Raw genomic sequence first — 111902 nt, 5'->3', positions numbered from 1 at the left:
CTCAAACAGGGTGGTCAGGATCTGCTCGGCCTGGGCCACCTGCATTTCCACCCGCCAGTGCCGGTACAGATGGACGAACAGAAACTGCCGGGTCTCGCTCAGCAGCGCGGCCACTGCAGGGCTGTGACAGATCAGATACCCCGGCTGCGCGCGCACGTCCGCCACGCTGCCCACCCCACTGGCCGTGATGGCAGCAGCGCTGGCCGCTGTCAGATCACCGATCAGGAAGCCCAGCAGTTCACGGTGCAGGGTGCGGCGCTCCCGCTTGCTGAGGTTCACGCCGCTCAGTCCGGTGCGGGCCAGCAGTTCGCGCCACAGCCCCAGCTCCAGCAGGTCACCTTCCAGCAGCAGGCCCGAGCGCAGACCGTCTTCCAGGTCGTGGGCAGTGTAGGCCAGGGCGTCGGCCACGTCCACCAGCTGGGCTTCCAGGGTGGGCTGTCCCAGACCGGCCCGCTCATGCTTGTTCAGGCCGTCCAGCACGGTGCGGGTCAGGTTCAGGCCCGGAAAGTCCGGGTAACGGTCTTCCAGTTGCGTCACGGTGCGCCGCGCCTGAAGGTTGTGGTCAAAGCCGCTGGCCTCACCGTGGGCGCGCACCAGCCCGTCCAGCAGCCGCTCGCCGGCGTGGCCGTAGGGTGGGTGGCCCAGGTCGTGTGCCAGGGCCTGCACTTCGGCCAGGGTTTCGTTGAGGCCCAGGCGCAGCGCAGCCGAGCGGGCCACCTGCGCCACTTCCAGCGTGTGGGTCAGCCGGGTGCGGTAGTGGTCGCCGCGCACGTTCAAGAACACCTGGGTCTTGTGTTCCAGCCGCCGGAAGGCGCCGGTGTGCAGCACCCGGTCGCGGTCGCGGGCAAAAGCGGTGCGGGCTTCGCTCTCGGCTTCGGGGTACTCGCGCCCGCCGGATTCGGCGCTCAGCGCGGCGTAGGGTGCCAGGGTGGCCGCCTCGCGGGCTTCCAGATCAGCGCGGGTCAACATGCCTCCGAGTATGCCAGAAGGGTGCACTGGCTCACGGAGCAAACCTCCCCTTCTGACACAATGGGCCGCATGATTTCGTTTTCCCGCCGCTCACGCCTGGAAAAAGCGGGCCGCCGCGCCCGTTGGTCTGGGCTGCTGGCCGCCTGGGCGCTGCTGAGCGCCGGGCAGGCCAGCGCCGCGCGGCCGGTGATTCTGGCCTACCATCAGGTGGGCACCAGCGGGGGAACCACCCTCAGTATTCAGCCACAGCAACTGCGCCAGCGCGTGCAGGGGCTGCGCGCCCTGGGCTACCGTTTCGTGACCGCCAGCCAGGCGGCACAGGCCGGGCCACAGGAACGGGTGGCGGTGATGGAGTTCGACGACGGCCGCCAGAGCGTGTACGCGCAGGCCTTTCCGGTGCTGCGCGAGTTGGACGTGCCGGGCACCGTGTTTGTCATCTGGGAGCAAGTCGGCCAGCCCGGCTACCTGACCCGCTCGCAGCTGGAGGAACTGCGGGCGGCCGGCTGGGAAACCGGGCACCACACCCAGAGCCATGCGCCGCTGTCCCGGCTGTCGGCGGCGGGGCTGACCCAGCAGCTGCAGCCTCCGGCCGGCGTGACCTGCGTGGCCTATCCTTACAACCTGCAAGACGCCCGCGCCCGCCGCACCGCCCGTGCCCAGGGCCTGAACTGCGGCGTGACCGGCGGCCCCTACCTGCCCCGGCGCGACCCGCTGGCGCAGTCGGCCCCGGCACTGACTCCCTGGGACGGAGCTTTTCTGGGGGCACGGGCCCGCTACGGCGTGGGCGGCCGCACCCCGCTGCTGGCCGGCGCGGGCTTACTGCTGCTGCTAGAGCAAAGCCCCGGCGCCCCGGCGCTGCCGGCCCCACTGGACTGGAACCCGGCCGGCTATGAGCTGCTGGGCAACGGCAGCCTCAGCCTGGGCCTGCGCGGTCATGAGCGCGAAACCCGCTTCGCTGCCCGCTGGGGCGGCAACGACCAGGGCGACTGGGTGCTGCATCTGGCCGACCGCAGCAGCCAGGCCGGCCGCTACCGGGGCTTCGGGGTGGCGTATCACCGCTTTCCCTACACGGTGGGCGGCGGCTGGGATTCGGCCGGGCCGCTGCTGGCCGGCAGCCTCAGCCTGAACCGCTCCGGCGAGCTGTGGGCCCGCTGGCACCCGCTGGCCGCTGGCGCCGGGCAGGAGCAAGAGCGCTGGGCCTGGGGTGCCACCCTGATTCCGGCCGACTACTGGCAACTATACGCCGCCCAAACACCGGGGGCCAGCGAGGTGGGCGTGAACTACTGGCTGCCCGGCGGCACGCCCGCTGCTGTGCGGCCCTGGCAGGTGGGCGCTGGCTACCGGCACGGGGACGGGCAAAGCGCGCCGTTCGTGCGGCTGGGCTACGCGGCCGGCAGCTACACTTTCAGCAGCGAGCTGGACGGAGCCGGGCGCTGGGGCCTGCGCTTTGGTGCGGCCTGGTAAGCGAAGCCAACGGGAGATACAGCAAATGAGAAATGCCAGGGAGCGGGAAGCCGGGCGCTCTGGCACAATAAACCTCATGAGCGACTCCCAAACGGCCGAAACCATCTACGACGGACATATCCTGCGGCTGGAACGCCTGGAGGGCAAGTGGGAAGTGGTGCGGCACGCGGGCGCCGTGGCCCTGCTGGTCCTGAACGAGCAAGGCGAGCTGCTGTGCGTGCGTCAGCAGCGCCGCGCGGTGAACGCCGTCACGCTAGAAGTGCCGGCCGGACTGATCGACCCCGGCGAGGACCCTGAGACCGCCGCTCGGCGCGAACTGCAGGAGGAAGCCGGCTTCGACGCCGACGTGACGTTGCTGACCCGCTTTTACAGCAGCCCCGGCTTCAGCGACGAACTGCTGTATATCTTCCAGGCCGACAACCTGCGCGAGTCGCGCCTGCCGATGGACGAGGACGAGGACATCGAAGTGGTGTGGCGCCGGCCCGCCGAGATTCTGGACGGCCTGCGGGACGGCAGCGTGACCGGGGCAGCCACCACCGTCACGGCCGCCCTGTTCGCCATGAATCTGCTCGGCGGCCGGACGCCAGAAGGCCGGCCGCAGTGAAGACCTATGTCTCCCCCGACCAGCGCCCCGACACCGACACGGTGGTCGCCATCGGGTCCTTTGACGGCGTGCATCTGGGGCATCAGGCCCTGCTGGCGCAGCTGAAGGCCAAGGCCCGCGAATACCGGGTGCCCAGCGTGGTCTACACCTTCGACCCGCCCACCAAGGTTCTGATGAAAGGCGTGGAATACCTCTCTACCCTGCCCGAGAAACTGGACCTGCTGACCCTCTACGGCATCGACGAGACGGTGGCGGTGCCGTTTACCCGCGAGTTCGCCGCCCGCGACAAATCGGCTTTTCTGGACGACCTGCGGCTGCTGCGGCCCCGCGCCATCGTGGTGGGTGAGGATTTTTACTTTGGCAAGGCGCGGGCCGGCAGCGTGGACGACCTGCGGGCCGTGGCGCACGACACCGTGGTGGTGCCTATCCACGGAGTAAGCGGCGAGGACATCAAGAGCACCCGCATTCGGGAATATCTGCGTGAAGGGGACGTGGCCGGCGCGGCGCGGCTGCTGGGCCGGCCTTACGCGGCGCAGGGCGTGGTGGTGCAGGGCGATCAGCTGGGCCGCACCATCGGCTATCCCACCGCCAACCTTCAGGTGCCGGACGGCAAAGCACTGCCGCGCGGCGTCTTCGCGGTGCGGGTGCAGGACGACCGGGGCGGCAGCTGGGGCGGCATGGCCAACATCGGCGTGCGGCCCACCGTGGGCGGCGAGGAACGCCGCTTCGAGGTGAACCTGTTCGATTTCACGGGCGACCTGTACGGCCGCGAGCTGCAGGTGCAGTTCGTGGGCCGGCTGCGCGGTGAGCAGAAATTCATCGGCCTGGACGAACTGAAAGCCCAGCTGGGCCGCGACGCGGAGGCCGCCCGGGCCGCGCTGGACTGAGCCGGCCTGCGGGCCTTCCTCCGGGAAAAAGTCACCTGGCAGGGCCAGGCAAAATTGCTTGCTGGGTGCCGGGCCGCTGCGCCAGGATGGGGCCATGCCCCGTCAAGCCCTGACCAGCCGTTTTCCTGCCCTGGCGCCCGCCGTGGTGGAAAGCCGCATTGCCCTGAAAAAGCGCCAGACCCGCCGGCCCGATTACCAGCTTTCCCGCGCGCCAGCAGCGCTGTTTCCCTTCCGGGTTCACAAACATCACAGCGTGCTGCGCCGCCGGCTGGGCGACGCCGATCCCCGCTTGCAGGAGCTGAAAGTGCAGAACCTGCGCCGCGCCGCCGAGCAGCTGGACGGCCTCAGTATCGCGCCGGGACAAACGCTGAGCTACTGGGGGCAGGTGGGCCGGCCCAGCGCCCGGCGCGGCTTTACCACCGGCATGTTGATTTCGAATGGCCGGCCGGTTGAAGGCCAGGGCGGTGGCCTGTGCCAGATGGCGAATCTGCTGTACTGGATGGCGCTGCACTCGCCACTGACCGTGACCGAGCATCACCACCACAGCCTGGACCTGTTTCCCGATTCAGGCCGGGTGCTGCCCTTCGGCAGCGGCGCCAGCGTCTTTTACAACTACGTGGATTTGCAGCTGCGCAACGACACCCCCGACACCTTCTGCCTGAGCGTGTGGCTGGACGACGTGTCGCTGCACGGCGAACTGCGGGTCAACCGCGAGCCGCAGTACACCTATAAGGTGTCGGAAGAAGACCACCGCTTTTACCGCCGTGACGGGCAGGTCTACCGCACCAACCGGCTTTACCAGTCACAGATTGACCGCCGCACCGGCAACACCGTCAGCAAGCGCCTGATCACCTTCAACGACGCCCGGGTGCTGTACGAGGTGGACGAGGCACGCCTGCAGAGCTGAGCACGCCCAGCAACAAGCAAACGGGGCCGCATTCCCGGCCCCCGTCTGCTTCAGCCCTACCAGGGTTATTGACCTTGCCGGGTGCCGAACGACTGGGCCCAGTAGCTGCCGTATTTGTCAGCGGAGTCGGAGTCGCGGAAGAGGCCCACGCCCAGGTCGCGGTAGCCAGGGTTCATCAGGTTGCGGCAATGGCCGGGGCTTTTCAGCCAGCCTTCGACCACGGCGGCGGGGTCGGGGTAACCGGCCGCAATGTTCTCGCCGGTCATCCGCCACCGGTAGCCGGTCAGCGTGACCCGTTCCGAGGGTGAAACGCCTTCAGGGGTCACATGGGCGAAATAGTTGCGGGTGGCCATGTCCTGCACGTGGTTGCGGGCAGCATGCGTCAGCTGATCGTTCCAGACCAGCGCCGGAGCCGGGGGAAAGACGGTCGCCGGCTCAGTGGCCGTAGCGCCGCAGGTGGCTCCCCGGGCGCGCACCTCGTTGGTCAGCCGCAGGACTTCCAGTTCCTCGGCACTGGCAGGGCGGTCGCTACCGGGATACCAGAGGTAGCCACCGGGAGCTGGCGCAGGGGCCGGTGTGGGTGCTGGGCTCGGCGTAGGCGCGGGAGTTGGAGCCGGTGTGGGTGCCGGCGCGGGAGTCGGAGCGGGCGCTGGCGCAGGAGCTGGTTCCGGAGCCGGAGCTGGCGTGGGTGTTGGGCTAGGCGCAGGAGTCGGGGCTGGTTCTGGAGAGGGCGCTGGGCTCGGTACGGGTGCCGGGCTTGGGCTAGGGGCCGGACTGGGCACAGGTTCCGGGCTAGGTGTGGGAACAGGTGCAGGTGTGGGCGCTGGACTGGGCGTAGGGGCTGGGGTGAGCGCTGGTTTCGGAGCTGGTTGCAAGACAGAAACCGGAGGCTGGCCCTGAGCGGCCGGCACCGGCAGGGGACCGCCGTTACAAGCCGCCAGCAGGGCAGGCAGGGTCAGGGCGGCCAGGGCGCCGCGCAGTTTGGAAGTCGCAGGCATCATGGGCCCAGCCTAGGCGCCGCACTCCAACGAAATCCCAACACACCCCCGGCAGCCAACTTGCTGAAGGCCCCGCCGACCTTCACCACGCCGCATTCCGCCCGCCGCTTCTCCTCTACCCTGGGTTTATGTCTGTCCCCTCCCCCTCTCTTCCGTCACTGGACCTGGGCTATTCTTTTTGCCCCAACGACACCTTTATTTTTTATGCGCTGCAGGCCGGCCGCATCGCCACGCCGGCGCCCATTCACGAGGTGCTCAGCGACGTGCAGACCCTCAACGACTGGGCCGCGCGAGGCCGGCTGCCGCTGACCAAAATCAGCTACCGGGCGTATTTCGGGGTGATGGACCGTTATGTTGCGCTGCGCTCGGGCGGGGCGCTGGGGCGCGGGGTGGGGCCGCTGGTGGTGGCGCGGGAACCGCTGGCCGACCTGAACGGGCGGCGGGTGGCCTCACCGGGGCGGCTCACCACCGCCGAGCTTCTGCTGCGCCTGGCCTGGCCGGACGCCATTCCGGTGCAGATGCGCTTTGACGAGGTGATGCCGGCAGTAGAACGCGGCGAGTACGGCGGCGAGCCGCTGGACGCCGGGCTGATTATTCACGAGTCGCGCTTTACCTACCCGCAGCACGGGCTGGTCAAGCTGCGCGATATGGGCGAATGGTGGGAAGCCGAAACCGGGCTGCCGCTGCCGCTGGGCGCGATTCTGGTGCGCCGCGACCTGCCGCTGGAAGTACAGCAGGCCATGCAGCAGGCGGTGCGCGACTCTATCGCCTACGCCTGGGCGCATCCGCAGGAGGCCAAAGGCTACATCCGGCAGCACGCCCTGGAAATGGACGACGCGGTGATGCAGTCGCACATTGACCTCTATGTGAACGACTACAGCGAGGACGTGGGCGAGACCGGCGAGCGGGCCGTGCGCGAACTGCACCGCCGGGCGGTGGAGGCAGGCGCCCTGCCCCCCAGCGGCCTGCCGTTGTTCGTGCCGCGCTGAGCAGTGGGATCACAGCTTTAAGTTCCGCTGCCACCTTTCTCAGAAAGTGGTGTTTCAGCCTTGGCTCATGGCGCTTACCGGGAATACTGGGCCCCGGAGGACTTTTCCTGTGATGAATAAAGCTTTAACTCTTGGCGCTCTGCTGGCGCTGGGCGGCAGTGCCCTGGCCCAGCAGGACGCGCGCCCCAGCCGCGCCCCCTACCCGCTCCCGAACCGGCCGTCAGCGCCGAAGTGACCCGCTTTGAACCCGTGCCGCTGGGCTACAGCCCCGAGCGCCTCGCTCAGCTGAAGGTGCCGGCCGGGTTTCAGGTCAGCGTGATGGCCACCGAGCTGGGCAACGCCCGCATGCTGCACGTGATGCCTGACGGCAGCATCTACCTGACCCGCCGCCAGCAGGGCGATATCTGGTACCTCAAGGACCGCAACGGTGACGGCCAGTTCAGCCGGCTGGAACGCCGCCAGGTCGCCAAGAACCTGAAGCTGGTTCACGGCCTGGATGTCAAGGACGGCAAGCTGTACGCGGTCGGTGAAAAGACCGTCTGGGTGATGGATATCCTGCAAAATGGCGGCCTGAGCGCGCCCCGGGTGTTTGCCGACGGCTTCCCCGACGCCGGCCAGCACCCTGCCCGTGGCCTGCGCTGGGGCCCGGATGGCTACCTGTACGTGTCGTTCGGCTCCACCAACAACGACGCCCCCACCCAGAACCCCGAGGAAGCCAGCATTCTGCGGGTGCGCCCCGACGGCCAGTGGCGCGAAGTATACGCCAGCGGCCTGCGCCACACCATCGGCTACGATTTCCAGCCTGGCACCGGCGCGCTGTACGGCTTTGACCAGGGCGCCGACTGGCACGGCGACAACATCCCGCCCGAGGAATTCAACCGCATTGAGCGCGGCAAGAACTACGGCTGGCCCTTTTGCTACGGCGCCAAGAACCTCGACCCCTACACCAACTCCAGCCAGATTCCGGGGCTGATCACCAAGCAGGACTACTGTGCCCAAACAGCCGGCAGTGTGCTGAACTATGGCGCCCACGCCGCCGCCATCGGCATGGAATTCTACCGGGGCCAGCAGTTCCCGGCCGAGTACCGCAATGACGCTTTTGCGGCCATGCGCGGCTCATGGAACCGCTCGAAGCCCAGCGGCTACGAGATCGTGCGGGTGGTCTTTGATGGCCAGAACCGGCCCGAACGCATCGAGCCTTTCGTGACCGGTTTCGTGTTCCCCGAAGACGGCACCTGGAAGCAGTTCGGCCGGCTGGCCGGCGTCGCCACCTACACCGACGGCAGCCTGCTGTTCACCGATGATCAGAGCGGCGTGATTTACCGCGTGCGCTACATGGGAGGCAAGTAAATGCGCAACTATACGCTGGCCCTGTGGCCCCTGCTCAGCCTGGGCCTGACCGCCGCAGGCATGGCCCAAGCTCAGACTGCACCTGCTCTCACCGCGCCCGTGACTGCCGACACCGTAGGCCCGCTCAACGCCCGCGCCGTGCTGGTTGATACCCAGGGCCGCCCCCAGGGCGAAGCCACCTTCGTGCAGCGCGGGGGCGGCATGCGGGTCAACGTGCAGGTCCGTGGCCTGACGCCCGGCAATCACGGCATACACATTCACGAGTTCAGCGCCTGCACGCCCGGTGTGGACGCCGCCACGAACGCGGCCGTGCCCTTCGGTGGGGCCGGCCCCCACTTCGACCCCGGCATGAGCCACAACCACGACAAGCCCACTGCCCCCAATGAACTGGGCCACGGCGGCGACCTGCCGATGCTGCAGGTGGGCGAGAACGGAAGCGGCCAGGCCAGCTTCGTGACCGACAAGGTCAGCCTGATGGGCGAAAATGGCGTGCTGAACCGTACCCTGGTGGTTCACGCGAACGCTGACGACTACGCTTCGGACCCCGCCGGCAAGTCGGGCGGGCGGCTGCTGTGCGGGGCTGTGCAGCGCCAGGGCCTGAGCGTGCGCGACTATACCCTGCCCGGCTGGCAGACCTTCCCCGAAGGCGTGACCTACGACGCGGAGCGGGGCCTGCTGTTGACCGGCAGTGCCGAAACTGGCGACATCTACGCCGTCAACGCCGAGAGTGGCCAGACCAGCCTGTACAGCCGGGGCGGCGCCCTGGGCCGGCGGGCCGCCCTGGGCCTGAAGGTAGACGGCCAGGGCCGGCTGTGGATTGCCGGCGGCGCTCAGGGTACCGTCAGCGTGCTGGACCGCTACGGCGTGACCCTGAAAGTGCTCGAGACGCCGGACAGCCCCGCCGCCTTTATCAACGACCTGGTGCTGGCGCCCGACGGCTCGGCTTACGTGACCGACAGCCGCCGCCCGGCGATTTACCGCGTCTCACCAGGTCTGCAACTGACCCGCTGGCTGGACCTGACCCGCACCCCCCCATTCGCTACAGCGAAGGCGACAACCTCAACGGCGCCGCCCTGACACCCGACGGCCGGTACCTGCTGGCGGTTCAGAGCAACAGCGGCGACCTGTGGCGCTTCGACCTGCGCAGCAAGGCCGTGCATAAGGTGATGGGCGGCCTGAAAGACGGTGACGGCCTGCTGCTGGACGGCCACGACCTTTACGTGTCGCGCAACCGCGAGCAAGTGATCAGCCGGGTGCGTCTCAGCCAGGACTGGAGCAGTGGCCAGATCGCCGCCGAAAAGCCACTGGCCGGCCTGCGCTATCCCGCCGGTATGGCGGCGGTAGGCAACGAAGTGGTGGTCGCCCAGTCCCAGCTGGACAAGCAGCAAGATGGCCGGCCCGAAACCCCTTTCCGCCTAACCCGCTTTAGCAAGTTCTGAAGCCTGGCGGGCCGCTGGCTGCCGCGCTCCGCCTCATCTCAGGTGAAGTCAGGCAGCCGGCGGCCTGCTGGTCTCGGCTGAAAGGCCGCTTGGCCTTGCCAGCCATGAACGGGCGGTGAGGTTCTCTGAGGAAAGAGCATGATCCGGCTGAGTCCTGGCCTAAGTTTTTGCTGGCTGGACGCTTCCGGGAAGGGCCCGCCATACTGGCGACACCCCACTTTTCCCGGGCAGCGAGCAAGCGAGCGTCGCAGCGGCTGACCGGCCCCCGGAGGTTGTTTATGAACCGTACCCGTTTCCTTCCCCTGCTGGCCCTCGCCCTCTCCGGTGCCGTCTCGGCTGGAGGTGGCTACGTGGCTCCGTCTGCGCCGGCTCCCCGGCCGGTGGTGGCTGCGCCCGCGCCTACTTCCATTCCCCGGCCTGCGCCGGTGTATAGCACCGCCAGCAGCACCCTGGTGATTCCGGCGCTGCCGCTGTCTGGCAGCAACGCTTCAGGCCTGTCTAGCAGCAACGCTTCAGGCACAGTACAGAGCGGCGCCACCAGTGCTGGCCAGCTCCCGGACGCCGGCAACGTTACCCTGACGGACAACAACGCCGGTGGCCTGAGAAGTGCCCATGACGCCGCTACCGCCGACCTCACCGACCCCAGCGGGCAGGTGAAAGGGCAGGTGTTCCTGACCCAGCTGGCCGGCGATGAACTGCTGGTCAGCGTGCAGGTCGCCGGGCTGAAGCCTGGCATGCACGGCATGCATGTGCATACCGCCGGGGAGTGCAGTGACAAGGTGGTGGACGGCAAACCCACCGTCTTCGGCGCAGCCGGGGGACACTTTGACCCGGCCGGCACTGGCAATCACGCCGGCCCGGACGTGCCTTCCGACCAGGGCCACGCCGGCGACCTTCCGATGCTGAACGTCGGCGCCGATGGCCGGGGCAGCGCCGAGTTCACCACCCGGAAATTCAGCCTGCGTGGCGAGCGCGGCATCCTGGGCCGCTCACTGATTTTGCACGCGGACAGCGACGACTACCGCACCAACCCGGCCGGCAACTCCGGCGCCCGGGTGCTGTGCGGCGTGATCGAAAGCCTGGATCAGTAAAGCCTACCCGGCACAGCCAAAGGAGAGCGCCAGCTGTGATTGCTGGCGCTCTCCTTTCGACTAACGATTTCAGCCGGTCTTGGACAGGCGGTCCAGCACCAGCTTGGAAGCCAGCTTGAGCGATTCAAACACGCCTTTGCCGTTGATCGCCTCGGCCTCGATCACCGGCAGCTTGCGCTGGGGGTCCACCACCGAGCGGATGATGTCCACCGGCAGAGCGCCGGGCAGGTCGCGCTTGTTGATCTGCAGCACGATGGGAATGCTGTTCACGTCTACCCCATGCTCGGCGAGGTTCTCGCGCAGGTTGCGCATGCTTTCGGCGTTGGCGCGCAGGCGCTCGGGGGCCGAGTCGGCCACGAAAACGATGCCGTCTACGCCGCGCAGAATCAGCTTGCGGCTGGCGTTGTAGAACACCTGCCCCGGCACGGTGTACAGGTGAAAACGGGTCTTGAAGCCCTGCACACTGCCCAGTTCCAGCGGCATGAAGTCAAAAAAGAGGGTGCGCTCATCCTCGGTTTCCAGGCTGACCATTTCACCGCGCAGCCGCTCGGGGACCTTGGAAAAGACGTACTTGAGATTGACGGTCTTGCCGGCCACGCCGGGGCCGTAATAGACGATCTTGCAGTTGATTTCGCGCGCCGCAAAGTTGATGGTGCTCATGTTTTACCCCTTGTCCCTTAACCGAGCAGGTCGTCCAGCAGAGCACTGGCGCCTTTGGAGAAGTCTTCGTCGAATTGCACGGGAGGGGCATCTTTGAGTTCATCCAAAATGGCGGCCACTTCTCCGATGGTTTTCTTGGTCTGCACCTTGACCCGGCCCAGCGGCACGGTGGAATCGAAAATCAGGGTCAGCAGGCTGTCGTCGCCCACCGCTTCCACGTACAGCGTGCCGTTTTCGCCCTGGTGAATCTGCTCGTTGAACGCTTTTTCACCCAGCATGTTCGCCAGCGCCGAGGTGGCCGCCGCGTTGCTGGCGACCAGGGTAGCCACGCTGTCGAGGGCCGGCGGCCGGGGTGCCCAGATGGCTTCCTTGTGCGACAGCACGAAGCCCTTGCGGTCCACCAGCAGGCAATAGCGGACGCCGGTATTTTTCAGGAGTTCTTCGAGATGTCGGTCAACTCTTTCGTAGGCATCGCCGTATAGCGCCAGGGTGGGTTCAATCATGGTGAGGCCCAGTATAGAAAAGCCCTGGCACGGGAGCCTGACAAGCTCGCCCCGCATGAAGGCGGCCCCCGGCGCGGCAGCGGCCGGCGGCACTTCTGGCCACAGGTGCCGCCATACTGTGCGTTATGCAGATTGATTTCGCACATGCCCTGAACCAGGCGGTGGTGGTCTTGCCCATCATCGTGGCCCTGGGCCTGGGGGCGCAGATTCTGGCGTCACGCCTGAGAATCCCCGCCATCTTGCCGCTGCTGCTGATCGGCTTTCTGGCGGGGCCGCTGCTGCACCTGATCAACCCCGGCGCGGTGCTGGGCTCGGGCCTGCAGACCCTGACCTCGCTGGCGGTGGCCGTGATTCTGTTCGAGGGCGGCCTGACCCTGAAATTCAGCGACATCGCCGGACACGGCCGGGCCGTGACCCGGCTGATCTCGGTGGGCGCGCTGCTGACCTGGGTGCTGGCCGCGACCGGCGCCCACTACATTACCGGCCTGAGCTGGAACGTGGCAGCGCTGTTTGGCGCGCTGGTCATCGTGACCGGTCCTACCGTGATCGCCCCATTGCTGCAGAACATCCGCCCCAACCCGCGGGTGGCCGGCGTCCTGCGCTGGGAAGGCATCCTGATTGACCCGATCGGGGTGCTGGCCGCCGCCATCGCTTTCGAGTGGGTGCGGGCCAGCAGCGGCAACGAGGCGCTGGCCGCCACCCTGACGCACTTTGCCACCTTCATGGGCGTGGGCGCGGCATTCGGCGTAGTGATGGGCCTGATCATGATCTGGGCGCTGCGGCGCGAGATTATTCCAGATCAACTGGTCAATCCCAGCGTGCTGGCCTGGGTGCTGCTGGCCTTCGGGCTGACCGATATCTTCGCGCCGGAATCGGGCCTGCTCTCGGTGACGATCATGGGCATGATGGCCGCCAACATGAACATCCCCCGGCTGGGCGAGCTGGTGCATTTCAAGGAAGAGGTGGTGGTGCTGCTGCTGAGCACCATTTTTGTGGCGCTGGCGGCCAATATCCCCGAGCCGGCGCTGCGGGCGGTGTTTCAGCCGGAGCCGCTGCTGCTGCTGCTGTTCATGATGGCGGTGGTGCGGCCTATCAGCGTGTTTGTCAGCACCCGGGGCAGCAACCTGACCCTGAAGGAGCGGGCTTTTATCAGTTATGTGGGGCCGCGCGGGATCGTGGCGGCGGCGGTGAGTGCGCTGTTCGCCGGACGTCTGACCGAAATGGGCGTGGCCGGCGGCGAGCAACTGCTGACGCTGGTCTTTACGGTGATCGTGGGCACGGTGATTCTGGCCAGCCTGACCGCCAAGCCGGTGGCCCGCGCTCTGGGCGTGGCGCAGGCCGAGCCGCGCGGTTTTCTGATTGTGGGCGCCCACAGCTGGGCACGCGAAATTGCCCTGGCCCTCAAAGAGGAGGGGGCCGACGTGCTGCTGTCCGACACCAACCGCGCCAATATTGCCCAGGCGCGGTACGAGGGGCTGGGCGGGGCTTACGGCAGCCTGCTCAGCGAAGCGGCGGACACGCTGCCGCTGGAAGGCATCGGCAAGCTGCTGGCGCTGACCTCCAACGATGAAGCCAACACCCTGATTGCCCGCAAGTACGAGCGGACCTTCGGGCGCAGCAAGGTCTTTCAGTTGCAGCCCGGCGGCAGCAACCGTACCCAGATCGGCGAGACCTACTCGGCCAACAGTGCGTTCGCGCCGGCGCTCACCTACCGCGAGCTGGATATCCTGTTCAAGCAAGGCGCGCGGGTGCGGCGTACCCACCTGACCGACGCCTACCCCCTGGCAACCTATCTGGCCGAGCTGCCGTCCGGTTCGGTGCTGCTGCTGTACGGTCAGGGCGATGATTTCCGGGTAGCGGCCGGCTTTCCTGAATTGGCCCCGGCCGGCACCGTGATGATTGCGCTGGTGCCGCCTGAAAGCGGCGCCATGCCGGCCGAACTGGAACTGCCGGGGCAGGGCTGAGTGTGTGAGCCGGCGCCCCCCTGGCTGGCCCCGGCCACAGCAAAAAAGGCCGCCCAATTGGACGGCCTGGCTCCGGGAAACCGGAGCAAAAGAGACAGAAAAGTGACTCAGCCGGCTTTGGCGCTGGCGCGGGGTTCCAGGGCGTAAAAAGCCACCAAGGCCACCAGCACGCCGACCCAGCCGGGGGCGCCGGCCAGTTCCAGGCTGAAGGGACGGCCCAGCACGGTGCTGCCCAGGCGGCCTTCGAGGTGATCACCATTTTGCTGGGCGGTGATATCCCAGCCGATAATCGGTTCGCCGAAGCGACCAGTCACCCGGTCCACGCCGCGCAGGGTCAGGGGCTGATCCCCAATGGTGCCGCGCAGTTCGCCGGCTTCCAGCGCCACGCTGACGGCCTGGTCGCCGACCTTACCCTGCACGCCCGACTCGGTGATTTCCAGCTCAATGTTCTTGCCGTGCAGCCGGCTGCCGGCGCGGCCCTTGATCTTGTCTTCCAGAATCTCGCAGCGAACGCTGAAGCCCTCGCCCTCCTGGCCGATGCGGCCCATGATCACTTCACTCATAACGGCAAGTATACGGGGAAAAGGTAAGCCAGGTTCTTAAGAGGAGCGGCCGCGCACGGTGCCCACGCGCTCGAACCACTCGCGGCGGGTAAGGCGCGGGCCGCCCCCACCCAGGCGCACACGGCCCACATTCCAGCGCTCGAACAGGATTCGCAGGGCGCCGCCCAGCAGCAGTTCGCCGAAATGTGCCGGCAGCGGCCCGGAGGCGCGCAGGGTCTGGCCGTCCCAGGCGAGGTGGGGGCACTCGGGCTGCTCCGCCGCCCAGAACATGCCGCCCGTCTCAAAGCGCACCCCACGTACCCGCAGCGGCGGCTCGGGCACCTCGTCGTCCCACTGTTCCTGGCCGTAGACCTCGGCGTAGGTGTCATACAGCTCGCCTTGCAGCTGCGCGGCTTCGGCACGCCGGCGGGCTTCCTCGCGGCCCGACAGCAGCCAGGGGGTATCCAGCTCGGCGCGCAGATCCAGCAGCGCCCGCTCCAGCCGGAACATCCGCTGCGGGGCGCTGGGAGCCGGCAGCGGGGGCGGCGGGTCGCCTTCCAGGGCGCGGGCCGGGTCCGCGTAATCACTGCGGCCCCAGCCGGACACCTCGCGCAGCTCGGCCGCCTCGATCACCCACAGCCGGGTGGCCACCTCGCGGGCAAAGCGGCGGTCGTGGGTGACGATGATCAGGGCGCCGCCGTAAGCTTTCACGGCCGCTTCCAGCGCCTGCAGGGCTTCCACGTCCAGATGGTTGGTAGGTTCGTCCAGCAGCAGCAGATCCGAGCGCAGCGCACTGACCAGCGCCAGCCCCGCCCGCGACCGCTCGCCGCCCGACAGCTGCTCGGGGGTCTGGTCCCAGTGCACGGCTCCGAAACCGGCAGCGCCCAGCAGTGCGGGGGCGGCGTCTCCGAAACGGTCTTCAAACTGTGCCCGCAAGCCGCGCCCAGGTGTCAGGCCGTGCCAGGTCTGGTCCAGGTAGGCCAGCGTGACGCCGCCGGCCAGCCGCAGCAACGGCTCGGGCGGGCCGGGGTCGGGCTTCTGTTCGCCGGCCAGCAGCCGCAGCAGAGTGGATTTGCCGGTGCCGTTGGCGCCCAGCAGCACCACCCGGTCGCCCTGGCGGAGTTTGAAGCGGGCCTCATGCAGCACGCGGCGCTGACCACCCTCCCGGTCAGGGAACGTTACGCTGAGATGCTCGCCCCAGGCCAGCAGCCGGGCCCGCGAGTCGCCGGCCAGCAGCCGCATTCGCAGCTGCCGCTCGGGCAGGGGCGCACCAGGCACCTCCACCCGCCCGGCCCGCGAGCGCACCGCCTGCGAGCGCTGCCCCCAGCGGTCCAGCTGCCCGGCCGCCGCCGAGAGCCGCCCGGCTTCCCGCCCCGCCAGCCGCGCAGCCCGCGCCCCGGTGCGGCGTTCCAGGTCGCGCTGCGCCCGCGCCCGGCTGTAGCCGCCGGGATACTCGCTCAGCTCGCCGTCAGCCAGCCACAGCGAGCGCACCACCACCGCATCCAGAAAATCGCGGTCATGGCTGGTGAGCAGCAGGCCGCCGCTGAAGCTGCGCAGGTACCCTTCCAGCCACTCGCGCATGCGGATGTCCAGATGGTTGGTGGGTTCGTCCAGCAGCAATAGGTCCGGTTCGCGGGCCAGGGTCAGCGCCAGCGCCAGCCGGGTTTGCTCGCCGCCCGAGAGGGTCCGGGCCTCGCGCTGCTCCAGCTGCGGCAGATCCCGCAGGCCCAGCGCGGCCAGCATCCGGCCCAGCCGTGCCGGCCAGGCAGCGGCCTGGGCCTGTTCCAGCCGGGCTTGCAGTTCACTCCAGTGTTCCAGTGCGGCCGGGTCATCCAGCCGGGCCGCCAGAGCCTCGGCCTGAGCTTCCAGGGCGCGGTAAGGGTGCGCGGCGGCCAGCAGTTCGCCCACCCGGGCCCCCGGCGCAAAGTTGTGGTGCTGCTCCAGGGTCGCCAGCCGCAGCCCAGGGCGGTACCACAGCTCGCCGCTATCGGGGCGACGCTGCCAGTCTGGACGCTGGCCGCGCAGCAGCTCCAGCAGGGTGGTCTTGCCGGCCCCGTTGCGGCCCAGCAGCGCGGTAGGCTCACCGCTGCGCAGCTCCAGCGACACGCCTGCCAGCAGGTCACGGTCGCCCAGGCTGAGACGCAGGTTGTGGACGCGGAGCAGCAGGGTCACGCGCCCCAGTGTAGCGGCTGGCCTGCCGCTCCAGAACCGGTCACTCGGGCCGCGCCCGGCTGCTACGGTATTCCTAAGGTGCCTGTTTCCGGGGCCAGCCGGCCCCCACAGGACAGATCAGACAAGGCAGGCAAACCGCAAGAAACTCCAAAAGAAGCCTGTCAGCTGCTGTGTTCAGAATAAGGACAGAGCCTCTTCCCTGGCCTGCCGTGCCGCCCGCCCGTTTCCTCCCGGCATCCCAGCCGCGTCCTGCAAGGGTCCCCCCACGCCCCTGAGAAAGTCTGAAGTGATGAACCAACCCCAGCCTGCCCCCCAACCCACCACGTTCCCGCCCGAGGCGGCCCCCTGGGTGGTGGCCGCGCTGTACCAGTTCCGCGAGCTGGATGAGCCGGCTGCGCTGCAAGAGCGGCTGAAAGCCGAGTGCGCCGCGCTGGGCCTGTGCGGCACCTTGATCGTGGCCCCCGAGGGCATCAACGGCACGGTGGCCGGCTCCCGCGAGGCCATCACAGCTCTGCACGGCCTGCTGCTGGAACTGGGCTTCACGCAGCTGGAATACAAGGAATCTCTGGCGGCGGCCCAGCCGTTCAAGCGCATGAAAGTGCGGCTGAAAAAGGAGATCGTGACGTTGGGGGTAGAGGTGCAGCCGCGCGACCTGGTGGGGCACTACCTCAGCCCCGCCGAGTGGGATCAGCTGCTGGACGACCCGAATGTGGTCCTGATCGATACCCGCAACAGCTACGAGTATCAGGCCGGCACTTTCCGGGGCGCACTGGACCCGCAGACCAGCTCGTTCCGCGAGTTTCCGGCGTGGCTGGAAGAACACCGCGCCGAGCTGGAAGGCAAGAAGGTCGCCATGTTCTGCACCGGCGGCATTCGCTGCGAGAAAAGCACCAGTCTGCTGCTGCAAGAGGGCCTGACCGACGTGTACCACCTGCAGGGCGGCATCCTGAGATACTTGGAAGAAACGCCGCAGGAGCGCAGCCGCTGGGAAGGCGAGTGCTTTGTATTCGACGAGCGGGTCACGGTGGGTCACGGCCTGCAGCCGGGCCACGCCGAGATGTGCTGGTCGTGCGGCTGGCCGCTGGGCGACGCCGAACGCGCCGACCCCCGCTACGAGCGCGGTGTCAGTTGCCCGCACTGCGCCGAGCAAACCAGCGAGGCACAAAAAGCCGCTTTCCGCGAGCGCCAGCGCTGGTTTGACGGGAGACCCGCATGAGCCGCGGCGGACGCAGCCGCAGTGGCCGCCCCACCGTCCACACCGTAGCGGAAGCGGCCGGCGTGGGCGTGGGCACCGTCTCGCGGGTGCTGAACAACCACCCTTCGGTGCGCGGTGAAACCCGCGAGCGGGTGCTGGCCGTCATCGAGGAATTGAACTACCGCCCCACCGGACAGGCCCGGCGCCTGCCGGTTGCGACCGGCGAGCAGGCGCTGATCGGGGTACTGATCGCAGGCCTGTCTTCGGTCTGGGAAAGCCGGGTGATGCGCGGTGTGGAAACGGCGCTGGACGGGCAGGACTTTGGCCTGATGGCTTTTGCGGTAGGAGCGCCGCAGCGGGCCGAACAGGCCGGGCAGGCCGGACACTTCAGTCAGCTGGCACAGGGCCTGCTGCTGTGCGACGAGGCCGCCTACCAGAGCTGGGCCGCGCTGGGCCTGCCGCAGCCGGCGGTGCGGGTCGGCGCGCTGGCCGAAGAAGGGGTGGATTACGTGGCGATCGACAACCGCTACGGTGGCCTGATCGCCGGCGAGTACGCCGCCACCCTGCCCGGTGAAATCGTGGGGGTGTGGACGCACTATGCCCCGCCCCGCCCACAGCGCAGCGCCATCCGCCAGGGGTTCAGCGAAGGGGTGGAAAGTGCCGGGCGGCAGGCCACCCACATCGAGATAGACGCGGACGACCACCTGCCGCGCGTGGCCAGCGAACTGCTGGACCGGCTGCCGCAGCGGGTCACCATCATGGCGCACAGCGACGAATTGGCAGTCGCCCTGCTGACCGAGGCACAGGCCCGCGGCCGGGCAGCCGGGCAGGACCTGAAAATCATCGGCTACGGCGACCACCCGGCCGCCGCGCTGGTGGGCCTGACCACGGTGCATCAGCCGCTGGAGGATATGGCACAGCGCGGCACCGAGCTGCTGCTGGAGCGGGTACGTGAGCACGCAGAGAACCGCCCAGCGCGCGAACGGCAGTTCCGGCTGCTGGCGCCCCGGCTGGCCCTGCGCGGCAGCGCCTGAGCGCACGCGTGACGGGAGCTCCACTCCCCGCCCAACCGCCGCATAGGTTACCCTGGACAGAGATGGACCTCCCGTCACCGCCGACCGCCGACCCGCAGGCCGATCTGATCGGGGCCGAGCAGCACGCCCTGCTGCTGGCCGGCGATGAGCAGGCCTGGTTCCAGCTGATTCAGGAGTACGAGGGCCGGATTTACGGGTATCTCTACCGGCTGGAAGGCAACAGCGACAACGCCCTGGATCTGACACAGGAGGTCTTTTACCGGGCCTGGCGGTCGTTCGGCACTTTTCAGCCGGGCCAGCGCTTCCTGCCCTGGCTGTACGCGGTGGCGCGCAACACCCAGATCGAGTCGCACCGCCGCAAGCAGCATGCCCACTTCAGCCTGGAGCAGGCCCAGGAGGACATCGGCTATGAAGTGCCCAGCGAAACGCACTCGCCGGCACGGGCGGCCGAGAGCAGCGACGCGCAGGACCGGGTGCAGCGGGCGCTGATGCAGCTGCCAGAGGACTACCGCGAGGCGGTGGTGCTGCGCTTTATGGAAGACCTGCCCTACGAGGACATCGCGCAGCTGCAGGGCGTGGCGCTGGGCACCGCCAAAAGCCGGGTGTTCCGCGCCAAGGAACAGCTGGCCGAACTGCTGCGCGACCAGGTGAACTAGAGCATTTGACAAAAAGCTGGCACGGCTTTTTGGCGAGCGAAGCGAGTGCAAAACAAAGAGCAGGACGGGTCCTTGCAAAGCTGCGGAGCAGAGAATGGAGCGGGTAGCAGTGTCCTCCCGACGCACGCGTCATTCGGAGCACTGCTCTAGCAGCAGGTCAGGGAATTTTCACCTCGGCCTGGGCGCCGGCCGGCTGGGCCAGCAAGAGGTCTAGCACCACCTCGCCGTGCTTGAGCAAAAAGGTCACGAAGCTCAGCTCGCGCTCCTGCAGGTGCCCGTGAGGCAGCAGGTGCAGCCGCAGCCGACTGAGCTGCCCGCTGCGGGTGTCTTCCTGCCGGGCCAGCGCCGCCAGCGCCCGCTGCTGCAACCGGGCAAAGTGCCGCTCGGTAGAGAGCCGGGCGCGTTCGCTGCCCCTTTCCAGAGTGGGGTCCAGCGCAGCCAGTTCGGCGCTGAGGTCCTGCCATTGCTGCGCCAGCGCGGCCAGCCGCTCCTGTGAGGCGGCGGTCAGGCCCCGGCTGGCGGCCAGCGAGCGGCCCAGAACGCCTGCCGGGTCGGCCTGCACCTCGGCGGCCGTGGCGCCCAGGCGCCCCAGCAGGCGGGCCACGTTGGGCTCCAGCCAGGTGACACTCAGCCGGGGCCACACCACCGGCTGCCGGGTGCCGTGTAACTCATAGACCCCGGTCAGCTCGGAAAGATAGGCGATTTCGCCGTCGCCCAGGATCAGGGCCAGGTTGGGCAGTAGCGTGTCCTGCACGATAGGCCGCAGGCCCGCCGCCGGCGTGATGAGGCTGGGATCACGCTCCAGCAGCGCCAGCAGTTCGGCGCGAGTGTACTCGCGGCCGCTGTCGGTGCTGAACGTCTCGCCGCTGACCCGCAGCAGCCGGCGCTGGCCGTCATCTTCTTCCAGAAAGAGGTTGGTGGCCCCGGCCGGCCGGCGCAGCTGCGGCGTCAGGCCCAGCGCCAGCAGGCGCCCGGCGGCTTCCTCAATCCGGGCCGGGCCTTCCAGCGGGCGCTCCAGCTCGCGGGCGATGGTGGGAGCCATCAGCCGGGCCAGCGCCGGGAAAAGGGGGTCCAGCAGCAGCAACCCTGCGTCGCTCAGCAGGCCGTGCATCAGCCGGGCGAACACGTCGGCCCAGCCGGGGGTGCGGCCGTCCGGCAGCGGCGCCGTGGCCCGTTCCAGCCGCGCCAAGACCGCCTGACGGTGTGGCTCCGGGGCCTCGAAGCGTTGCAGCAGCTCCCGCAGGATCTCGGTCCACTCGGCCCGCCAGGGAATCCGGCCCACCGGGCGTCCGGCCGGCAGCTCCACCACCTCGCGCCAGAGCTGTTCTTCCAGGTCCAGCAGGCTGACCCAGGCCACTTCCTCGGCGTCGTGGTCCTGGCTGGCAATCCAGAACACGCCCACCACCGGCGCGTCCTCACGGCTCAGCTCGCGGGCCAGCAGCGCGGCGTCGGCAGCCTTGTGGACCGCGTAAGCCGGGCCGGTCAGCAAGCCCGCCTGCTGCCCGGCCACCACCACCCGCGCCGCCGGGTGGGCCAGCGCGGCCAGCGCCGCCTCGGTGGCGGGGGTCAGCAAGCCCAGGCTGGCGTGGTACTCGCGCAGAGCCAGGACCAGCGCCGCCCGCTGCTGCGGGTCCAACTGGCGGCTGGCCTCTCCAGCATCCGCCCAGGCCTGCACCCAGTCCCGCGGGGTGCCCTGGGGCCACGCCTGCACGAAAAAGTCGTTCAGCTGGCCCTGGCGGTAGGCGGCGGCCACGCTCAGGCCACTCAGGTCAGGCATCGGGTCGGAAAGGGAGCCGGAGGGGGACGTAGCATCAGACACCCCAGCAGGCTAGCTCAGCCGCGAGGGGCAAGGCCCGGAAAAGAAAGACAATCACAGCGCGCCCCCGGGCCTGAGCGTCTCCCAGCCACGGACCCCGAGAGATTAGTGCAGAGGTTCGCGGGCGGCTTCCAGCAGGCCCTCGCGGTCGGTCAGGACAATCCGGCGGTAGCCCAGGTCCAGCAGGCCACGGTTACGAAACTCGCCCAGCAGCTTGGTGATGGTTTCGCGGGTGCTGCCCACGATATGGGCCAGTTCCTGATGCGAGAGCCGGTCTTGCAGGGCAAACGGCTGCCCACCGTCCCAGTGGCCCTGGCGCTCGGCAAAGTCCAGCAGGGTGCGGGCCAGCCGCTGCGAAACCTCATGAAACACCAGCCCGGCCAGGCGGTCTTGCAGCGCGGCGGTCTGCCCCACCAGCTGCTCGGTGATCGCCTGCGCCAGCTCGGGCGACTCGCGCATCAGCCGCTCCAGAGTTTCACGGCTGAACATCAGGGCTTCGGTGTCGTCGGCGCACTCGGCGTAGCTGCCATACAGCTCGCCGGGACGCAGGGCCTGCACACCCACCAGCTCGCCTTCGAGATGCACCACCAGCGTCACCTCGCGGGCGCCGCCGCCCAGGCTGTAAAGCCGCACGCTGCCGCGGGTCAGCAAGTACAGGATTTCGGCCGGGTCTTCGGGGTGAAACAGCAAAGCGCCCCGGCCCCAGCGCCCGGTGCGGGCCACCGCTCGCAATTGGTCGAGGGCCTGTGGGGGCAGGGCCGCGAATGCACCAAGCGTCATGGTTCACAGTTTGCCATAGAGCCGGCCGACTTGCGACCTCATTCACATTGTGTGCCGCTGCGCCTTCATCCGCCACAAAGAAGCCCGGGTTACACTGGCCCGCGATGCAGCGCCCCACCGCTTTCCGCCGGCTTTCCGCTCCCCTGCTGGCCCTGTCCCTGACCGCCCTGGCTGCCGGCGCCCAGGCCCGCCCGCTGAGCGTGGGCGGCACCGTGCAGAGCGAGGCGCTGGACAGCCGCCTGCTCAGCAGCGGCGGCGAGGCGCTGGCGGTGTGGACCCTGCCGCGGTTAGGCGTGGCCGTCCGCAACGACCCGCAGGACCTGCGGCTGCGCTTCGCCGGCCGTGAGCTGCACTGGTCGCCGGCCCAGGGCTGGCAAGGCACCGGCCTGACCCCGCCTCCCGGATTGCCGGCCCCCGAGCGGGTGGGCCAGAGCCTCTACGTGAGCCTGGATGCCCTACGGGCGCTGGGGCTGCCCCTGTCGGTCACGCCGCAGGCCATCGAGGTGCCGGCGCCCAGCAGCGTGCCGGCCGGGACCCTGCCGCCCAGCGGCGCGGCGCCCCTTCCTCCAGCAACGGCGCCGTCAGCGCCGGCCGCCTTGCCCTCCTCCCCCGCCCCGGCCGGCCGCGTGACCCACCAGCTTCAGAACGTACGCCACAGCAGCACCAGACAACGCACGCTGGAAGTTCAGCGCACTGTGCTGGAATTCGGGGGCAGCGGCGAGGTCTTTTACCGGGTGCAGCCGGCAGCTGATGATGGCGTGACGCTCTCACTGCCCTATGTCCAGGCAGCGCCCCGCTCCGACACGCTCGGCGGCGGCACGTCGCTGCAGGTGGCCCCCGAAGGCAGCGGCAGCCGGATAGAACTGCACACCGGCGGCGGGCAGACCCGCATCTTCCAGCTGCAGAACCCGCCGCGCATCGTGCTGGATACGGTGGTGTACAGCGACCGCAGTCAGACCCCGCCGGTGGCGGCCGCTCTTTTGCCGGCTGGCGTGCGCTACCAGCAGCTGGGCGGCCTCAGCCTGCTCAGCTTTGACCCGGCCCGCTACCGGCCGCGGGTGGTCAGTGCGCCGTGGGGCGAGCGAGCCGGTCTGGCGCAGCTGGTGCGCTCGGCCGGCGGCGTGGCCGGGATCAACGGCGGCTACTTCGACATGAAGACCGGCAAGCCGGTGGACCTGGTGGCGCAGAGCGGCGTGATGCGAATCGGCAGCCTGCAAAAAAGGGCCACCCTGGGCTTCAGCACGGCCGGCGAGGTGCTGCTGGGCTACCCCGCGCCACGCTACGTGGTCGAGGCCGGCGGGCAGCAGCTGCTGGTCAACCAGATGACCCCTTCGCCCCGCCCGGATCTGCTGACCGCCTGGGCCGGTGACGGCCGCCTGGTAGGCGCAGACGGCCTGGTGACGCTGGAAGTCGCGCAGGACCCTGCCAAAGCAGGCCGGGTGCTCTCGGCCCGCAGCGGGCAGGTGAAGACCACACCGGGCCGCCTGAGCCTGACCTTCGACCCGGCCCGCTTTCCGGCGCTGCCCCGCGCAGCCGGCGCCCCGCTGACCGTGCGGCTGGAATGGAACGCCAGCGACGCTCCCTGGCCCAGCGCCCGCGACGCCCTGAGCGCCGGGCCACTGCTGCTGCGCGGCGGGCAGGACGTTCTTGACCCCCGGCGCGAAGGCTTCGACACCTCAGGCAGCATCTGGCGGCCCACCCACCAGACCGCTTTCGGGTTGCTGAACGGCTGGCCCACTTTCGCCTACTTGCAGTACGGCTCGCCCGAGCAGATGCTGGCGGCGCTGCGCTCGGCGGGCCTGAGCGACGCTGTGCGGATGGACAGCGGCAGCTCCAGCGCGGTGTACCTGACCGGCGGCTACGCCGACCTGGGCGGCTACCTCAACCCGGGGTGGAGCCGTGACATTCCCAACGCCGTGGTGATGGTGCCGCGCTGAGAGGGCGGCGCGGGGGCCGCCACCCCTAGACTGACCGCATGACCCCGCCCGACCCGCTTGCAGTTCAGTCCACCGGCATTCAGGCCCTGCTGTTCGATTTCGACGGCACCATCATGGACACCGAAACCACCGAATTTCGCCACTGGCAGCGCTTTTATGCGTCGCACGGGCTGGAATTGCTGCTCAGCGACTGGCAGCGCGGCATCGGCACCCAGGGCGCCTACGACCCCTGGGCCGGGCTGCCGCAGCCGGTGCAGGCCGACCGGGAGCGGCTGGAAGCGGAACTGCACCGGGGCATGCTGGACGACCTGGGGCGCCAGGGCCTGCGCGAAGGCGTGGTCACGCTGCTGGACGAGGCCCAGGCGGCCGGCCTGCGGCTGGCGCTGGTCACCAGTTCGGGCCGTGCCTGGGTCACCGACTGGCTGACCCGCCACGGCCTGCTGGACCGCTTCGAGACGCTGTGTACCCGTGACGACGTGGCCCGTGTCAAGCCCGACCCGGAACTGTATCGCCTGGCCGCGGCGCACCTGGGCCTGCCGGCAGAAGCCTGCCTGGCGGTGGAAGACAGCCTCAACGGGGCCAGCGCGGCCGTCGCCGCCGGCGTGCCGGTGGTGGTGGTGCCCAACGAGGTCACCGCCTCGCAGCCGTTTCCGCCGGGGTGGCCGCGCCTGGAAGGGTTTGGCGGCGGCCTGCAGGGTCTGCTGGCGATGCTACCTTCAGACTTATGACCGACGCGCCTGCCCGCAAGAAACTGAGCCTGCCGCAACTGATTCAGCCCAAAGCCCCGCTGGTGATGGTCACCGCTTACGACCACGCCCAGGCCCGGCACGCCGAGGCGGCCGGAGTGGACCTGATTCTGGTGGGCGACTCGCTGGGCAACGTGGTGCTGGGTTACGAGTCCACCGCGCAGGTCACGCTGGGCGACATGCTGCACCACGCCCGCGCCGTGCGCCGGGGCGCGCCGAATACCTTCATGGTGGTAGACCTGCCGTTCGGCACCTATCAGCTGGGGCCACAAGCCGCGTTGCAGGCGGCTGTGCAACTGGTGCAGGAAGCCGGCGCCGACGCGGTGAAACTGGAGGGTGCCGCGCCCAACGAGCTGGAGTGCGTGCGCCGCATCAGCGCCGCCGGCATTCCGGTGATGGGGCATGTGGGCCTGCTGCCGCAGACCGCCGTGGCCCAGGGGGGCCTGCGGGTGCAGGGCAAGGACGAAACCTCGGCGCGGCGGGCGCTGGAAGGTGCGCTGGCGCTGGAAGAGGCCGGCGCCTTCAGCGCGGTGCTGGAAGCCATCCCCGCCGCGCTGGCCGCGCTGATCACGGCGCGCACGCAGATTCCCACCATCGGCATCGGGGCGGGGCCGCAGTGTGACGGTCAGGTGCTGGTCTATCACGATGTCCTGGGCGTCTACGAGGGGCCAGTCATGAAAATGGTGCGCCGCTACGCCGAGGTGGGCCAGCTCAGCCGCGAGGGCCTCAGCAGTTACGCCGCCGACGTGCGGGCACGGCAGTTCCCGGCTCCCGAGAACAGCTTCGGCATCGCTGACGAGGTGCTGGAGCGGCTGTACTGACCAAGCAGTGTTTCGCCATTGCCCTGCATAGCCTTGACGAATCCTGCATACCAAGCTAGAGTATTGGAATAACCGCTCCTCGTGAGCGGGTTTTTTATTGTCGGCTGGCCCTGGCCTACAGGTACGCGGCGCGGCTGCCCTGGCCTGAAGCAGCGAAGGCTGGCCCACCGTCCCGCGCGGAGCCATGCCGTACACTGCCGGGTTGATTGCCCCCACCGCTCCACCTCGGGGCCTTTCCATTCCCTCTCTTCTGCTGACCATGCGCCCTTTCTGGGAAAAACAGAAACCAAGAACCGTCACAAGGACACAAGGAGACGTTGCCTGCCATGACCCAACCCGTGACCTCACCGCCTGCCCCGCCCACCGCCGCGCCCGCCCCCCGGGTGGGCTTCATCTCGCTGGGCTGTCCCAAAGCCCTGGTGGACAGCGAACGCATCCTGACCCAGCTGCGCGCCGAGGGCTACGAGGTGGCCCCCAGCTACGAGGACGCTCAGGCCGTGATTGTGAACACCTGCGGCTTTATCACTCCGGCCATCGAGGAATCACTCTCGGCCATCGGGGAGGCGCTGGACGCCACCGGCAAGGTCATCGTGACAGGCTGCCTGGGCGAGCGCCCCGAGAAGATCATGGAGCGTCACCCCAAGGTGTCGGCCATCACCGGCTCGGAGGCGGTGGACGACGTGATGGGCTACGTGCGCGAGCTGCTGCCGGTGGACCAGAGCGCCTTTACCGGCCTGCTGCCGGTGGCGGCACCAGGCATGCGGGCCGGGGCCGCCCTGCCAGCGGCGCAGCCCCTCCAGCCGGTTATCGAGCGCGAAGACACCCGTCACGGCGACGTGTTCGCCCCCGAGGTGCGCCTGACCCCGCGCCACTACGCCTACGTGAAGGTTGCCGAAGGCTGCAACCACACCTGTGCCTTTTGCATTATTCCCAAGCTGCGCGGCCTGCAGGTGTCGCGCGACGCCGGCGCGGTGCTGTACGAGGCCTACCGGCTGGTGGCCGGCGGCACCAAGGAACTGGTGGTCATCGCGCAGGACACCAGCGCCTATGGAGTGGACATCCGCCACCGTGAAAGCGAGTTTCAGGGCGAGCAGGTCCGCGCCCACCTGACCGACCTGGCCGAGAAATTGGGTGAACTGGGCGCCTGGGTGCGGATGCACTACGTCTACCCCTACCCACACGTGGACCGCATCGTGGAGCTGATGGCCCAGGGCAAGATTCTGCCGTACCTGGACGTGCCGCTGCAGCACGCTTCGCCCAAGGTTCTGCGGGCGATGCGCCGCCCCGGCGCCGGCAAACAGCTGGACACCATTCGCCGCTGGCGCGAGATCTGCCCCGAGCTGACCATCCGCTCCACTTTTATCGTGGGTTTCCCCGGCGAAACCGAGGAAGACTTTCAGCAGCTGCTGGATTTCCTGGAAGACGCGCAGTTAGACCGGGTGGGCGCCTTTACCTATTCCGAGGTGCCCGAAGCCGACGCCAACGCCCTGCCGGGCGCGGTGCCCGAAGCGGTCAAGGAAGAGCGGCTGGCCCGCTTCATGGAAGTGGCGCAGCGCATCAGCTCGGGGCGACTGGCCCAGAAGGTGGGCCGGGTGATGGACGTGATCATCGACGAGTACAACGACAACGAGGACGACGCTCCCGGCACCCGCCTGATTGGCCGTACCAAGGGTGACGCCCCCGGCATTGACGGGCAAGTGTACCTTTACGCCGGCGAGTTTGCCGGGCAGATCAAGGTGGGCGACATCGTCCGCGCCCGGATCGAGGACAGCGACGAATACGACCTGTTCGGTGAAGTGGTCGAGCGGCCCGAGTGGAAACCCAACGTGCCGCAGCTGGGGCACTTCGGCGGGCACTGAGCTCTCGCGGGTACTGGAGACGAAAACAACCACGGGGCGGCCCGTGGTTGATATTCGCTCTGCTCGCAGGAGCGATATTTACTTCTGCGGGTAAATCTTCAGCTCGGTGATGTGGGCGCGGGCGGGGCGGGTCAGGGCGTGTGCCACCGACTTGGCCAGGCCACGCGGGTCAATCAGTTCTTCCCACTCGTAGCCGGCCTCGCGCAGTTCCAGAGTGTCGATCGGGCCCATCGGGTGAATCACGCAGCCCAGAATGCCGCGTTCTTTCAGTTCGCTGTGCAGGCTATGAACATAGCTGGACATGGCGGCGCGGCTGGCCTGATAGAGCGCCGCTCCCTCGCTGCGCGACTCACGCGGCGCACTCACTGCCACGATCACGCCGTCTTCCTGGTCCAGCATATGCGGCAGCGCGCCCTGAATGGCGTGAAAGAGACTGCGCATGTTGGCGGTAAACAGACGGTCGTAGTCGCCGGTGGCAGCGTCCAGGGCCGGCTGGGGGCTGAACATCCCTTCCGTATGCACCAGGGCGTCGACCTCCACGGTGCGCAGCTGCTCCACGCTGGCGGCGTCTCCCAGGTCCAGGTCGAACACTTCGGTGGAAGGAAAGCGGTCGGCCGCGCGGGCGAGGTCCTCACCCTGCCCGACCAGCACCAGCTGAGCGCCGGCGTCTTCCAGTTCCTGCGCGATGGCGGTGGCCAGCGGACTGCCCGCGCCGGTAAGCATGATGGTCGAAGAACTGAGGTTTGCCATGCCTTTTAGGGTAGCGCCTGGGCCGAAGATGCAGGGCGCGGGGGCAAGGTTTGCTCAATACGCTCCGGTGCTGGCCCCAGCACGCCTATCCACACCGGGAAAGCGCTGCAGGCCCGATGCACTAGACTGCGGCCATGCATGACCCCCGGAACCTCGACGATTATCTGGCGGGGTTGGGTATCAGTGACGCTGACGACGACACCCCCTCGCCCAACCCCCTGTCCACTCCTGCAGCGCCGGCCGCGCTTTCCTCTGGCCCCGGCAGCTTTGCCGGCCAGAGCGCGCCGGCCCCGGCAGCCAGCGAGGGCGCCGCAGCCGGCGGCCAGGACCCCCAGGCAGCGCTGGAACACTTCCTGCGGGGCGTGGCCCGCCGCTTTGACCCCGGCCTGACGGTGCGGGTCACCCGCGACGGTGACCACCTGGAAGGCGAGATCAGCGGCGAGAACGTGGGCCGGCTGATCGGCCGTGAGGGCCACGTGATCGAGGCGCTGGATACCCTGGCTTACGCCGCCGTCGCCAAACATATGCCCGAAGGCGAACACCTGCGGGTAAGGGTGGACGTGGGCGGCTACCGCAGCCGGCACTTTCAGATGCTGCAGCAGATTGCCGCGCGGGTGGCCGAAAGTGTGGCCAGCAGCGGCGAGAGCCACAGCTTTCAGCCTATGAACGCCGCCGACCGCCGGGTTATTCATATGACGCTCAAGGACAACCCCCACGTGGTGACCCAGTCCACCGGCGAGGGCAACAGCCGGCGCCTGATCGTCAAGCCGGCGCCAGTCCGCTGACTTACGCTTCAGGCCAAGGCTGTGACGAACCGCTCTACTGACCTGCCCGCCCTACCCACCCTGCGCGACTGGGAGCTTCAGGCCGCCGCGCAGCTGGAAGCGGCGGGCCTGCCCTCGCCGCGCAGCGATGCGGCCGCCCTGCTGGAATATGGGCTGGGCCTCAGCCGCACCGGCCGGCTGCTGCACCAGAGTGACCGGCTGGACATGGATGGGCTGGCCCGGCTGGACGCGCTGCTGGCCCGCCGGCTGAGGCGCGAACCGCTGCAGTACCTGCTGGGCCCACTGGAGTGGGGCGGGGTCCAGCTGCACTGTGACGCCCGCGCCCTGGTGTCCCGGCCCGAAACCGAGTGGCTGCTGCACCTGGCCCTGAGTGACCCGGCGGTGCCGGCAGCGGCGCGGGTCGCCGATATAGGCACCGGCAGCGGCGCCCTGGCGCTGGGCTGGAAAGCGGCCCGGCCGGGCAGCCGGGTCACAGCGGTGGACCTCAGCACGGACGCTCTGGCGCTGGCTGCCGAGAACGCCGCGCTGAATGGGCTGGAAATTCAGCTGCTGCACGGCGACCTGCTGGCCCCGTTGGCCGGACAGCCGCCAGCCGACCTGATTCTGAGCAACCCTCCCTACCTGCCCGACAGCGACGCCGGCACCCTGGCCCCGGAAGTGGACCATGACCCGGCGCTGGCACTTTATGGCGGCCCCGATGGACTGACGCTGGCGCGACGGCTGGCGGCGCAGGCCTCCTCAGCTCTGGCCCCCAGCGGAGTGCTGTGGCTGGAGCTGGATCCCCGCAACGCGGCCGCCTTCGCAGCCGAACTGACGGCCCAGGGCTGGCAAGCACAAGTTCATCCCGACCTCACCGGGCGGGAGCGGTTCGTCAGGGCTGTACGAACAGCGGGCTAGAGGCCGGGAGCCTGCTTTATCCCCAGCATCCGGCCTATCCAGCTCTCAGATCTGGCGCAGCAGGTTGACGGTTTCCACCATCGCCAGCACCGCTTCGGCGCCCTTGTTGCCGGCCTTGATGCCGGCGCGGTTCATGGCCTGTTCCACCGTATCGGTGGTCAGCACGCCGAAAGCCACCGGCACGCCGGTGTGCAGGCTGGTGTTCAGGATGCCATTGGCCGCGCCGCCTGCCACGAAATCGTAGTGGTCGGTGTCGCCCTTGATGACGGCGCCCAAGCAGACCACGGCGTCATAGCGGCCACTTTCGGCCAGTTTGCGGGCCACCAGCGGCACCTCGTAGGAGCCGGGCACCAGGTAGTGGTCCAGGTCATCACTATTGCCGCCGTGCTGCACAAAGGCCAGCTCGGCCCCTTCCACCAGCCGGTCCACGATGAAATGGTTCCAGCGGGTGCTGACGACGGCAAACTTCAGGCCCTGGGCAATCAGGTTGGCTTCGATGCGTTTCATGGCCCACATTCTAGTGGGCGCTGCCCTCAAATCTCCTGTAGCGGCAGCGCGGCCAGCCAGTCCGGCACCTCGTCGGGGGCGTAGGTGTCGAAATGAATCCGGGAGAGCGCCACCAGCGGGTAGCCGTTCAGCTCCTGGGGATCACTGTCCGGGCTGCGGCGGTCGATGATGCAGGCGATGGCCGCGCAGCGCCCGCCCGCCGCTTCGGCGGCCCGCACGGCTTTCATCACGCTGCCGCCGGTGGTCAGCACGTCCTCGATGGCGATAAAAGGTTCGTCCTCGGCCAGGCTGAAGGCTTCGCGAATCTTCATGCCGCCCTGGCCGTCTTTCTCGGCAAAAATGGAGCGGATGCCCAGGGCCCGCGCCACCTCGTAGGCCGGCACCACCCCGCCCATCGCCGGGCCGACGGTCAGCGCCGCTTCGATTCCGCGCTCACGCAGCCGGGCAGCCAGGCCTTCTGCCAGCTGCGCGGTGTACTGGGGGTACTGGGTTAGCGTGGTGCTCTGGAGAAACTTGGGCGAGTGCCGGCCCGAGGCGAGCAGAAAATGGCCTTCATGAAAAGCCCCGGCTTCGCGGTACAGAGCCAGGACGTCGGGTTCACCGCTTTTGGTCATGGGGCCAGTATGTCATTCTGCGGCGGGAGGTACGCAGCTTGAATCACGCCTACGTGGACGCCAGCTGGCGCGAGGACGCCGCCGGGCACGGTCAGGGCGGCTGGGGCCTGGTGCTGCTGGACGGCGGCGAACTGCCCCGGCGAATCGGCGGCCAGTTTGAAGCCCCCGACAACAACAACGCCGAGATGCGGGCCGTGCTGGAAGCAGTGCGCAGCGCGCCGGCCGGCCAGCCGCTCAGCATCTATTCCGACAACTGGGCCGTGCTGAACGCGATTGGCAAGGGCAAAGGCCCAGCGACCCTCTGGCCGCTGCGCGACGAGGTGCTGGAGCTGGCCCTGAACAGGGGCATTGCCCTGCAGGTGTCGTATGTACCGCGCACCCGCCGGCATATGCGCTCGGCGCACGACCTGGCGAACGCGGCGCGGCTGGGCCAGCATACCGGGCCGCTGGCCGGGCGGCACGCCGAGGTGAGCCTGGAACTGCGCGAGGGTGGCCAGCAAGCCCGCATTCTGCTGCGCCGCAGCGGCGAGCGGGTCAGCGCCGAGGTGCCGCTCGACCCACTGGACCCGCTGCCGCCTTCGGCCCAGGCGCTGCTGGCTGCCGCCGCGCTGGCCCGGGACGGCGAAACCCTGCGAGTGCGCCGGGCCTCCAAACTGGCCCGCGCCCTGTGGGACAATCCCCTGCGCTCGCTGCTGCCAGCCGCCCAGGCCCGGCTGCTGGCCGCCCGCGCTCAGGCGGATGCGGCGGGGGTGGCGGTGGAGTTCGAATAAGCGGGGGTTGGGTAGAGGCGTTTAGAAAAAGGGCGCTCAGCCCCGCTTTTCAATCACGTAACTCAGCCCGCCGCTGTGCCCCAGCCAGAGCCGCTCGAACTGGGCGCGCGGGTAGGAGCGGCGCACGGCGGCGTTGCTGGGCGCGGCCGGGTCGTTCAGCACCGGGTTGCCCTGGGCATCGAAGCCCACCAGCACCATCAGGTGCCCGCTGCTGGTGGGAATGGGCGCACCGCTCAGTTCGCCGCGGCCCCAGCCCAGGCTGACGGCCAGCGGCTGCCCCCGGGCAATAAATTCCTCGGCGGCGGCCAGGCTGGGCAGGCGGGTGATATAGGCGCGGTAGCCGAGTTCGCCGGCGTAGGCAGCATTGAAAGCCCAGTTGCCGGTGCCGTCGTACACGCGGTCATAGGTACCCTTGGCGGCCTCCGGCACCGAAATGCTGGTGCCCAGATAGGCCAGAATCATGGACACCGAAGTGGGACTGCACCACACCTCTCCCCCGTCCGGATACAACATCTGCGAGCGCTGCGGCACGTCAATCACCCGGTTCCACAGCGCCGGGTTGCCGGCCTGTTGCCCCAGCCGGGGGCGCTGAGCACGGTCGGTGGTATTCAGCGCCACCAGCCGGGCGCGGGTGCCTTCTCCAACCAGCGACAGATGGTACTGCACGGCCGTCGCCTTGCCTTTCAGGCGCAGCACATCGGTCAGCACTTCGCCGTGGGCGTCTTTCTGGGCTTTCAGCGAGTAACGGTCCCCGCTGCGGCTCCAGCGTCCGAACGAATACCAGTCGGTCCAGCCGGACGCCAGCCGGGCACGGACCTTCAGCACCGCGTAGCCGCCCTTGCCGGTCTGCACGTTCCAGCTGGGCACCAGTTCATCGAAAGGGGCCAGCGGGATTTCAGGGCTGGTGTACATGCCGCGTTCGCCCTCGGTGACCAGGGCGTCGCCCTCGGGGCGCAGAGAATTGAGGGTGCCGGCCTGCCAGTCGCTGGCGGTCTGGTGCAGCACCGTCTGACCGGCAGTGCGGGCCTGGGCGCCCGTATAAGTGATCACTTCCGCCTGCGCGGTGGGAAGGGCCAGCCCCAGCGCAAGGCCGAGCAGCAGGAGTCCGGAGGCCAAAGGTCGCATAACGTTCAGTGTGCCAGCCGGCCGCCCAGGGTTGATGAGGACTTCACGCGGCACTCATGTCCAGCGGCCTGGACAGCCTCCCAATCAGTGGCCCAGCTGATACAGCAGCGCCTCGGCCAGCGCCCGGTGCCAGGTGACCCAGTTGTGCCCGCCGGGTGCCTCGCGGTACTGGTGCTCAACCCCGCCGTCTTTCAGTGCGGCGGCCATGCGGCGGTTAGGCGCGGTCAGCCACTCCAGCAGCCCGGCATCCAGGCTGACTTGCAGGTGCCGGGGCGGCGCAGCCTGAATCTGTTCCAGCAACCATTCGCCGGCGTGCAGCACGTCTGGCCGGCCGGCCGGTGTACGCGCTCCCGGCCGGGCGATAAAAGCCCCGCTGTGGCTGACCACCCGGCTGAACAGCTCCGGGTGCCGGCTGCCCAGATACAGCGAAATCAGCCCGCCCAGGCTGGCGCCCCACAGGCCGCGTTCGCTGGCTCGCAGCGGCTGGCCCGCACTCCAGTCGGCCAGGTGGCCTTCTATCCGGGGTATGACTTCTTCCTGCAGAAACGGCAAATAATCGTCGTTGAGGTAATACTCGGTATTGCGGTCGTGCGGCTCTATAAAGACGAACGCGGCGGGGCGGGCCTGTCCGGCCGCCACCGCCCGCTCCATCAGCTCGGCCAGCCGCCCGATGCGGTAAAAGGCCACGCCGTCCTGCACGTAGTACACCGGCAGCGTCTGCCCCGGCTGGTGGCCCTTGGGCAGATACAGGGTCAGCCGCCGCCGCCCCGGAAAGATGCCCCCGTCCCAGGCCAGGCGGTGAACCGTGCCGGCCTCCGGCGCCGGCCCCGCCCAGAGGGGATGCTCGGGCCACTCGCCCACCTGCACGGCGCGGGCGGTTCTGAACCAGGGGTTTACAGTCGGTAGGCCCTCGGGGTCGGCAAAATCGTGGCCGTCGGCGTCCAGCCAAGCGAATTCCAGCCAGGCACCGCGCGGCACCGTCAGGGTCAGTGGCTGCCCCGGCTGCACCGCTATGGCCGGGCGGCGGTCCCAGTCGGTGGGGTCACCCATCAGGGCGGCAGCTCCGGCCGGAGGAATCAGCGTGACTTGTCGGCCATCAACTCGGACAGGCATAGCCCGATTGTAAAAGGCCCGGCAGCACGAAAAAGGGACGCGGCCTCAACCTGCGCCACGCCCCATCTGCTCCCATCTCAGGCTGCCGGAATCACTTCAGTTCCCGAAACCGCCATACTCGTCGCGCAGTTCACGCTTGAGCACCTTGCCGGTGGCACCCAGCGGCAGCTGCTCGATAAACACGGTGTCATCGGGCAGCCACCACTTGGGAAAGCGCTCCTGAATAAACTCGTTCAGCTCGGCGTGGGTGGCCTGCATGCCGGGCTTGAGCTGTACCAGCGACAGCGGCCGCTCGTCCCACTTGGGGTCGAAGCGGGCGATCACGGCGGCCAGCGCCACCGCGGGGTGGCCCATCAGCGCATTTTCCAGCTCCACCGAGGAAATCCACTCGCCGCCCGACTTGACCAGGTCCTTGGCGCGGTCCTGAATGGTCATGTAGCCCTTAGGGTCAATGGTGGAGATGTCGCCGGTGTCGAACCAGCGCTTGCCGCCAAATTCCACGAACGAGCCCTGCCCCACGCCGCCGTGGTAGGACTCGGTAATCCAGGGACCACGAATCAGCAACCGGCCCATGGTCTTGCCGTCGTGCGGAATCTGCTCGCCTTCTTCCGAAAGCAGCATCAGGTCCACCAACGGCACTGCCCGGCCCTGGGTGGCACGCAGTGCATAGGCTTCATTGCTGCGGGGGTCCAGGCCGGGGGGCATGTTACTGGCGGTGCCCAGCGGATGTGTTTCGGTCATGCCCCAGGCGTGAATAATGTTCAGGTTGTGCCGCTCCTGGAAAGCGCGAATCATGCTTTCGGGTGCGGCCGCACCGCCCACAATCACGCGCTCCTGCGGGCTGAGGTCGTAGGGCTCACCAGCTTCCTTAGCGCGGTCCAGCTCGGCCAGCAGACCCAGCCAGATGGTGGGCACGCCGGCCGTGGCGGTCACTTTCTCGTCTTCCATCAGCCGAGCCAGGTTGGGACCGTCGTTAAACGCGCCCGAGTACACCTGCGAAGCCCCGAACATGGCCGCCGCGTAGGGAATGCCCCAGGCGTTCACGTGGAACATCGGCACCACCGGCATGATGCGGTCGCGCTCGGACATGTTCAGGCCGTCCTTGCTGGCAATACCAAAGCTGTGCAGCACGGTGGAGCGGTGGGTGTACACCACGCCCTTGGGCTGCCCGGTGGTGCCGGAGGTGTAGCACATGCCGGCGGCCTCGCGCTCGTCCAGGTCCGGGTAGCTGGCAATCGGCTCCTGGTTCATGACCCAGCTGTCGTAGTCCTGCACCTTGGGGTGCCCCCCGGCCGGCTGCGGCAGCGGACCCATCACCAGCACGATTTCCAGCTGTGGGCAGTGTTCCAGCAGAGCAGGAATCATCGCCGCAAACAGGTTCTCAATCATCAGCACCCGGCTGCCAGCGTCGTTCAAAATCCAGGCAATCTGCTGTGGGTGCAGGCGGATGTTGACGGTGTGCAGCACAAAGCCGCCGCTGGGTACGCCCAGGTAAGCTTCCAGGTGCCGGAAGGAATTGACACCCAGGGTGGCGACCCGGTCGCCGCGGCCCAGGCCCAGCGCGGTCAGGCCACCGGCCAGCCGGCGCGCCCGGTCGGTCACCTCGCCGTAAGTGGTGCGGTGGACTTTGGGGATAGGGTTCCCGCGCTCATCTTTTCCGGCGGCCACCAGACTGACCACCTCACGCTCCGGAAAATAGGTCCGGGCACGTTCAAGAATGGCGGGGATGGTCAGCTGAACATCCATCATGGTGCCCTGAATAGAGCTGGCAAACGGTTCAGTCGGTGTGGCGGTCATGCGTGCCCTCCTTAGAAAAGACGGATTGTGAAGAGGGCTTAACTATGCCATATGACGGCGGGCCTTTGCTAGAGGGCAATAAAAAAAGCCCCCCGGAAGGGGAGCTTTTTAGTGAGGGAAAGCTAGGTGCTTACTGGTTCTGGTACTGAATCTTCCGAACAACTTCGCTGACGTTGCCATTCTTATCGATGGTTGCAGCGTGGTAAGCGTTCAGGTAAGGCTTCAGAGGAGTAACAGAAGCGTAAGGAGCGGACTCAGTGCTCGACAGCAGGAACAGAGGAGCGAGTTCCTGGGTGCCAGCAACGTTGAGGTCGTCAACGCCCTTGTCATCAGTGCCCTTACCAACCCGGTTCAGGGGGTTGTTCAGCACGACTTCTTCATAGAAGCTGGCCTGCATGATGTTGCTGCTGTTGACAGAGTTAACGTCAGCGCCAGTAGTCAGCAGGTCCAGCTTATGAACCTCGCCCACGGGGCCAGTCACAGGGTTTTCATTCTGAGCCCGACCGAAGTTCAGGAACTGACCGTTGGCCGTCTGCTGACGAACAAACAGGTTGGTATCGTTCAGGTTGACGTTCAGAGCAGGACCGGCCTTCGTCACATCCACCGAATCGGTGGTGCTGCTGACGTTACCTGCACGGTCACGCACAACGGCAATCACGTCCAGCTTGCTCTGGCCGTTGGTCGGCTGGAAGAAGCGGTAGTTGGTCTGGTCAGCCGAGGCCAGCTGTACGGCGCGGCCACCGAAAGCGGAGCCGTTCGTATCGCGGGCGAAGTACATGTAGGGGCCCGACACACCGGAGATGCTGTCATCAGCCTGAGCAGCCAGAATAGCCTGTTCGTTAGCGCGCACAGCCGTGGGCTTGCGGGAGAAGCGCAGGTTAGAAGGACGCTGGTTGTCAACCTTGAGGTTGTAGTCCTTCAGGTCGCCGCCCGTAGCCGGGTTACCCAGCAAATCGGTGGCAGCATTCTGGAAGTCAAAGCGAACGGTGTTGTCTCCAGCATCCAGACCATTGACATCCAGGAAGACGTCGGAGCATTTGGGAGGAGTTTCTTCGGTTTTATTGACCTGAGCAAGATCAGTCACCGGAACCAGTTGGTTGCCCTGCAGAGTGTACAGGCGGCTCAGCAGCGGCTGTCCACCGATGGTAATGCCCTTGTTTTCGCCAGCCTGGGTGTTAACGCCAACACCATCATCACTGATGCCATTGTTGAAGTTGAACTTGGTCACACGGGCCAGACCGGAGATCCAACCTTCTTCGGCGTCGTACAAGTCAATATTGCCAGCATTTTCCTGAGCATCAATCTTGCAGCTCTTGTCGCGGCGAACGAACGTAACGGCCGTAACGGCCGTATCACGACGGCTGAATTCGTCACGGACAGAGCCAGTGCCAGCGTCAACCATGCTGATGAATCCACCACCGTTAACGGAAGGACCGGTGTTGTCCACGTTCAGAGTGAACAGGTTCTGGGCGTTCACAACGCTGCGGTTGCCCAGCTGATCGTAAGCCACAGCAAAGACGTCATAACGGCCGTCCTTCAGAGTCTTGGTATCAACAGTGATTTCGTAAGGGCTGTTATAGGAGGTACCCAGCAGCTTGGCATTATCGAAATCGGCCACACCATTGTTGGAGTTAGGGTCGGCATACCATTCCACGCGTTCCACTCCCGAAGCCAGGTAGCTGGTGCCGGTGGGGTTGTCACGCAAGGTGGAGAGGTTCTGGAAAGCCAGCTTGATGTTACCGTTGGCCCAGTTGCCCAGCTCATGGGTCAGCTCAGCATTGAGCTTACTCACAGGAATGATGTCCGGAACCTGAGGGCCCAGGTTATCAGGCACGATCAGGATGGACTTGGTGGTGTTTTCGTTGCCCTTCCAGTAACGCACAATCACGTACTGCTGCTCACCCTGACGGAGCTTGGCAGAATCGAAGGTCAAGCTACCGCTCTGATCACGGCTGTCGTAGATACGGTTGGCCGCGTTGAGATCGTCAGTAGTGGCGTTGGTGAAGACTTCGATGCGGTCAGCACCATTGGCCTGCTGCTGAGGATCAACCGTTACCTGGCCACGGACGTAGGTCACAATACGCTTCTTACCATTAACGTCCTGTTCCAGATTCAGAATCTTGTTCTGAGCGTCATTGTCACTGGTCAGACGGACATCACCAGCATTAGGATCAACAACCTTACCGTAGGTCAGGGTTACGCCCGTGTCGCGACCATTCACAACCACAGTCTTGGGAGCAGCCATCATGCCGTTTTGGGCCTTACCAGTGATGGTGTAGGTGCCATTGGGCAGCTTGATGGTGTCATTGTCATTGACGGTCTTGTCGCTCAGGCCCTGGATCTTGTAACCGTTCTGATCGGTTACAGTGATCTGAGCGTTGCTCACGCCTTCCAGGTCAATAGTGACACTGTATTCACTAACGGGGGTGGGTGCCGGCGTGATAGGACCCGTAGTAGTACCGGAGCCGGTTTCTGCGGGGGGTTGGTTAACGGGAGCAGAGTTCTGCTGTCCGCAGGAGGCCAGAGCCAGCACACCAGTCAGTACCAATAAAGCAGTTTTCTTATTCATACTTTCTCCTCTAGGCGGCACGATGGAATGAGGCTGCCGCGCCACTCAGGTCTTCCATCCACTTGCCTCACCAAGCGCCCAGCTTCTCACCATCGTGAAAGGGAATCCGAATCCAGTTGCCGAGTTTCCTGTTCAGAACCGACTTTTTTCCGGTAAGACCCGAAGCGTCAGGTTAGATCAAGATGAAATTCCTATTTGGAGGATAAAGCAGCGGTCGGGGGGTGTCAACATAATTTGCTCATTGACACAGGTACCCTCTTCAAAAGAAAAGAGGAGGCTTTCACAGACCAAGAGACGACCAATAGAGAAAAACTACTGCCTTGTTTTTTGTTGACATTCTTCTTACCTGACGGCTCAATTATTCTCATGAACGAATGACTAGGTAAGTCAATGCAGGTTTCATGAGCTGGGTTATTTGGGGTGAAGGGTGAGATGGAAACTCAGATCTCACGTCCCTGTCGGTCCAGCCACAGTTCCAGAATCTGCACCGCCGCCGCCTCGTCAAGGTCGTCGGCACCCAGGGCGCGGGCCCGCTGGGTGGTAAAGCGTTCGTCTTGATAGGATACCCGGTAACCTTTTTCTGCCAGCACCCGCCCAAAAGCGCGCACCCGGTCGGCCGAGGGGCTGGGAGCTCCATCGGTGCGTAGGGGCAAGCCCAGCACCAGCACCTCGGCGCCGGTGGCCTCCACTTTCAGCCGCACCGCTTTGAGGTCCAGCGGCAATCGCTTGCGGTCCACGCTGCCGCGCCCGAAAGCCAGCCGGCCCTGATTGACCGCAAAACCGATGCGGTGCTTGCTGACATCCAGCGCCAGGGCGACCGGCAGCGGTGAGGGTTGGGAAGTCATGCGGCCCATTCTAGGTGGCAGGGACGCTACGCTGTAGCCATGACACAACTGGTGCTGTCGCGTGACCAGGCCGGGGTGCGGACCCTGAGCCTGAACAACCCCGAACGACTCAACGCCCTGAGCGGCGAACTGGCCAGTCAGCTGCTGACGGCCCTGCAAGCTGCCGCCAACGACATAGCTGTGCGCGTGGTGGTGCTGACCGGCGAAGGCCGGGGCTTTTGTGCCGGCCAGGATCTGACCGAAGTGGCCGGGCCGTTGCTGCAGGGCCAGGGCCTGGACCTGAGCGGGCACCTGACCCGGCACTATCAGCCGGTGATTGAGGCCATCCGGGGCATGGACAAGCCGGTGATTGCCGCCGTAAACGGGGTGGCCGCCGGAGCTGGCGCCAGTCTGGCGCTGGCCTGTGACCTGCGGGTCAGCAGCAGCGAGGCGCAGTGGGTGCAGATTTTCTCCAACATTGCGCTGATTCCGGACGCCGGCAGCACCTGGTTCCTGCCGCAGCTGGTGGACTTTGGGCGGGCTTTTGAGCTGATGAGCCTGGCGGAGAAAGTCAGCGCGCAGCAGGCGCTGGAACTGGGCCTGTGCCAGCAGGTCTTCAGCGCGGACAACTTTGCCGAGCAGGCCCAGGCCTACGCCGAACAGTTCGCCGCGCGCCCTGCCCTGGCACTCGCCCTGACCAAACGGGCCCTGAACGCCGCCATGACCGGCACCCTGAGCGAGTCGCTGGCGCTGGAAGCCGAATTGCAGCAGCAGGCCGGCGAGAGCGCCGACTTCAGGGAAGGCGTGCAGGCCTTTATGGAAAAGCGTTCCCCCCGCTGGCGCTGAACGCAGCAAAGCCTCACCCCTGAAGTACAGCTCAGAGCCCCCGCCGAGGAAACGCAGGGGCTCTGAGTCAGTTGCGCCAAAGCTCAGTGGGCACTGGCCCAGTCGTCAGTTCCAGTCGCCGCCGGGTTTGGGACCGGTGCCGGGGTCCAGCGGTTCCAGCTGTAGCAGCCGGGCATGTTCCTGCCGGCGGCTGTCGTCAATCAGGTCGGCCAACGTGGTGCTGCCCAGCACGTCGCGCAGGGCCTGGTCCACCCGCTGCCACAGGTCCAGGGTGCCGCAGACATTGCGGCCGTCACAGATATGGTTTTCCTCGACGCACTCCACCGGGGCGATGCTGCCTTCCATCGCCGTGACCACCTCGTAGGCGGAAATCTGGTCGGCCGGCCGGGCCAGCTTGTAGCCACCGTAAGCACCGCGCACGCTCTTGATAAAGCCGGCGCGGCGCAGGTTGCTGGCGATCTGTTCGAGGTAATGCTGGCTGAGGTCCTGACGTTCGGCCACATCTTTCAGAGGGACGGCCCTGCCTTCAGTGCCCGGGGTTCCCCCGCCGCGCCCGATCTCGATCAGGGCGCGCAGCCCGTACTGTGCTTTGGTCGAAACCCACATGGCCTCATGATACGCGCAAAGCCCCGGCGGCAAATAGGGAGCAGGCGACAGCCCGCTCCATTACACTGGCCGCTGTGAACGTGCCCCTGCCGCCCGCCGCTGCCGCTCTTCACTCTCCTGCCGGCGTGCTGTTGCGGGCGCGGGCCGCTGGGCTGAAGCACCCGGCGCTGCTGGAATCGGCCGGGCCGCTGACCACTCACGGACGGTATTCCTTTTTCAGCGCGGCGCCGGTCCGGACCCAAGTGGTTCTGCCCGAGCGGCCGGCCGGCACAGGCTTTTTCCCCGCCTGGCTGGGCGGGCTGCACTACGAGGCGGCGCAGGCGTTCGGGCTCGCCGCCCACCCGCCCCAGGAGGAAGCAGGCTGGTGGGGCTTTTATCCGTCGGGGCTGGTGTGGGACCGCGAGGCAGGCACGCTGGAGGTGGCCGGCGAACCGCACCTGGACTGGGCCGCGCTGCTCTGCACGCCCCCGGCCACGCTGGAGCCGCTGCGCCTGGGGCCGCTCAGCCCCGATGATCTGGACTACCGCGCCGGGGTGCGGGCCATTCAGGAGTTGATCCGGGCCGGCGAGGTGTATCAGGTGAACCTCTCGCGCGGGGTGAGTGCGCCGGCCAGCGGCGACCCGCTGGACGCTTATCTGCGGCTGCGGGAACTGAACCCCAGTCCCTTTATGGCGTATCTGGAAACGCCGGGCAGCACCGTGGTGTCCAACAGCCCCGAGCGCCTGGCCTGCTGGGACGCCCCGAGCGGGCAGATTTCAGCGCGCCCGATTGCCGGCACCCGGCGGCGCGGCGACTCGCCTACCGAGGACGCCGCCCTGGAAGCCGAGCTGCGCGTAAGCCCCAAGGAACAGGCCGAACACACCATGCTGGTGGACCTGGTGCGCCACGACCTGGGCCGGGCCGCGGCTCCCGGCACGGTGCGGGTGCCGGACCTGATGCTCATAGAGCGCTACAGCCATGTGATGCACCTGGTGTCTGAAGTTGTGGCGGAAGCTGAGCCAGAAATGATGATGCGTGACCTGCTGGCGGCCACCTTTCCGGGCGGCACCATCACGGGCGCGCCCAAAGAGCGGGTCATGGAAGTGATTGCCGCGCTGGAACCTGGCCCCCGGCGCTGGTACACCGGCAGCGTGGGCCGGATTTGCGGGACTGGGGCCGACTTCAGCATCCTGATTCGCACAGCGGACTTCCGGCGCGAAGGCGCGGGCTGGCGCGTAACTGTGCGGGCCGGGGGCGGCACCGTGATCGATTCCGAACCGGACGATGAAGGCGAGGAAACGGTTCACAAGGCCCAGGCACTGCTGAACGTGCTGGCCGGACTGCCGGGCCGCGCCGCTCAGCCGCCCGCACCGCCTGCGCCGGGGACCGACTGGCACTCTCCGGCCGCGCCCACGCAGACACCACTGCGGGTGCTGCTGCTGGACAACCGCGATTCGTTTACCCACAACCTGCGCCACGACCTGCTGAGTCTGGGGGCAGCGGTAGAGGTGCGCAGTCAGGACGAGAACGCGGAGACGCTGCTGGCAAGCCGCCCCGACGCCGTGCTGGTCGGCCCCGGCCCCGGCACACCGGGGACAAGCGGCTGCACTCTGGCCCTGACTCGGCTCTGCCTGGAACGCCGTGTGCCGCTACTGGGGGTGTGCCTGGGGCATCAGGCACTGGGCGAAGTGCTGGGCGGGCGAGTGGTGCGCGGGCAACCCGTACACGGCCGCCCAGAAGCGATGACACATACCAGCAGCGGCCTCTGGGCAGGCATTCCGCAGGGAGCCGAGTTCGGGCGCTATCACTCGCTGGTGGTGGAGGGGCTGGATGGGGCGCTGGTCACGGCCAGAAGTGCGAATGGCGTGGTGCAGGCGCTGGACGTGCCGGGGCAGCCCGCCTGGTCGGTACAGTTCCACCCCGAAAGCGTGCTGAGCCCGTATGGCCGGGTGCTGCTGGGCAACTGGCTGCGGCTGGCGCAGGCTGCCGGGCAGGGCGGCTGAGATGATGGAGCTGTCCCCCCTGCCCCCGCAGCTGAACACACCGGCGGCGCTGCACGGCGCGAGTGCCTTTACCACCATTCGCACCTGCCGGGGTCAGCCGCTGCTGTGGGCCGAGCACCTGGGCCGGCTGGGGGGCACGGCGGCGCTGCTGGGACTTCCCGACCCGGCGGGGACACAGCCACCTGCGCTGGAAGCGCTGCCCTGGGGCCTGCTGCGCCTGACGCTGACAGCAGAGGAACTGTACTGGAGCCACGCGCCGCTGTCGCCGGGGCCAAAGCCAGTGGGCGGCGTAGACGTGCTGCTGACCGGCTGGGAGGTCCACCCCCAACTGGCCGCGCACAAGACCGGCAACTACCTGCCCTACCGCCTGGCCGGGGCCGAGGCACAGGCAGCGGGCGCCTTCGAAGGCTGGCTGCGGCTGGGCGACACTCTGGCCGATGGCAGCCGCACGGCGCCGGTGCTGCGGCTGGGCGGCGAACTGATCGTGCCGGCGGGCGGCCTGCCCAGCATCACGCGGAGCTACTGGCTGCGTGGGCAAGCCTTCAGCAAGCGGCCCGTAGGCCTGGCCGAACTGCGCCGCGTCACCCACGCCTGGATTTGCGGCAGCGGTGTGGGCGTCATACCCGTGCGCGGGCTGTGGTTGGGGCCGGGGGAGCAGCGGAGGCTAGAGGTGCAGTGGCCGCAGGAGGCGGATGCAGTGACCAGGTGGCCGGAATCGTAAGCGGCAAGTTGGTGAAAAGGGGCGGGCCTCATTCTCGGTCAAGCGGTGGCAGCTGCACCTTTCGTTGTACGGCCCGCACTGCGCCATAGTGTCCCGTCAGTACATCCTCTAGCGCGGCAGCCACGTCGGGCAGCAAAGGCTGCCGCTGCGCCAGGTCTGTAGGCAGCAGCCAAAGCACCTCGGCAACCTCATCAGGGTCGGGGGCAGCGACTGCGCCGGGAGATTCACACTCACCGTGAAACACATACGCGTAAATATCCGGCCACCCACCGCCCTGCAGGGTGTAAATGCCGACAATACCTGTCAGCCTCACAGCCAGACCCACTTCTTGCGGCCTCACGCACAGCGGCCTGCTGGGACGTCTCATCTGCTTCTACCACGCCGCCCACCCAGTCCCAGAAGCCCAGGCCATAGCTCTGGCGCAGCGCCAGTACGGCACCATCTTCGCGCTGAATCAGTACGGCGGCACACTGCCCAGGGGCACTCATGACTGCCCCATCAAAGCCGCCACCGCCTCCTCTTTCCCTTTCGCCTCTACCTCAATCCAGGGCACGTCGGCGTAGGCAGCGGGCACGTCGGCAATCAGGTAGGAGTGGCGGCGGTCGTGCGGACCGTCGATGCCGTTGCTGAGGTGCACCAGCTGCCACTCGGGCGGCTGCCAGGTGGCGCGGGCACGCAGCGTCCATTCGCGGATGCTGGGATCATCAAAGCCGCTCAGCCGCCCGTGAACCACCTGATGGTGGGCGTCAAACACAAAAGGCGTGCCGGTGGCCTCGCAGACTGGCAACAGATCGGCAGCCCCGAAAGCGCGTTCGTCGTTTTCCAGGCCCAGGCGCAGGCGGATGGCATCTGGCAGGTCGGGAATCAGCGCCTGCAACTCGGCGCCGCGCCCGCCCTTGCCGCCGTGCAGCAGCAGCAGGTTCCAGCCCGAGCGCTCCAGGCCCAGCGCGTCCATCACGCGGGCATGCACGCCCAGCGCATGCAGGCTGCTCTCGCGCACCTCAGGCCGGTCACTGTTCAGGACAATGAACTGCTCCGGGTGCATCAGCGTGCGGATGCCTGCCGCCGCGAAAGCCGCGCCCGCCGCCTGCAGCTCGCCGCTGAATTCGGCAAAGACCTCGCCGGAAATCTCGTCTGCGGTGCCGCCGTGCCGCAGGTCCAGCATGGGAAAGAGGCTGCTGCTCAGCCGGTAAAGCTGAATGCCCCGCGCCGCGCAGAACTCGGCGGCGGCCCGCAGCCGGGCAATATTGGCGCCGTAGATGTCGCGCAGCTTCTCGCGCCGCTCGCTTTCACTCAGGGCCAGGTAGCGGGTGCGGGTCACGGTGCGGAAGCGCACCTCGGGGCCCACCGTCATGCAGACCAGACCGTAAGCGGGGGAGCCGCCGGCGGGGGCGGAGCGGGGAGCAGCAGAAGTCATTCACCCACCCTAACCCAGCCGCTCGCCGGGGCCTCTACAGCGAAGAGACACGGCGCTGGACAGCGTGGCTTCCCACAAGCATGAATAAACCGTGACGGCCAGCCGGTCTGCCCCCCCCTTGGTACACTGGACTCCGGTTGGGGCCGGTCCTTGCGGGGCCGGTGTCCGAGGGACAGCCTCTGCCCCAGCGGCAGACAGGCTGGGTATCACGGGGGGGTGATGCCGGGGCTCTTTTCGGGCAGAGACCTGGCGTCCAGGAACAGCTGGAGCAGTTCAGGCGGCCAGAACGCGGCACGGTGCGGTCTGCCCGGCTGCTCTACTATCGGAAAGAGCAAAAGCAATGTTCAGGCCCCAGAGGCCGGTCGGTCCGGCCCCCGCAGGCCCCGCCAGCGACAGGCCCAGTCAGGCCAGAGCGGCGCCGGCCTTCTTCGCTCAGCTTTCCCGAACTTTCACCACTTCCAGGAGGGCTATGACTTTTACAACTGCCACGCACACCCTGCCGCAGCCGGCTGACTTGGCCCGCCCCGGCACTTGCGCCCGCCGGCCCGGCGAAAGAGGCCGGCCTTGATTCTCGCCGTTTTCTTTCCCTTCGTGATGGCCGCCGTGGTGGCCTGGGCCGGGCTGCGGCTGGGCCGCCGCACCGGCTATCTGGCCGCGCTGGGCTTCGTGCCCGCGCTGCTGCTGGCGCTGCCGCTCGCCGGAATGCCCGGCGCCGCGCCGCTGCGCGAGGCCATCTCCTGGGTGCCCTCGCTGGGGCTGGAACTGGGCTTCCAGGGTGACGGCTTTTCGCTGCTGTTCTCGGTCCTGATCGGCACCATCGGAACGCTGGCCACCCTGTATTCGGTCAGTTACCTTTCCAGCAATGAACGCTTTGCCCGCTTTTATGCCTACCTGCTCCTGTTCGGTGGCTCCATGCTGGGACTGGTGCTCAGCGACAACCTGATCGGGCTATTCGGCTTCTGGGAAATGACCTCTATCACATCGTTCTTGCTCATCGGGCTGTGGCACGCCCGCGCCGCCGCCCGCGACGGGGCCATCAAGGCTTTTCTGGTCTCGGCGCTGGGCGGGCTGGCGCTGCTGGCCGCCGTGGCGATCATTGGCACCGCCGGGGGCAGCTACAACCTCTCGGAAATCAATCTGGCGGCGCTGCAGGCTTCGCCGCTGTTTATTCCGGCCATGCTGCTGACCTTACTGGCCGCTTTTACCAAGTCGGCCCAGCTGCCGTTTCACCTGTGGCTGCCCACCGCCATGGAAGCACCTACCCCAGTCTCGGCCTTCCTGCACTCGGCCACCATGGTCAAGGCAGGCGTGTTTCTGGTGGCCAAGTTCGGGTTGCTGTTCGGTGGGCATCCGCTGTGGGCCGGTATCATCGTGCCGGTGGGGCTGGCCACCATGACCTGGGGCAGCTACCTCGCCATGCGCCAGACCGACCTCAAGGCGCTGCTGGCCTTTTCCACCATCTCGCAGCTGGGCCTGCTGATGAGCCTCTACGGGCTGGCCGACGCCGAGGGCCGCTTTGCCGGCACGGCACACCTGCTCAACCACGCGGCCTTCAAAGCGGCACTGTTTTTCGTGGTGGGCATCGTGGACCACGAGACCGGCACCCGCGAGATTCCGCAGCTGGGCGGCTTGCGCCAGGTGTTTCCCATCACTTTCGTGCTGGCCATTGTCGCTTCGCTGAGCATGGCCGGGCTGCCGCCGCTGGGAGGTTTCATTTCCAAGGAACTGTTCTTCGAGGCGATGATTCATCACGGCCTGCCGTTCATCTTGGTGGCGGTGGTGGGCAGTGCGCTCACCATCGCTTACAGCATCCGCTTTATCAGCGTGTGGTTCGGTGAACTGAAGCACCCCGGCAAGGAACGCCCCGAGCGCCCCAGCAACGCCATCTTGGCCCCGGCCGCCGTACTGGTGGCCGCCGCCGTACTGTTCGGGCTGTGGCCGCACTCGGTGGAAGTGCTGGTAGACAAGGTCAGCGCCATGCTGCAGTTCAGCGGATACCGCCCGCATCTGTCACTGTGGCACGGCGTGACCCCGGCTCTGGTCGCCACGCTGGTTACCTGGGCCATCGCCGCATTCGTGTGGTGGCGCCGGGACGAATTTGCCCGGATTCAGCAGCGCCTGACGCCCAGCTGGAACGCCAACACCGCCTATTACGGCTTCAAGGAATGGGTGGATATCGTGGCGACCGCCGTGGTTCTGCGCACTCAGGGCCTGGCCCTGCCCAGTCAGCTGCGCTGGACCCTGACCGCCGCGTTCGCGCTGGGCGGCTACGCGCTGCTGCGGCAGGTGCCGCCGCTGCACCTGGAAATCCAGCTGTCGCTTGGCCTGCTGCTGATCGTGACGCTGCTGCTGGCCGGCGCCGTCGGCGTGAGCCTCTCGCGCAACCGCCTGACCTCGGTGGTGCTGATGGGCCTGACCGGCTTCGGCTCCTCGGCGGCGTTCCTGGCCTTCCGGGCGCCCGACCTGGCCCTGACCCAGATGGTGATCGAGACCGTCACGGTGATTCTGTTCCTGCTGGCATTCCGCTACATGCCGGGCATCCGGGCGCTGGCGCGCACCCGGGCGCAGTACGTGATGGACCTGGTAATCGCCCTGAGCGCCGGGGTGGGCATCATGGCTTATCTGATGTCGGTGCATCCTGGCCTGGCCGAATCTATCGCGCCCTACTACCTCCAGCACGCCTATACCGGCGGCGGCGGCAAAAACGTGGTCAACGTGACCCTGGTGGACTTCCGTGGCTTCGATACCATGGGCGAAATCACGGTGGTGGGCATGGTGGCCCTGACAGTGCTGGCGCTGCTGCGGCTGGGCAAGCCCGGGCACGCCCAGACCGAATACGATACCGCCGACCCCACCGCCAACATGGCGCTGATTCCCACCCGGCAGGAACGCGAGCACATCCGCGAGCAGCTGATTGAAAGCGGCACCCTGAGCGCCCCGCAGACCCTGCGGTCGCGCCGCGCCAGCCGCAAACGGCAGCAGCAGAAAAAACAGACCCGCCCCGCCCGCAAAGGAGGCCAGAAGTGAGCCCGAAGCCTTCAGGCAAGGCCAAAAAGTCGCGCCGGCGTAAGGAGCGCAGCGTCACCACCACGCGGGCGCCCAAGGAAAACGTGTGGGACACCCTGCTGAGCGACCCCGACCCCGAGGAGCAGGGCGGCATCCACTCCACCGGCTACGAGTCGCTGGCGTCTTCAGTGGTCAACGACCCGATTCTGAAAACGGTGGCCCAGCCGACTTTCGCGCTGATCGCCATGTTCACGCTGCTGCTGTTCTGGCGCGGCCACCAGCTGCCGGGCGGCGGCTTTGCGGGCGGAGCCATGATGGTCTGCGCCCTGCTGCTGCACCGCATCGCCACCGGGCGCAGCGCCGTGGACTTCAACTTTACCCGCCTGATTCCCACCGGGCTGGCCATCTCGTTTATGACCGGGCTGGTGCCTTATCTGCTGCACGGCTTTTTCCTCAAAAGCAGCTACGGCTACCTGTACACCCGGCTGACCGGCGAGTTCGAGTGGGCCTCGGCCATGGCATTCGACCTGGGCGTGTTTCTGCTGGTGGTGGGCGGCGGCATGACCATTGCCGGCGAACTGATCGATATCGACCCCAAAGAGGTCGTGGAAGGAGACCGCTGAGTGGAACCTCTGTTTGCCCTGGTGATTGGCGTCCTGATTGCCGTGGGCGTGTTTCTGCTGCTGTCGCGCGTGATCGTGCGGGTGGTGATTGGGCTGTCGTTTATCTCGTATGGGGTGAACCTGGCGATTCTGACGGCCGCCGGGTTGCACCCCGACCGCTCGCCGCCCCTGCTGAGCCTGGACGGTCCTTACGTGGACCCGGTGCCGCAGGCCCTGATCCTGACCGCCATCGTGATCGGGTTTGCCACCACCGCGCTGCTGCTGGCGGTGGCAATCCGCGCCTATCAGGTGGCGGGCCACGACGACGTGGCAGCTTTCGGGGACAACCTGGCCGACGACCCCGGCAACCCCGACGGCACGCCCGCCGACGCCGAACACCCCAGCCCCGATATTCCCGATACCGAACACTACGAAGAAGCCCCCTCGCCCAGCGACCTGATTATCCTCAGCGCCCGCTCGCAGCTCAGCCCACGCGGCCCCCGCGCCGTGAAGGTGCCGCCGGCGGCCAGCCCTGAACCAACTGAAAACGTAGCGGCTGGAACTGGGCCAGCCGAACAGGAAAAGGCAGATGATATGGACGACACCAGCACCCCGCAGGGAGGCCCACAGTGAACCCAGCTGATCTGGCCCTGGCCTTGCCGGGCACCGAAAATCCCTGGGTGGCGGCGCCCATTCTCACCGCGCTGGGCACGGCGCTGCTGCTGCTGATTCCGATGCGCCGCAGCCTGAGGGCCGTGCTCTCGGTGCTGGGCACCCTGGCGATGCTGGCCGCCAGCGCCTCTCTGGTCAGCGTGACCAGCGGCGGCGCCGTGCTGAGCAGCTCGATGGGTGCCTGGCCGGCGCCGTTCGGCATCGTGCTGGTGGCCGACCGCCTGGGCGCCTGGATGAGCCTGATGACCGGCCTGAGCGCCCTGATGAGCATGCTGTACGCCGCCTTCAACCCCGACCGGGTACGCGAGAAATACGGGCTGTTCTCGCTGTTTCACTTTCTGTTTGCCGGCGTGCAGATCTCCTTTCTGACCGGTGACCTGTTCAACCTGTTCGTGGCCTTCGAGGTAATGCTGGTGGCCAGTTACGGCCTGACCGTGCTGGGCAGCACCCGCGAGCAGCTGCGCGAAGGCTTTCGCTACATCGTGATGAACCTGAGTGCCTCGGCGCTGCTGGTCGCCACCTGCGGGCTGATTTACGGGCAGCTAGGCACCCTCAACATGGCTCACCTGGCGCAGCGCTCGGCCGAACTGGGCCCCACCCCGGCCGTGACCGCCCTGAGCGTGCTGCTGCTGGTGGTGTTCGCGGCCAAGTCGGCGCTCTTTCCGCTGGGATTCTGGCTGCCGGGCACCTATCCGGCGGTGCCGCCGGCGGTGGGCGCTTTTTTTGCCGCCATTCTGACCAAAGTGGGAGTCTACGCGCTGGCGCGCACCTTCAGCACCATCTTTGTGGCTGAGCCTGAAATTGCTCAGAACATCCTGCTGGGTCTGGGCACCGTCACCATGCTGTACGGCGCGCTGGGCATCCTCTCGCAGCGCGAGTGGCGCCGGGTGCTGGCCTTCTCGGTGGTGTCCTCGGTGGGGTATCTGGCATTCGGCCTGGGCATTGGCACACCCGAGGGGCTGAGCGCGGCCATGTACTACATGGCAATCAGTATTCTGGTCACCACCGCGATGTTCCTGCTGGCCGGCGTGGCCGAGCGCGACACCGGCACCTCTTACGTCGCGGTGCGCGGCATGCTGGAACACCGCCCCCTGATGGCCGCCATCTTCCTGTTCGGGGCGCTGACCATCGCCGGATTGCCGCCCACCGGCGGCTTTATCGCCAAGTTTGCGCTGGTGCAAGCGGCGCTGGCCCGGGGTGGCTCACTGGCCTACCTGGGTGTGTTCAGCGCGCTGGCCAGTTCGCTGGTGATTCTCTACGCCATGCTGAACGTCTGGCGCACCTTTTTCTGGGGCAAGCAGCGCAGTGACCGGCCGCTGACCCCGCCCCCGCTGTATCAGGCGGCGCCGATGTACCTCGCTATGCTGAGCGTGGGCGGCGCCACCCTGCTGGCCGGGCCGATGAACCGCCTGACCAGCGAAATGGCCCGCGAGCTGCATACTCCGCAGCACTACATTCAGGGCGTGCTGGGGGACCGGCCGGTGGTGATTCCCCCGGCGCCAGTCAAAGCGCAGAATGACGAGGAAGCTGCCGGACACGGCAGTCAGAGCGGCCAAGCGGAGGTGCACCCGTGAGAGGACTGACCCTGAACCTACTGGTGGCTTTTGTGTACGCCCTGCTGATGGGTGACCTGGGCATGCGCGAGTGGCTGACCGGTTTTCTGGTGGGCTTCTTGATTCTGACGCTGTTTCCCCGGGCGCTGGGCACCGAGCTGTACGTGGCGCGGGTGCGGGCGGTGAGCCGCTTCGCCTGGTTTTTCATCAAGGAACTGACCTGGGCCAACATTCAAGTGGCCCTGATGGCGCTGCAGCCGCGTCCGCACCTGACCCCCCTGATCGTGGCGGTGCCGCTGCGGCTGGAAGGCGAGGCGGCACAGACTATGCTGGCCGCCACCATCACCCTGATGCCCGGCACGGTAGCGATGGGCTTTAACCCCGAGCGCACCGTGATGTACTCGCATGCCATCGGGATTCCTGACCCCGGCGACGCCCGCGCCTCGGTGACCAAGGTTGAGGACTATCTGCTGGACATCATTGACCCACTGGGCCGGGCTGCGGCCCATGCCGGCCCACGCGCCCAGGAGGTGCGCTCATGATCATCAACCTTTCCCTGGTCATCGTGACCCTTTCGGCCATTTTGGTCACTTTCCGGGTGCTGCGCGGCCCCAGTTGGGGTGACCGCATCATGGCCTTCGACTTCCTGAGTGTGAATCTGGTGGTGCTGTTCGTGCTGTTCGCCGCCAAAACCCACCTGCTGGTGATGCTGGACGCCGCGCTGCTGCTCTCGCTGCTGGGCTTTCTCAGCACGGTGGCGCTGGCCCGCTACCTGCTGCTGGGCCGGGTGATGAAATGAACCTCCAGGCCTGGGACATCAACCTCTGGCGCGACATTCCGGTGCTGTTCGGGTCCATCTTCGTGTTTGCGGCGGCCGTGGGCGTCATCCGCTTTCCCGACCTGTACAGCCGCCTGCACGCCAGCTCCAAGCTGGTTACGCTGGGCTCGGCCGGGATTTACCTGGGGGTGGCCGCAGATCTCGTGGACCCCACCGCTTTTACCCGGCTGCTGGCGGTGCTGCTGTTTCAGTTCCTGACCTCGCCGCTCAGCGCGTACCTGATCGCGCAGGCCAGCTACCTGCGGGGGCTGCGGGCCCACCTCTCGCAGCCGGAACACGGCCAGCCGGACGAGTGGGACATATTCAGCGCCGCGCAGGACTTCAGCCGCCGGGCCGGTGCCGAAGCGGCCCAGGGACAAACACGCGCTGTGGCGCAGACCCAGTCACACGCTCAGGCCGCCGCCCAGTCTCAAGCACTGGACGATGCACATACGCGGGCCGGGCCGGGCTGAACGCTGCCCCGCTTCTCCCTCCTTTCCCCCTGCTGCCCACCTCCGGGCGCGGGGGTTTTTGCTGACCCAGACATACTGCGGCGCTGGCCCGGAAGCACAAAAAAGGTGCCCAGCACACGCAGTAAAGCTGTAAGACGCCGGCGCCTAAGCTGGGGCCCATGACTGGACCCACTTTCCCTGCCCAGCCGGCCCCCGGGCACCCGGCCGGCACCACGCCGGCGCCGGCTGCAGCCACCCCCGAAACCACCAAACAGACCTTCGACCGGCTGCTGACCGACATGGTGCACCGCGGCGCTTCGGACATTCACCTGCGGGCCGGCAGCGCCCCCGCCGCCCGCATTGACGGCGAAATCCAGCGGTTCGGTGAGGAGCGGCTGAGTCCGCAGATGACCGAGGACTTTGCCAAGGTCATGCTGCCCACCCAGCTGATGTGGGGCACCTTCGTGGAAAAGCGCGATCACGACTTTGCCTACTCGCTGCCGGGCGTGGCCCGCTTCCGCGTGAACGCCTATTTTCAGCGCGGCAGCGTGGGCCTGATCATGCGCGTGATTGAGGATAAACCGATTCCCACCTTTGAGGAACTGGGCTTGCCGCTGGAGGTGTTCGAGGAACTCTCCCGGCACGAGCGCGGCCTGATTCTGGTGACCGGCCCCACCGGCTCGGGCAAGACGACCACCCTGGCCAGCCTGCTGGACCACATCAACGCCCGCGACGCCGTGAACATCGTGACGCTGGAAGACCCCATCGAGGTGCTGCACCGCGACAAGAAAGCCATGATGATTCAGCGCGAGCTGGGCGCCGACACCCAGAGCTTTTCCAACGGCCTGCGCGCCGCCATGCGCCAGGACCCCGACATCATCCTGATCGGCGAGATGCGCGACAAGGAAACGGTGGAAGCGGCCCTGAGCGCTGCGCAGACCGGGCACCTGGTGTTCAGCACCCTGCACACCCAGGACGCCATGCGCTCTATCAACCGCATCATCGACTTTTTCCAGCCGCACGAGCGCGAGCAGATTCGCCAGGGCCTCAGCGAAAGCCTGGTGGCGATCGTCAGTCAGCGGCTGCTGCCCCGCAAGGGGGGCGGCCGGGTGCTGGGCATGGAAATTCTGCTGGGCACGCCGATTGTCAAAGAAAGCATCAAGGACCCCGAAAAGCAGGAAGACATCAAGCATGCCCTGCTGGAGGGCGGGATGCGCGGTATGCACACCTTCGACCAGCACTTGGCCCGGCTGGTCCACGAGGGCCTGATGGACGAGGACGAGGCCATGCTGGCCGCCACCAGCCCCCACGAGCTGAAGATCATGCTGATGCAGGGCCAGTACTGAGCTCAAGCTATTTCTGAATGACAGGCGGGGGCAGCCCATCATCTGACCGCCCCCGCCTGTTCCTGCATCTTCCACGCCGCTCAGCTGCCGGCGATGTCCCTCAGCAGGGCGCTGACCGCTTTGGCATCAGCCTGGCCGCCGGTCGCCCGCATGATCTGGCCCATGAAAAAGCCCTGGAGCGCCTTTTTGCCGCCGCGGAAAGCTTCGGCCTCGGCGGGGTGGGCGGCCAGTACCTCGTCCACCACCCGCCGCAGTTCGCCCGTATCGGACACCACCTGCAGGCCTTCGCGCGCCACGATCTCGGCCGGAGCCTCACCGCTCTGCACAGCGCGGTCCAGCACGTCGCGGGCAATCCGGCTGCTGATGCGGCCGCCGGCCAGCAGTTCGGCCAGCGCGGGCAGGTCTGCCGGGTTCAGGCGGGAGGCGCCACCGCGCAGGGCGCCGGCCAGGTCATTGACCAGCCAGGCCGCCACCTGCGCCGCGTGCGCTCCGGCACCCGCCTGTGCAAAAGCCGCGCCCAGTTGCGGATCACGGGCCAGCGCAATGGCGTCTTCGGCGCCCACGCCCTGGCCGCGCAGGCGGTCCATCTCGGCCTGTTCCTCGGGGGTAAAGTCGGGAGCCTTGGCCTCGGCGGAAACGGCCGGAGCAGCGGGCCGGGCAACACTTTTCTGCGCCGGAGCACTCTTGGACCCACCGCTCTGGCCTCCATTACTCTGGGCCCCGCCGCTCTGGCCCCCACCGCTCTGGGTCTTCTTGCCCCAGGTGTCCTTGAGGGTGATGATGCGGCCAAACACCAGCCCTTCCTCGCGGCTGTCCACCGGGTCGCGCCAGAAGTAGCCCTGCCGCTCGAACTGGTAGCGGGTGTCCTGCGGGTTGTCCAGCAGGCTGGGTTCCACGAAACCGTGGGTCACCCGCAGCGAGGCGGGGTTCAAGAAGCGGGTAAAGTCGCCGCTCACCGGGCGGTCACCCTCGTGGCTCATGCCCTCGGGGTCAAAGTCGGGGGCTTCCGGGCCGGCAGCCGGGTCCTCCACGTTCTCGCCTTCGGGGTTGGGCACCCGGAACAGCCGGTCATACAGCCGGAACTCGGCCGGCACGCTCTGGCCGGCGCTGACCCAGTGAATCACGCCGGCGGCGCTGGCCGTATCCGGCTGCAGGCTGGCCCGAATCAGCTGTGGCTGGCCCTGCTCATCCAGCTCTACCTCGTCGGCGCGGATGATACCGGCGCCGCGCAGGCGTACCGTGCCGCCCCGGGTCAGCCGCTTGAAGCCCTTGGGCGGGTCCAGCGCAAAGTCGCTCTTTTCGATATAGATTTCGCGGGTCAGCGGCACTGCCCGCACCGCCTCTTCGGGAGCCACCCGGCGGCCGTCCGGCAGGCTCACCAGACCGTCGGGCGAGAGGGCCACCACGTCGTGCGGCCAGTAAGGCAGGCTGAGGGTCTGGGGTTCTTCCAGGTTGGTCAGCTCCACCTTGAGCGGCTCCAGCACCGCCATCACGCGGGGGGCGCGGGCGTTCAGGTCACCGCGCACCGCGTTCTCGTACACCGCCAGGTCCACCGTGCGGTTGGTGCGGTTCACGCCAATGCTGGCGGCAAAAGTACGCACCGCTTCGGGCGTCACACCCAGCCGGCGCTGGGCGCGCAGGGTGGGCATCCGGGGATCGTCCCAGCCACCGACCCGGCCTTCCTCGATCAGGCGGCGCAGCTTGCGCTTGGAAGTGATGGTGTATTCCAGCCCCCGGCGCCCGAACTCGTACTGGTGCGGGCGGGGGTCAAAGCCCAGTTTCTCCATCAGCCAGTCGTAGATGGCGCGGTTGTCCACGAATTCCAGGCTGCACATCGAATGGGTCACGCCTTCCAGGGCGTCTTGCAGCGGGTGCTGGAAGTCGTACATCGGGTAGATGCACCAGTCGCCGGCGCGGTAATGTGGCACGTGCAGAATGCGGTAAAGCGCCGGATCACGCAGTTTCATGTTAGGGCTGGCCAGGTCGATTTTGGCGCGCAGCAGGTGTTCACCGTTGCCGAACTCGCCGGCCCGCATCCGCCGGAACAGGTCCAGGTTCTCCTCCACGCTGCGGTCCCGGTAAGGGCTGGGCGTGCCGGGCTGGTCGGGCGTGCCGCGCAGGGCGGCCATCTCCTGCGGCGTCACGCTGTCCACGTAAGCGTCGCCCTGGCGAATCAGCTGCTCGGCGTACTCGTAATAACGCTCGAAATTGTCGGAAGCGTAGTAGAAATTGTCTCCCCAGTCCCAGCCCAGCCAGCGCAGGTCGTCGGCGATGGCGTCCACGTACTCCTGGGTGGCGAGTTCCGGGTTGGTGTCGTCCATCCGCAGGTGGTAGCGCCCACCGTACTGCCGCGCCGTCTGGAAATCCAGAAAAGAGGCGAAGACGTGCCCGAGGTGGGCGTAGCCGCTGGGCTCAGGCGGAAAGCGGGTCACGACCTGCGGGTATTTGCCGCTCGCCAGGTCGCGCTCGATGATTTCGGTGATGAAGTTGGGAGCGACGCGGGGGGCGGCAGCGGCCGCGTTGGCCGCAGGAGCAGAATCAGGGTCAGGGCCGGTCATCTGCCCAGAATAAGGCGTGGGGGCGCCGGGATGTAGGCGCGGACTCTGCCGGCTGTTGCCCGGGCGAGCCGCACTGCTAAACTGCCGACATGCGTTCCCTGACCTTGCCCCTGACCCTGACCGCCCTGCTGCTGCCGGCCGCCGGCGCCCAGTCGTTCGGCATCTACGGCCACAGCGACCTCAGCGGCAGCGGCGCGGGAGTGCAGGTACAAAATGCCCCCAGCGCCGCCGGGGCCTGGCGCCTGAGCCTGGACGCTGGCCTGAACAGCGCAGGAGGAGGCAGCGCCGAGCTGGCGGCCGACCGGCTGAGCCGCCTGGGCCGCGCCGGCACCCAGAACTACTGGGGCGCCGGTGTCTTTGCCGGCGTGCGTGGCCTCAGCGGCAACGCGGCCAGTGACCAGGGCCTGTTCGGCGGCGCCCGCGGGTTTGTGGGCAGCGAACTGCCGGTAGGCGGCGGCCGCCTGTTCGGTGAGCTGGGCGTGCAGGCGGCCGTCACCCAGACCCGTTACAGCGATGTCGGCGTGGCTGGCGGCTTGTTTCCGCTGGTGCGCGCCGGCGTGCGCTTCTGAAGGCTGGACCACTCCTGCAAGCAGTGCTGGCCAGCGCCCTGCTGACCCTGGGGCTGCTCACGCTGGCCTTGCCGCTGCTGTTCGGCTGGCTGGTATCGGACCCGGCGCGGCGGGAGTGGGTGCTGGCTCTGCCGGGGTTGGAAGGCATGGGCGGCGGCCCGAATCAGCTGTGGGCGCTGGTGGGCTGTCTGCTGCTCGCCGCGTTGCTGCTGGGCGCTGGCCTGGCACTGCTGCGGCGGCAGTAACACACAAACGTCGGAAAGCACAAAAAAACAGAGAGCCATAGCCCTCTGTCTCCTGGGTTCCTGTGCCTGAATCGCGCGCTCAGCTGGCCGCCGGCACCTCGGCGGCCGGTTCGCTGGTCGCTTCGGCGCGGCGGCTACGGCTGGAGCGTTCGGGACGCGGCTCAGCCGCAGCAGCGGTGGCGGCTTCCTCAGCGGCCGGCTGCGCTTCGGCGCGAGTCTCGGTGCGGGCCGGCACTTCAGGGCGGGCCGGGGCCGCGCTGCCCGCGTCACTCAGGCCCAGGCGTGCCAGAGTTTCCCCGAAGGCGGCCAGGGCGGGGCTGGCCTCGATGTCGGCCACGGCGCGGGCGTTCAGCGCCTTGAGCTCCTCGCGGGTCACGGCATACTCGGGGGCCTCGTGGCCCTTGAGGGTGTGCATCAGCATGTAGGCGTCTTCGGCAGTGACAGTGGCGCCCTTGGAGGTGTGAATGACCGGGTCGGTGGTCATGTCGTTGCCCACCAGGGTGATGGCTTCCGGGGAAATCAGGGTCACGCGGTCACCGCGTTCTTCCATGTGGGCCGCCAGCTGCAGCAAGCCGCGCAGCGAGGCCATATGGCTGAACAGTTCCAAGTGGGGCAGCATGGCCCCGGCTTTCTTGAGCAGGTTCTCCATGCCTCCAGTATTTATGTAAATAGCAGAATTATCAAGCCCCAATCCTTAATGAACAGATGGAGGGCAGCCACCTTCCGGCAGCCGGGCTGGCCCTAACCTGCGGGTATGATCTCTTCTTCTCTGCCTGATGCCCCCCCGCCTGAAATAACCGTCCGCCGCATCACCGACCCGAACGACCCGGCGCTGGACGCCTTTGCGCAGGTCCAGCAGAGCAGCTATTACGCCCCCGACACCCTGATTCCGCCGCAGATGTTCCCGGAGCTGGTGGCCGGGCGGGGTGCGGGCCGCCTGGACCGGCTGCTGGTGGTACAGAACGCGGGCGGCGAGGTGCTGGGCGGCACCCTCTATCACCTGCTGCCGGGCGCAGGGTTCAATTCGTTCATGGGTGTGGCGGCGCCGGCGCGGGGCCTGGGCGTGGGCCGGGCGCTGCACCGGGCCAGCCTGGCCGACGCGGCAGCACACGGCCGGGCCGGGATGTTTGCCGACAGCGTGTACGCGGCCCGCCAGAGCCCGGCAGAACGCGCCGCCGAGCAGCGAACCGGCACCGACGCGCAGCAGCGGCGGCAGGCACTGCATGCTCTGGGCCTACGCGCAGTGGACCTGGCCTACTGGCAGCCGGTGGGCGGCCCGGACGGTGGCCCGATTCAGGATCTGGACCTGCTGTATGCGCCGCCCGACCCGCAGCAGAGCACCGTGGCGCTGGCCTTGGTGCTGGAGGTGCTGGGGGCCTACTGGCATGGCTGGCTAGGAGAAAAGCGCACCGCCGCCGAGCTGGCCGGCCTTCGCGCACGGGCAGGTGGGGATGAACTGGCGTTGCTGCCCGCCACCCAGACACCGGGGTACTGGTCTTAAGCGACTGGTGCTTCCTGAGAGGAAACTGGGCTGGACCTTGCAGTGGACCCGTCTCAGACGCTGAAATTTGAGTTTCCAGAATGAGCCGAAGGGGCGCCGCTCAAAGTTGCCTCCCGCCGCCTTAAGCGCGTGTTAACTTCACCAGCAGACGCATGGAGACTCCAGAACAAGGCCCACCCCCCGCGCCCACCGTGCCACTTGGACGGTCGACCAGCCCCCCGGTGGCTGCGGCCGCTGCTCCTGCCACTGCCCGCTCAGAGCGCCCGCTGCAGAACCTGCTGGACGACTTCAAATCGCTGCCTTTCGAGGTGCTGTTTCCGGTGCAGCGCTGGCTGGGTGACCGGCCCTGGAAGCTGCGCTGGGTGCAGGCGCTGCTGTTCTTTGCCCTGCTGCCGCTCGGTCTGAGCCAGTTCTGGGGCGATGATGCCCAGATTCATGACGCAGCCTGGGCCATCGGCAGTTACTTTGCGCTGCTGTGGAGCTACGTGCTGTGGCTGATCGTTCAGCCCGGCAGCATCAAGCGCCGGAATATTCTGATTCCTACAGTTTTTACCGCTGTCGTGGGGGTTCTGCTGGTGCTGTTCCTGCAAAAGCTGCCCTTTATCAGCCTGCTGTACAGCGCCACCGAATGGGATTTCAGCCCAGCCAGGCTGCTGGGCTTTGTGGCCGGCGTGGGCGCCGTCGAGGAAGGCGTCAAGCTGCTGCCCATCTGGTGGCTGGCCGTGAAGCTCAAGGAGATTCACACACCCAGGGAAGCGGCTTTTTACGCCGGGCTGAGCGGGCTGGCCTTCGGCGTCGCGGAAGCTGTGGTCTACTCGATCGCCTATACCGACGCCAACCTGTACAGTCAGTTTTACGGCCTGTCCGGAGACGGGAACTACGTGATCATGGAGTTCCTGCGGCTGATCACGCTGCCTTTTCTGCACTGCGTCTTCAGCGGGATTGCTGGGTACTACCTGGGCTTGAGCCTGCTGGCCCCGCAGCGGCGGACTGCCCTGCTGCTGCTGGGTGTGGGGCTGGCCGCCACCATCCACGGCTTTTACGACTTCTTCGCCGGCACCTGGCTGGGCGTCGCTGTCGCGGCCATCGCCATTCTGATGTTCGTCGCCTACCTGCGCAGCGCCGAGCAGATCACCCAGCACATCACTGGGCAGGGGCAGGCTCCCGCTGCTGCCCAGCCGGCCGCCGCGCCCCTGGAAAAGCCTCTAGAGCAGGAAGTTACGCCTTAAGCGTCTCCGGAGTCCTCGCTTCCAGTCAGAAGCCAGGCGCCGCGCTGCGTCTGGCCATTATGAGTTCTGAAATCCGCACAAATTCCAGAGACATGACCACGAAAAAACCGCGTCCTGTACAGGAACGCGGTTCTTTCAGCTTTTGTGGTGCGAATGCCCAGACTTGAACTGGGGACCTCACGCTTATCAGGCGTGCGCTCTAACCAGCTGAGCTACACTCGCAAGCGGAGATAACTTTACCAAGCGTTCAGCGGGGTGTCAAGGGCGTGGGTGGCCGGCACGGAGCGCCGCTTAGACTGGAAAGCGTGAAGCACTGCGACCCCGCCCACGCCACCATCTACCTCGAAAAATTGCAGGAGCTGGTCCGCACCAGCCACTGGGAAGAACTGCGCCGCGAACTGCGGGCCGCTGACGGCGCCCTGACCCCCGAACAGCTGGCCCCGGCTGCCGTGCTGGCGCTGCAGGCCGGCCTGCCCGCGCTGGCGGCCGACTGGGCGCAGCAGGCCGGCGAAACCCAGATTCAGGCCGCCGCCCTGCTGCGCTCAGGCGACACCGCAGCGGCGCTGGCCCTGCTGCCCGGCAACGACCACCGCAGCCGGGCCATGCAGGCGCGCGCCCAGCTGCTGGCCGGGAATGCGGCGCAGGCGCTGGAACTGGCTTCACAGGCGCATGAGGCGGCCTTTGAAGCCGGCGACGCTCCGGTGCTGATTGCCGTGATTGCCTTACTGGGCGAGCTGGAACTGCGCGGCGCCCTCGAATCCGGCAGCCGCACCGGCCTGTTTGCCGCGCTCAACGTGCTGGCCGAGGGCCTCAAGCTGTCGGAAATTCTGCGCGATCCGGCCGACCCCCACGTGCTGGCCCTGATTGCCCTGACCCAGCAGCAGATCAAAGAAGGCCCCAAAGCTCAGGCCACCGCCGCCAAAGCGCTGGAACGCTCGCTCGCCTTCAGCCCTGCCGGCGTGCTGGCCCTGACGGTGCTGGGCCGCCACGAGGAAGCCCAGGGCCAGGCCGAAGCCGGAGCGCTGGCAGACGGCTGGTGGACCTGGGCCAAAGCCTGAATGCCCGCGCCCGTCGGGCCCGGACCGGTCAGCCGCGACGGTTCCAGGCCCACGGCGCGCCCGCCACTGCCAGGCGGCCCAATCAGGCCAAAAGATGACCGATAATCCCAGACTAAAGAACCGGTCAAAGAGGCCTATACGCGCTTCGGCCTGCGCCGCCTAACATGGAGCAATGAAACTCAATTCCCTTTTGATGGCTGCGACCTTGCCCCTGCTGCTGGCCAGCTGCGGCGGCAACGAGGCCACCGGCAAGCTCCAGGACCTGGTCAACTCGCGCGACAAGCACAAGGTCTCCGAGTCGGGCGGCGTGACCACCTACGATTTCGGCAACACCGAAGTGGCGTCCAAGACCACCATGGAAGCTCGCTCGAAGGATGCCTGGCGGGTGTATATGGACGGCCCCAAGCTGAAGCCCGCTGCTTTCGGTGAACTGAAGCCCGAAACCAGCAACGACACCAACACCCTCTACCGCATCACCGGCGGCCCCTTCAAGGGCGGCCTGCTGCAAAAGTCTGCCGACGGCAACCAGATCAGCATCGCGTCTCAGCAGTGGGTCGAGGGCGGCAAATAAGCCCCTTTCGGGAATAGCAGCAGGAGCCGTGCAGCCTTTGCTCATGGCTCCTCTCTAGCTCACTCGAACAGAGCCGAGCCCACCCGCACCAGGGTGGCACCTTCTTCCACCGCAATCTCAAAATCGCCGCTCATACCCATGCTCAGCTCGCCGAGGCCCAGGTCGTGCGCCCGCTGGGCGGTGTCATGAAAGATGCGGCGTGCCTCGGCCGGCTGGTCATAGGGGGCCATCACCATCAGGCCGCGCACGTCCAGCCCGGTGGCCCGGACCCCCGCCAGCACGCTGGACAGCTCGCCCGGAGCAATACCATGCTTCTGGGCTTCGCCGTTGTGGACCTGGAGCAGCACGCCCGGCGCGTGCCCCCACTTCTGGGCGTGCTCGGCCACCACTTCAGCCTGCGTCACATCCTCGATGGTGTGAATCAGCTCGACCCGTTCCAGGTATTTCACCTTGTTGCTTTGCAGCGGGCCGATGTAGTGCCAGCGCGGCTGCGGGGCGCCGCCCGCCGTTTCGGACCACTCGCGCACCTTGTCGCGGACTTCCTGGCCCCGGTTCTCGCCCAGCGGAAATTCGCCGTGGGCCAGCACCTTGTGCCGGATTTCTTCCAGCAGGTGCCCCTTGGTCACGGCCACCAGCCGGGCGCTGTGGGCCGGGCGGCCGGCACGGGCCTCGGCAGAGCGGATACGGGTCAAGATGTCGGGCAGGCTCATGCGGTTATTGTGCCACCCCGCCAGGAACCTGCCGCTTCCCCCCGCCTTACTCGCCCAGCTGCCGCTTGAACAGCAACGTGGCATTGGCCGGCCGCACGTTGACCTGCCAGACGTCCGGCGCGCCCGGAGCGCTGCTGGAGGCCTTATAAGGCACGGTTTCATCGCTGCCCAGCACACCCACCAGCTCCCAGCCCTGCTTGCCCAGCTCGTTGAGCTTGGCATCATCAAAGTGGTAGGCCTTGGCGCGGTTGTTGAAGTTGGCGCTGCTCAGGGTGCGGTCTTCGGCCAGCGCTTTTTGCACGCCGGCAGCAAACTGGGCCGGCACCTCCAGCTGCATGTACTGCCAGGTGGGGGTCTACACCGGCACTACCGGCTCTGGCAGGAAAGCATTGATGGCCTGGGCACCACTGGCGGCCGCGATGATGCTGAGCAGGACGGACTGCAGGGACTGGAGACGTTGAAGCATGGGCCCAGGGTAGCAGGGCCCATGCAGCAGGTCTCTTACTTTGTTTTTTTGGCCGGATACCCTGAGAAGCCCGGCTGGCTTCAGGCCTGCGCCCCGCCCGAAGCCACCGTGCTGGGGTCCACACCCAGCCGGTCCAGCGCGGCCTGCCAGCGCTGCTCGGCCGGCGTCTGCCAGATCAGGTCGGGGGTGGGTTCTTCCAGCCACAGCCAAGCACCCTCACGGGTTTCCTGTTCCAGCTGCCCGGCGCTCCAGCCGGCGTAACCCAGCAGCAGCCAGTAGGGCTGTCCGCTGGCCCGCACCTGCTCGAAGGTACCGGCGTGGGTGGTGGCCAGCAGGCCCGGCACCAGCCGCAGCTCGGAACCGTCCAGGCCGCCCACCGGCCGCTGGTAGAGGCACCAGCCCACCTGGGGCTGCACCGGGCCGCCCAGCAGCGCAGTGCCGCTGGCGTCCGGCGCGTCGGGCAGCAGCTCACGCACCGGGGTCTCCATCGGCTGGTTGACCACCAGGCCGGCGGCACCCTCGGCAGTATGTTCCAGCAGCAGAATCAGGGCGTCACCAAAAAAGCCGCCGCGTAAGTGCGGGCTGGCCACCAGGAAAGTCAGCGGCGGAGTGGCAGCAGAATCGGACATGGTCGGTTCCTCCTCGGGGTTACGGGTCGGGTTGGGGGCAGGACAAAAAATGAGGGGCGCAGGGCCAGGGACCGGCCCGCGCCCCCCTCCTTTTACAGGTTACGCGTTGGCTTCACTTTTGCGGCTGCGGCTGCCCTTACCGGACTTCTTGGGAGTGGCCGGCGCCGGGGAAACCTGTTCGCCTTCCAGCGCCTTCAGGCCGCCCACCAGAGCGTGGTCCAGCACCTCGTCCAGCGTGCTGCAGGGATGGAACTCCATGCTGGCCCGCAGGTGGGCAGGGATATCGGCGATGTCGGGCTCGTTGGCCGCCGGCAGGATGATGTGCTTGATACCGGCGCGGCGGGCACCCAGCACCTTTTCCTTGAGGCCGCCGATGGGCAGGTAACGGCCGGTCAGGGTGATTTCACCGGTCATGGCGGTATCGCGGCGGGCCGGCACCCCGGTCAGGGCGCTGATCAGGCTGGTGGTAATCGCTCCGCCTGCGCTGGGGCCTTCCTTGGGAATAGCCCCGGCCGGCACGTGAATGTGGATTTCGGAGTCGTCCAGCCGGGCCTTGTCAATGTGGAAGCGCTCGGCGTGGGTCTTGGCGTAGGTCAGTGCGGCGCGGGCCGATTCCTTCATCACATCGCCCAGCTGCCCGGTCAGGACCAGGCCACCCTTACCGGGCATCACACTGGTTTCCACGAACAGGATGTCGCCGCCCACCGGGGTGTAAAACATGCCGGTGCTGACGCCGATGACGTCCTCGGTCGCTTCGGATTCGGGGGTGTGGCGGGGCTTGCCCAAGTAGCGTTCCAGTTCGGTGTCGGTCACGCGGGCCCGCTTGATTTCGTCCAGGGCGATGCGGCGAGCCACCTTGCGGGCCACGGTGCCGATTTCGCGTTCCAGATTCCGCACCCCGGCTTCACGGGTGTAGTTGCTGATCAGCTTTTCCAGCGCCGGGTCAGTGATGGTGATCTGGTTTTTCTTCAGGCCATTCTGTTCCAGCTGACGGGGTACCAGGTAGCGGCGGGCAATTTCCAGCTTTTCCTGCTCGATGTAGCTGGAGAACTCGATCACTTCCATGCGGTCCATCAGGGCTTCGGGAATCTGGTCGGGGTAGTTGGCAGTGGCGATAAACATCACTTCGCTCAGGTCGAACGGCACGCCCAGGTAGTGGTCGGTAAAGTGCTGGTTCTGCGCGGGGTCCAGCACTTCCAGCAGGGCGCTAGAAGGGTCGCCCTGGTAGCTGGTGCCCAGCTTGTCGATTTCGTCGAGCAGCATCACCGGGTTCTTGGTGCCGGCCGAGCGCAGGCCCTGAATGATCCGGCCCGGCATGGAGCCGACGTAGGTGCGGCGGTGACCACGAATGTCCGATTCGTCACGGGCGCCGCCCAGCGCGATGCGCACGTATTCACGGCCCAGCGCCTGCGCGATGCTCTGCGCGATAGAGGTTTTGCCCACCCCGGGAGGACCGGTGAACACCAGAATCGGGCCTTTGTTGACTTCCTCGGCGCTGATTTCGCCGCGCTCAGCCCGTGCCTTCCGCAGCTGACGCACCGCCAGGAATTCCAGCACCCGGTCCTTGACCTTGTCCAGACCGTAGTGGTCCTCGTCCAGCACGCGGGCGGCACGTTCAATGTCGAGGTTGTCCTCGCTGCGCTTGTTCCAGGGCAGCTCGGTGACCCAGGTCAGATAGGTGCGGATCACACCGGCCTCGGCAGCATCGGGGTGCATCCGCGACAGCCGGCCGATTTCCCGGTCGATTTCCTTTTTCACGTCCTCTTTGAGGTTCAGTTCTTCGATCTTGGCGCGGAAAGCTTCGGCTTCGTCCAGCTCTTCGCCGTCCTCGCCGCCGCCCTGCAGCTCGCGCTGAATGGCCTTGAGCTGCTCGCGCAGAAAGTACTCGCGCTGGTTCTTGTCAATTTCTTCCTTGACCTGAGCGCGAATGCGGGCCTGCACTTCCTGAACTTCCTGCTCGTTGTCCAGCAGCGCCAGCACCCGCCGGGCGCGGGCCGGCACGTCGGTCAGTTCCAGCAGGGCCTGCTTGTCTTCCAGCTTGAAATCCATGTGGAAGGCGATGTGATCGGCCAGTTCGCCCAGTTCATCCTTGGCGTGCGCCACCTGCTGCGCTTCGCTGGAGATGCGGCCGGCGCCGGCCACCTCGTCGAACTTGCCCAGCAGCTCGCGGCGCAGGGCCTGCTCTTCCTTGGCGTCGCCGTTGGTGACGCGCGGCACCCGCAGGGCAGCCACGAAATGACCGGCTTCGTCGTTCCAGCTGAAATTCTTGACGGCGGCCCTCTCCTGGGCCGACACCAGCAACTGCAGGCTGCCGTCGGGGTTCTTGCGGACCCGCAGAATCTGGCAGACGGTGCCGAAGTCGTAGAGGTCCTTGGCCTTGGGGTCGTCCACGTCCTTGTCGGTCTGCGACACGATCAGGATGTATTTTTCGCCGGCCATCGCGGCCTCTATGGCGGCAATGGAAATGGCGCGGCTGGCGTCAATGTGCTGCACCATGCCGGGGTAGATCACGCTGCCGCGCACCGGGCAAACCGGGACAGAGCGGGGAAGGCGGGAAGATTCGGATTGAGCCACTGAGAAACTCCTTTGTGCCGTAAAAGGCAGAAGAGAGATGGAAGAAAGCTTGGGTCTTAAGACGGCCGAGAAACGGGCCGGAAAAAGCTGGAGATGATGAAACGTCAGGCTGCTGAGGAGGTAGCCCGGTCAGAGAAAAGAGGAGCTGCACCGGCCGCCGGGCCCTAGGCCGTGCAGGAAACTTGAGTGCAAGTATATCAAGTCATGCTTTATTCTTTCAAGTATCCCCCGACGGGATTAAGGTCCGCTCAGGCCCCCGGAAAAGCCGTCCTCGCCGGGAAAGCGAATGCTGTCTATCTGCACGCCGTGGCGCAGCAAAATGGTCTTGAGGCGCTGCACAGCGGCGGCCGCCAGTGCGCGGTCCTGCGGGCCGAACACCAGGGTGAGTGCCCCCGGCCGCCCGGCGCGGGGCTCCTGCACCTGAATCTGCAGCGGCCGGCGAAAAGCGGCGGCGCTGGTCACGTCATGCAGCACCTGCACGAAAGCCAGCTCATCCATGCCTTCAAGTGAAAAAACGACGCCCTGACGGGGCGCCGGAGCGGTCGGGGCAGCGGGGTCCTCAGTCATGCCCCCCAGCCTAGGCGGCAGCGGCTGACGGGCGGTGAGCCGGGCCTCCGCTTTTTCTTGTGGCTGCTTTGCCAAAAGCCGCCAGCCAAAAAGGCCCACAGATGAGAGCGCCCGGGGCCAAAAGGCAGTGCGCCTCAGCCTTCTCCTGCGCGCAGGCGCTAGGCTGCCGGCATGCGACCGGGCTCTTCTCTCCTGCTTCTTCCTCTGCTGGCCGCCCTCTCAGGAGCTCCAGCAGCGGCGCAAGCTGCAGAATCCCGGCCCTCCCCTGCCAGCGCCGCTCCTGCCTCCCCGAATCAGGCCAACCAGAACCAAACCGGCCAAAACCAAACTGGCCAAAACCAAACTGGTCAGAGTCCTGCGTTCCAGAGCCGCCCCAGCCAGACCCGGCCCTTTCAGACGGGGGCCCCGTCCCCGGCCGGATCCTCGCTGCTGCCCCTAACTTTGCCGGGCGCGGGCGCGACCCGCTGGGCTGTACCGGCCCCCGGCGCTGCGGCGGCCAGTGACGCCGCCTTCAGCCTCAAAGCACCGGCCGGTACCAGCGTCACCCTCTCGCAGCTCAGTTCGACGGTGTATGAGCTGTCGGGTCTGGAAGTCAGCGGGCTGGGCAACGCCGGCAACGCGGCGCTGGAGCAGGAATTGCGTTCCGGATTTCGCGCTCTGGACGCTCTGGGGCAATCGCAGAGCCGCACGTTGCAGCTGTCTGTGCTGAGCCAGACGCCGGCCGGCACCGAGCTGAGTGCCCGCTGGAGCGGTGGCCTACCGGGTGCCGGCAAACCTGATGATGCAAGACCCACTGATGCAGGAACAGATACGCCCGCTGCACCGGACTTGCGGCTCAGTCAGCTGTTGCTGCCGGGCGGGGTACGCGGGCCGGTGCAGCTGAGTAGCACTAACCCCGCTATGGCCGCCCGCACTCAGCTGCTCGGCAGCGCCGAACTGGAACAGCTCAGCCCGCTGGCCGAAGCGCCCTACGGCGCGGCCCTGAGTGCCGGTGGGCGCACAGCTGGCGCCAGCGAACAGGCCCTGCTACCGCTGTTCAGCGCAGTGCTGAATGCGGCTCCGGCACTAAACGATTGGGCGCTGCCGGCCCTTAGCGGCGCGGCGCTTCCCCCGCTGGACATTCGCCGTGAGCGGGTGTATCAGGGCCAGAACTCGCGCGGCGACCACCTGTTTCAGACCCAGAGCCGCGCGCAGCCCTGGCGGCAGACCCTGCAGTCGGGCAGCAGCAGCCTGACGCTGGAAGTGCTAGACATGGCGCAGATGAGCCAGGCGGTGTACCGCGCCGACGGCTTGCCGCACTCGGCCTTCGAGTTCAGCACCCTGCAACTTCAGATCACCGCGCGCAGTGGGGCAGCCCAGGCACGCTTTACCGTGCAGGTGCGCAGCACCTCGGCCCTGCGGCCGGCCGGCGGCGCCTGAGTGCCGGCTGCTGATACTGGTTCGGCATCAATCGAACTGACCCCCCTGCGCGCGGCGCTGCTGCACTGGTTCGACCACGCCGGGCGCGACCTGCCCTGGCGGGTGGGCCCTGAAGGCGGGCGCGACCCCTACCGGGTCTGGGTGGCCGAGATTCTGCTGCAACAGACCCAGGTGGTCCGTGGCTGGCCGTACTATGTACGCTTTCTAGAGACTTTTCCCACAGTTGAGGCACTCGCCGCCGCCCCGCAGGACGCCGTACTGAAAGCCTGGGAAGGCTGCGGCTATTACGCCCGCGCCCGTAACCTGCACCGGGCGGCCGGTGTGGTGGCGCGCGAGGGGGGCTTTCCCAGCACCTACGACGGCTGGCTGGCCCTGCCGGGGGTGGGACCTTACACGGGGGCGGCGGTGAGCAGCCTGGCTTACGGCGAGGCCCGCGCGGTGAGTGACGGCAACGTGCGCCGGGTGCTGGCCCGGCTCTGGGGTGAGCGGCAGCCCACGGAGCGCTGGGTGCAGGCCCAGGCCGACGCCCTGCTGGACCCGGGCCGTCCCGCCGCCTGGAATGAGGCGGTGATGGACCTGGGCGCCACCGTCTGCACCCCCAAAGCCCCGGATTGCCCGGCCTGTCCACTGCGCGAGTGGTGCGCGGCTTATGCCAGCGGCGAGCCGACTGCCTACCCGGCCCCCAAGCGGCGGGCGGAGGCGCGCACGGTGCGCGCCGTGGCCCTGCTGGTGGGGGACGCTGAACAGGCCCTGCTGGAACAGCGGCAGGGCACGCTGCTGGGCGGCCTGTACGGACTGCCGCTGGAAGAGGTGCGCCCTGATGAGACCGGCGGTGCCGCGCTGGCCCGCCTACAGGCCCGGCTGCAGCTGAGCAGCGCGGCGCCGGCGCTGCTGGGCGAGGTGCGCCACGGCATGACCCACCGCCGGCTGGAAGTGGAGGTGTACCGCCTGGACGCGGCCCAGGCCCCCCGCCCGCTGGACCGGGTCGCGGACGCGGCCCTCTCACGGCTGGACCACAAGGCGCTGGCGCTGCTTCAGGGGCCCCAGAGACTGCTGTAAAATGGCGGCGAACGATATTTTCCGTTTCCTGGCCGGCTGGCACGTCTGATTTCGGGCAGTCAGCTCTGGCTTCGGTCTTTTTTGTCGCCCCTCACCTGCCCAGTTTTCCCTAAGGAGTCCCTCTATGCGTCATCTTTCCCTTCTGTCTCTCGGTGTGCTGAGTGCGGCCCTGCTGAGCGGCTGCCAGCAGCCATCCGCCACTGCGCCCGGCGCTCCACGCGGTGAGCAGGCCATGCGCCACCTGCGCTACCTCAACGACACCATCGGCACCCGGGTGCAGGGCACCGCCGCCGAGGACCAGGCCCGCGCCTATATCGCCGCGCAGCTGCGGGACATGGGCTACCAGCCGCAAGTACAGCCTTTTGAAATCACCCGGAAAAACAAGGCCGGCGAGACGCGGCAGGTGAAATCCGCCAACGTGATGGCGGTGCAGCCGGGCAAGTCGGAACAGGAAATCGTCGTGGTGGCGCATCTGGACAGCGTGGCAGCCGGCCTCGGTGCCGATGACAATGCCTCAGGCGTGGGCGTTCTGCTGGAAGCGGCCCAGGCGCTGCATGGGCAGCAGCTGCCTTACACCGTCCGCTTCCTGGCGGTCGGCGCCGAGGAGGGTTACAGTGACGGCGTCCAGAACGGCTTTCGCAACGACGGCATCAACGGCTCCAGCTTTTATGTGGGGCAGCTGAGCCCTGAAGCGCTGCACAAGACGCTGTTCGTGGTCAATCTCGACAGCCTGGCCGCCGGCGATTTCCTGAATGTTTACGGCTCGGAGGGCGCAGACGGGTACGTGCGTGACGCCGCCTTGCAACTCGGCCAGCGCCTGGGCTACGACCTGCAGACCAGCCCCGGCCTAGCGGATGAGTTCCCGGCCGGCAGCACCGGCGACTGGAGCGACCATGCACCCTTTGCCGCCAAAGGCATTCCCTACGCCTATTTCGAGGCGACCAACTGGTCCCTGGGCGATAAGGACGGCTACACCCAGACTGTGAAGCACGGCGGCATCTGGCACACCGCGAAGGACAACCTGGCTTTCCTGAACCGCGAGTTCCCGGGCCGCACCGAAGCCCACCTGAAAGCTTTCAGCGATGTCTTGATTCATCTGCTGGAAGCGCCGCCTACTCGCTGAGCTCTCTTTCCCGCCCCCAGCCGCTAGGGCAGCGGCCAGATCACGGTGCCCTGGCGGTCGGTGCGCCACACCCGGGTGCCGGCCGCGTTCAGCCGGTCCAGCACCTCGTGGCTGGGGTGCCCGAAGGTATTGAACCCCACGCTGATCACGGCGTCCCGCGCCCCGGTCTCGCGCAGCAGTTCTGCCGAGGTGCTGTGCTTGCTGCCGTGGTGCGGGGTTTTCAGCAGGTCCACCCGCCCCAGCCCAATGCCGTATTCCAGCGGCGCCGGCAGGTCGCCCAGCAGCGCGGCCCGGAACGCCCGGCCATCCGGCCCGGTGGCGGTCAGGCGCAGGGCCACGCTGTTCTCGTTCGGCTCGGTGCTCCAGACCTGCCCGGCCGGCCACAGCACGTCCACCCGCAGCTGCCCCGCCTGCACGCGGTCACCGCGCCGCACCTCGCGCACCGGCACGCCGCGTTCCCGGGCCACCGCCAGCAGCGCGGCCAGATTGCGGCTCTCTTGGTCACGCTGCCCGATCCACAGTTCGCCCACCGGCAGGGCCCGCAGCACGCCACTGAGCCCTTCGATATGGTCGGCGTCGGAATGGGTCGCCACCACTACGTCCAGCGCGTGAACACCCAGCGAGTGCAGCGCCGGGACCGTGGTGCGGCTGAGGTCGTAGTCGCCGTGTGGGGTGCCGCCGCCGTCCACCAGCATCCGCAGTTCGGGGGTCTGAATCAGGGTGGCGTCGCCCTGGCCCACATCCAGAAACACCAGCTGCCGCGCCGGACTGAGCCGGGGCGGCAGGGCTGTCAGCAGCATGCAGGCCAGCAGCGTCGCCAGAGCGGCGGGCGCCCGTACCCGGCCGCGCAACCACAGCAGGCCCGCCAGGGCTGCCAGCCCATAAGCGAAAAAACCGGCCGGCCCCACCGCACCCCAGGGCAGCACCGGCCAGCGGCCGAAGAACTCCGCCACCGCCAGCAGCGCGCCGCTGAGCCACTCCAGCGGCCATTTCAGCAGCGCGCCCAGCGGCCCCAGCGCGCCGGCCAGGAAGCCCAGCGGAATCAGCAGGGACATCAGCGGCCCGGCCAGCAGATTGGCCGGCAGCGAGGACAGCGGCACACCTCCGAACGCACCAGCGGTTAGCGGCAAGGTGGCGGCCTGGGCCAGCAGGGTCACGGCCACACTGCCACTCAGCCACAGCGGCAGGCCGGGCCGGTTCCAGCCGGCCGGCAGGCGGGCCAGCACCCGCGGCAACAGCAACAACCCCGCTACCGCCAGAAATGACAGCTGGAATCCCGGCGTGACGGCCCACAGCGGATAAAAAATTAGTAGCGCGGCAGCCACCAGCGCCACCAGCGACGGAGCGTCCAGCCGGCCGCGCCCCAGGCCCAGCGCAGCCAGCCCCAGCAGGCCAGTCACTCCCGCCCGCACCACGCTGGGCGAGGTGTTCACGATCATGCCCAGATACACCAGCACGAAGGCAGCCGGAACCGCGTAGCGCCCCCAGGCCGGCAGCGGCAGCCGCACCAGCAGCAATGTCAGCACGCCCACCAGCAGGGTCACGTGCTGCCCACTCAGGGCCAGCAGGTGGGTCAGCCCCGAGCGGGTAAAAGCGTCGCGCACGGTGTAGCTGGGCGACAGTGCCATCTCGTTCAGGTCCGAGCGGTCGCCCAGCTCGGCGCCGCGCAGCAGGGCCTCGGCGCGGGGGCTGAGGCTCTGCCAGCCGGATTCGAACCAGCCCTGCACCCAGCCTTTCAGGGTATCCGGCGGCTGCGCGGCCTTGACCTCGGCGCCGGCCAGCACCGCTGTGGGGGCCAGGGTCAGCAGGCCACCTTGCGAGCGCAGCCAGGCCGCCTGATCGAAACCGCCCGGCACGCTGCGCTCACGCGGCGGCAGCAGGCGGCCACGCACCGTCAGCTGACCGCGCCGCTGAGAGGGCCGGGGCGAGAGCGCCACCCGGGCCGGCGGGTCGTGCAGGGTCAGGAATTGTCCGTCCCAGTCGCCGCGCAGCGTAACCTGGGCGCCCAACCAGGGCCGCAGGGGATCGGGGCGGGCCTGCACCGCACTCAGCGAAGCAAACGCCAATGCACCCAGCGCTAGGGCCACCGCCAGCCCCCAGGGTCGCCGCTCCCAGGCGGCCAGGCCCAGCGTCAGCGGCCACAGCGCCCAAGCCCAGCCGTAGCCCAGGGCTGGCAGCAAGGCACCCAGCACGCCCAGCAGCGCATAGAGCGGCCAGCCCAGCCGCAGCGCCGGCTGCACGTCCTCCAGCGCCGGGGCTGCCGCCGGGCCAGCTGACCTAGTCAAACTTCACCAGCGGCGCCAGCTGTTTCAGGGCCGCCGGGCCGATGCCCTTCACCCGGTCGAGGTCGGCCAGCGAGTGCAGGGGCCGCGCCGCCTCGATGCGTTCGGCCAGCGCTGGGCCGATTTCCGGCAGGGCTTCGAGCTGCTCACGGGTGGCCGCGTTCAGGTTCAGCCGGCCGGAAATCAGCGGGGTCACGCTGGCGGTCTGTGGGTATTCCGGCGCCGGGTTGCCGCTGGCCTCGGCGGCCGTGGGCGGGGGCAAATGCTGGCGCACCACCTGCGGAACATGCGCGGCAGGCAGCGCCAGCGGCCAGAGCGTCAGCCCGCCCAGCAGCAACACCCCGGCCGCCAGCAGCGCGGTCCAGAACTGTTCTTGCGGCGGCGGGCGCATAGTTGGAGTGTAGCGAAGGCAGGCCGGGCGGGAGAGCAGGTCTGCGCCCCATGGCCTAGACTGACCACATGACCCACAACCAGACCGGCTCGGACCAATCGGCCAACGCCCTGAACCTGACCCCCGACCCGCAGCTGCTGGAAGCGGCCCAGGTGGCCTTCAAGCAGGCCTACGCGCCCTACAGCCGCTTTCATGTGGGCGCCGCGCTGCGCAGTGAGGGCGGACAGATTTACTTCGGCGCCAACGTGGAAAATGCTTCTTACGGCCTGACGCGCTGCGCCGAGCAGAGTGCCGTGCAGAGCATGGCCAGCCGGGGTGAGCGCGGCTTCAGCGACCTGGTGGTGTACTCGGAAGCCGAGCCGCCCGCCAGCCCCTGCGGCGCCTGCCGGCAGATTCTGTTCGAGTTCTCGCCCGAGGCAAAAGTCGTCTGCGTGAACCACAAGGGCGACATCATCAGCGGGCTGGTGCGCGATTTCCTGCCGCACGGCTTCCGCCTGGAAGACGACGGGGCCGGCGCAGACACGCAGGGCTAAAGAAAGCGCCCTGTCCCATATACTGCCCCCATGCTGCTTTGGGTCTTGGTCGGCTTTATCGTGCTGAGCGCTACCGGGGTGCTGTCGCTCACCTTCGGGGTGCTGCGCGGCACGCCGAAGGTGGGCACGTTCCGCCTGATTGCGGGCGTGCAGTACCTCGCCGCGCTGGTGCTGGCCGGCGCGCGGCTGGCCGGGAAAGCCTGAGCCGGCGGCCCGCCCGCAACCTCTTTCACCGGCTTTTCTTTCACCGGCCTTTTTACTAGCTTCTTCACCGGCTTTTTGACCAGGCTCTTCCCAGAGCCCGCCCCGCCAGCGTTGCCGCGGCCCGCACGTTGCTGTGGCCGGGGCCGCGACCTTCCCGGAAGGATGACGAGATGCAGAACTTCGAACCGCAGACCATTGATCTGAACTTTCAGGACACGCCCGGTGTGGTGGCCGTCTATGCCTGGGACACCGGCGACGGCCTGGCCCTAGTAGACACCGGCCCCGGCAGCACCCTGGACGCCCTGGAAGCCGGGCTGGGCCGCCTGGGCGCGGGCTTTGACGATGTGCGCCACGTGCTGCTGACCCATATTCACTTTGACCATGCCGGCGCGGCGGGACGGCTGCTGGAACTCTCGCCACGGGCGCGGGTCTACGTGCAGGAACATGGTGCGCGGCATCTGGTGAATCCCGAGCGGCTGTATGCCAGCGCCGGGCAGATTTACGGTGACCAGATGGAAGCGCTGTGGGGCGAGATGCGCCCGCTGGACGCCGACCGGCTGACCGCGCTGGCTGGCGGCGAAACGCTGCGACTGGGCCGGGCCGAGGTGCGCCCCTTTTACACGCCGGGGCACGCCATCCACCACCTGGCCTATCAGGCCGGTGACGAGCTGTACACCGGCGACGTGGGCGGTGTGCGGCTGGACCCGCGCCAGCCGTCCCGGCCCCCCACTCCGCCCCCGGACATTGACCTGGCGGCCTGGCGGCAGAGCGCAGCGACCCTGCGCGAGCTGGATGTGCGCCGGCTGCATCTGGCACACTTTGGCAGCTACCCGCAGGCGCCGGAACACTGGGACGCCCTGCTGGACAACCTGGAGCGGGAAGCGGAATGGATGCGCGAGCAGTTGCAGCAGGGCCGCGAGCCCGGCGAGCTGTACGAGCCTTTTACCGAGTGGGTGCTGGACGAGATTGACCGGAGCGTGCCGGGGCTGTCGGCGGCTTACCGCTTCGCCTCGCCGCCCGCCATGAATGTGATGGGCCTGGCCCGCTACTGGACCCGGCGCTGGAAAAAAGAACAAGCACAGGGAGGTCAGGCATGAGGGTGCTGGTAGTAGGCAGTGGCGCCCGCGAGCACGCCATCGCGCAGGCCTGCGCCGGCAAAGGCCACCGCGTGCTGTGTACCCCCGGCAACCCCGGCATTGCCCAGGTGGCCGAGGTCGTTCACTGGCCGCAGGACAACGCCAGTCTGGTCGCGCTGGCGCAGGAACATGGCGCCGAACTGGTCATCGTGGGCCCCGAAGCCTACCTAGCCCAGGGCCTGGCCGACGAGCTGCGGGCGGCTGGCATTCCCACTTTCGGGCCAGGGCAGGCCGCCGCGCAGATTGAAAGCGACAAGGCCTGGAGCAAAGCTTTCATGACGCGCCACGGGGTGCCCACTGCCGCGCACCGCTCGTTCGAGACGCTGGACGCCGCGCTGGCCCACCTGGGGACCTGCGGCCTGCCGGTCGTCATCAAGGACGCGGGGCTGCAGGCCGGCAAGGGCGTGACCATCGTCCGCAACCATCAGGAGGGCCGCGACGCGCTGCGGGCCATCTTCGCGCAGCAAAACGCCGCCGCCGTGATCGAGGACTTCATGACCGGGCAGGAAGTCTCGGTGCTGGCCATGACCGACGGCGAACACTTTGCGCTGACCCTGCCCAGCCAGGACCACAAGACCATCTGGGAAGGCGACACTGGCCCCATGACCGGCGGCATGGGCGTCATCTGCCCTTTCCCGGTCGAGGACGCCGAGATGGACATCATTCGCCGCGACATCATTGAGCGGACCCTGCAGGGTCTGCGCGAAGAGGGCCTGCCGTTTTGCGGCGTGCTGTACGCCGGGCTGATGCTGACCCCGGACGGGCCGAAAGTGGTCGAATTCAACGCCCGCTTCGGTGACCCGGAAGCTGAAGCGGTCCTGCCGCTGCTGGAAAGCGACCTGGCCGCACACGCCCTAGCGGCCGCACAGGGCCAGCTGAACCCTGACGAGCTGCGCTGGAGCACAGGAGCCAGCGCCGTGGTCATTCTGGCGGCGCCCGGCTACCCCGGCGCCCCGCAAAAAGGCATTCCGCTGCAGTTGCCGCCCACCGGCACAGGTGAGTACATCTTCCACGCCGGCACCGCCGAGCAGGACGGTCAGCTGGTCAGCAGCGGCGGGCGGGTGCTGGCGGTGACCGCCACGGCAGACACCTTGCCGGACGCGCTGAGCCGGGCCTACGCCCTGGCAGATCAGGTGGGCTTTGAGGGTGCGCAGCTGCGCCGCGATATCGGCTTCCGGATCGGCCTGCGCGGCGATGAAGCACCTGCCCCGGCGCCGGAGCAGCGACCATGACCGACCAGAACCCGCCACAGGGCACCAGCGAAAGCGTCCGGCTGACCCCGCAGCAGCTGGACGCTCTAGGGCAGCATTTGGTGTGGCGCATCGGCCGCGACGACCTGACCGACGAGGTGGTGGTGCGGGTGGGGCTGGCCAGTGCCGCCGGGCAGTTCGCAGCGCTTAGCCGCCTGCGCAGTGTGCCCGATGCCGATCTGGAACAGGCGCTGGCCAGCGGCCAGATCCGGCTGGAGTGGGTGGAATGACCCGGCAGGCTTTCAGGCAGATTGTTAGGAAGTCCCGCGCATGATGCAGTTCGGCGCGCAGCAGACCTTTACCCTGCATCACCCGGGCGCCCCGGCCGCCGCGCTGGCCTGGGCGCAGGCGGCTGAGCAGTCGCTGGGGCAGGTCACTTTCCTGCAAGATGTGCAGCTGAGCGGGCAGGCACCGGACCCCCGGCTGCTGAGCGGCGAGCTGAAAGTGCCGGTGCCGCTGCTGGGCGACATCACTCTGCCGTTTCTGAGCGAGCTGGCCCTCACCCCCGCCGGCGCAACGCTTACCCCCCAGCCACTCCCCGAGCGGCGCGGCTGGGTAGAGGTACGCGGGCTGGCGGCAGTGGGCCCAGCAGCAGCGGGAGGCAGCGGCACCCCGGTCGAACTGAGTTTCGATTTTCAGGCCTTTTTGCGCCTGCCCGACAGTGGCAACGTGGGTGGCGTGGCCTTCGAGAAAATGGTGCGGGCCACCGCGCAGCGCACCCTGAAACGGGTGATGGCCGAACTGCCGGGGCAACTGCAGGCCAGCATGAGCCAGTAACCCCTGGCAGAAGCGGCGTGGCGGGGTCTGTAGAGCCCGCCACGCCGCTTTCTTTTCGGTTGAAGTTACTTCAGCCAGCACCATTCGTTGAACTCGTAGCCGCTGAGGTACACGTAGCGGTCGACCATCTTGTCGCCGTCAATATCAATCAGGCGGATAAAGGAAAGAGGGCTGTCCTTGACCGTCCTGAGTAACTTGAAGGTGCTGCCTTCCTCTGCCGCGCCCTGCTTCAGGGCCGCCATCAGTTCGTCGTTGGCTTGGGCATTTTCCTGGGAGTTCAGGTCATAGGGCATGTTGTTGTCGTCGACATCAACCGAAGCGCCGTAAGTGTCTTTTTCACAGGTACCCAGCTTCTGCTGCCCCAACAGAGCATTGAACTGCGGGTTATTTCTGTCTTTGACCAACTTCACCTGAGCGCCGGCCACAAGCAGGAGCAGGGTTAGCCTCAGAACTTGCACCTGAATAGGCGGACAAAAAGCGCTCCCAGAGCTGAAATTCTGGAAGTGTGTACAAACAGGTTTCAGGGGAGCGCGTCCGTATTTTCGCACAGCAGGTTCTGGATATTCCAGAGACGCTGTATCAGCAGCGAAGCTTGCAAGCTTCGCTGCACCTCTTCCACAGTCCAGGTCAGAAGACCAACTTCAGCCAAGCTGAGGGAGTCAGTCCCAGTGCACTCAGCCGTTTCTTCAACATCTATGACTGGGATTCAGACCGCTGCTGGGAAGAGATGCAGGACACCCAATGGCGCATGTTGCTGGACGCGGCTCGTCACAAACGCAGACCTCGTCTGCGTCTCAGTGTGGACCTGACCACGGTGGAAAAGGTGGGGACTCAACTGCCCTACGTCAGCGTCTACAACGGCAGGCACGGCATCCATCTGGTGGTCTTGTTCGCCGAAAATGGGGAACTGAAGTTCCCCATTTCTTACCGGATCTACCAGGGCAAGCACACCAGCACCCCGGTCACACTGGCCCTCGACTTGCTGGAAGAGGTGCCAGACTTCGTGGGGAAACGCTTTCAGGTCTGCGTACTGGCGGACAGCGGATTCGAATCCGCTGTCTTTCTGGAAGGTGTGCAGCGTCTCGGTTTCGAGTTCGTGGTGGGTGTGCGGAGCAACCGACGCACGGATCATCCTGGGCGGGTGACGGTTGCGGACTGTCCGCATGGGGGGTACGTCAACCTCGCCAACTGGCCTCTGGAAACGCTGACCCTGGGGAGGATGGACCGTGGGGACCGTGAATTCTTCGCGGTGTCATCCGAGCTGCTGGAGGGGGACGAGATCGTTGCTGAGGGTGCGCATCGCTGGGGGGTGGAATCCTTCTTTAAGGAGGGAAAGCATCAGTTTGGGTTGGCGCAGTTCGCGCTGCGAACTGCCAGGGGTCTGGACCGCTGGATTCTGATGGTCTTCCTGGCCTTCACCCTGACCATGCTGTACCGCTCTGAGGACATGACCCTGAAAGAGGCAGCCCGCTTGGCCCTACATACCCTCTTCCCCGAAGTCAGGCTGAACCACCTGCTGAACCAAATTCAAAAAGAGCAAGAATTCCTCCACCAGCACGGCTATTCGCTCAGCTATGCAAGGTGCAAGTTATGAGTTAGCGCCAGTACCGTCATCAGTTTTTTCATGCTGTCAGGCTAGTGCCGCGCCTGTTCCGCCGCCTATCCTCCACTGGATGAAGGCCAGGCCGATTCTTTCAGGCCAACCGGAAAAGTGGACCGGGTTAGAGTAAGGAGTTGCCCCTCAGAAACATGCGTGAAGCATGATCCCGGCTACCCTACTTGCGGCAGCCGGGCTTCCACCAGCGTGCCGCGTCCCGGCTGACTGATGACGGCGTACTCGCCGCCGCGGTTGTCCATTCGCTCGCGCATCTGGGTCAGGCCCAGGCCCCCGGCACTGCTGACCCGCCCGCTCACCTGCTGCGGGTCAAAGCCGCGGCCATCGTCTTGCACGCGCAGCTGCACCCACTGCGGCCCTCCGCTCAGCGAGACGGTTACGCTGGAGGCCGCCGCATGCTTGGCGACGTTGTTGAGGCTTTCCTGCACGATGCGGAACAGCACCGCCTCGTCACCTTTAGAGAGCGTGACCTCGCCGGAAATGTCCAGGGCCGTCTTCAGCTTGTTCTGCTCACCGAAGTCCTGCACGTACATTCGCAGGGTGTCCAGCAGGCCATATTTTTCCAGGTTGATGGGCCGCAGCGCGAAGATGGAGCGGCGCACTTCCTGAATCTGCTCGCGCAGCAGGGCGCCGGCCTCCTTGACCTCCTGCTCGGCCTGCTGCGGGTCGCGGTGAATCTGCCGGGCCACCACGTCCAGCTTGAGGGCGCAGAACGCCAGCGACTGCGCCACGCCGTCGTGAATCTCGCGGGCGATGCGGGTGCGCTCGTCACTGATCGCCAGTTCCTCCGAGTAGAGGTAGGCGCGGGCGTTGCGCACGCCCAGCGCCGCCTGCGACGCCATCAGCGCCAGCAGCGGCAGATTGGCCTCGGTCAGGGCGCCGGGGTCGGTGTGGCCCAGCACCAGCACGCCCACCAGTCCGGCCTCGTCGCGCATAGGAAAGCCGATGGCGCTGCCCACCGGACCGAACGCGGCCGCCTCCTGTGAGGTGGCCCGCAGGGGGTCGTCGCCCTGCGCCGCCCGCTGCGCGAATTCCGGCACCCCGCCCAGCAGTTCCAGGTCACCTTCCGGGCCCTGCACCGTTTCGGGGCGCAGTACGCCGTCCTGATCCACCAGATAGGCAGCGCGGAAAGTGGCGCCGGCCCGCTCGGCCATGGTGCCGGTCACCCGGACCAGCAGCCGGCGCATGTTGCGCTCGGCGCGGATCGAATCGTCCACCGAGTGCAGGGTCATCAGATCCTGGGTGCGCTGCCAGGCCGCCTGCGCCGCCGTGCCGATTTCGGCCGCCAGCGAACGGGCCAGCGCCTCGTCCTCGGGGGTGGGCGGCCGGGGCAGCTGCAACTCCAGCTCACCTCCCGAAAGCAGCTCGGCCCGCAGCGGATAACGGGCCCCCGCCGCGCTCCCCGCACCGGCGCTGAGGCCGCCGGGCAGCCGCACCGAAGCCTGCCCCGCCCCACTCACCCGCTTGGCCCCGCGCGCCCCCACTTCCAGCACCGCACCCAGGTCGCCGGCCTCGGTCAGGTCGCGCATCAGAGCCTGAATGTGCTGCAGCTGCTCGTGCGAGCGGCGCAGTTCCTCGTACAGCTCGCGCAGTTCGGCCTCGGCGCGGGTGCGGGCGCGGGCACCCTCGGCAATCCAGTCCAGCGCGAAATAGGTCACGGTGGGCCCGGCAAAGCCGTAAAACAGCAGGTGCGCCCAGAATTCCAGCTGCAGGTTGCTCAGCTGCGAGATGCCCACCTCTACCGTAATCACCACCACCACAATCAGTGGCGGCAGCACTTTGCGCAGCAGTTCCTCGCGCTGCGCCAGCAGATTGGCGGGAATCAGGCGGCTCACCCGCGCCGGTCCTCCTTCCCGGCTCCAGCCTCTGCGCCCCCGGGGTCGGTGTCGGCGGCCAGTTCGGCCAGCAGGGCCACGCCCGACCCTTCGCCGGTCGCCGCGCCTTCTTCCCCGCCCTGCTCCACTTTCCACTGCACCTGCCGCAGCAGACCACGGAACAGCCGGCTTTCGGCGCTGGACATCTGGGCGCGGTCCAGCATCAGCCGCCATAGCCGCAGGGTGTGCCGGGCGCGCATGGCGTCGGTGTAGCCGGTCAGGTGCATCATGTCCACCAGATGCCCGTACAGCCCTTCCATCTCGTCACGGGTGGCCGTCTTGCGCTCGCCGCTGGACACCTCGGTGCCGCCCTGCAGGAACTCGTAAGTGACCAGCAGCACGGCCTGCGCCAGGTTCAGGCTGGCATAGTCGGCGGTGGGAATCCGCACGGTGGCCTGGCACTGTTCCAGGTCGGAATTCAGCAGACCGGTGTCCTCGGGGCCGAACACCAGCGCCGGCCGGCTGGCCGCCCGCACCCGTGAACGCAGCTCGGCCGGGTGCTGGGGCCGGGGCATATCGCTGCGCACCCGCGCGGTGGTGCCGACGCTGAGGTCACGGTCGGCCAGGGCTTCGGCCAAGGTGGCGTAGACCGGGGCCTGTTCCAGCAGCTCTTCAGCGTGCACGGCAAAAGCGCGGGCTTCCTTGCTGAGATGGTCACAGCGGGGCGCGACCAGCCGCAGGTCGCTGGCCCCCATATTCAGCATGGCGCGGGCCGCCGAGCCAATGTTGCCCGGCGTTTTGGGCGACACCAGCACGATGGCGAGGTTGGAAGCGTGGGACAGGTCGGACTGTTCGGAAACGGGACGGGTCACGGGGAGGATGTTAGCGCGGCTGCCCGCAGCCCAGGGTGGTCAGGGCGCAGTCTGCCCCGCCAGCTACCGCCGCTTCCCAGCCAGCACGAGCGGCACGAACTGCGCCAGCTTGGGCGCACGGCCCCAGCGTGAGCGGTCGGAAGCGATGCGCCACACGAATTCCACACCAGCCCGGCGGGTCCATTCCGGGGCCAGCTCGGCGGTGCCGGCCAGCACGTCCAGCGTGCCGCCGCAGCCGATGGCGACCGGCACCTGCATGGCGCGGCGCTGAGCTTCATTGAACTTTTCCTGCCGGCCGCCGCCCATGCCGGTCAGCAGCAGGTGGGGCTGGGCCTCCCGGATCAGTGCGGCGACCTCGGCGTCCTGGGCAGGCTTGAAATAGCCGTGGTGATGCCCGGCCACCTGGATGCCGTAGTCGTGAAAGGCGTTCTGCGCCGCTCGCTCAGCCACGCCCATTTCAGCGCCCTCGCCCGGCTTGCCGCCCAGGAAAAACACCCGCAGGTCCGGCCCATGCCGCTGCATCAGCCCCCGGGCAATATCCACGCCCGGTGCACGCGGCAGTTCGCGGCCCAGCAGCTGCCGCGCCGCCCAGACAATGCCCACGCCGTCGGCAGTCACCAGGTCGGCGGCCTGCATTACCCGTACGAATTCGGGGTCCTGGCGGCTGTCCATCACAAATTCCGGGTTCAGCGTGACCACGGTGTGCGGCGCCGGCTCTGCGGCAAATATCCAGCCGCTCAGGATGTCCAGGGTATCGGGCAGGCTGGGGGCGTCCAGCGGCAGGTCGAAAAGGGTCAGGCGCTCGGGAGGCTGGTCGGTCACGCCGCTCAGTCTAGAGCAGTTCTCCGAATGACGCGTGCGCCGGAACATCGCCGCCACCCGCTCCATTTTCCGTCCTGCTCTTTGTTTTTCACTCGCTTCGCTCGTCAAAAAGCGGTGCCAGCTTTTTGTCAAATGCTCTAGCGGCGTAAGCTGGGCAGATGGCGGCGTAAGCTGAGCAGATGACTGTGGCGCTGCGTCCCCCCGTTCCCGCCGACCTCGCCGCACTGGGCGAGGTGGCCTATCAGACCGGCTTTTTCGGAGAGAGCGCGGCGCGCTACTTTCCCGACCGGCGGCTGTTCACGCTGCTGTGGGTCTGGCCCTACCTGCACGGCGCCGGCGGCCCCGGCTGTCTGGTGGCCGAGGTGAATGGTCAGGTGCAAGGCTACATCCTGGGCAACGCCGACCCGGCACGTTACCGGCAGGTGGTCACGCAGGCGGGGCTGCTGGGCGCGGCGGCCAGCCTGGGCGGCGAAGTCTACCGGCCACAGGACTGCTGGCGCTATCTGCTGCGGCTGGCGCGGCACCCCGCTCCGCACGCCGACGAGCGGCTCTACCCGGCGCACCTGCACATCAACCTGCTGCCGGGCAACCGCGGCCTGGGCCTGGGCAAGCGGCTGCTGGGAGCCCACCTGGACGCCCTGCGGGCCAGCGGGGTTCCGGGCGTGCAGCTGTCCACCACAGCCGAGAATGTGCCGGCGCTGGGACTTTACCGCCGGCTGGGCTTCCAGGAGCTGGCCCACCAGGAATCGGACCTGTGGACACCCTGGCTGGGCCACCCCACCGCACAGATCGTGATGGGCTTACGGCTGAGCCGGCTCTGAGGTCACGGTCGGCACCGGCTGGGGCACCGGCCCCGGCAGCGGGCGGGGGCTGAACAGTTCGTTGCGCCGGTCGAAGGCTTCCATAAAACGGTTCAGCACTGCGGTCTGGGTGCGGTAGGCCCGGATAGCCTCGCGCTTGTGCTGCTGCTCTTCTGGGGTCAGGTCCAGGCGCTGCCAGGGCAGGTGCCGGCCCAGCGGCGCCGGGCGCAGCGGCAACTCAGGATATTCGCCCTTGGGCAGCGGCCATTCCACCCCGCCGTGCACCAGCCAGTAGGTGAGGCGGTCTTCCTGGCCGCGCTGGGCCAGCAGCCGCATCGCCACGAAGCCCAGGGTGTGGTGGTCACCGTGGTGGTCCTGCGGAGCCGCCACCAGCACCCGGGTGGGCCGCACCCGGTCCAGCAGCTGGTTCAGGTCGGCTTCCAGCGCCTGCCCGGTAAAGGGCGCGCCGGGGGTCTGCACGCCGCCCAGATAAACGGCGCTGGCCCCAGTATGCGGCGAGGTATAGGGCAGGGTGTAATTCAGAGAATTCATGGCGGTCAGGCCGTCGTCTGGATAGCCTAAAAAAGTCAGGTGCCCGGCCGGCACGCCCAGCGCGGCGGCTGCGTCGCGGGCTTCCTGTTGCCGCCGCGCAGCCAGCCGCCGCATCCCCGTGCGGCCGGGAAACAGTCGGCGCTGGGTCAGGGCCGCGTCAATCACAAAGCCGTCGCCGGCGGTGACCCAGGCCAGGTAGACTTCGGCGCCCTGGGCGCGGGCGCGCTGAATGTAGCCGCCGCAGCACAGCGTTTCATCGTCCGGGTGCGGCGAGAGCACCAGCAGCCGCTCGCCGCGGCGCGGCACGCTGGTTTCGGGCAGGGCCGCCACCTGCGCCGCCGCCTCACCGCCCGCGTCGGCCAGGTCCGGCAGGTTGATATAGGCCGCCAGGGCCAGTGCCGCCACCAGGGCCAAGGTGACCGCGTGCTGCCGGACCCAGCCCCAGAACCGCCCCAATGCCTGCCGGACGCGGCGGGTCCGTGCTTTCCACTCTGGCAAACGCCTCATGCTGTGCCTATCACCCGGTCCCCGGCCTACTCGCCCTGCAGGGTCAGGGTCAACCGGCGGGCGCCGCCCCGGTTGCGGTGTTCGCACAGAAACACGCCCTGCCAGGTGCCCAGGTGCACTTGGCCGTCCCGGACTGGCAACGTGAGCGAAGGCCCCAGCAGCGCCGCCTTGAGGTGCGCGGGCATGTCGTCGGGGCCTTCATCGGTGTGGGTGTAGTGCGGATATTCTTCCGGCACCAGGTCCGAAAAAAACTGCTCGAAGTCGCGCCGCACATCTGGGCTGGCATTCTCGTTGAGGCACAGGCTGGCACTGGTGTGCCGGATGAACACATGCAGCAGGCCCACTTTTATCCCGCGCAGTTCGGGCAGGGCCGCTTCTATCTCACGGGTGATCAGGTGAAACCCGCGCCGCATGGGCGGCAGGGTCAGCTCGGTCTGGTGCCACATGGGGCGCAGTGTAGCGCCCGCGCCCGCCCGGCTGCGCTTCAGGCCACAGCTCGCACCTAGGCCGGGGCATTTAGGCTGAGGCATTTAAACCGGCACATTCAGCGGCAGCGCTCCCAGGCCGAAGCCGCCGGGGCCCACGTGTGAGCCGATCACTCCGCCCACCATGAACGTGCCCAGTTCCTGCACCGGGCCGCCGGCCAGCCCGGTGCGCAGCAGCTCGACCAGCTCCTCGCCGCCGGGGGTCACGACATAGCCCACCTGCATCTCGCCGTGCCGCTCGGCCATCCGCAGCACGTCACTGACCATGCTCTCGGCAGCGCGGCGCACCCCACGGAATTTGGCCGCCGGCTCGATGCGGCCCCGCTGAATGGTCAGCACCGGTTTGATGTTCAATACGCTGCCCAGCAGCCCCGCCGCACCGCCGATGCGGCCGTTTTGCCGCAGATATTCCAGCGACTCCACGCTGAACCGCAGCTCGGCGTAGGGAATCAGCCGCTCCAGCATTGAGACGATCTCGGCGGCGTTCTGCCCGGCCGCTGCCGCCTGCGCCGCCCGCAGCGCCAGTAGGCCCAGCGGCATGGTGGCGGTGCGGCTGTCCAGCACCGTGACCCGGTCCCCGAACTCGCGGGCGACCAGCTGGGCAGTTTCTGCCACGCCCGACAGGTCCCGGCTGACATGCACGCTGACCACGGCGTCGTGGGTTTGCAGCAGTTCACTGTAGGCCTGAAAAAATATGCCCGGCGCCGGCTGCGAGGTGCCGGGAATCTTCTCGCCGGCCCGGACGCGCTCCAGAACTTGCGGCAGGGTGATTTCCTTCACGTCGCGGTATGACTGCTCACCAAAATGCACCGTCAGCGGCAGGCTGGTGATGCCCCAGCGCTGGCAGAGGCCGGGTGAAAGGTCAGCTGTGGAATCGGTCACAATGGCGACGGACATGCAGCGAAGTGTACTCCGCTCGCCGCCGGGTCGCCAAAATGCCCCGGTGCGGCCCCAGCGCCCCACTGATCCAGCGCCGCCTCAGAACAGGACCGAGCGGCCCTGCTGCCCCGCCAGCAGCGCAAAATGCACCCGCCGCAGTGCTGCCGCCTGCCCCCGTGTCAGTGCGCCGCCCTGGGCCAGCGCGTCCAACGCCTGAGCGTGCAGCGCCAGCCGGTGTGGGGCGTCGGTGCCGCGGGTGGGCACATACCGGAAAGTGACCTGCCCGCCCAGCCCAGCCACCAGCGCGTCGAGGGCTTCCAGCGACTCGCTTTTGCGGCGGGACGGGTGCGCCAGGCCCTCGCGGTAGCGCCGCACGTGAAACAGATGGCCACTTGCCACCGTCAGCTGCCCCGCCCCCAGTGCCCTGGCATGCCGCAGCGCCAGCAAAAGAGCCAGTCGCTCGGCCAGCGCCTCCTGGGCGCCCGGCGGCGTGCCCGGCAGGGCCAGACTGTAGGGCCGCCCGCCCAGGGTGTACCCCAGGCCCAGGCCGCCACTGCCGGCTTTCTGGCGGCTGCCGTCGGTGGCGATGGGCAGAGGGTCCGGCAGCGACACTGGCTGAGGCCCGCCGAAGTCGGCCCGCAGGACAACCCGCTCGGCCGCTGTCAGGGGTGCGCCGGCCAGCAGCCGCTCCTGCGCGGCACGGACCTGGGCCGCCTGCCCCGCCCGCGCGGCTTCGGCCGGGTCCTCACTGCGGGTCAGGGCGCGCAGCTCCAGCGCCTCCGCGTGGGCCAGCGCCACTGCCTCGGTGCAGCCTGCCCGGGCCGGAGACAGAGCGTAAGCCACGCCGCCCAGCAGGTAGCCGGCCTGGGGCACCGGGGCCAGCGTGAGTGCAGCCTGCTGATGCCGGGGGGTGTGTATGACCGGCACCCGCCTAGGCAAAGGCGTGGCTGGGAATGGGCCGCTTTGCAAAGAAAACTGTCATTGGGGAGCCTGTTCAGCAGGCTGATCTGTACTGGGCTGGTCCGTCCTGGGCTGGTCTGCTCCCCCCTGTTCAGCGTTCGCCGGCGCCGCGCTTCCCCCGTCTGCCAGCGGCGCAGCGGCAGCGCTGGGAGTCTGGGTGGCCTGAATGGCCGTCAGCGCCACCGTGTATACGATGTCGTCCACCAGGGCGCCGCGCGAGAGGTCGTTCACCGGCTTGTTGAGGCCCTGCAGCATCGGCCCCACCGCCACCACGCCTGCCGAGCGCTGCACCGCCTTGTAGGTGGTGTTGCCGGTGTTCAGGTCCGGGAAGATAAACACCGTGGCCTGCCCCGCCACCGGGCTGCCCGGCGCCTTGGAGCGGCCCACGCTGGGCACACTGGCGGCGTCGTATTGTAGGGGACCGTCCACCGTCAGGTCGGGGCGCAGCTGCCGCACCCGCTCGGTGGCCTGCTTGACCTTTTCCACGTCCTCACCGCTGCCGGAGGTGCCGGTGGAATAAGAAATCATCGCCACGCGCGGCGTGATGCCAAAAGCCGCCGCACTGTCGGCCGACTGAATGGCAATCTGCGCCAGGTCTTCGGCGCCAGGGTTGGGGTTGATGGCGGCGTCGCCGTAGACCAGCACCTGCTCGGGCATCAGCATGAAAAAGATGCTGCTGACCAGCGTGCTGCCAGGGGCCGTCTTGATCAGCTGCAGCGCCGGGCGCACAGTGCTGGCGGTGGTGTGCACCGCGCCCGACACCAGCCCGTCTACCTCGCCCTGCGCCAGCATCATGGTGCCCAGCACCACGTTGTCTTCCAGCTGCGCCAGCGCCTGCTCGGGCGTCAGACCCTTGCTGCGGCGCAGCTCCACCATCGGGGCTACGAACCGCTCGCGGGCCTGGACCGGGTCGAGGATTTCCAGCCCCTCGGGAATGCTCAGGCCCTGGCTTTCGGCCACCCGCCGCACGCTGCTTTCCTCTGCCAGCAGCACCGGGTGGGCAATGCCTTTTTCCAGGCAGCGAATGGCCGCCTCCACCGTGCGCGGCTCGTCGCCCTCGGGCAGAACGATGCGCTTGCCGGCCGCCCGCGCCTTTTGAATCAGCTCGAAGCGGAAGGCACTCGGCGGCAGCCGGCGCTCTTGCCCGGCCGGCGTCACCCGGCCCACCAGCTGCGCGGTGTCCAGTCGGTCGGCGGCAAAGTCCAGCGCCTGCCCCACCCGGTCCAGGTCGTCGGCCGGCACCTTGCTGCTCATCTCAATCAGGCGGGTGGTGGTCTCGAAGGAATTGGTGGGCACCCGCAGCACCGGCAGCGAACTGGTCAGCGCGGCGCGGCACAGCTGCTGAATGGACGGCACCGGGGCCACGCCGCTGGTCAGCAGCAGCCCGGCCAGCGGCACGCCGCTGAGGTGCGCCAGGCTGGCCGCCATCACCACGTCCTCGCGGTCGCCGGGGGTCAGGATCAGGGCGCCGGGGGCGAACAGATTTTGCTCCACCATGCCCGGCACGCCCCGCGCCGTGACCACGAAGCGGCGAATGCGGCGGGTGTCCATCTCGCCGGCGTTCAGCACCTCGGCGTTCAGGTAACGGGCGATGTCCACCGTGCGGGCCGCCTGCAGCTCCGGGTTCTCGGTGATCACGCCCAGCAGCGGCAACTCGCCGGCCGCCAGAATGCGCGAGTGCTGGCGCAGCCCGGCCAGCAGCCCGCCGAAATCGAACTGCTCGGGGGCAAAGTTCAGCACGTAGCCGGCCAGCCCCGACCCGTCGGAGCGCCGGTAGTTCTGCGCGGCAATTTCCAGCTCGTCGGCCAGGGCCAGCGGGGTCATGCCGCGCAGGTCGGAGACCAGCACCACGGCGGCTTCCAGGTTGCGGGCCAGGTCGGCGTTGAGGCGCGGGGCGTAGGAGTTGCGCTCGTTCAGCGCCAGCCCTTCCACCACCAGCACGTCCAGCTCACCCATGCCGTGCGCCAGCGCGATCACTTCCTCCATCAGTTCTTCGCCCTCGCCTACCGAGAGCCGCTGCTCGGCGTGCGCCAGCGAAATGGGGTCGGGCGTCCGGGTCGAGCCGCTCAGCGAGCGGGCAAACTGCACGCTGGCGCTGAGGCCCTCGGCGTGCGTCTGGGCGATGGGTTTGAGAAACCCGGCCCGCAGGCCCTGGCGTTCCAGCGCGCGGGTCAGGCCCAGCGCCACGGTCGAGAGGCCCACACGGTTTTTGGTCGGCGCGACGAAGAAAGTTTTCATGGCAAGACTCCTTGGGAAAAAGGGCGGCGGGGCGGAAGTGACCGGGTCAGCAGCAGCTGAAAACTTAGGCCGAGTGCGGCAGCAGTTCGGCCGTCTGGCGGGCGATCATCAGTTCCTCGTTGGTGCTGACCACCAGCGCCGTGACCCAGCCTTCCTTGGAAATCACGCCCTGCTGGCCGCGCACGGTGTTCTCGTTGGCGCGCTCGTCGGGCACCAGGCCCAGGCTGCGCAGGCGTTCCATCGTCATGGCGCGGATGTGGGCGCTGTTCTCCCCGATGCCGCCGGTGAACACCAGCGCGTCCCAGCGGTTGAGGCCCACCGCGTAACTGGCGATGGTCTGCGCCAGACGGTACACGAAGCGGTCAATCGCCAGCTGCGCCCCGGCGTGCCCGCCCAGGGCCGCCTCGACCAGTTCGCGCATGTCGTTGCTCAGGCCGCTGAGGCCCAGCAGGCCGCTGCGCTTGTTCAGAGCGTCGGTGACCTCGGCAGCGGTCATGCCGGCCTCGCGCACCATGAATTCCACCAGGCTGGGGTCCACATTGCCCGAGCGGGTGCCCATCACCAGGCCCTCCAGCGGGGTCATGCCCATGCTGGTGTCGCGGCTTTTGCCGTCCTGCACGCTGGTCACCGAGCAGCCGTTGCCCAGATGCGCCACGATCAGGCCGTGGCGGCCAGGGTTCAGGCCCAGCATCTTGACCGCCTGCCCCGACACGTACTGGTGACTGGTGCCATGAAACCCGTAGCGGCGCACCCCGTAGCGGGTGTACCACTCTTCCGGCACGGCGTAGCGGTAGGCCACCGGCCGCATGGTCTGGTGAAAAGCGGTATCGAACACGGCTACGTGCGGCAGGTCGGGAAAAGCGGCGCGGGCAGCCTCGATGCCGGCCAGATTAGCCGGGTTATGCAACGGAGCCAGCGGAATACAGTCCCGGATCACCTGCTCCACTTCCGGCGTGATCAACACGGGGGCATTGAACGCTTCACCACCGTGCACCACCCGGTGCCCCACCGCCACCACATCCTGGCGCAGCCCCAGTGCGTCCAGCTCGGCCAGCACCCGGGCCACCGCCTGCGCGTGCACCCCGCCGCGCAGGCTTTCCTCGGTGCGGTCGCGCTCGCCGCCGCCAAAGTGGTCCAGCCGGATACTGGCGCCCTCCTGTCCCAGACGCTCGGCCAGCCCCGACAGGCGCACGTCGCCGTTGCCGGGATCCAGCAAGGCGAACTTGAGCGAACTCGAGCCGCTGTTCAGTACCAGGATTTGCATATGGCCCTATTGTGCCGTATCAGACCGGAAAAGGCGGGCCGGCTGTCCCAGATACCGGACCCCGGAAAAAGCCCCTCCCAGCTTGCAGGCCCGCCGGGAGAAAGCTTCAGCGCAGCCGGGTCACCCGGCGCACAGATGGGTCACCCGGCAGATGCTCCAGCAACAGGCAGGGGGCCTGCGGGTAGTCGTCATACAGCAGCTGGCCCCACTCGATCACGCTGAGGCGGCTCTCGCCGGTGAGTTCTTCCAGGCCCATGTCGTACAGCTCGCCAGGGTGCTGCACGCGGTAGGCGTCCACATGCAGCAGCTGGCCCTGTGGCGTCGGGTACGGCTGCATCAGCGCGTAGGTGGGGCTAGATACGGTGCCCGTAAAGCCCAGCCGCCGGGCGATGCCCTGGGTCAGGCTGGTCTTGCCGGCGCCTAGCTCGCCTTCCAGAAACAGCACGCTGCTGGCCGGCAGGCTGTCCAGCAGCGCCGCACCGAAAGCCTGCTGTTCTTCCAGCCCATGCAGCAGCTGGCTTTCGCCCGGGGCCAGTAGGAAGGCCGTCAATTCAGCACCCTGCCGGAGCCGCCCTGCATCAGCTCGGCGGCTCGGTCGCGGTGGGCCTGCAAGGTAGCCTGCCACTCGTCGCCCTCGGGGGTGTGTTCCAGCGCCTGCTGGGCGTGGGCATACACCTGCGCCGGCTCGCGGAAGCCCTGCTGCGCCAGAATATCGGCCGTCATCTGGTGCCCGATCAGCCAGTCGCGGCTGCCTTCGGGCGAGGCCCCGATCACCCGTTCAAAGTGGGCCAGGGCGTCGTCCAGGTGGTAATACTCCAGCGCCACGTTGCCCAGCACCAGGCTGGCCGGCACCACCGCGCCCTGGCGCAGGGCCTGCTCGGCGCCGGCCTGGGCCTGGGCCAGCTGCCCCAGACGGTAGTCGCACTCGGCCAGGTCAGCCTGCACCTCGGCCTGGAAAGGATAGTCCGGCTCGCGGGCCACCACTTCCAGCGCTTCTTGGGCCTCCAGCGGGCGGTCCAGGTCCAGCAGCGCCACCGCCAGCTCGTGCTGGGCGTAAGGCCGGTCGCTGCCCTGCGCCAGCTCGACCGCCCGGCCAAAAGCGCTCAGGGCTTCCTCGGTGCGGCCCAGCGTGTTCAGGGCCTGCCCCTGCACCAGCGCCACCCCGTAGCTGGCGTCGCCGTGCCGGCGTTCCAGCTGCGCCGCTGCTTCAATTTCGCTCAGGGCCTGGTCGGCGGCGCCCAGCGCCAGTTCCAGCTGAGCCTGCAGATAATGCCAGGTGGACAGGTTCAGCGCCTCCTGCGGGTCGCTCGGCTGCGCCGACGAGTAGATGGGCCGGGCGTCTTGCAATGCCGTTCGCGCCTCGTCCAGTCGGCCCTGGGCCAGCAGCAGCGCGGCACTTTCCTGCAGCATCACCGCCCGGTCAGGGCCGCTGGTGCCGGCGGCCGCCTGGGCAAACAGCTCGGCGGCCCGCTGGCTGTCGCCCAGGCCGTCGTGCGCTTCTGCCAGCAAGGCGGCGGCCCGCCAGCTCAGGTGCGCGGGCAGCTCGGCCGGGTCCAGCTCCAGCTCGGCAGCCTCGCTCAGCCGGCCGGAGAGCACCAGGGCGCTCAGGGCATGGAAACGGGCCAGGGGATCGGCGGCGTGGCGGGCCTCCGCCGGGGGCGGCGGGGCCTGGGTGCCGGCGTGGCGGGCTTCCAGCTCGGCCCCTAGCGCCAGATAGAGAGGATCGGCGGCGGCCCGCGGGTCCAGCCGGCGGGCTTCAGAGAGGCTCAGGCGCAGTTCGTCCAGTGCCAAGTCACCATACAGCGCGTGCAGCGCCCCGGCCAGCAGCACGTAGCGGGCCTGCTCGGCCGGGTCAGACAGCAGGGTGCCGGCCCGCAGCAGTGCGAACGCCTGCTCGAAGTCTCCCTCCGCCAGGGCTTCACAGGTCAGAGGCCAGAATGTTGCGGCGTCGGTCATTACTGGCCCAGCATACTGCGCCCGGCTCAGGCCATTCCTGCACAGCACCGCAGAAGTGCCGGACCAGTTTGCTTTTCGCTCCGGCTCGGGCTCGCCCGGCTCAGGCTTCGCCCAGCATCTCCAGCAGCCGCAGGTAAGCGGCGGCCGTCACTTCCACGTCGCCCAGCGAGCGGTGCCGGCCGCCTTCGCTGAAGCTGAGGCCCAGTCTCCCGGCCAGCGAATCAAGGTTGTGCCGGCGCTCACGCGGAAAGGCCCGGCGTGAGAGCTGCACGGTGCAGACTTCGCGCTGCGGCGCCCAGACCAGCCCGTGGCGCTCGGCGGCCACCCGCATAAAGCCCGAATCGAACCCGATGTTGTGCGCCACCAGCGTCGCGTCGCCGGCCCACTCCAGAAACTCGGGCAGCACTTCGGCGATGCTGGGCGCGCCGGCCACCATATCGTCACTGATACCGTGCACCCGCTGGGCCTGCCAGGGAATCATGACCGTCTCGCCCAGACTGTTCTGGGGCCGCACCAGGGTCTGGTAAGGCTCTTCGGCCATCACCCGGCCGCCGCGAATCCGCAGCGCGCCTATTTCCACAATGCCGTCGCGCTGCGGCGACAGTCCGGTCGTTTCCAGGTCAAAGACGACAGTGTCGTCACCAGTGTTCCGCATCAGTTGCGGCCCTCATTCAATCTCTGCACCTTTCCAGCTTAGCCTCATTCCGGGGCAGCCGGCAGGCCGGGGCCGACGTTTCGCCTGTGCGCGCACCAGCGCCCATAGCTCGCCCGCCCTGACCGCACCGCCTACAATGCAGGGGTGCCGCTCGTTTCCCGCCCGGCTCCAGCCAGGCTTCCTGAGCCCAAGCGCTCCTGGTACGCCCGGCTGAGGCCCCCACAGCTGATTGCGCTGGTGTACTTTATCGGCATTCTGCTGGCGACCGCCGCGCTGCACCTGCCCGGCGTGCTGCGCCCCGGCGCCGACATGTCCAGCGTAGACCTGCTGTTTACCGCCACCAGCGCCCTGACCATCACCGGGCTGGCCGTGTCCGACACCGGCGAGACTTTTACCCGCTACGGCCAGAGCATCCTGATGGCGCTGTTCTTGCTAGGCGGGCTGGGCATTCTGTCGTTCGGCACCCTCTTTGCCTTTCTGACCGGGCGGCGGGTCAACTTCAGCGAGCGTCAGCACCTCCAGGCCCAGATCAGCGGCCTGGACACCGGCAGCGTAGTGCGGCTGCTGCGGACCATCTTTACCTACGCGCTGGGGCTGCAACTGGCTGGCGCCCTGCTGCTGGCCTTTCGCTTCGTGCCGCAGTTCGGGCTGGGTGAGGGTCTTTTTCAAGCACTGTTTCATTCGATCAGTGCTTTTAACAACGCCGGCTTCACGGTGGTGCCGGGCGGCATGTCGCAGTATGTCAGCGACCCGCTGGTCAGCCTGACCATCTCGGCGCTGGTGATTCTGGGCGCGCTGGGTTTTATCGTGCAGTTCAACGTGGTGAACTGGCTGCAGCGCCCGCGCGAGCACCGGCTAACCGTCTACTCGCTGCTGACCCTGCTGACCACTGCCGCCCTGCTGGTGGTGGGTTTTCTGACGGTGCTGCTGCTGGAATGGGGCAACCATGCCACCCTGGGGCCGCTGCCCTGGCACGGCAAACTGCTGGCCGCCTTTTTCCAGAGCATGACGCCGCGCTCGGGGGGCTTCAGCACAGTGAATATCGAAAGCATGCGCAGCGCCACGCTGCTGGTGCTGATCATCCTGATGTACATCGGCGGCGGCAGCGGCTCGACCGGCGGGGGCATCAAAACCTCCACCTTCGCCATCCTGGCCGGCTCGGCCTGGAACATGGTGCTGGGGCGCGGTGAGCTGATCGCCTTCGGGCGGCGGGTGGAGCGGGACAACGTGGTGCGCGCCACCACCGTGACCACCCTCTACACCCTGATGGTCATGACGGCACTGTTTTTGATGCTGCTGACCAACCCCAACATCGACTTTACCCACCTGCTGTTCGAGACGGTCAGCGCGGCCGCCACGGTGGGCCTCAGCATGAACACCACCGCCCACATCAACAACACTGGGCTGATTATCCTCAGCATGCTGATGTACCTGGGCCGCATCGGACCGCTCACTTTCGCAGTGGCTTTCAGCCTGCGCCGCCGCCAGCAGCAGGGAGTACGTTATCCGCCCGAGCGCGACATTCTGGTGGGCTAGGGCACCGGGCGCCCGCGCGGGCGCAGTATCATACCGGGCGTGAAGCAAGGACGGACAGCGGTGAGCCGCGCATGAAAGCCAAACAGTGTCTGGTGGTGGGTCTGGGCCGCTTCGGCAGCGCCGTGGCGACCACCCTGTACGAGATGGGCCATGAGGTCGTCGCCATCGACCACGTCGAGGAAAACGTGGAGCGAATCATGAACCGCGTCACCCACGCCGCCATCGTGGACGCCACCGACGAACGTGGCATGCGTTCTATCGGGGTGGGCGATTTTGACGTGGTGGTGATTGCCATCGGGTCCGACGTGCAGGCCAACATTCTGGCGACCATGATCGCCAAGAGCCTGGGCGCGCCCTACGTGGTGAGCAAAGCGGTGGACGAAATGGCCCGCCGGGTGCTGGAACGCATCGGCGCCGACCTGGTGGTGCGCCCCGAACACGACATGGGCCTGCGGCTGGCGCGGCAGATCGCCAACCCCAACGTGGTGGATACCCTGGACCTGGGCAGCGATTACGCCATCGTGGAACTGGAAGCCAACGAGCGGCTGCGCGGCACCCTGATGGACCTAAACATGACCGGCCGCTTCGGCGTACAGGTGATCGCTATCGGGCGGCGGGGTGATTTGGAAGTCAGCCCCCGCGCCGACAGCCTGATCGAATCCCACGACAAACTGGTCGTGATCGGCACCGGGCACGACATTGACGAGCTGCGGCGCTACCTGGACAAGTAGCGTTATCTGGCCAGACAAGGGCTGGGGACGGCGTATCAGGACACGGCAAACTGCAAGGTGAGTGCCAGGATGGCCGTATTGAATACAAAGGAAAAGAGCGTGTGTCCCATCACTACGCGCCGCACTTCCCGGCTGGTGATATTCACATCTGAGCTGGCCGCCGTGGTGCCAACGGTGAACGCGAAATAGGCAAAGTCCATCAGGTCCAGCGGTTCATTTCCGGGGAAGTCCAGCCCACCCCTGTCCTGGCGGTAGTACAGGTAAGCGTAGTGTAGGGCGTAGGCGAAGTGGGCCATCAGCCAGGCGCAGGCCACGGTCAGCACGCACAGCACTATAAACAGCTTTTCCTGCCAAAAAGGAAGGCTCAGCTTGCCCGCCAGCGGCAGGAACAAGCCAGCCACCAGCAGCCCAAACCAGCTGGCGAACAGCACGAAGGCCAAACCAGTTCGCCCGCCCAACAGCCAAAAATCCAGCCAGGGATACTGCTCCAGCAGTGGCGGAGCCAGAGCATGGGCCCAGCCGGTGCAGTTCTCTATGGCTTAGGCGCCGGTAAGCCTGCCAGGTCAGCAGCACATACACCAGGCTGGCCGCGCTGGTCGCCAGCATGGTCCGCAGCGTAAGCGGCTGCTCGCGCCACAGTAAGAACAAGGCTGCAAACGAAACTGTCCAGAGGGCCGTCCGCTCATACTGACCGCGCCAGTTCATTCCGCTCACCACGTGCATGTGGGCAGCTTAGCCGAAAATATGGCGGGGATAGAGCGCGCTGGCGCTCCTGCTCAGGGGGCAGCAGCGGTCTGCGAGCTGACCGGCTCATCAGGCAGCACCCGCACCCACTGGCGGCATTCCAGGCGGCCCTGAATGGCCATGCTGCGGGCCACTTCCGGCGGCGGCAGCTTGCCCTGAATGGTGGTGTGGGCATTCAGCGGCACCGGCCCACCCTCGGTGCGCCACTCGGCCCGGCGGCTGGTGCGTACGGTGCGCTCGAAACAGGCGGCTTCCTCAGGGCTGAGGTCTAACCCCACCACCTGCAGGCCGTTTTGCACCGTCACGAAGGTATGCTGCTGCGCCGAGGGCACCGCCGCCAGCGCCGCCGACGCCTGCACATGGCTGTAACCCGCCACCGACAGGGCCACCAGCAGCGGCATGGCTGCCGTCAGCGCCCAGATCTGATCGGCCGAAATACGGGTCTGGGGCCGCAGGGCATACAGCACCGCCAGCAGACCCAGCACCGGGACGATCCAGAAGATCAAGTTCACGCGGCCCAGTGTAACCAATCGGGGACAGCGGAACCAATCCAGGGGGTCCCAGGGACAAACCCCAGGGCAGCCGGAGGCCAGACAAAAAAATATCCCCCACTACATGCGGGGGACACGGGCTACTGAGGCCAGAAAGCGGAACTCAGGCAGCGGAACCGTGGTTGCCGCCCTGGGCTGCCTGCTGCTCGCCTTCGGCGGCGGCTTCGGCTTCCAGCTTGGCCTTGATCTTCTTCAGGCGGAAGCTTTCCTCGCGTTCGCGCTGGTCCAGCACGCCACGAATAAAGCGGATATCGGCCTGAATACCGGGGATCACGACCTGTTCCAGCGCGTTCACGCGGCGGGAGGTCTTTTTGATTTCCTCGCCGATGCGGCGCAGCTTGGTCTCGGTACCGGCCACCTTTACGATGGCTTCCAGCACCTCGTTGAAATCGGTCGCGGCCTGAATGGTGCGGCCACCCACGTTAATGGGGCTGAACCCGCCGCCGGTGCGGCGCTCGGGCACGGTCATCCGGGGAACCTTCACCCCGTAAATGCTCTCGATCACCATGTCGATGGTGTAGTCGTCACTGGAGCCCAGGCTGAGGCTTTCCACCGCCTCGGGGCTGTCCCAGGCCTTGGCACCCAGCAGGCTGGTGTAAGCACCTTTGCTCACGCCGGCCAGCTGCTCGCGGGCGGCCAGGGCGTCCTTGACCAGGGCAAAAAACTCGGCAATCAGGGCGTCGCGCTTGCGTTTCAGCAGGTCGGCGCCGCTGGATGCAGTCTTCAGGCTGGCTTTAGAGGCCAGCAGCGCGGAGCGGGTAGGGCTGATTTGTTCGGCCATGTCATTTCACCTCCTTCAGCGGTGAGTGGGCGGGGAGTTCCGGGTGACTTGGGGCATCTGCTGCCCTGCGCCCCGGCCCCGCCCAGGGCAAGCTCAGTTGCTGCCCTTCCAGCTTTCGTCGATCTTGGTGCCGTAGTACTGCTCAATGTCGCCCTTGCCGATACGGGTCAGCTGGTTCTGGGGCAGCTTGCTCATGATGCCCCAGGCCACCGTCAGGCTGTCTTCGATGCTGCGGTCCTGGTCACCCTGGCCGATGAAGTACTGCTCGAAATCGTCAGCGAACTTCAGGAACAGTTTGTCGTTCTCGGTCAGTGCGTCTTCACCGGTGATCGCCACCAGCTTGCGCAGGTCCAGGCCGTTGGCGTAAGACGCGAACAGCTGGTCCGACACGTTCTTGTGGTCGGCGCGGGTCTTGCCCTTGCCGATGCCGTTGCCCATCAGTCGGCTGAGCGAAGGCAGCGGGTTGATGGGCGGGTACACGCCCTTGGAGTTCAGGCCACGGTCCACCACGATCTGGCCTTCGGTGATGTAGCCGGTCAGGTCGGGGATGGGGTGGGTGATGTCGTCGTCGGGCATCGACAGAATCGGAATCTGGGTGACCGAGCCGGGCTTGCCTTCCACCACGCCGGCGCGCTCGTACAGGCTCGCCAGGTCGGTGTACATGTAGCCGGGGAAGCCACGGCGGCCAGGGATTTCTTCGCGCGCCCCGCCGATTTCACGCAGCGCTTCGCAGTAATTGGTGATGTCGGTCAGGATGACCAGCACGTGGTAGCCCTGCTCGAAGGCCAGGTACTCGGCGGTGGTCAGCGCCATGCGGGGGGTCAACAGACGTTCCACGGCGGGGTCGTCGGCGCGGTTCAGGAACAGCACGGACCGGGCCAGAGCGCCGGTGCGTTCAAATTCTTGGGTGAAGAAGCTCACTTCGCGCTGGGTCAGGCCCATCGCGGCGAACACCACCGCAAAGTCGCCTTCGTGTCCGGGCACCTTGGCCTGACGGGCGATCTGGGCGGCCAGCTCGTTGTGCGGCAGACCCGAGCCAGAGAAAATCGGCAACTTCTGACCGCGGATCAGCGAGGTGTTCACGTCGATGGTGCTGATGCCGGTCTGAATGAACGCTTCGGGCTTGGCGCGGCTGGCGGGGTTCATGGCCTGACCGTTGATGTTCAGGCGCTTTTCCGCCACCACTTCGGGCAGGCCGTCGATGGGGCGGCCCAGACCGTCAAAGCGGCGGCCGATCATCTCACGGCTCACGCCCAGGCGGGCCACGTCTTCCACCAGGCTGACCGAAGCGGTTGCCAGGTCCAGGCCGCGGGTTTCTTCGAACACCTGAATCACGGCATTCTTGTCGCTGACCTGAATCACCTGACCGCCGCGGATGTTGCCCTGACCGTCCTTGATGTCCACGATGGAGTTGTAGGCCAGGTCCGAGGCCGCATTCACGAACAGCAGCGGGCCGGAGATGTACGAAACGTCGTTGTACTCTTTTTTCAGCAGGGTCATGCAATGACCTCCTGGTTCAGGACCTGTCCGCCGGGCTGGGTCTGGCCACGCTTAAAGGTGGTGTCCAGCTCGCTCATCACCGCGTCGGTGTAGGCCGGGAACTCTTCTTCAGACACGTAACGCGCGCGGGACAGCTTTTCGATCACCGGGCTGGCGATGATTTCGTCAATGGTCGCACCGTCACGCAGGGCCGCGTCGGCCTGGTCGTAGAACTTCAGCATCATGCGCATCAGGCCGTAGTTCTTGGGCATCGAAGCCGAGGCGTCCACCGGGTCGAAACCGTTCTGCTGCAGGAAATCCTGGCGCAGCATCCGGCCCGATTCGATCACCAGGCGCTCGTTGTCCTGCAGAGCGTCGGGGCCCACCAGCTGCACCACTTCCTGCAGGGCTGCTTCCTGCTGCAGGATGTTGCCGATGCGCTGACGCAGTTCGGGGAAATCTTCGCCCACGTTGTCGCGGTACCACTGCTCCAGAATGGGAGTAAACAGCGAGTAGGAACCGTTCCAGTTGATCGCGGGGAAGTGGCGGCGGCGGGCCAGGCCAGCGTCCAGACGCCAGAAAGCGCCGGTAATACGCAGGGTCGCCTGGGTCACGGGTTCGGACATATCGCCGCCGGCAGGGCTCACAGCGCCAATCACCGACACGGCGCCGTCTTCGCCGGCCATGGTCTTCACTGCACCAGCGCGTTCGTAGAAAGCGGCCAGCTTGGCGCCCAGGTAGGGCGGATAGCCTTCTTCTGCGGGCATTTCTTCCAGGCGGCTGGAGATTTCACGCAGCGCCTCAGCCCAGCGGGAGGTGGAGTCGGCCATCAGCGACACCGAGTAACCCTGGTCGCGGAAGTATTCCGCCAGGGTGATGCCGGTATACACCGAAGCTTCACGCGCCGCCACCGGCATGTTGGAGGTGTTGGCGATCAAGATGGTGCGGTGCATCAGGGGGCCACCGGTTTTGGGGTCTTCCAGTTCAGGGAATTCCACCAGCACGTCGGTCATTTCGTTGCCGCGTTCGCCGCAGCCCACATACACCACGATGTCGGCGTTGCCGTACTTGGCCACCGACTGCTGGGTCACGGTCTTGCCCGAGCCGAAGGGGCCAGGGATCGCGGCCGCGCCGCCCATCACCAGCGGGAACAGCACGTCGAGAATGCGCATACCGGTCAGGAAGGGCAGGCTGGGGTCCAGCTTCTGCGCCACCGGGCGGGGCGCACGCACCGGCCAGTAGTGGGCCAGGCGCAGTTCGGTGCCGTCGTCCAGGCGGGCGATGGTTTCGTCGATGTTGTAGTCACCGGCCGGCGCCACCCATTCCAGACGGCCGCTCTTGTCGGGCGGGGTCAGGATCTTGTGGGTGAAGCTGAATTCGGGCACAGTACCCAGAATCGCGCTGCCGGTCACTTCGTCGCCGGCCTGTACAGTGGGGGTAAAGCTCCACTTCTTCTCGCGGTCCAGCGAGGACACTTCGATGCCGCGGGCGATAAAGTCACCGCTCTGTTCGCGGATCTTGTCCAGCGGGCGCTGAATGCCGTCGTAGATGCCGTTCAGCATGCCCGGGCCCAGCTCCACCGACAGCGGCAGTCCGGTGGTTTCCACCGGCTCGCCGACCGTCAGGCCGGAGGTGTCTTCATACACCTGCACAAAGGCAGTATCGCCGTCCAGACGGATGATTTCACCGACCAGACGCTCCTTGCCTACGCGCACGATGTCGTACATCTTGGCGCCGTACATGCCGTTCGCAATCACGGCGGGGCCGGCGATGTTCTGCACGACACCAGTTTTTTGTTGCGTCATTTGATTCTCCTTAGCTTAAGAATGGCGAAGAGCTGAGTGCTTCGTGCCAGTGTTGGCCTTCCGCGCCTTGCTCTTGGCCATTGGCATTACAGTTTGATGTCGAAGCCCACCGTCTCGCGCACCAGCTTGCCCATGTACGCCTTGGCGTCTTCGGTATCGGCGCTGAAAGCGTCGCGCAGGCTGGGCAGCGGCAGCAGGATCGGCAGATCGCGGCCGCGCATCACCCGGGCGGTGGAAGCGATGGGATCAGCGATCAAGCCGCTGTCCACCCCCACCAGGCCGTAGTTGCCGCCGGTGATCAGCTGTTCCAGAGCCGCCTGAGCGGTCTCGGGGGTCGCTTCCATCACCTCGGCGCCGGCCAGGCGGTAGCCAGTCGCGGTTTCGCTGTCGGCCAGAATCACCACGCGCTGGGTGCGCTGGCCCCTTTGAGCTGCGGTCATGCACCCACCTCCTGGCGAATTTCCTCTTCAGGCAGGCCGTAGTACTTGCCGCGCCCGATCAGGCGCAGCTTGGCCGCTTCGATTTCCTTACGGCGCAGGAAGTCCAGGATGATACCCACACCCATCGGATCCGAGACACCGATCGAGCGGGCCGCCCGGTCCAGCGCGGCGCGGGCCGCCACTTCGGCAGCCTGCGGCGTGGGGGCTTCCATGATCGCGGCGATATCCGGCGAGGCGCTGGTGTCGCCCGAAGCCAGCCGGGCATACCCAGCAGCGTCCAGGCGACCGCCCGGCACGAAGAATTCCTGATTCAGCGGCACTCCGGCGGCCTGGGCCTGACGGGCCATCAGCGCGTTGGTGATGTCGATCTCGCGGCCCACGTAGGTGCGCAGCGAGGTGTCCTGCGCCACCTTGCGGACATGGTTGTAGTAGCCCTGGTCCAGCGCCACTTCCAGGTTCAGCAGGTTCCCGCTGGCCTGGTAGGCCGCCACGCCCCGGCGGAACGCCGCCGCCAGCGGGTGAGCGCTGACCGAGATGGCCGAAGCCGCCCCAGGCAGGTCGGTGCTGGCTGCCGCGTTTTCCAGCAGGCTGGCCTTGATGGTGCCGACGGGAATCAGGCTGCCCCGAATGGCGTCGGCGCCGCGGCCGGAAACCACACCACGGGCGAGGGTCTTGAGGTTGACCAGGTCCCAGCGCATCAGCAGGGTCTCGATTTCACGCCGGGAGTTCCCGTCTGCAAATCCCAGCACTTTCTGGGTGGTTGCGAACAGGTTGCGGCTCAGTGCCCGGTCAAGCTCGGGCAAGCCGGCGTTCTCGGCGGTGGTTTCGCGCAGGTTGGCGGCAAAACCCGACTCGCTGAGCACCCGCAGAAACTCGGGGTAGCTGCTGGCCGCCAGGGCAGATTCCAGCGAGCGGCCGTCGAGCAGCGCGTTGCGCATCATCCTGACGCGAGTATTGATGTAGGCATAATCGTCAGGCATAGGCCTCCTTATTCGCCCGTCAGCATCTGCCGGATTTCGGGAGTCAGCCCACCGCGCAGGGTCTGCAGGCGGCCCATCAGCGTGTTGGTGATGCCGCTCTTGCCGCCCTGGCTGATCAGGCGCACGCCGCCCTCGATGCCGGGGTTGCCGCGCACTTCCAGGTCGCTGACCATTGAGCGCAGCAGTTCCACGTCGCGGGGGTTCACTTCAGCCACTTCAGCTTCGGGCACCGCCTGGCGCGCTTCGTTCAGCAGGCGGCCCAGAATCTCACGGTAGGCAGGCAGGCCGCTGATGTCACGCAGCTGCTGTTCCACCAGGCCGTAGACCTGAGCGATGCCTTCTTCACCGGCGCTGAGGCGAGCGGCGTTCATTTCCAGGTCCGCAGCGGAGCGGGCGCGGGTCAGGCCGGCCTGGTACTGCTTGTCCAGCACCCGGCTGCGGCTTTCGGTCAGCTCCTGTGCCTCGGCACGGGCTGCGCCCACAATCTGCTCCGCACGGGCGCGGGCATCGGCGCGGATACGCTCGATCTCGGCCTGAGCTTCGTTTTCAAGCAGTTTATCCAGGGCCATATCAGATCAGGAACAGGCCCACGAAGCCCAGAATCACCAGAGTTTCAGGCAGCAGGAAGACCAGCAGCAGCTGACCGAACTTGCTGGGGTCTTCGGCCACGGCGCCCACCAGGCTCGAACCGATGCGGGCCTGCGCCAGACCGGTGCCCACAGCGCCCAGGCCCAGAGCCAGGCCCTTACCGATGGCGGCCAGACCTTCATTGTTGGCAGCGCCGGTGGTCACGGTGTCCTGAGCGCCAGCCACGCCAGCCAGAGCGAACAGTACGGCAACGAAAGCAATCTTGTTGTATTTGGTCATAATCATTTCTCCTGTAAGGGGGTTTATTTCACCAGCTCACTGTTTGCGGAGCTGAGGCGACGAAGAGGGGTGTACACCGGGCTGGTTTCAGTGTTGAAGCCGGTGGGGTTGAGGAATTCCACCATCTGAAGACGGATGGGCTGCAGGATGTGTCCGATCAGGGTCAGAGCCAGGATCAGGACGGTCAGGATGACGGCGAGGACCAGACCGAGAATGGCGCCAAAGACACCCATATTCTCGTACATGTTCCAGCCGAGGTCAGCCACCAGTTTGGCCATGATGGCCGACACCAGGCCGACGGCGAAGATACGGGCGTAGCTCAGCACCGAGCCGCCCTGAGAAATCAGTTCGACCGGCAGCATCGGGAATTCGCGGATGACGCGCAGGTAGCCCACCACGAAGGTGGCAAAGCCCAGCCACATCAGCCAGACGAGGGGATTGGCGAAGTTGAACATCAGGCCGAAGTCACTGGCGGCCTTGGTCACGAATGCCATCAGAATCAGGCCGACCACACCGCCGAACATCGCCAGACCTTCCCAGATGTGCGACGATTCGCCGTGCTTGAGGCCCTCGCGGACGCGAACAGCCCAGCCCCAAGGCACCTGAACGATACCGAACAGCAGCGCAATCATCAGCATGATGTTGCTGAAGTAGCCGGTTTCCAGGCGGGGGAACAGCGTGGGAATCAGGCCATGGTGCGGCGCACCTTCAGCGTGGAACGTGGCGCCGGTCCAGCCCCACAGGTTGTTGAGCCGCTGCTCATCCAGATAGAACAGGCCCAGGTGCTCGCCCCAGGTGCCGAAGAATTCTCCGGTCAGGAAGCCCCACAAAATGGTCCAGAACGCCATCACGCTGGTGATGCTCCACACGTCGCGCAGGGTTTCTGGCAGCAACTTGGTGCCCAGCAGAGGCACGGTCCAGCTTTCGCCGCGGTCGGCTTTGCCTTTGAGCCACAGGCCCGTCAGCAGAAACAGTAGGCCGTAGCCCACGTCACCGATAATCAGGCCGAACAGGAACGGCATCAGATAAGCCATCACCCAGGTGGGGTCAAAGGTGCCGTACTTGGGCGGGCTCATCAGGCCCATCACCATCTGGAAAGGCCGGACGTAGCTGCTGTTTTTCAGCTCGACCGGAATGGCATCGTCGTGATGCTCGTTCACAGGATGCAGTTCGTAAACGGTGCCTTCGCCAAAAGGCTTCAGCGCCGCTTCAAGGGTCGCCACGCGGTCTACCGGCACGTAACCCTGCATCACCAGCGAGTAGCGGCCACGGGCCGACACGCTGCGGACGTCATGCACGGCCACCTGATCCTTGAGCGCGTCGCGCAGGGCGAACAGCTCTGGGCCATGTTGTGCGGCCAGAGCGTCGCGCCGGGCGTTCAGCGCCTGCAGGCGGTCACGGCCAGCGGTGCGGATCTGTCCCAGTTCACTGGCGGCCTGCTCCAGGGGTATGCCCTCGAAGCGGCCCGGCAGGCGCATTTCGGCCAGACGGACCCGGCCCAGCGCGGTGCGGGCCAGGTCGCGTTCGCCGGCCAGAGTCGCCACAGCGCCCACGCGGCCTGCCGCACCAGACTCAACAGCCAGCTCGTAACGGTCACCTAGCGCCTCGCTCAGCGAAGCCTTAACCTCATTCAGGTCGGTTTCGCCGTGCAGCAGGAAGGGGATGACAGCCACGCGGCGGCTGCGGTCCAGCGGTCCCACCAGACGGGCCAGAGCTGCCGCCGGTTCCGCGTAAGCGGCAGCGACGTCCACGTCACCCTGAACTTCAGTGCGTTCGCGGGCCAGTTCAGCCACCGGGGTCGCCACATTCTCGATGCGCGCCGACCAGTCACCGCGAGGCGGCACACTGCCGTGCACCATCTCGGCCGGACGCTGCGCGCCCAGTTCGGCAATGGTACTTTCCACGCGGGCCAGCAGCCGCTCGGTTTCCCTGAGTTCCTCGGAGGTCTGCTCGTTGGCCGCGTCGGACTTCAGGGGGCTGCCCTCGATGGGCTTGAGGTGGATGACACCGGCATTTTGCAGCGCAGTGATCACAGCTTCGCTTTCACGGCGCCGCATGGCGATCACCACCTGCTGCATCGGACTGATCACGGCAGCACCGCCTTGAGCACATGCTCAGCGGCCTGCTGAATGCGGCCACTCATGTGCTCGCGGGCGCGCTCCGTGCCCTCAGTTGCCTTGCTCCTGGCCTCCTCACGGATGCGTACCGTTTCGGCGGTCAGGCGCTGATCATGCTCGGCCTGCTGGCCTTTCATGCGCTCCTGAGCTTCACGGAGGATGCGGGCGGCTTCCGCTTCCGCGGCTTCCACTTCACGGCTCGCATCTTGGCGTGCCGCTTCAATCTGCGCGTCCAGCGCGGCTTCACGCTCGGCCAGTTCACTCAAGATTCGACTTGAGACGTCCAAATCCCTCCTCCTTTCTTCGTCATCCGGCACACCGAAAAGCCCTCACGGGCTCCATTCAGAGTGAAGGCCCCACGGGGTGGGGTCTTGGGGTGCCTTCTGCACAGCTTGCTTTAGGTTGCCCGACCCTCGCTTATTGAGTTGCGTCAGACTGCCTTGGATTCTAACACACCCTTTACATTCGCCCCTTAGGGCCAAGCGTCCCTGCGGTAAGGCAGGAACAGTGTCACTGCGCCGGAAACAAGGGTGGGCAGGATGATTTGGCCCTCAGGCGACCCTGGCCGGGCGCCGCCAGCGCTGCCACAGCCGCCAGCCGGCCCACAGCAAGCCCAGCAGACCCAGCACAGCCAACGCCGGAACAAACAGCGCCAGCACACTGAGGCCCAGGCTCAGGCCATCTTCCACCGTACTGAGGACTGGGTTCCCCACGCCAGCGGTCAGGGTGGTGGCCGCCGGGCGCACGGCGGCGCGGCCCGCCTGCACGCTGCCGGCCACCAGCAAGCCCAGCACCGCTGCCAGCGACGGCGACACATCGGCCAGACCCGACTGTGAGGCGAACAGAATGGCTCCAGCAGCGGCGGCCACCCAGCCGCTCAGCAGGTGCAGCAGGTGATCGATGCCCGGCACCTTGTCCCCGATAAAGTCCACCGCTCCCACTGCAAAAATGACCAGCAGGGTCCAGGGATTGCCCAGCAGATCGAACGGCGGGCTCAGGGTCACCAGGCCCTGATGGGCCAGCAGGCCGACCAGCAGCAGCGGGATATAGGCATTCAGCCCCGCAGCGCCCGAAAGGCCCAGGGCCGGAAGCAGGCCGGAGAACAGTTCCATAACTGATGATAAGAAACCCGGCCGGCCCGGATCAGGGCAAAGGAGCAACCACCCCTTCTCAGCTGTCCTCGTCCAACAGGGCGTGGGGATGGAGGCGCGACTCAGTTAGCGCCGGCGCGGCCTTCTCCCCCACTGGCGCCTTTACTTCAGACGGAGCAGCCGGCCGCAGATCGGTGCCATTAAAGCGGCCCTGCGCCTCGTGCAGCCCCTGCAGGGTCCAAACCTCGGCAGCCTGAGTGCCCAGGTGCACCAGTTGTTCCAGCACCGGGCGCTCGGCTTCGGCCCAGCGGCTCAGCACCCAGTCGGCCGGGTCACGGCCTGCCGGCGGCCGCGAAATGCCCAGCTTGAGCCGATCAAAGTCCTGGGTGCCCAGTAGCCGGATGATGTCGCGCAGGCCATTTTGCCCGCCGTGCCGGCCACCGTGCCGCAGCTTCAGCAGGCCAAAAGGACTGTCCAGATCGTCCTGCACCACCAGCAGGTCATCCGGCGTTAGGCGGTAATAGGCCAGCAGCGGTGCCACCGCCCGCCCGGAAGCGTTCATGGTCGTCAGCGGCTTGACCAGCAGCACCTTTTCACCGGGCTGACCGGCCGCCTGACCCAGCCGCAGCTCGCAGAGTTCAGCTTCCCCGTCCCGGCGCCAGTGGCCGTCCTGACGCCGGGCCAGCTCGTCCACCACCAGCCAGCCCGCGTTGTGGCGGGTTTGCGCGTATTTGTCGCCTGGGTTGCCCAGGCCCACAATCAGTTTCATGCGGCCTCTTACGCGCTCAGGCCAGACAGCGAATCACGGACCTCGCGCCAGCGTGCGTCGGCCTGCGCCACAGCGGGGCGTTCCCGGGCAGCGTCGTAGCCTTTGCGGAACTCGGCAAAAGCCGGCTCAGTCTGCGAGAACAGCACGTCCAGCGCCTGCTGCACGTCGCGCACCTGCTGGCCGGTCAGCTCCAGGCCCTTGGTGTCCAGCACCTCATCCAGGGTCGCCATCAGGCCCGACAGCGGGCGCAGCCACTGGAAATCGGGGTGGCTGGTCACCAGATTGAACATCTCGTAGGGGCTTTTGACCGGGCCGTGCATGAACTCGTAGTCCTCGCGGGCTTTGTCCAGCAGCGCGGAGTGGAACTGGCGCAGTGCGGTCGCCAGGGCTTTCAGTTTGCGGCGAATGGCGGAGTCGTCTGACATAAGCTCCAGGGTAGCAGGGCCGCCCACACCGAAAAGTGCGGGCCGCCAGAAAAACCACCCGTCTGCCGGGAGCACGGAAAAGGCCCCACACCTTATATAGAGCGCGGGGCCAAGAACGAGAAGCCAGAAACCTACCTTCAACCTACTTTGCGGTTACTTGACGGTCACCTGAAAGCAGAAGTTGGCGGTGGCGCCGGCCGGCAAGACAAAATTATTGGTGGTCCAGCGGCCGCTGACCGGCACGGCGGGGCGCGGGCCGGCGCCGTCGGGATCCCAACTGGTGAATGAGGCGTCATAGACGGTGCTCGGCGCCGGGGTAGTGGTCACGGCGCTGCCGTCAGCCCACCGCAAGAAAGCCTTGCCGTTGGGCAGGGTGTTGCCCGGCACATAGTCGGAAATGGCGTAGTTGCTCAGGCTGGTGCTGCCATAGTTGTAGGCCGCGATGCAGTACTCAAGGGCCTCACCAGGCTGGGCCTTTTCGGCGGTGGATGCCGCGCCGCCCCGGGTCAGGTTGCGGACGGTCTTGTACAGCCGCGTATAGACCAGATCGGTGCGGCGCTTTTCCGAACTCTGCTGCGCCACGCCGGTGGCCTGCACGGCGGCGGTGTTCTCGTAGGGGCCCTGCACCCGGTTGGGAGTGACCTGCACGTTACTCACCACCCGGATGTCAGCCTTGCCGCCCGCCGCCAGCGAGGGCAGCCGGTAGGTCAGCTGCTGGCCGCTGACTTCAGCCTGAGGCGTGCTGCCCGCCGCGCTGTACTGCAGGCCGTCGGGCAGCCGGTCACTGACCACCACATTCTCGGCGGTGGCGGTGCCGGTGTTCTGCACCTGCAAGGTATAGATCAGCTGCCGGGGGTTCAGCGTGAACTGGGCGCTGTTTTCCGGATCGGCCGTCACGGTCACGTAAGTGTCACTGACCTGCTTGGTGATGCGCAGCTGCGCGGTCTCCTGCACGGTCAGCAGGTGGTCTTCCACCTCGCCGTTGGCCTGGGTTCCGCTGGGGCCGGCCGCAGAGGTAGAGATGCGCAGGCGGGCATAGGTCCGGGACAGGTTGGCCGGAAGGGACACGCCGGTCCAGTTCAGGGTCACGCTGCCGGCGCCGGAAGCCGCCTGCGCGGTGGCTGCCTCGGCCGCGTCGAAGGTGCCGTTGCCGTTGAAATCAATCCAGGCGGTGACAGGCGCGCTCTGGGCAGTGTCATTCACATAGGGAAGGGTGACCGAATAACTGCTGCCATAGCGCTGCAAAGCCGGGAAATTCCGCGCCGTTTCATCGTAGGTATCATCGTTCCCACTGGTGCCACGCGGCTGAGGCTCGGTGCTGACGCTGACGCCCAGGCGCACCGGCGAGGTGGCGTTCAGGGTCGCCGCCGTCACGCTGTCCAGCGAGGTGGCGCCAGGAGCCAGCGAGGAACTGAACCCGGGTTCCAGCAGGTGCTGTGCAGAGCCATAGCTGCTGGGCGCGTCGCCGTAATCATGGAAGAACGCGGCGCAGAAGCCCTGGGCAGTCGCGCCGTTGCCCGATGCTCTCCGCAACGTATTGTTCAGAATCAGGGGGTCGTTCTGCGAAGCCGTCTTGGAAGTCGCCAGAATTAGGGTGTTGTTCCGGTTGGTCTGAACCTGGGCCGTCCGGCCACCGTTACTGACCGTCAGGTTGCGATTGCTTTTGCCGGCGCTGCTGACATATGCCGCCGCGAACGCCGTGCCGTTGGTCGTGGTGCTGACGCTTTCACTGGTGCCGTCGTCTCCGGTGCTTCCGGTCAGCAGGGTCAGCGGGACAGGCGTGCCGTCTGTCAGGGTGGCCCAGGCTGAGAACTGAAAGTCCATGGTTTGGCTGGATGTACCTCCATTGCCCTGCAGCTTCAGCGAACTGTTGGCAGGGTTGCCGAAATAGCCGTACCAGCCGGAGTTCTGATATCCGTCACTGCTCGGGTAAGTCTGCAGGCTGTCGCCCGAGCGGCTCTGGCCGGACAGGGTCACGGCGTAGTTCAGGGTGATGCCGCTGCCCGCGTCCAGCGTCCAGCTGCGGGTGCCGGAGCCGGACAGGTTCACGTTGCTGAAATCGAGGCAGGTGGTGTAATTCGAAAGCTCGTTGGGCTGCACAGCGGGCGGCGGCGCGGCCTGCACGCTGATGGTCGCCGCGGCGCACTGCCCGGTGGTCGCCGTACAGGAGGCCGGGTCCGGCGCCGCCGCGCCATTGTTGCTGCCTCCGCCCACGCTGACCCGGTTGGTCAGCTGGCCGCCCAGGTAGGTGTCGGGAATGGTGGCGGTAACTGCAAAGCTGACACTCTCACCCGTATTCAGGCCCAAGCCAGGAGTAAAGTTCCAGGTCACTTCGCCAGTGGTGCCGGCAGGCGAGGCGTTGCTTACGGTGCCGGCGGCGCCACCACTGCGGCTCACGCTGACGAGTTGTAGGCCCTGCGGCAGCAGGTCGCGCAGTTGCAGCGGCGCCGTGGTAAAGGTGTTCGGCGTGCTGTTGGTCACCGTCACGGTGTAGGTCACGTTGCCACCAGACAGGTAGCTGCTCTGATCGGCCACTTTGGTCACGCTCAGCTGGGGCGCGGCGCTGATCACGGTATCGGTGTCCGACGCGCTGTTGTTGGCAGTGTTGGGGTCGGTGGTGCCGGTAGGTACGGCCACACTCGCCGTATTGACCACGTTGCCGTTGCTGTCACGGCCTGTCACGTTGGCTCTGACCTGCACCTCGTAGAAGGCACCGGCTGCCAGCGCTGGCAGAGTGGTGGAAGTGCTAGTGGGCGCCGTGGTGCAGGTATTTCCAGCCGCCGCCGTGCAAGTCAGGCTGCCCAGCGTCAACCCCGTGCCCAGAGTATCGGTCAGGGTGGCCCCGGAAACGCTGGACGGTCCATTGTTGGTCACGCGCAGGGTATAAGTGGTGCTGCCACCCAGCGTGACACTGTCCACGTTGTCGGTCTTGGTGACGGCCAGATCGGCCACCGGGGTTACGGTCAGGGTATCGCTGGCCGCTGCGGCGTTGCTGCCGGCGCTGGTCTGTAGCGCGCCCGCCGCAATCGTGTTGGGATAGCTGCCTGCCCTGGTCGAGCGGACCGCGGCGGTGATGGTACAGCTGCCGGGGTTCAGGGTCGCGCCACTGGGATAGGTGATGGTGCTGCCGCTGACGGTGGCCTTGACCGGACAGGTCGTGGTCACGCCGGTAATTTCCAGACCACTGCCGATGTTATCGGTCAGTGGGGCCGTCAGAGTGGTGGCCGCAGGGGCCGGGTTGTTCAGAGTGATGGTCAGGGTACTGGTCGCTTTGCCGTCTCCAGGAATGGACTTGGGGCTATAAGCCTTGGCGATGGTCGGCGCGGCCAATGCCGTGATAGTCGCCTGGGCGCCGTCGGCGTCGTTGCCCCCGCTGGTCCGGATATTGGCCGGAATGCTGTTGTTGTAAGTACCGGCCCGCGGCAAGGTCACGTCGAAGCTAAAACGGCAGGTGCCCGCCGGAACGATGGTATTGCCCGGAATAGCCCACCGTGTCACACCCGCTGTGGGCGCCGGGGGCACCGTCGCACCGCTGCCATCGCTGCTTTCGTAGCTCAGGCTGTTGTAGCCGGAATTGTTGGTGATGGTCACGCCGCTGCTGTTCACACAGACAGCCTGATAGTTGGGTGTGTTGCTGACCACCATCTGCCCGCCCCCCGAACCGGCCGGTAGGCTGTCGACGATGTCCCGGTAAATCATGACCGGCGCCCGATTAGGATTGCTGACGGTAATGGTCAGCCGCGCCTTGGCCGTTCCGGTGGCAGGATCAATCTGAACCGTACTCTGGTCAAACGATTTATCAACCTGTGGGACCAAGGTGGCAATCCCACAGGACGCCAGGTCAGTCAACCCAGGTGAAACGGTATTGCCACTCACTGCTTGATAAGTAGAGGCATCAACGGTCCAGATGGTTTTCCCATCGCTGACATAAAAATAATTATAGACCGGGTCGAATGCTAAACCGTTGGCTTTATTTGCGGCACTCCCTAAGCCAGTAATTGCATGACTTGACGTAACGCGTCCATTCACCCGGTCAAAAAGCCCCAAATAGGGCGTCCCCGATGAGTTCTGGTAAAGCAGCCAAGTTCTATTAGCGCTATCCACCGCAATGTCACCATTGGTGCCGTAAGAAGACTTGGACTTAGATTGTGGGATGGCATAAGAATTTCTTGTAACATTGTATTTGGTGCTCGCATTGCCGCCATCAAGAGTAGAGAGGGGAATAGAATCATAAGTGTAATCACTCCATGTAAAAATGAAGTTTCCACCAGAGATGGCTGCCCCAATATATTCGGCACCCTCAGCCCCAGCGTTTAAATAGCCAAGGTTGGTCTTCACCTCCGTAAAAGGATTATAGCGCCACACAATACCAAAGCGGTTTAAGCGAGAGTAACCAGAAAATACCGCATCTTTATTACCACGGTCGATCCAATAAATGTAACCGGTTTGTGGATCAACGGCCGCATTGTTTAAGTGAGAACTGTTAAAACCGTTCCTGAAAAAGTCAGAAGTATCACCAGTCGTCAGCGTCTTGCTGTAACCAGTAAATGGGTTATGCCAAACTACACGGCCGGACCCAGTCGCAGTTCCGCCATTGATAGTCGCGAAAGTGCCGGTGCAGTAACTGGCACTGCCCGTCTGGGCCTGGGCACTGCTGAAGCACAGCAAGGCCAGGGACAGGCCACTGGCTGCGGCCCACTTCGGCCAACCCTGACGCGCCGTAGCCCGCCGTTTCAAATTCCTCATTCCCGTCCTCCGATGGTGTCGTCTAGGGTCAGGTCCAGCCGCAGATAGGCGCCTGGCCTGGTATAGGTGTAGCCGCTGGGCAGGCCGTCAAAGCCAGCAAAGTTGTAGCCGGCGCTGAGCCAGGTGCCCGGCAGGGCCCGCAGGTTGGCTTCCACACCGTAGCCATACAGGGCACGGGGGAGGTCGGCCGGCTGGTAGAACGTGCGGCCCCAAGCGCCTACGCCGAAGCGTTCGGTCGGGTAATAGTTGCCCCCCACAAACGCCTGCCCGCTGAAGGTGGCGCGGTCGTCCAGCAGCCAGCGGGTATCGTTGCCGGCCCGCACCGCCCAGTTGGGCTGACGGTATTCGGCCACCACACCGCTGGTCAGTGCCGGGTTGCCGCCGGCCAGGGTGCCGTTGACATAGCGGGCGTAGCCCAGGCTGCTGAGGTGGCTGCCACGGTAGCCGTAGCCCAGCGTCAGGCGCTGCCCGGTGCCGGAGGTGCGGAATTCGGCCAGGGCATCGGCGGTCAGGGTCAGCTCGTCGGTCAGGTTGCCGCTGACGCCGCCGCGCAGGGCGGAACGCCACTCACCGTCCTGGCCGTTATAACCGATGTCTCCGCCTGCCGTCGCCACGTAGCCCTGGCCTTTGTATTGCAGGTCGGCTCCGGCGGCCGCGTCCAGGTAGCGGCCGGCCACGTTGTACACCGTGCTGCCGCGCAGGCCCAGGGTGGTGCGCTTGTTCAGTGGCAGGCTGGTCTTGACGCCGAAGCGGGCCCGGTTGCCGTCACCACTGGCGGTGGGCAATTCGTAGCCGACCGAGAAGTTGGTGTTGCCCAGACGAGAATCCACTCCCAGCAGCGCCTGATGCCCAGCGCCCCAGGTGAAGCGGTCCTGCGCCTTGAGGGTCATGGTGTCGGACAGCTTGTAGCTGGCCCGCAGGTTGGTCACCGCCGGCACGTCGCCGGTAAAGCCCTGCTCGTGCTCGATGCCCACGCTGACCGGGTCGCCGGTGTAGCCGGCGCGGGCCACCGCGCTCAGGCCAGTTACGTCACCGAAGCTGTATTTCAGGCCGCCGCCCACGGTGAAAGGCTGCAGGCGGTAGTCGGCCACACCGCGCACATAGCCCTGACTGCTTCCGGCAAAGTCGTTGCGGTAATCGGTTTCCAGCTCGCCGCTGAGGGCCGCCGTGAACCGTGCCTGATAGGTGCCGCGCAGGCTGAAGCCGGAACTGGCTTTGCCCAGACCGTTGTAGCCCGTGTCCTGATAGCGCACCCGCAGGGTGGCACGGTCACTCTCGCGCGGGCGCGACGTGACATCCAGACCAGCCTGCACGCCAGCCGAATACGCGGCCCGCGCCTCGGCCTTGAGGTTTTCGCGGTTGTCATACTGCACCCGGGCGCCCACGGTGCTCTGCCGCGCGCCTTCCTGGGTGGGC

At 67.0% G+C, this 111902-nt stretch carries 108 protein-coding genes and 1 tRNA gene (2 of these 109 only partly in view); 50 read left to right on the top strand and 59 right to left on the bottom strand.

The genetic code is table 11. The features are described from left to right. Window positions 1-969: the 5' portion of a dGTP triphosphohydrolase gene (gene dgt / locus OCI36_RS01195; protein ID WP_261663245.1), read on the bottom strand. 171 nt of this gene lie to the left of the window's left edge; the window shows 969 of its 1140 coding nt (coding positions 1-969); its start codon is at window positions 967-969; its stop codon lies off the left edge, out of view. A gap of 69 nt (window positions 970-1038) precedes the next feature. Here dgt and OCI36_RS01190 point away from each other — a divergent pair, with 69 nt between their 5' ends. The 4 genes from OCI36_RS01190 to OCI36_RS01175 all read left to right on the top strand — a co-directional run bounded on the left by OCI36_RS01190 (window position 1039) and on the right by OCI36_RS01175 (window position 4831). Beyond that, window positions 1039-2433 carry a polysaccharide deacetylase family protein gene (locus OCI36_RS01190; protein WP_261663244.1) on the top strand — a complete coding sequence of 465 codons (1395 nt, stop codon included), beginning with the start codon at window positions 1039-1041 and terminating at the stop codon, window positions 2431-2433. A 76-nt stretch (window positions 2434-2509) separates the two neighbouring features. Then, the gene (locus OCI36_RS01185; protein ID WP_261663243.1) at window positions 2510-3037 is read left to right on the top strand and encodes an NUDIX domain-containing protein; all 528 of its coding nucleotides are present in this window, start codon (window positions 2510-2512) and stop codon (window positions 3035-3037) included. Further along, window positions 3034-3924 carry a riboflavin biosynthesis protein RibF gene (gene ribF, locus OCI36_RS01180; protein WP_261663242.1) on the top strand — a complete coding sequence of 297 codons (891 nt, stop codon included), beginning with the start codon at window positions 3034-3036 and terminating at the stop codon, window positions 3922-3924. Before OCI36_RS01185 ends, ribF begins: the two co-directional genes overlap by 4 nt. A 94-nt stretch (window positions 3925-4018) precedes the next feature. After that, on the top strand, window positions 4019-4831 hold the full coding sequence (locus tag OCI36_RS01175; protein WP_261663241.1) for a VanW family protein: 813 nt from the start codon (window positions 4019-4021) through the stop codon (window positions 4829-4831). Window positions 4832-4896: 65 nt separating this feature from the next. Here OCI36_RS01175 and OCI36_RS01170 read toward each other — a convergent pair whose 3' ends face one another. Next, on the bottom strand, window positions 4897-5307 hold the full coding sequence (locus OCI36_RS01170; protein WP_261663240.1) for a CAP domain-containing protein: 411 nt from the start codon (window positions 5305-5307) through the stop codon (window positions 4897-4899). A 650-nt stretch (window positions 5308-5957) separates the two neighbouring features. On the opposite strand from OCI36_RS01170, the gene OCI36_RS01165 reads away from it, so the two are divergent. The 5 genes from OCI36_RS01165 to OCI36_RS01150 all read left to right on the top strand — a co-directional run bounded on the left by OCI36_RS01165 (window position 5958) and on the right by OCI36_RS01150 (window position 10698). Beyond that, window positions 5958-6818 carry a menaquinone biosynthesis family protein gene (locus tag OCI36_RS01165; protein ID WP_261663239.1) on the top strand — a complete coding sequence of 287 codons (861 nt, stop codon included), beginning with the start codon at window positions 5958-5960 and terminating at the stop codon, window positions 6816-6818. Between the two features lie 231 nt (window positions 6819-7049). Then, window positions 7050-8168 (top strand): PQQ-dependent sugar dehydrogenase, encoded by a 1119-nt coding sequence (locus tag OCI36_RS01160; RefSeq protein ID WP_261663238.1) that lies wholly within the window; start codon window positions 7050-7052, stop codon window positions 8166-8168. Continuing rightward, a complete protein-coding gene (locus OCI36_RS01155; protein WP_315941228.1) occupies window positions 8169-9245 on the top strand; it encodes a superoxide dismutase family protein in 1077 nt (358 codons plus the stop codon). A 77-nt stretch (window positions 9246-9322) separates the two neighbouring features. Next, window positions 9323-9607 (top strand): hypothetical protein, encoded by a 285-nt coding sequence (locus OCI36_RS13285; protein WP_315941227.1) that lies wholly within the window; start codon window positions 9323-9325, stop codon window positions 9605-9607. A gap of 278 nt (window positions 9608-9885) precedes the next feature. Further along, entirely contained in the window at window positions 9886-10698 is an 813-nt protein-coding gene (locus OCI36_RS01150) for a superoxide dismutase family protein (RefSeq protein WP_261663237.1), read from the top strand. A 69-nt stretch (window positions 10699-10767) separates the two neighbouring features. Here OCI36_RS01150 and OCI36_RS01145 read toward each other — a convergent pair whose 3' ends face one another. Both OCI36_RS01145 and OCI36_RS01140 read right to left on the bottom strand, forming a co-directional pair. Then, window positions 10768-11358 (bottom strand): GTP-binding protein, encoded by a 591-nt coding sequence (locus tag OCI36_RS01145; RefSeq protein ID WP_261663236.1) that lies wholly within the window; start codon window positions 11356-11358, stop codon window positions 10768-10770. A 17-nt stretch (window positions 11359-11375) separates the two neighbouring features. Continuing rightward, the gene (locus OCI36_RS01140; RefSeq protein ID WP_261663235.1) at window positions 11376-11861 is read right to left on the bottom strand and encodes a roadblock/LC7 domain-containing protein; all 486 of its coding nucleotides are present in this window, start codon (window positions 11859-11861) and stop codon (window positions 11376-11378) included. Between the two features lie 125 nt (window positions 11862-11986). On the opposite strand from OCI36_RS01140, the gene OCI36_RS01135 reads away from it, so the two are divergent. Next, the gene (locus tag OCI36_RS01135) at window positions 11987-13825 is read left to right on the top strand and encodes a cation:proton antiporter (RefSeq protein ID WP_261663234.1); all 1839 of its coding nucleotides are present in this window, start codon (window positions 11987-11989) and stop codon (window positions 13823-13825) included. A 107-nt stretch (window positions 13826-13932) separates the two neighbouring features. Here the strand turns inward: OCI36_RS01135 and OCI36_RS01130 are convergent, their stop codons facing one another. Together OCI36_RS01130 and OCI36_RS01125 are read right to left on the bottom strand one after the other, a co-directional pair. Further along, the gene (locus OCI36_RS01130; RefSeq protein WP_261663233.1) at window positions 13933-14388 is read right to left on the bottom strand and encodes a hypothetical protein; all 456 of its coding nucleotides are present in this window, start codon (window positions 14386-14388) and stop codon (window positions 13933-13935) included. Window positions 14389-14424: 36 nt separating this feature from the next. Beyond that, the gene (locus OCI36_RS01125) at window positions 14425-16539 is read right to left on the bottom strand and encodes an ABC-F family ATP-binding cassette domain-containing protein (RefSeq protein ID WP_261663232.1); all 2115 of its coding nucleotides are present in this window, start codon (window positions 16537-16539) and stop codon (window positions 14425-14427) included. Window positions 16540-16828: 289 nt separating this feature from the next. Here OCI36_RS01125 and OCI36_RS01120 point away from each other — a divergent pair, with 289 nt between their 5' ends. The 3 genes from OCI36_RS01120 to OCI36_RS01110 all read left to right on the top strand — a co-directional run bounded on the left by OCI36_RS01120 (window position 16829) and on the right by OCI36_RS01110 (window position 19424). Beyond that, on the top strand, window positions 16829-17755 hold the full coding sequence (locus OCI36_RS01120) for a rhodanese-related sulfurtransferase (RefSeq protein ID WP_261663231.1): 927 nt from the start codon (window positions 16829-16831) through the stop codon (window positions 17753-17755). Continuing rightward, complete coding sequence (locus OCI36_RS01115) at window positions 17752-18768, top strand: LacI family DNA-binding transcriptional regulator (RefSeq protein WP_261663230.1); 1017 nt, start codon at window positions 17752-17754, stop codon at window positions 18766-18768. The genes OCI36_RS01120 and OCI36_RS01115 overlap by 4 nt, the downstream gene beginning before the upstream one ends. 62 nt (window positions 18769-18830) lie before the next feature. Next, a complete protein-coding gene (locus tag OCI36_RS01110; protein ID WP_261663229.1) occupies window positions 18831-19424 on the top strand; it encodes an RNA polymerase sigma factor in 594 nt (197 codons plus the stop codon). Between the two features lie 157 nt (window positions 19425-19581). Here the strand turns inward: OCI36_RS01110 and bshC are convergent, their stop codons facing one another. Both bshC and OCI36_RS01100 read right to left on the bottom strand, forming a co-directional pair. Continuing rightward, the gene (bshC, locus tag OCI36_RS01105) at window positions 19582-21201 is read right to left on the bottom strand and encodes a bacillithiol biosynthesis cysteine-adding enzyme BshC (RefSeq protein WP_261663407.1); all 1620 of its coding nucleotides are present in this window, start codon (window positions 21199-21201) and stop codon (window positions 19582-19584) included. A gap of 144 nt (window positions 21202-21345) precedes the next feature. After that, window positions 21346-22020, bottom strand: coding sequence for a Crp/Fnr family transcriptional regulator (locus OCI36_RS01100; protein ID WP_261663228.1), 675 nt, complete (start codon window positions 22018-22020; stop codon window positions 21346-21348). A gap of 104 nt (window positions 22021-22124) precedes the next feature. Here OCI36_RS01100 and OCI36_RS01095 point away from each other — a divergent pair, with 104 nt between their 5' ends. The 4 genes from OCI36_RS01095 (at window position 22125) to rimO (ending at window position 27383) form a co-directional block, all read left to right on the top strand. After that, window positions 22125-23957 (top strand): hypothetical protein, encoded by a 1833-nt coding sequence (locus OCI36_RS01095; protein WP_261663227.1) that lies wholly within the window; start codon window positions 22125-22127, stop codon window positions 23955-23957. 38 nt (window positions 23958-23995) lie between these two features. Next, window positions 23996-24685, top strand: coding sequence for an HAD family hydrolase (locus OCI36_RS01090; RefSeq protein WP_261663226.1), 690 nt, complete (start codon window positions 23996-23998; stop codon window positions 24683-24685). Next, window positions 24682-25524, top strand: coding sequence for a 3-methyl-2-oxobutanoate hydroxymethyltransferase (gene panB / locus OCI36_RS01085; protein ID WP_261663225.1), 843 nt, complete (start codon window positions 24682-24684; stop codon window positions 25522-25524). Before OCI36_RS01090 ends, panB begins: the two co-directional genes overlap by 4 nt. 326 nt (window positions 25525-25850) lie before the next feature. Continuing rightward, window positions 25851-27383: a 30S ribosomal protein S12 methylthiotransferase RimO gene (gene rimO, locus OCI36_RS01080; RefSeq protein ID WP_261663224.1), complete on the top strand. Its 1533-nt coding sequence runs from the start codon at window positions 25851-25853 to the stop codon at window positions 27381-27383. Between the two features lie 78 nt (window positions 27384-27461). On the opposite strand, the gene OCI36_RS01075 is transcribed toward rimO, so the two are convergent. Then, entirely contained in the window at window positions 27462-28133 is a 672-nt protein-coding gene (locus OCI36_RS01075) for an SDR family oxidoreductase (RefSeq protein ID WP_261663223.1), read from the bottom strand. Window positions 28134-28267: 134 nt separating this feature from the next. Between OCI36_RS01075 and OCI36_RS01070 the strand changes: the two genes are divergently transcribed. Both OCI36_RS01070 and prmC read left to right on the top strand, forming a co-directional pair. Continuing rightward, window positions 28268-28918: a protein jag gene (locus OCI36_RS01070; RefSeq protein ID WP_261663222.1), complete on the top strand. Its 651-nt coding sequence runs from the start codon at window positions 28268-28270 to the stop codon at window positions 28916-28918. A gap of 21 nt (window positions 28919-28939) precedes the next feature. Further along, window positions 28940-29815, top strand: a complete 876-nt coding sequence (prmC, locus tag OCI36_RS01065) for a peptide chain release factor N(5)-glutamine methyltransferase (RefSeq protein ID WP_261663221.1) — start codon at window positions 28940-28942, stop codon at window positions 29813-29815. 45 nt (window positions 29816-29860) lie between these two features. Here prmC and ribH read toward each other — a convergent pair whose 3' ends face one another. Together ribH and pyrE are read right to left on the bottom strand one after the other, a co-directional pair. After that, window positions 29861-30322 carry a 6,7-dimethyl-8-ribityllumazine synthase gene (gene ribH, locus OCI36_RS01060; protein WP_261663220.1) on the bottom strand — a complete coding sequence of 154 codons (462 nt, stop codon included), beginning with the start codon at window positions 30320-30322 and terminating at the stop codon, window positions 29861-29863. A gap of 26 nt (window positions 30323-30348) precedes the next feature. Beyond that, entirely contained in the window at window positions 30349-30936 is a 588-nt protein-coding gene (gene pyrE / locus OCI36_RS01055) for an orotate phosphoribosyltransferase (RefSeq protein ID WP_261663219.1), read from the bottom strand. Between the two features lie 38 nt (window positions 30937-30974). Here pyrE and OCI36_RS01050 point away from each other — a divergent pair, with 38 nt between their 5' ends. Further along, the gene (locus OCI36_RS01050; protein ID WP_261663218.1) at window positions 30975-31706 is read left to right on the top strand and encodes a ribonuclease HI; all 732 of its coding nucleotides are present in this window, start codon (window positions 30975-30977) and stop codon (window positions 31704-31706) included. A gap of 36 nt (window positions 31707-31742) precedes the next feature. Here the strand turns inward: OCI36_RS01050 and OCI36_RS01045 are convergent, their stop codons facing one another. The 5 genes from OCI36_RS01045 to ruvX all read right to left on the bottom strand — a co-directional run bounded on the left by OCI36_RS01045 (window position 31743) and on the right by ruvX (window position 39164). Then, a complete protein-coding gene (locus tag OCI36_RS01045) occupies window positions 31743-32831 on the bottom strand; it encodes a peptidase C39 family protein (RefSeq protein ID WP_261663217.1) in 1089 nt (362 codons plus the stop codon). An 84-nt stretch (window positions 32832-32915) separates the two neighbouring features. Beyond that, on the bottom strand, window positions 32916-33944 hold the full coding sequence (locus OCI36_RS01040; RefSeq protein WP_261663216.1) for an alpha/beta hydrolase: 1029 nt from the start codon (window positions 33942-33944) through the stop codon (window positions 32916-32918). 96 nt (window positions 33945-34040) lie between these two features. Continuing rightward, window positions 34041-35741 (bottom strand): long-chain fatty acid--CoA ligase, encoded by a 1701-nt coding sequence (locus OCI36_RS01035; protein WP_261663215.1) that lies wholly within the window; start codon window positions 35739-35741, stop codon window positions 34041-34043. Window positions 35742-35871: 130 nt separating this feature from the next. Further along, window positions 35872-38310, bottom strand: a complete 2439-nt coding sequence (locus OCI36_RS01030; protein ID WP_261663214.1) for a T9SS type A sorting domain-containing protein — start codon at window positions 38308-38310, stop codon at window positions 35872-35874. 440 nt (window positions 38311-38750) lie between these two features. Then, a complete protein-coding gene (gene ruvX / locus OCI36_RS01025; RefSeq protein ID WP_409996704.1) occupies window positions 38751-39164 on the bottom strand; it encodes a Holliday junction resolvase RuvX in 414 nt (137 codons plus the stop codon). A 30-nt stretch (window positions 39165-39194) separates the two neighbouring features. Here ruvX and OCI36_RS01020 point away from each other — a divergent pair, with 30 nt between their 5' ends. Next, on the top strand, window positions 39195-39980 hold the full coding sequence (locus OCI36_RS01020) for an enoyl-CoA hydratase-related protein (RefSeq protein WP_261663212.1): 786 nt from the start codon (window positions 39195-39197) through the stop codon (window positions 39978-39980). A 105-nt stretch (window positions 39981-40085) separates the two neighbouring features. Here the strand turns inward: OCI36_RS01020 and OCI36_RS01015 are convergent, their stop codons facing one another. After that, window positions 40086-40586, bottom strand: a complete 501-nt coding sequence (locus tag OCI36_RS01015; RefSeq protein ID WP_261663211.1) for an RrF2 family transcriptional regulator — start codon at window positions 40584-40586, stop codon at window positions 40086-40088. Between the two features lie 74 nt (window positions 40587-40660). On the opposite strand from OCI36_RS01015, the gene OCI36_RS01010 reads away from it, so the two are divergent. Beyond that, the gene (locus OCI36_RS01010) at window positions 40661-42568 is read left to right on the top strand and encodes a chorismate-binding protein (RefSeq protein ID WP_261663210.1); all 1908 of its coding nucleotides are present in this window, start codon (window positions 40661-40663) and stop codon (window positions 42566-42568) included. A 4-nt stretch (window positions 42569-42572) separates the two neighbouring features. Continuing rightward, entirely contained in the window at window positions 42573-43289 is a 717-nt protein-coding gene (locus tag OCI36_RS01005; RefSeq protein ID WP_315941226.1) for an aminotransferase class IV, read from the top strand. Window positions 43290-43317: 28 nt separating this feature from the next. On the opposite strand, the gene OCI36_RS01000 is transcribed toward OCI36_RS01005, so the two are convergent. Genes OCI36_RS01000 through uvsE form a run of 3 tightly spaced genes read right to left on the bottom strand, consistent with a single transcriptional unit; the run spans window position 43318 to window position 44706 of the window. After that, window positions 43318-43602: an ADP-ribose pyrophosphatase gene (locus tag OCI36_RS01000; RefSeq protein ID WP_261663208.1), complete on the bottom strand. Its 285-nt coding sequence runs from the start codon at window positions 43600-43602 to the stop codon at window positions 43318-43320. Further along, window positions 43520-43777: an NUDIX hydrolase gene (locus OCI36_RS13400; protein WP_409996703.1), complete on the bottom strand. Its 258-nt coding sequence runs from the start codon at window positions 43775-43777 to the stop codon at window positions 43520-43522. The genes OCI36_RS01000 and OCI36_RS13400 overlap by 83 nt, the downstream gene beginning before the upstream one ends. Further along, window positions 43774-44706: a UV DNA damage repair endonuclease UvsE gene (gene uvsE / locus OCI36_RS00995; protein WP_261663207.1), complete on the bottom strand. Its 933-nt coding sequence runs from the start codon at window positions 44704-44706 to the stop codon at window positions 43774-43776. The genes OCI36_RS13400 and uvsE overlap by 4 nt, the downstream gene beginning before the upstream one ends. Window positions 44707-45270: 564 nt before the next feature. Between uvsE and mbhE the strand changes: the two genes are divergently transcribed. The 8 genes from mbhE (at window position 45271) to OCI36_RS00955 (ending at window position 53154) form a co-directional block, all read left to right on the top strand. Beyond that, window positions 45271-47733, top strand: coding sequence for a hydrogen gas-evolving membrane-bound hydrogenase subunit E (gene mbhE / locus OCI36_RS00990; protein WP_261663206.1), 2463 nt, complete (start codon window positions 45271-45273; stop codon window positions 47731-47733). After that, window positions 47730-48335, top strand: a complete 606-nt coding sequence (locus OCI36_RS00985) for an MnhB domain-containing protein (RefSeq protein WP_261663205.1) — start codon at window positions 47730-47732, stop codon at window positions 48333-48335. The genes mbhE and OCI36_RS00985 overlap by 4 nt, the downstream gene beginning before the upstream one ends. Then, complete coding sequence (locus OCI36_RS00980) at window positions 48336-48947, top strand: sodium:proton antiporter (RefSeq protein WP_261663204.1); 612 nt, start codon at window positions 48336-48338, stop codon at window positions 48945-48947. Beyond that, window positions 48944-50560 carry a proton-conducting transporter membrane subunit gene (locus OCI36_RS00975; RefSeq protein WP_261663203.1) on the top strand — a complete coding sequence of 539 codons (1617 nt, stop codon included), beginning with the start codon at window positions 48944-48946 and terminating at the stop codon, window positions 50558-50560. Before OCI36_RS00980 ends, OCI36_RS00975 begins: the two co-directional genes overlap by 4 nt. Next, window positions 50557-51081, top strand: coding sequence for a Na+/H+ antiporter subunit E (locus OCI36_RS00970; RefSeq protein ID WP_261663202.1), 525 nt, complete (start codon window positions 50557-50559; stop codon window positions 51079-51081). The genes OCI36_RS00975 and OCI36_RS00970 overlap by 4 nt, the downstream gene beginning before the upstream one ends. Next, window positions 51078-51338: a monovalent cation/H+ antiporter complex subunit F gene (locus OCI36_RS00965; RefSeq protein ID WP_261663201.1), complete on the top strand. Its 261-nt coding sequence runs from the start codon at window positions 51078-51080 to the stop codon at window positions 51336-51338. Before OCI36_RS00970 ends, OCI36_RS00965 begins: the two co-directional genes overlap by 4 nt. Next, entirely contained in the window at window positions 51335-51829 is a 495-nt protein-coding gene (gene mnhG / locus OCI36_RS00960) for a monovalent cation/H(+) antiporter subunit G (RefSeq protein ID WP_261663200.1), read from the top strand. The genes OCI36_RS00965 and mnhG overlap by 4 nt, the downstream gene beginning before the upstream one ends. 158 nt (window positions 51830-51987) lie before the next feature. After that, window positions 51988-53154 carry a PilT/PilU family type 4a pilus ATPase gene (locus tag OCI36_RS00955; RefSeq protein WP_261663199.1) on the top strand — a complete coding sequence of 389 codons (1167 nt, stop codon included), beginning with the start codon at window positions 51988-51990 and terminating at the stop codon, window positions 53152-53154. Window positions 53155-53234: 80 nt separating this feature from the next. On the opposite strand, the gene OCI36_RS00950 is transcribed toward OCI36_RS00955, so the two are convergent. After that, window positions 53235-55712: a glutamine--tRNA ligase/YqeY domain fusion protein gene (locus OCI36_RS00950; protein WP_261663198.1), complete on the bottom strand. Its 2478-nt coding sequence runs from the start codon at window positions 55710-55712 to the stop codon at window positions 53235-53237. 89 nt (window positions 55713-55801) lie between these two features. Between OCI36_RS00950 and OCI36_RS00945 the strand changes: the two genes are divergently transcribed. Continuing rightward, entirely contained in the window at window positions 55802-56281 is a 480-nt protein-coding gene (locus OCI36_RS00945) for a hypothetical protein (protein WP_261663197.1), read from the top strand. Window positions 56282-56304: 23 nt separating this feature from the next. Then, window positions 56305-56526: a hypothetical protein gene (locus tag OCI36_RS00940; RefSeq protein WP_261663196.1), complete on the top strand. Its 222-nt coding sequence runs from the start codon at window positions 56305-56307 to the stop codon at window positions 56524-56526. A 79-nt stretch (window positions 56527-56605) separates the two neighbouring features. Here OCI36_RS00940 and OCI36_RS00935 read toward each other — a convergent pair whose 3' ends face one another. Continuing rightward, the gene (locus tag OCI36_RS00935) at window positions 56606-57175 is read right to left on the bottom strand and encodes a multidrug DMT transporter (RefSeq protein ID WP_261663195.1); all 570 of its coding nucleotides are present in this window, start codon (window positions 57173-57175) and stop codon (window positions 56606-56608) included. A 105-nt stretch (window positions 57176-57280) separates the two neighbouring features. Between OCI36_RS00935 and OCI36_RS00930 the strand changes: the two genes are divergently transcribed. Together OCI36_RS00930 and OCI36_RS00925 are read left to right on the top strand one after the other, a co-directional pair. Further along, window positions 57281-58027 (top strand): GNAT family N-acetyltransferase, encoded by a 747-nt coding sequence (locus tag OCI36_RS00930; RefSeq protein ID WP_261663194.1) that lies wholly within the window; start codon window positions 57281-57283, stop codon window positions 58025-58027. Window positions 58028-58179: 152 nt separating this feature from the next. After that, complete coding sequence (locus OCI36_RS00925) at window positions 58180-59256, top strand: PrsW family intramembrane metalloprotease (RefSeq protein WP_261663193.1); 1077 nt, start codon at window positions 58180-58182, stop codon at window positions 59254-59256. Window positions 59257-59401: 145 nt separating this feature from the next. On the opposite strand, the gene OCI36_RS00920 is transcribed toward OCI36_RS00925, so the two are convergent. Beyond that, window positions 59402-59478: transfer RNA gene (locus tag OCI36_RS00920), tRNA-Ile, on the bottom strand. 83 nt (window positions 59479-59561) lie between these two features. Here OCI36_RS00920 and OCI36_RS00915 point away from each other — a divergent pair. Beyond that, window positions 59562-60314 carry a hypothetical protein gene (locus tag OCI36_RS00915; RefSeq protein ID WP_261663192.1) on the top strand — a complete coding sequence of 251 codons (753 nt, stop codon included), beginning with the start codon at window positions 59562-59564 and terminating at the stop codon, window positions 60312-60314. Between the two features lie 172 nt (window positions 60315-60486). Next, the gene (locus OCI36_RS00910) at window positions 60487-60885 is read left to right on the top strand and encodes a hypothetical protein (protein ID WP_261663191.1); all 399 of its coding nucleotides are present in this window, start codon (window positions 60487-60489) and stop codon (window positions 60883-60885) included. Window positions 60886-60944: 59 nt separating this feature from the next. On the opposite strand, the gene OCI36_RS00905 is transcribed toward OCI36_RS00910, so the two are convergent. The 5 genes from OCI36_RS00905 to OCI36_RS00885 all read right to left on the bottom strand — a co-directional run bounded on the left by OCI36_RS00905 (window position 60945) and on the right by OCI36_RS00885 (window position 65831). Next, a complete protein-coding gene (locus tag OCI36_RS00905; protein ID WP_261663190.1) occupies window positions 60945-61595 on the bottom strand; it encodes a YggS family pyridoxal phosphate-dependent enzyme in 651 nt (216 codons plus the stop codon). Window positions 61596-61641: 46 nt separating this feature from the next. Then, complete coding sequence (locus OCI36_RS00900; RefSeq protein ID WP_261663189.1) at window positions 61642-61932, bottom strand: hypothetical protein; 291 nt, start codon at window positions 61930-61932, stop codon at window positions 61642-61644. 209 nt (window positions 61933-62141) lie between these two features. Further along, window positions 62142-62690, bottom strand: coding sequence for a YqgE/AlgH family protein (locus OCI36_RS00895; protein ID WP_261663188.1), 549 nt, complete (start codon window positions 62688-62690; stop codon window positions 62142-62144). A gap of 99 nt (window positions 62691-62789) precedes the next feature. Beyond that, the gene (gene lon / locus OCI36_RS00890) at window positions 62790-65264 is read right to left on the bottom strand and encodes an endopeptidase La (protein ID WP_261663187.1); all 2475 of its coding nucleotides are present in this window, start codon (window positions 65262-65264) and stop codon (window positions 62790-62792) included. Between the two features lie 237 nt (window positions 65265-65501). Then, a complete protein-coding gene (locus OCI36_RS00885) occupies window positions 65502-65831 on the bottom strand; it encodes a hypothetical protein (protein WP_261663186.1) in 330 nt (109 codons plus the stop codon). Between the two features lie 441 nt (window positions 65832-66272). Here OCI36_RS00885 and OCI36_RS00880 point away from each other — a divergent pair, with 441 nt between their 5' ends. The 3 genes from OCI36_RS00880 to OCI36_RS00870 all read left to right on the top strand — a co-directional run bounded on the left by OCI36_RS00880 (window position 66273) and on the right by OCI36_RS00870 (window position 69432). Further along, entirely contained in the window at window positions 66273-67250 is a 978-nt protein-coding gene (locus tag OCI36_RS00880) for a hypothetical protein (protein WP_261663185.1), read from the top strand. Further along, window positions 67251-68309 (top strand): A/G-specific adenine glycosylase, encoded by a 1059-nt coding sequence (mutY, locus tag OCI36_RS00875; RefSeq protein ID WP_261663184.1) that lies wholly within the window; start codon window positions 67251-67253, stop codon window positions 68307-68309. Between the two features lie 124 nt (window positions 68310-68433). Further along, window positions 68434-69432 carry a M20/M25/M40 family metallo-hydrolase gene (locus OCI36_RS00870; RefSeq protein WP_261663183.1) on the top strand — a complete coding sequence of 333 codons (999 nt, stop codon included), beginning with the start codon at window positions 68434-68436 and terminating at the stop codon, window positions 69430-69432. Between the two features lie 23 nt (window positions 69433-69455). Here the strand turns inward: OCI36_RS00870 and OCI36_RS00865 are convergent, their stop codons facing one another. Both OCI36_RS00865 and OCI36_RS00860 read right to left on the bottom strand, forming a co-directional pair. Further along, the gene (locus tag OCI36_RS00865; protein ID WP_261663182.1) at window positions 69456-71717 is read right to left on the bottom strand and encodes a DNA internalization-related competence protein ComEC/Rec2; all 2262 of its coding nucleotides are present in this window, start codon (window positions 71715-71717) and stop codon (window positions 69456-69458) included. Further along, a complete protein-coding gene (locus OCI36_RS00860; RefSeq protein WP_261663181.1) occupies window positions 71710-72105 on the bottom strand; it encodes a ComEA family DNA-binding protein in 396 nt (131 codons plus the stop codon). The genes OCI36_RS00865 and OCI36_RS00860 overlap by 8 nt, the downstream gene beginning before the upstream one ends. Before the next feature lie 68 nt (window positions 72106-72173). Between OCI36_RS00860 and cdd the strand changes: the two genes are divergently transcribed. The 6 genes from cdd to OCI36_RS00830 all read left to right on the top strand — a co-directional run bounded on the left by cdd (window position 72174) and on the right by OCI36_RS00830 (window position 76005). Then, window positions 72174-72638, top strand: coding sequence for a cytidine deaminase (cdd, locus tag OCI36_RS00855; protein ID WP_261663180.1), 465 nt, complete (start codon window positions 72174-72176; stop codon window positions 72636-72638). 30 nt (window positions 72639-72668) lie between these two features. Then, window positions 72669-72842, top strand: a complete 174-nt coding sequence (locus tag OCI36_RS00850; RefSeq protein WP_261663179.1) for a hypothetical protein — start codon at window positions 72669-72671, stop codon at window positions 72840-72842. Between the two features lie 170 nt (window positions 72843-73012). Continuing rightward, entirely contained in the window at window positions 73013-73939 is a 927-nt protein-coding gene (locus OCI36_RS00845) for an MBL fold metallo-hydrolase (RefSeq protein WP_261663178.1), read from the top strand. Continuing rightward, entirely contained in the window at window positions 73936-75210 is a 1275-nt protein-coding gene (gene purD / locus OCI36_RS00840; protein ID WP_261663177.1) for a phosphoribosylamine--glycine ligase, read from the top strand. The genes OCI36_RS00845 and purD overlap by 4 nt, the downstream gene beginning before the upstream one ends. Then, on the top strand, window positions 75207-75458 hold the full coding sequence (locus tag OCI36_RS00835) for a DUF3248 domain-containing protein (protein WP_261663176.1): 252 nt from the start codon (window positions 75207-75209) through the stop codon (window positions 75456-75458). Before purD ends, OCI36_RS00835 begins: the two co-directional genes overlap by 4 nt. 40 nt (window positions 75459-75498) lie before the next feature. After that, window positions 75499-76005, top strand: coding sequence for a DUF3809 domain-containing protein (locus OCI36_RS00830; RefSeq protein ID WP_261663175.1), 507 nt, complete (start codon window positions 75499-75501; stop codon window positions 76003-76005). Window positions 76006-76070: 65 nt separating this feature from the next. On the opposite strand, the gene OCI36_RS00825 is transcribed toward OCI36_RS00830, so the two are convergent. Beyond that, complete coding sequence (locus tag OCI36_RS00825) at window positions 76071-76409, bottom strand: hypothetical protein (protein WP_261663174.1); 339 nt, start codon at window positions 76407-76409, stop codon at window positions 76071-76073. Window positions 76410-76510: 101 nt separating this feature from the next. Between OCI36_RS00825 and OCI36_RS00820 the strand changes: the two genes are divergently transcribed. Further along, window positions 76511-77599, top strand: coding sequence for a transposase (locus OCI36_RS00820; protein ID WP_261663173.1), 1089 nt, complete (start codon window positions 76511-76513; stop codon window positions 77597-77599). Window positions 77600-77775: 176 nt separating this feature from the next. Here OCI36_RS00820 and OCI36_RS00815 read toward each other — a convergent pair whose 3' ends face one another. The 3 genes from OCI36_RS00815 to OCI36_RS00805 all read right to left on the bottom strand — a co-directional run bounded on the left by OCI36_RS00815 (window position 77776) and on the right by OCI36_RS00805 (window position 81128). Continuing rightward, window positions 77776-79455, bottom strand: coding sequence for a GAF domain-containing sensor histidine kinase (locus OCI36_RS00815; protein ID WP_261663172.1), 1680 nt, complete (start codon window positions 79453-79455; stop codon window positions 77776-77778). Further along, window positions 79452-80306 (bottom strand): RNA methyltransferase, encoded by an 855-nt coding sequence (locus OCI36_RS00810; protein WP_261663171.1) that lies wholly within the window; start codon window positions 80304-80306, stop codon window positions 79452-79454. Before OCI36_RS00810 ends, OCI36_RS00815 begins: the two co-directional genes overlap by 4 nt. A 63-nt stretch (window positions 80307-80369) precedes the next feature. Next, window positions 80370-81128 (bottom strand): WecB/TagA/CpsF family glycosyltransferase, encoded by a 759-nt coding sequence (locus OCI36_RS00805; RefSeq protein WP_261663170.1) that lies wholly within the window; start codon window positions 81126-81128, stop codon window positions 80370-80372. Window positions 81129-81307: 179 nt separating this feature from the next. On the opposite strand from OCI36_RS00805, the gene OCI36_RS00800 reads away from it, so the two are divergent. Then, entirely contained in the window at window positions 81308-81949 is a 642-nt protein-coding gene (locus OCI36_RS00800) for a GNAT family N-acetyltransferase (RefSeq protein ID WP_261663169.1), read from the top strand. Here OCI36_RS00800 and OCI36_RS00795 read toward each other — a convergent pair. The 9 genes from OCI36_RS00795 to OCI36_RS00755 form a co-directional block, all read right to left on the bottom strand. Further along, window positions 81929-82987, bottom strand: a complete 1059-nt coding sequence (locus OCI36_RS00795) for a PIG-L deacetylase family protein (protein ID WP_261663168.1) — start codon at window positions 82985-82987, stop codon at window positions 81929-81931. The genes OCI36_RS00800 and OCI36_RS00795 overlap by 21 nt on opposite strands. Window positions 82988-83013: 26 nt before the next feature. Next, window positions 83014-83433 carry a secondary thiamine-phosphate synthase enzyme YjbQ gene (locus tag OCI36_RS00790; RefSeq protein ID WP_261663167.1) on the bottom strand — a complete coding sequence of 140 codons (420 nt, stop codon included), beginning with the start codon at window positions 83431-83433 and terminating at the stop codon, window positions 83014-83016. Window positions 83434-83517: 84 nt separating this feature from the next. After that, window positions 83518-84369, bottom strand: coding sequence for a DegV family protein (locus OCI36_RS00785; RefSeq protein ID WP_261663166.1), 852 nt, complete (start codon window positions 84367-84369; stop codon window positions 83518-83520). Between the two features lie 81 nt (window positions 84370-84450). Continuing rightward, window positions 84451-85278, bottom strand: coding sequence for a hypothetical protein (locus OCI36_RS00780; RefSeq protein ID WP_261663165.1), 828 nt, complete (start codon window positions 85276-85278; stop codon window positions 84451-84453). 51 nt (window positions 85279-85329) lie between these two features. Continuing rightward, window positions 85330-87549 carry a phosphate acetyltransferase gene (gene pta, locus OCI36_RS00775; RefSeq protein ID WP_261663164.1) on the bottom strand — a complete coding sequence of 740 codons (2220 nt, stop codon included), beginning with the start codon at window positions 87547-87549 and terminating at the stop codon, window positions 85330-85332. Window positions 87550-87613: 64 nt separating this feature from the next. Then, window positions 87614-88813: an acetate kinase gene (locus OCI36_RS00770; protein ID WP_261663163.1), complete on the bottom strand. Its 1200-nt coding sequence runs from the start codon at window positions 88811-88813 to the stop codon at window positions 87614-87616. Window positions 88814-88919: 106 nt separating this feature from the next. Then, window positions 88920-89363 (bottom strand): tRNA (adenosine(37)-N6)-threonylcarbamoyltransferase complex ATPase subunit type 1 TsaE, encoded by a 444-nt coding sequence (gene tsaE / locus OCI36_RS00765; RefSeq protein WP_261663162.1) that lies wholly within the window; start codon window positions 89361-89363, stop codon window positions 88920-88922. Further along, window positions 89360-90769: a tetratricopeptide repeat protein gene (locus OCI36_RS00760; protein WP_261663161.1), complete on the bottom strand. Its 1410-nt coding sequence runs from the start codon at window positions 90767-90769 to the stop codon at window positions 89360-89362. Before OCI36_RS00760 ends, tsaE begins: the two co-directional genes overlap by 4 nt. A 100-nt stretch (window positions 90770-90869) precedes the next feature. Then, window positions 90870-91424, bottom strand: a complete 555-nt coding sequence (locus OCI36_RS00755; RefSeq protein ID WP_261663160.1) for a PolC-type DNA polymerase III — start codon at window positions 91422-91424, stop codon at window positions 90870-90872. A 144-nt stretch (window positions 91425-91568) separates the two neighbouring features. On the opposite strand from OCI36_RS00755, the gene OCI36_RS00750 reads away from it, so the two are divergent. After that, window positions 91569-92960: a TrkH family potassium uptake protein gene (locus tag OCI36_RS00750; protein ID WP_261663159.1), complete on the top strand. Its 1392-nt coding sequence runs from the start codon at window positions 91569-91571 to the stop codon at window positions 92958-92960. Between the two features lie 71 nt (window positions 92961-93031). Further along, entirely contained in the window at window positions 93032-93691 is a 660-nt protein-coding gene (locus OCI36_RS00745; protein WP_261663158.1) for a potassium channel family protein, read from the top strand. A gap of 35 nt (window positions 93692-93726) precedes the next feature. On the opposite strand, the gene OCI36_RS00740 is transcribed toward OCI36_RS00745, so the two are convergent. From OCI36_RS00740 to OCI36_RS00665, 16 genes are all read right to left on the bottom strand, one after another. Then, complete coding sequence (locus OCI36_RS00740; RefSeq protein ID WP_261663157.1) at window positions 93727-94149, bottom strand: DUF1345 domain-containing protein; 423 nt, start codon at window positions 94147-94149, stop codon at window positions 93727-93729. Between the two features lie 318 nt (window positions 94150-94467). Next, on the bottom strand, window positions 94468-94947 hold the full coding sequence (locus tag OCI36_RS00735; RefSeq protein WP_261663156.1) for a hypothetical protein: 480 nt from the start codon (window positions 94945-94947) through the stop codon (window positions 94468-94470). Window positions 94948-95089: 142 nt separating this feature from the next. After that, window positions 95090-95767 (bottom strand): V-type ATP synthase subunit D, encoded by a 678-nt coding sequence (locus OCI36_RS00730; RefSeq protein WP_261663155.1) that lies wholly within the window; start codon window positions 95765-95767, stop codon window positions 95090-95092. Between the two features lie 93 nt (window positions 95768-95860). Continuing rightward, window positions 95861-97267 carry a V-type ATP synthase subunit B gene (locus OCI36_RS00725; protein WP_261663154.1) on the bottom strand — a complete coding sequence of 469 codons (1407 nt, stop codon included), beginning with the start codon at window positions 97265-97267 and terminating at the stop codon, window positions 95861-95863. Beyond that, window positions 97264-99051: a V-type ATP synthase subunit A gene (locus tag OCI36_RS00720; RefSeq protein ID WP_261663153.1), complete on the bottom strand. Its 1788-nt coding sequence runs from the start codon at window positions 99049-99051 to the stop codon at window positions 97264-97266. Before OCI36_RS00720 ends, OCI36_RS00725 begins: the two co-directional genes overlap by 4 nt. Before the next feature lie 86 nt (window positions 99052-99137). Then, window positions 99138-99491: a V-type ATP synthase subunit F gene (locus OCI36_RS00715; protein ID WP_315941225.1), complete on the bottom strand. Its 354-nt coding sequence runs from the start codon at window positions 99489-99491 to the stop codon at window positions 99138-99140. After that, window positions 99488-100471, bottom strand: a complete 984-nt coding sequence (locus OCI36_RS00710; protein WP_261663152.1) for a V-type ATPase subunit — start codon at window positions 100469-100471, stop codon at window positions 99488-99490. Before OCI36_RS00710 ends, OCI36_RS00715 begins: the two co-directional genes overlap by 4 nt. Before the next feature lie 8 nt (window positions 100472-100479). Further along, entirely contained in the window at window positions 100480-101040 is a 561-nt protein-coding gene (locus OCI36_RS00705) for a V-type ATP synthase subunit E (protein ID WP_261663151.1), read from the bottom strand. 1 nt (window position 101041) lies between these two features. After that, a complete protein-coding gene (locus OCI36_RS00700) occupies window positions 101042-101338 on the bottom strand; it encodes a V-type ATP synthase subunit K (protein WP_261663150.1) in 297 nt (98 codons plus the stop codon). A gap of 23 nt (window positions 101339-101361) precedes the next feature. After that, entirely contained in the window at window positions 101362-103416 is a 2055-nt protein-coding gene (locus OCI36_RS00695; protein ID WP_261663405.1) for a V-type ATP synthase subunit I, read from the bottom strand. An 8-nt stretch (window positions 103417-103424) separates the two neighbouring features. After that, window positions 103425-103742, bottom strand: coding sequence for a V-type ATPase subunit subunit G family protein (locus OCI36_RS00690; RefSeq protein WP_261663149.1), 318 nt, complete (start codon window positions 103740-103742; stop codon window positions 103425-103427). Between the two features lie 264 nt (window positions 103743-104006). Then, on the bottom strand, window positions 104007-104567 hold the full coding sequence (locus OCI36_RS00685; protein WP_261663148.1) for a DUF4126 domain-containing protein: 561 nt from the start codon (window positions 104565-104567) through the stop codon (window positions 104007-104009). Between the two features lie 58 nt (window positions 104568-104625). Continuing rightward, entirely contained in the window at window positions 104626-105315 is a 690-nt protein-coding gene (gene pth / locus OCI36_RS00680; RefSeq protein WP_261663147.1) for an aminoacyl-tRNA hydrolase, read from the bottom strand. A gap of 8 nt (window positions 105316-105323) precedes the next feature. Further along, entirely contained in the window at window positions 105324-105740 is a 417-nt protein-coding gene (locus OCI36_RS00675) for a hypothetical protein (RefSeq protein WP_261663146.1), read from the bottom strand. Window positions 105741-105893: 153 nt separating this feature from the next. Beyond that, the gene (locus OCI36_RS00670; RefSeq protein ID WP_261663145.1) at window positions 105894-109556 is read right to left on the bottom strand and encodes a GEVED domain-containing protein; all 3663 of its coding nucleotides are present in this window, start codon (window positions 109554-109556) and stop codon (window positions 105894-105896) included. A 926-nt stretch (window positions 109557-110482) separates the two neighbouring features. Further along, a protein-coding gene (locus tag OCI36_RS00665; RefSeq protein WP_261663144.1) for a DUF11 domain-containing protein crosses the window boundary here: on the bottom strand, window positions 110483-111902 show its final stretch. Its footprint extends 2753 nt past the window's final position; only the last 1420 of its 4173 coding nucleotides appear in the window; its start codon lies off the right edge, out of view; it ends in the stop codon at window positions 110483-110485.

Source organism: Deinococcus sp. Marseille-Q6407 (assembly GCF_946848805.1).
GTDB lineage: Bacteria > Deinococcota > Deinococci > Deinococcales > Deinococcaceae > Deinococcus.
Note: the sequence above shows the minus strand (reverse complement) of the source record. Positions and strands in the feature narration are given on the sequence as shown.

What these genes read in the sequence shown, in the direction of transcription:
- cdd (WP_261663180.1), top strand. Translation starts at nt 72,174, where the DNA reads ATGACCCACAACCAGACCGGCTCGGACCAATCGGCCAACGCCCTGAAC.
- OCI36_RS00910 (WP_261663191.1), top strand. Translation starts at nt 60,487, where the DNA reads ATGAAACTCAATTCCCTTTTGATGGCTGCGACCTTGCCCCTGCTGCTG.
- OCI36_RS01020 (WP_261663212.1), top strand. Translation starts at nt 39,195, where the DNA reads ATGACACAACTGGTGCTGTCGCGTGACCAGGCCGGGGTGCGGACCCTG.
- OCI36_RS01130 (WP_261663233.1), bottom strand. Translation starts at nt 14,388, where the DNA reads ATGAGTGAAGTGATCATGGGCCGCATCGGCCAGGAGGGCGAGGGCTTC.
- OCI36_RS01045 (WP_261663217.1), bottom strand. Translation starts at nt 32,831, where the DNA reads ATGCGACCTTTGGCCTCCGGACTCCTGCTGCTCGGCCTTGCGCTGGGG.
- OCI36_RS00845 (WP_261663178.1), top strand. Translation starts at nt 73,013, where the DNA reads ATGCAGAACTTCGAACCGCAGACCATTGATCTGAACTTTCAGGACACG.
- OCI36_RS01075 (WP_261663223.1), bottom strand. Translation starts at nt 28,133, where the DNA reads ATGGCAAACCTCAGTTCTTCGACCATCATGCTTACCGGCGCGGGCAGT.
- OCI36_RS00860 (WP_261663181.1), bottom strand. Translation starts at nt 72,105, where the DNA reads ATGCGCCCGCCGCCGCAAGAACAGTTCTGGACCGCGCTGCTGGCGGCC.
- OCI36_RS01110 (WP_261663229.1), top strand. Translation starts at nt 18,831, where the DNA reads ATGGACCTCCCGTCACCGCCGACCGCCGACCCGCAGGCCGATCTGATC.
- OCI36_RS00700 (WP_261663150.1), bottom strand. Translation starts at nt 101,338, where the DNA reads ATGACCAAATACAACAAGATTGCTTTCGTTGCCGTACTGTTCGCTCTG.
- OCI36_RS01035 (WP_261663215.1), bottom strand. Translation starts at nt 35,741, where the DNA reads ATGACCGCCACACCGACTGAACCGTTTGCCAGCTCTATTCAGGGCACC.
- OCI36_RS00695 (WP_261663405.1), bottom strand. Translation starts at nt 103,416, where the DNA reads ATGCAGCAGGTGGTGATCGCCATGCGGCGCCGTGAAAGCGAAGCTGTG.
- ribH (WP_261663220.1), bottom strand. Translation starts at nt 30,322, where the DNA reads ATGAAACGCATCGAAGCCAACCTGATTGCCCAGGGCCTGAAGTTTGCC.
- OCI36_RS01030 (WP_261663214.1), bottom strand. Translation starts at nt 38,310, where the DNA reads ATGAATAAGAAAACTGCTTTATTGGTACTGACTGGTGTGCTGGCTCTG.
- OCI36_RS00705 (WP_261663151.1), bottom strand. Translation starts at nt 101,040, where the DNA reads ATGGCCCTGGATAAACTGCTTGAAAACGAAGCTCAGGCCGAGATCGAG.
- OCI36_RS00760 (WP_261663161.1), bottom strand. Translation starts at nt 90,769, where the DNA reads ATGACCGACGCCGCAACATTCTGGCCTCTGACCTGTGAAGCCCTGGCG.
- OCI36_RS01090 (WP_261663226.1), top strand. Translation starts at nt 23,996, where the DNA reads ATGACCCCGCCCGACCCGCTTGCAGTTCAGTCCACCGGCATTCAGGCC.
- OCI36_RS00885 (WP_261663186.1), bottom strand. Translation starts at nt 65,831, where the DNA reads ATGACTGAGGACCCCGCTGCCCCGACCGCTCCGGCGCCCCGTCAGGGC.
- OCI36_RS01190 (WP_261663244.1), top strand. Translation starts at nt 1,039, where the DNA reads ATGATTTCGTTTTCCCGCCGCTCACGCCTGGAAAAAGCGGGCCGCCGC.
- OCI36_RS01145 (WP_261663236.1), bottom strand. Translation starts at nt 11,358, where the DNA reads ATGAGCACCATCAACTTTGCGGCGCGCGAAATCAACTGCAAGATCGTC.
- OCI36_RS00675 (WP_261663146.1), bottom strand. Translation starts at nt 105,740, where the DNA reads ATGTCAGACGACTCCGCCATTCGCCGCAAACTGAAAGCCCTGGCGACC.
- OCI36_RS01175 (WP_261663241.1), top strand. Translation starts at nt 4,019, where the DNA reads ATGCCCCGTCAAGCCCTGACCAGCCGTTTTCCTGCCCTGGCGCCCGCC.
- OCI36_RS00730 (WP_261663155.1), bottom strand. Translation starts at nt 95,767, where the DNA reads ATGGCCGAACAAATCAGCCCTACCCGCTCCGCGCTGCTGGCCTCTAAA.
- panB (WP_261663225.1), top strand. Translation starts at nt 24,682, where the DNA reads ATGACCGACGCGCCTGCCCGCAAGAAACTGAGCCTGCCGCAACTGATT.
- OCI36_RS00785 (WP_261663166.1), bottom strand. Translation starts at nt 84,369, where the DNA reads ATGTCCGTCGCCATTGTGACCGATTCCACAGCTGACCTTTCACCCGGC.
- OCI36_RS00955 (WP_261663199.1), top strand. Translation starts at nt 51,988, where the DNA reads ATGACTGGACCCACTTTCCCTGCCCAGCCGGCCCCCGGGCACCCGGCC.
- OCI36_RS00745 (WP_261663158.1), top strand. Translation starts at nt 93,032, where the DNA reads ATGAAAGCCAAACAGTGTCTGGTGGTGGGTCTGGGCCGCTTCGGCAGC.
- OCI36_RS00830 (WP_261663175.1), top strand. Translation starts at nt 75,499, where the DNA reads ATGATGCAGTTCGGCGCGCAGCAGACCTTTACCCTGCATCACCCGGGC.
- OCI36_RS00835 (WP_261663176.1), top strand. Translation starts at nt 75,207, where the DNA reads ATGACCGACCAGAACCCGCCACAGGGCACCAGCGAAAGCGTCCGGCTG.
- OCI36_RS00755 (WP_261663160.1), bottom strand. Translation starts at nt 91,424, where the DNA reads ATGCGGAACACTGGTGACGACACTGTCGTCTTTGACCTGGAAACGACC.
- pth (WP_261663147.1), bottom strand. Translation starts at nt 105,315, where the DNA reads ATGAAACTGATTGTGGGCCTGGGCAACCCAGGCGACAAATACGCGCAA.
- OCI36_RS00930 (WP_261663194.1), top strand. Translation starts at nt 57,281, where the DNA reads ATGATCTCTTCTTCTCTGCCTGATGCCCCCCCGCCTGAAATAACCGTC.
- OCI36_RS01015 (WP_261663211.1), bottom strand. Translation starts at nt 40,586, where the DNA reads ATGTGGGTTTCGACCAAAGCACAGTACGGGCTGCGCGCCCTGATCGAG.
- OCI36_RS00800 (WP_261663169.1), top strand. Translation starts at nt 81,308, where the DNA reads ATGACTGTGGCGCTGCGTCCCCCCGTTCCCGCCGACCTCGCCGCACTG.
- OCI36_RS00725 (WP_261663154.1), bottom strand. Translation starts at nt 97,267, where the DNA reads ATGACCCTGCTGAAAAAAGAGTACAACGACGTTTCGTACATCTCCGGC.
- OCI36_RS01120 (WP_261663231.1), top strand. Translation starts at nt 16,829, where the DNA reads ATGAACCAACCCCAGCCTGCCCCCCAACCCACCACGTTCCCGCCCGAG.
- OCI36_RS00850 (WP_261663179.1), top strand. Translation starts at nt 72,669, where the DNA reads ATGCTGCTTTGGGTCTTGGTCGGCTTTATCGTGCTGAGCGCTACCGGG.
- OCI36_RS01165 (WP_261663239.1), top strand. Translation starts at nt 5,958, where the DNA reads ATGTCTGTCCCCTCCCCCTCTCTTCCGTCACTGGACCTGGGCTATTCT.
- OCI36_RS00965 (WP_261663201.1), top strand. Translation starts at nt 51,078, where the DNA reads ATGATCATCAACCTTTCCCTGGTCATCGTGACCCTTTCGGCCATTTTG.
- OCI36_RS00685 (WP_261663148.1), bottom strand. Translation starts at nt 104,567, where the DNA reads ATGGAACTGTTCTCCGGCCTGCTTCCGGCCCTGGGCCTTTCGGGCGCT.
- OCI36_RS00950 (WP_261663198.1), bottom strand. Translation starts at nt 55,712, where the DNA reads ATGACCGGCCCTGACCCTGATTCTGCTCCTGCGGCCAACGCGGCCGCT.
- OCI36_RS01150 (WP_261663237.1), top strand. Translation starts at nt 9,886, where the DNA reads ATGAACCGTACCCGTTTCCTTCCCCTGCTGGCCCTCGCCCTCTCCGGT.
- OCI36_RS00720 (WP_261663153.1), bottom strand. Translation starts at nt 99,051, where the DNA reads ATGACGCAACAAAAAACTGGTGTCGTGCAGAACATCGCCGGCCCCGCC.
- OCI36_RS00715 (WP_315941225.1), bottom strand. Translation starts at nt 99,491, where the DNA reads ATGACCGCAGCTCAAAGGGGCCAGCGCACCCAGCGCGTGGTGATTCTG.
- OCI36_RS00790 (WP_261663167.1), bottom strand. Translation starts at nt 83,433, where the DNA reads ATGTGGCACCAGACCGAGCTGACCCTGCCGCCCATGCGGCGCGGGTTT.
- OCI36_RS01185 (WP_261663243.1), top strand. Translation starts at nt 2,510, where the DNA reads ATGAGCGACTCCCAAACGGCCGAAACCATCTACGACGGACATATCCTG.
- OCI36_RS01155 (WP_315941228.1), top strand. Translation starts at nt 8,169, where the DNA reads ATGCGCAACTATACGCTGGCCCTGTGGCCCCTGCTCAGCCTGGGCCTG.
- OCI36_RS01005 (WP_315941226.1), top strand. Translation starts at nt 42,573, where the DNA reads ATGGAGCTGTCCCCCCTGCCCCCGCAGCTGAACACACCGGCGGCGCTG.
- ruvX (WP_409996704.1), bottom strand. Translation starts at nt 39,164, where the DNA reads ATGGGCCGCATGACTTCCCAACCCTCACCGCTGCCGGTCGCCCTGGCG.
- mnhG (WP_261663200.1), top strand. Translation starts at nt 51,335, where the DNA reads ATGAACCTCCAGGCCTGGGACATCAACCTCTGGCGCGACATTCCGGTG.
- OCI36_RS00945 (WP_261663197.1), top strand. Translation starts at nt 55,802, where the DNA reads ATGCGTTCCCTGACCTTGCCCCTGACCCTGACCGCCCTGCTGCTGCCG.
- OCI36_RS00905 (WP_261663190.1), bottom strand. Translation starts at nt 61,595, where the DNA reads ATGAGCCTGCCCGACATCTTGACCCGTATCCGCTCTGCCGAGGCCCGT.
- OCI36_RS01095 (WP_261663227.1), top strand. Translation starts at nt 22,125, where the DNA reads ATGCAGCGCCCCACCGCTTTCCGCCGGCTTTCCGCTCCCCTGCTGGCC.
- OCI36_RS01070 (WP_261663222.1), top strand. Translation starts at nt 28,268, where the DNA reads ATGCATGACCCCCGGAACCTCGACGATTATCTGGCGGGGTTGGGTATC.
- OCI36_RS00925 (WP_261663193.1), top strand. Translation starts at nt 58,180, where the DNA reads ATGGAGACTCCAGAACAAGGCCCACCCCCCGCGCCCACCGTGCCACTT.
- bshC (WP_261663407.1), bottom strand. Translation starts at nt 21,201, where the DNA reads ATGCCTGACCTGAGTGGCCTGAGCGTGGCCGCCGCCTACCGCCAGGGC.
- OCI36_RS00895 (WP_261663188.1), bottom strand. Translation starts at nt 62,690, where the DNA reads ATGTCCGATTCTGCTGCCACTCCGCCGCTGACTTTCCTGGTGGCCAGC.
- OCI36_RS01140 (WP_261663235.1), bottom strand. Translation starts at nt 11,861, where the DNA reads ATGATTGAACCCACCCTGGCGCTATACGGCGATGCCTACGAAAGAGTT.
- OCI36_RS00935 (WP_261663195.1), bottom strand. Translation starts at nt 57,175, where the DNA reads ATGGAGAACCTGCTCAAGAAAGCCGGGGCCATGCTGCCCCACTTGGAA.
- purD (WP_261663177.1), top strand. Translation starts at nt 73,936, where the DNA reads ATGAGGGTGCTGGTAGTAGGCAGTGGCGCCCGCGAGCACGCCATCGCG.
- OCI36_RS00795 (WP_261663168.1), bottom strand. Translation starts at nt 82,987, where the DNA reads ATGAGGCGTTTGCCAGAGTGGAAAGCACGGACCCGCCGCGTCCGGCAG.
- OCI36_RS00770 (WP_261663163.1), bottom strand. Translation starts at nt 88,813, where the DNA reads ATGCAAATCCTGGTACTGAACAGCGGCTCGAGTTCGCTCAAGTTCGCC.
- pyrE (WP_261663219.1), bottom strand. Translation starts at nt 30,936, where the DNA reads ATGACCAAAAGCGGTGAACCCGACGTCCTGGCTCTGTACCGCGAAGCC.
- rimO (WP_261663224.1), top strand. Translation starts at nt 25,851, where the DNA reads ATGACCCAACCCGTGACCTCACCGCCTGCCCCGCCCACCGCCGCGCCC.
- uvsE (WP_261663207.1), bottom strand. Translation starts at nt 44,706, where the DNA reads ATGACTTCTGCTGCTCCCCGCTCCGCCCCCGCCGGCGGCTCCCCCGCT.
- OCI36_RS01040 (WP_261663216.1), bottom strand. Translation starts at nt 33,944, where the DNA reads ATGCCTGTCCGAGTTGATGGCCGACAAGTCACGCTGATTCCTCCGGCC.
- OCI36_RS01115 (WP_261663230.1), top strand. Translation starts at nt 17,752, where the DNA reads ATGAGCCGCGGCGGACGCAGCCGCAGTGGCCGCCCCACCGTCCACACC.
- OCI36_RS00710 (WP_261663152.1), bottom strand. Translation starts at nt 100,471, where the DNA reads ATGCCTGACGATTATGCCTACATCAATACTCGCGTCAGGATGATGCGC.
- pta (WP_261663164.1), bottom strand. Translation starts at nt 87,549, where the DNA reads ATGAAAACTTTCTTCGTCGCGCCGACCAAAAACCGTGTGGGCCTCTCG.
- OCI36_RS01135 (WP_261663234.1), top strand. Translation starts at nt 11,987, where the DNA reads ATGCAGATTGATTTCGCACATGCCCTGAACCAGGCGGTGGTGGTCTTG.
- OCI36_RS13400 (WP_409996703.1), bottom strand. Translation starts at nt 43,777, where the DNA reads ATGAGTGCCCCTGGGCAGTGTGCCGCCGTACTGATTCAGCGCGAAGAT.
- OCI36_RS00870 (WP_261663183.1), top strand. Translation starts at nt 68,434, where the DNA reads ATGCGTCATCTTTCCCTTCTGTCTCTCGGTGTGCTGAGTGCGGCCCTG.
- OCI36_RS01100 (WP_261663228.1), bottom strand. Translation starts at nt 22,020, where the DNA reads ATGACGCTTGGTGCATTCGCGGCCCTGCCCCCACAGGCCCTCGACCAA.
- OCI36_RS00900 (WP_261663189.1), bottom strand. Translation starts at nt 61,932, where the DNA reads ATGCAGCTGGAGGTGCCGGCCCAGTTTGCTGCCGGCGTGCAAAAAGCG.